Annotated in this window: 119 protein-coding genes and 5 tRNA genes (2 of these 124 cut by a window edge); 86 read left to right on the forward strand and 38 right to left on the reverse strand. The window is 42.3% G+C overall.

Features of this window, described 5'->3' with window-relative positions; translation table 11 throughout:
- The 4 genes from rpoC to JXR01_00300 form a co-directional block, all read left to right on the forward strand.
- Positions 1-3,363: the 3' portion of a DNA-directed RNA polymerase subunit beta' gene (gene rpoC, locus JXR01_00285; GenBank protein QSH39717.1), read on the forward strand. It extends 285 nt beyond the left edge of the window; the window shows 3,363 of its 3,648 coding nt (coding positions 286-3,648); its start codon lies beyond the left edge, outside the window; the stop codon is at positions 3,361-3,363.
- A 69-nt stretch (positions 3,364-3,432) separates the two neighbouring features.
- A complete protein-coding gene (gene dnaG / locus JXR01_00290) occupies positions 3,433-5,142 on the forward strand; it encodes a DNA primase (protein QSH39441.1) in 1,710 nt (569 codons plus the stop codon).
- A gap of 42 nt (positions 5,143-5,184) precedes the next feature.
- Positions 5,185-6,453, forward strand: coding sequence for a sigma-70 family RNA polymerase sigma factor (locus JXR01_00295; GenBank protein QSH39442.1), 1,269 nt, complete (start codon positions 5,185-5,187; stop codon positions 6,451-6,453).
- Positions 6,454-6,532: 79 nt separating this feature from the next.
- Positions 6,533-7,075, forward strand: coding sequence for a hypothetical protein (locus JXR01_00300; GenBank protein QSH39443.1), 543 nt, complete (start codon positions 6,533-6,535; stop codon positions 7,073-7,075).
- A gap of 61 nt (positions 7,076-7,136) precedes the next feature.
- Here the strand turns inward: JXR01_00300 and JXR01_00305 are convergent, their stop codons facing one another.
- Positions 7,137-8,441, reverse strand: coding sequence for an ArsB/NhaD family transporter (locus JXR01_00305; protein QSH39444.1), 1,305 nt, complete (start codon positions 8,439-8,441; stop codon positions 7,137-7,139).
- A gap of 60 nt (positions 8,442-8,501) precedes the next feature.
- Entirely contained in the window at positions 8,502-9,005 is a 504-nt protein-coding gene (locus tag JXR01_00310; GenBank protein ID QSH39445.1) for a CBS domain-containing protein, read from the reverse strand.
- A gap of 90 nt (positions 9,006-9,095) precedes the next feature.
- Here JXR01_00310 and JXR01_00315 point away from each other — a divergent pair, with 90 nt between their 5' ends.
- Positions 9,096-10,235, forward strand: a complete 1,140-nt coding sequence (locus JXR01_00315) for an NADP-dependent malic enzyme (GenBank protein ID QSH39446.1) — start codon at positions 9,096-9,098, stop codon at positions 10,233-10,235.
- A gap of 128 nt (positions 10,236-10,363) precedes the next feature.
- Here JXR01_00315 and JXR01_00320 read toward each other — a convergent pair whose 3' ends face one another.
- Positions 10,364-10,708 (reverse strand): hypothetical protein, encoded by a 345-nt coding sequence (locus JXR01_00320; GenBank protein ID QSH39447.1) that lies wholly within the window; start codon positions 10,706-10,708, stop codon positions 10,364-10,366.
- A 138-nt stretch (positions 10,709-10,846) separates the two neighbouring features.
- On the opposite strand from JXR01_00320, the gene JXR01_00325 reads away from it, so the two are divergent.
- Positions 10,847-13,849 carry an ATP-dependent helicase gene (locus JXR01_00325; protein ID QSH39448.1) on the forward strand — a complete coding sequence of 1,001 codons (3,003 nt, stop codon included), beginning with the start codon at positions 10,847-10,849 and terminating at the stop codon, positions 13,847-13,849.
- 47 nt (positions 13,850-13,896) lie between these two features.
- On the opposite strand, the gene JXR01_00330 is transcribed toward JXR01_00325, so the two are convergent.
- Positions 13,897-14,595: a thioredoxin domain-containing protein gene (locus JXR01_00330; GenBank protein QSH39449.1), complete on the reverse strand. Its 699-nt coding sequence runs from the start codon at positions 14,593-14,595 to the stop codon at positions 13,897-13,899.
- Positions 14,596-14,639: 44 nt separating this feature from the next.
- Here JXR01_00330 and JXR01_00335 point away from each other — a divergent pair, with 44 nt between their 5' ends.
- Positions 14,640-15,464 carry an undecaprenyl-diphosphate phosphatase gene (locus JXR01_00335; protein ID QSH39450.1) on the forward strand — a complete coding sequence of 275 codons (825 nt, stop codon included), beginning with the start codon at positions 14,640-14,642 and terminating at the stop codon, positions 15,462-15,464.
- Positions 15,465-15,469: 5 nt separating this feature from the next.
- Here JXR01_00335 and JXR01_00340 read toward each other — a convergent pair whose 3' ends face one another.
- Positions 15,470-16,045, reverse strand: a complete 576-nt coding sequence (locus JXR01_00340; GenBank protein QSH39451.1) for a ribonuclease H-like domain-containing protein — start codon at positions 16,043-16,045, stop codon at positions 15,470-15,472.
- 28 nt (positions 16,046-16,073) lie between these two features.
- Complete coding sequence (locus JXR01_00345) at positions 16,074-17,318, reverse strand: histidine--tRNA ligase (GenBank protein ID QSH39452.1); 1,245 nt, start codon at positions 17,316-17,318, stop codon at positions 16,074-16,076.
- A gap of 69 nt (positions 17,319-17,387) precedes the next feature.
- Between JXR01_00345 and JXR01_00350 the strand changes: the two genes are divergently transcribed.
- Entirely contained in the window at positions 17,388-18,656 is a 1,269-nt protein-coding gene (locus JXR01_00350; GenBank protein ID QSH39453.1) for a hypothetical protein, read from the forward strand.
- A 2-nt stretch (positions 18,657-18,658) separates the two neighbouring features.
- Here JXR01_00350 and JXR01_00355 read toward each other — a convergent pair whose 3' ends face one another.
- A complete protein-coding gene (locus JXR01_00355; protein QSH39454.1) occupies positions 18,659-19,228 on the reverse strand; it encodes a hypothetical protein in 570 nt (189 codons plus the stop codon).
- 2 nt (positions 19,229-19,230) lie between these two features.
- A complete protein-coding gene (locus tag JXR01_00360; GenBank protein ID QSH39455.1) occupies positions 19,231-19,464 on the reverse strand; it encodes a hypothetical protein in 234 nt (77 codons plus the stop codon).
- Positions 19,465-19,488: 24 nt separating this feature from the next.
- Between JXR01_00360 and JXR01_00365 the strand changes: the two genes are divergently transcribed.
- Together JXR01_00365 and cfa are read left to right on the forward strand one after the other, a co-directional pair.
- Positions 19,489-19,881 (forward strand): SET domain-containing protein, encoded by a 393-nt coding sequence (locus tag JXR01_00365; GenBank protein ID QSH39456.1) that lies wholly within the window; start codon positions 19,489-19,491, stop codon positions 19,879-19,881.
- Positions 19,882-19,976: 95 nt separating this feature from the next.
- A complete protein-coding gene (gene cfa, locus JXR01_00370; GenBank protein ID QSH39457.1) occupies positions 19,977-21,092 on the forward strand; it encodes a cyclopropane fatty acyl phospholipid synthase in 1,116 nt (371 codons plus the stop codon).
- A gap of 46 nt (positions 21,093-21,138) precedes the next feature.
- Here cfa and JXR01_00375 read toward each other — a convergent pair whose 3' ends face one another.
- Genes JXR01_00375 through JXR01_00385 form a run of 3 tightly spaced genes read right to left on the reverse strand, consistent with a single transcriptional unit; the run spans position 21,139 to position 23,169 of the window.
- The gene (locus JXR01_00375) at positions 21,139-21,651 is read right to left on the reverse strand and encodes a thermonuclease family protein (protein QSH39458.1); all 513 of its coding nucleotides are present in this window, start codon (positions 21,649-21,651) and stop codon (positions 21,139-21,141) included.
- A gap of 25 nt (positions 21,652-21,676) precedes the next feature.
- Positions 21,677-22,438: an ABC transporter permease gene (locus JXR01_00380; GenBank protein ID QSH39459.1), complete on the reverse strand. Its 762-nt coding sequence runs from the start codon at positions 22,436-22,438 to the stop codon at positions 21,677-21,679.
- Entirely contained in the window at positions 22,435-23,169 is a 735-nt protein-coding gene (locus JXR01_00385) for an ABC transporter ATP-binding protein (GenBank protein ID QSH39460.1), read from the reverse strand. The genes JXR01_00380 and JXR01_00385 overlap by 4 nt, the downstream gene beginning before the upstream one ends.
- Before the next feature lie 71 nt (positions 23,170-23,240).
- Between JXR01_00385 and JXR01_00390 the strand changes: the two genes are divergently transcribed.
- Both JXR01_00390 and ung read left to right on the forward strand, forming a co-directional pair.
- On the forward strand, positions 23,241-23,576 hold the full coding sequence (locus JXR01_00390; GenBank protein ID QSH39731.1) for a hypothetical protein: 336 nt from the start codon (positions 23,241-23,243) through the stop codon (positions 23,574-23,576).
- 71 nt (positions 23,577-23,647) lie between these two features.
- On the forward strand, positions 23,648-24,313 hold the full coding sequence (gene ung / locus JXR01_00395; protein QSH39461.1) for a uracil-DNA glycosylase: 666 nt from the start codon (positions 23,648-23,650) through the stop codon (positions 24,311-24,313).
- A gap of 1 nt (position 24,314) precedes the next feature.
- Here ung and JXR01_00400 read toward each other — a convergent pair whose 3' ends face one another.
- Positions 24,315-24,530, reverse strand: a complete 216-nt coding sequence (locus tag JXR01_00400; GenBank protein QSH39462.1) for a hypothetical protein — start codon at positions 24,528-24,530, stop codon at positions 24,315-24,317.
- Positions 24,531-24,582: 52 nt separating this feature from the next.
- Here JXR01_00400 and JXR01_00405 point away from each other — a divergent pair, with 52 nt between their 5' ends.
- Positions 24,583-24,792, forward strand: coding sequence for a hypothetical protein (locus JXR01_00405; GenBank protein ID QSH39463.1), 210 nt, complete (start codon positions 24,583-24,585; stop codon positions 24,790-24,792).
- Here the strand turns inward: JXR01_00405 and JXR01_00410 are convergent.
- Positions 24,789-25,880 carry a DUF2914 domain-containing protein gene (locus JXR01_00410; GenBank protein QSH39464.1) on the reverse strand — a complete coding sequence of 364 codons (1,092 nt, stop codon included), beginning with the start codon at positions 25,878-25,880 and terminating at the stop codon, positions 24,789-24,791. The genes JXR01_00405 and JXR01_00410 overlap by 4 nt on opposite strands.
- Before the next feature lie 97 nt (positions 25,881-25,977).
- Here JXR01_00410 and JXR01_00415 point away from each other — a divergent pair, with 97 nt between their 5' ends.
- From JXR01_00415 to typA, 3 genes are all read left to right on the forward strand, one after another.
- Positions 25,978-30,258 carry a hypothetical protein gene (locus tag JXR01_00415; GenBank protein QSH39465.1) on the forward strand — a complete coding sequence of 1,427 codons (4,281 nt, stop codon included), beginning with the start codon at positions 25,978-25,980 and terminating at the stop codon, positions 30,256-30,258.
- 92 nt (positions 30,259-30,350) lie between these two features.
- The gene (locus tag JXR01_00420) at positions 30,351-30,710 is read left to right on the forward strand and encodes a hypothetical protein (GenBank protein ID QSH39466.1); all 360 of its coding nucleotides are present in this window, start codon (positions 30,351-30,353) and stop codon (positions 30,708-30,710) included.
- A 269-nt stretch (positions 30,711-30,979) separates the two neighbouring features.
- Positions 30,980-32,761 (forward strand): translational GTPase TypA, encoded by a 1,782-nt coding sequence (gene typA / locus JXR01_00425; protein QSH39467.1) that lies wholly within the window; start codon positions 30,980-30,982, stop codon positions 32,759-32,761.
- A gap of 68 nt (positions 32,762-32,829) precedes the next feature.
- On the opposite strand, the gene JXR01_00430 is transcribed toward typA, so the two are convergent.
- The 3 genes from JXR01_00430 to JXR01_00440 all read right to left on the reverse strand — a co-directional run bounded on the left by JXR01_00430 (position 32,830) and on the right by JXR01_00440 (position 34,488).
- Positions 32,830-33,120 (reverse strand): hypothetical protein, encoded by a 291-nt coding sequence (locus JXR01_00430; protein ID QSH39468.1) that lies wholly within the window; start codon positions 33,118-33,120, stop codon positions 32,830-32,832.
- Between the two features lie 119 nt (positions 33,121-33,239).
- Positions 33,240-33,440, reverse strand: coding sequence for a cold shock domain-containing protein (locus JXR01_00435; GenBank protein QSH39469.1), 201 nt, complete (start codon positions 33,438-33,440; stop codon positions 33,240-33,242).
- A 148-nt stretch (positions 33,441-33,588) separates the two neighbouring features.
- The gene (locus tag JXR01_00440) at positions 33,589-34,488 is read right to left on the reverse strand and encodes a ZIP family metal transporter (GenBank protein QSH39470.1); all 900 of its coding nucleotides are present in this window, start codon (positions 34,486-34,488) and stop codon (positions 33,589-33,591) included.
- Positions 34,489-34,575: 87 nt separating this feature from the next.
- Between JXR01_00440 and JXR01_00445 the strand changes: the two genes are divergently transcribed.
- Both JXR01_00445 and JXR01_00450 read left to right on the forward strand, forming a co-directional pair.
- On the forward strand, positions 34,576-35,001 hold the full coding sequence (locus JXR01_00445) for a transcriptional repressor (GenBank protein ID QSH39471.1): 426 nt from the start codon (positions 34,576-34,578) through the stop codon (positions 34,999-35,001).
- Between the two features lie 9 nt (positions 35,002-35,010).
- On the forward strand, positions 35,011-36,153 hold the full coding sequence (locus JXR01_00450; GenBank protein ID QSH39472.1) for a YibE/F family protein: 1,143 nt from the start codon (positions 35,011-35,013) through the stop codon (positions 36,151-36,153).
- Between the two features lie 283 nt (positions 36,154-36,436).
- Here JXR01_00450 and JXR01_00455 read toward each other — a convergent pair whose 3' ends face one another.
- The 9 genes from JXR01_00455 to JXR01_00495 all read right to left on the reverse strand — a co-directional run bounded on the left by JXR01_00455 (position 36,437) and on the right by JXR01_00495 (position 42,885).
- Complete coding sequence (locus JXR01_00455; protein QSH39473.1) at positions 36,437-36,625, reverse strand: hypothetical protein; 189 nt, start codon at positions 36,623-36,625, stop codon at positions 36,437-36,439.
- 53 nt (positions 36,626-36,678) lie between these two features.
- Positions 36,679-37,359 (reverse strand): ABC transporter ATP-binding protein, encoded by a 681-nt coding sequence (locus tag JXR01_00460; protein ID QSH39474.1) that lies wholly within the window; start codon positions 37,357-37,359, stop codon positions 36,679-36,681.
- Positions 37,360-37,364: 5 nt separating this feature from the next.
- Complete coding sequence (locus JXR01_00465; GenBank protein QSH39475.1) at positions 37,365-38,636, reverse strand: ABC transporter permease; 1,272 nt, start codon at positions 38,634-38,636, stop codon at positions 37,365-37,367.
- Positions 38,617-40,305, reverse strand: coding sequence for an efflux RND transporter periplasmic adaptor subunit (locus JXR01_00470; protein QSH39476.1), 1,689 nt, complete (start codon positions 40,303-40,305; stop codon positions 38,617-38,619). The genes JXR01_00465 and JXR01_00470 overlap by 20 nt, the downstream gene beginning before the upstream one ends.
- A gap of 91 nt (positions 40,306-40,396) precedes the next feature.
- On the reverse strand, positions 40,397-40,819 hold the full coding sequence (locus JXR01_00475; protein ID QSH39477.1) for a DUF1801 domain-containing protein: 423 nt from the start codon (positions 40,817-40,819) through the stop codon (positions 40,397-40,399).
- 40 nt (positions 40,820-40,859) lie between these two features.
- Positions 40,860-41,144 (reverse strand): hypothetical protein, encoded by a 285-nt coding sequence (locus JXR01_00480; protein QSH39478.1) that lies wholly within the window; start codon positions 41,142-41,144, stop codon positions 40,860-40,862.
- A 13-nt stretch (positions 41,145-41,157) separates the two neighbouring features.
- Positions 41,158-41,736: a uracil-DNA glycosylase family protein gene (locus tag JXR01_00485; GenBank protein QSH39479.1), complete on the reverse strand. Its 579-nt coding sequence runs from the start codon at positions 41,734-41,736 to the stop codon at positions 41,158-41,160.
- 409 nt (positions 41,737-42,145) lie between these two features.
- Entirely contained in the window at positions 42,146-42,484 is a 339-nt protein-coding gene (locus JXR01_00490) for a hypothetical protein (protein ID QSH39480.1), read from the reverse strand.
- 326 nt (positions 42,485-42,810) lie between these two features.
- Positions 42,811-42,885 (reverse strand) — tRNA-Asn (locus tag JXR01_00495).
- A 127-nt stretch (positions 42,886-43,012) separates the two neighbouring features.
- Here JXR01_00495 and JXR01_00500 point away from each other — a divergent pair.
- Genes JXR01_00500 through raiA form a run of 4 tightly spaced genes read left to right on the forward strand, consistent with a single transcriptional unit; the run spans position 43,013 to position 44,321 of the window.
- Positions 43,013-43,471, forward strand: coding sequence for a YbhB/YbcL family Raf kinase inhibitor-like protein (locus JXR01_00500; protein QSH39718.1), 459 nt, complete (start codon positions 43,013-43,015; stop codon positions 43,469-43,471).
- A 3-nt stretch (positions 43,472-43,474) separates the two neighbouring features.
- The gene (locus JXR01_00505) at positions 43,475-43,711 is read left to right on the forward strand and encodes a glutathione S-transferase N-terminal domain-containing protein (protein QSH39481.1); all 237 of its coding nucleotides are present in this window, start codon (positions 43,475-43,477) and stop codon (positions 43,709-43,711) included.
- Positions 43,701-43,931 (forward strand): DUF167 domain-containing protein, encoded by a 231-nt coding sequence (locus tag JXR01_00510; GenBank protein ID QSH39482.1) that lies wholly within the window; start codon positions 43,701-43,703, stop codon positions 43,929-43,931. Before JXR01_00505 ends, JXR01_00510 begins: the two co-directional genes overlap by 11 nt.
- Before the next feature lie 24 nt (positions 43,932-43,955).
- The gene (gene raiA, locus JXR01_00515) at positions 43,956-44,321 is read left to right on the forward strand and encodes a ribosome-associated translation inhibitor RaiA (GenBank protein ID QSH39483.1); all 366 of its coding nucleotides are present in this window, start codon (positions 43,956-43,958) and stop codon (positions 44,319-44,321) included.
- Between the two features lie 32 nt (positions 44,322-44,353).
- Here the strand turns inward: raiA and JXR01_00520 are convergent, their stop codons facing one another.
- The 4 genes from JXR01_00520 to JXR01_00535 form a co-directional block, all read right to left on the reverse strand.
- Entirely contained in the window at positions 44,354-44,569 is a 216-nt protein-coding gene (locus tag JXR01_00520) for a hypothetical protein (GenBank protein ID QSH39484.1), read from the reverse strand.
- 9 nt (positions 44,570-44,578) lie between these two features.
- Positions 44,579-45,427, reverse strand: a complete 849-nt coding sequence (locus tag JXR01_00525; GenBank protein ID QSH39485.1) for a methionyl-tRNA formyltransferase — start codon at positions 45,425-45,427, stop codon at positions 44,579-44,581.
- Positions 45,428-45,703: 276 nt separating this feature from the next.
- The gene (gene def / locus JXR01_00530; protein QSH39486.1) at positions 45,704-46,237 is read right to left on the reverse strand and encodes a peptide deformylase; all 534 of its coding nucleotides are present in this window, start codon (positions 46,235-46,237) and stop codon (positions 45,704-45,706) included.
- A gap of 165 nt (positions 46,238-46,402) precedes the next feature.
- Positions 46,403-48,298 (reverse strand): hypothetical protein, encoded by a 1,896-nt coding sequence (locus JXR01_00535; GenBank protein QSH39487.1) that lies wholly within the window; start codon positions 48,296-48,298, stop codon positions 46,403-46,405.
- A gap of 80 nt (positions 48,299-48,378) precedes the next feature.
- Here JXR01_00535 and JXR01_00540 point away from each other — a divergent pair, with 80 nt between their 5' ends.
- Positions 48,379-49,893: a UDP-N-acetylglucosamine 1-carboxyvinyltransferase gene (locus tag JXR01_00540; protein ID QSH39488.1), complete on the forward strand. Its 1,515-nt coding sequence runs from the start codon at positions 48,379-48,381 to the stop codon at positions 49,891-49,893.
- Positions 49,894-49,902: 9 nt separating this feature from the next.
- Here the strand turns inward: JXR01_00540 and JXR01_00545 are convergent, their stop codons facing one another.
- Positions 49,903-50,658 carry a hypothetical protein gene (locus tag JXR01_00545; protein QSH39489.1) on the reverse strand — a complete coding sequence of 252 codons (756 nt, stop codon included), beginning with the start codon at positions 50,656-50,658 and terminating at the stop codon, positions 49,903-49,905.
- Positions 50,659-50,727: 69 nt separating this feature from the next.
- Positions 50,728-51,006: a hypothetical protein gene (locus tag JXR01_00550; protein QSH39490.1), complete on the reverse strand. Its 279-nt coding sequence runs from the start codon at positions 51,004-51,006 to the stop codon at positions 50,728-50,730.
- 106 nt (positions 51,007-51,112) lie between these two features.
- On the opposite strand from JXR01_00550, the gene JXR01_00555 reads away from it, so the two are divergent.
- The 17 genes from JXR01_00555 (at position 51,113) to JXR01_00635 (ending at position 67,373) form a co-directional block, all read left to right on the forward strand.
- Positions 51,113-52,129: a rod shape-determining protein gene (locus JXR01_00555; protein ID QSH39491.1), complete on the forward strand. Its 1,017-nt coding sequence runs from the start codon at positions 51,113-51,115 to the stop codon at positions 52,127-52,129.
- A gap of 32 nt (positions 52,130-52,161) precedes the next feature.
- Positions 52,162-52,812: a hypothetical protein gene (locus JXR01_00560; GenBank protein ID QSH39492.1), complete on the forward strand. Its 651-nt coding sequence runs from the start codon at positions 52,162-52,164 to the stop codon at positions 52,810-52,812.
- 27 nt (positions 52,813-52,839) lie between these two features.
- Positions 52,840-53,388: a ribosome recycling factor gene (gene frr / locus JXR01_00565; GenBank protein QSH39493.1), complete on the forward strand. Its 549-nt coding sequence runs from the start codon at positions 52,840-52,842 to the stop codon at positions 53,386-53,388.
- Positions 53,389-53,391: 3 nt separating this feature from the next.
- Positions 53,392-54,501: an RIP metalloprotease RseP gene (rseP, locus tag JXR01_00570; protein ID QSH39494.1), complete on the forward strand. Its 1,110-nt coding sequence runs from the start codon at positions 53,392-53,394 to the stop codon at positions 54,499-54,501.
- Positions 54,502-54,564: 63 nt separating this feature from the next.
- Complete coding sequence (locus JXR01_00575) at positions 54,565-54,783, forward strand: hypothetical protein (protein QSH39495.1); 219 nt, start codon at positions 54,565-54,567, stop codon at positions 54,781-54,783.
- Between the two features lie 132 nt (positions 54,784-54,915).
- Complete coding sequence (locus JXR01_00580; GenBank protein QSH39496.1) at positions 54,916-56,172, forward strand: prolyl-tRNA synthetase; 1,257 nt, start codon at positions 54,916-54,918, stop codon at positions 56,170-56,172.
- A gap of 9 nt (positions 56,173-56,181) precedes the next feature.
- Complete coding sequence (locus JXR01_00585; GenBank protein ID QSH39497.1) at positions 56,182-57,264, forward strand: rod shape-determining protein; 1,083 nt, start codon at positions 56,182-56,184, stop codon at positions 57,262-57,264.
- Positions 57,242-58,045, forward strand: coding sequence for a rod shape-determining protein MreC (locus JXR01_00590; GenBank protein ID QSH39498.1), 804 nt, complete (start codon positions 57,242-57,244; stop codon positions 58,043-58,045). Before JXR01_00585 ends, JXR01_00590 begins: the two co-directional genes overlap by 23 nt.
- A gap of 280 nt (positions 58,046-58,325) precedes the next feature.
- Positions 58,326-60,065: a hypothetical protein gene (locus JXR01_00595; protein ID QSH39499.1), complete on the forward strand. Its 1,740-nt coding sequence runs from the start codon at positions 58,326-58,328 to the stop codon at positions 60,063-60,065.
- A 41-nt stretch (positions 60,066-60,106) separates the two neighbouring features.
- The gene (gene greA, locus JXR01_00600) at positions 60,107-60,580 is read left to right on the forward strand and encodes a transcription elongation factor GreA (protein ID QSH39500.1); all 474 of its coding nucleotides are present in this window, start codon (positions 60,107-60,109) and stop codon (positions 60,578-60,580) included.
- Between the two features lie 57 nt (positions 60,581-60,637).
- Positions 60,638-62,206, forward strand: coding sequence for a lysine--tRNA ligase (gene lysS, locus JXR01_00605; protein ID QSH39501.1), 1,569 nt, complete (start codon positions 60,638-60,640; stop codon positions 62,204-62,206).
- Positions 62,207-62,360: 154 nt separating this feature from the next.
- The gene (mraZ, locus tag JXR01_00610) at positions 62,361-62,795 is read left to right on the forward strand and encodes a division/cell wall cluster transcriptional repressor MraZ (protein ID QSH39502.1); all 435 of its coding nucleotides are present in this window, start codon (positions 62,361-62,363) and stop codon (positions 62,793-62,795) included.
- Between the two features lie 103 nt (positions 62,796-62,898).
- Positions 62,899-63,852 carry a 16S rRNA (cytosine(1402)-N(4))-methyltransferase RsmH gene (rsmH, locus tag JXR01_00615; GenBank protein ID QSH39503.1) on the forward strand — a complete coding sequence of 318 codons (954 nt, stop codon included), beginning with the start codon at positions 62,899-62,901 and terminating at the stop codon, positions 63,850-63,852.
- A complete protein-coding gene (locus JXR01_00620) occupies positions 63,833-64,171 on the forward strand; it encodes a hypothetical protein (GenBank protein QSH39504.1) in 339 nt (112 codons plus the stop codon). Before rsmH ends, JXR01_00620 begins: the two co-directional genes overlap by 20 nt.
- A 9-nt stretch (positions 64,172-64,180) precedes the next feature.
- On the forward strand, positions 64,181-65,902 hold the full coding sequence (locus tag JXR01_00625; protein ID QSH39505.1) for a penicillin-binding protein 2: 1,722 nt from the start codon (positions 64,181-64,183) through the stop codon (positions 65,900-65,902).
- A 43-nt stretch (positions 65,903-65,945) separates the two neighbouring features.
- Entirely contained in the window at positions 65,946-67,259 is a 1,314-nt protein-coding gene (locus JXR01_00630) for a UDP-N-acetylmuramoyl-tripeptide--D-alanyl-D-alanine ligase (GenBank protein ID QSH39506.1), read from the forward strand.
- A 42-nt stretch (positions 67,260-67,301) separates the two neighbouring features.
- Positions 67,302-67,373: transfer RNA gene (locus tag JXR01_00635), tRNA-Glu, on the forward strand.
- A 62-nt stretch (positions 67,374-67,435) separates the two neighbouring features.
- On the opposite strand, the gene JXR01_00640 is transcribed toward JXR01_00635, so the two are convergent.
- The 4 genes from JXR01_00640 to JXR01_00655 all read right to left on the reverse strand — a co-directional run bounded on the left by JXR01_00640 (position 67,436) and on the right by JXR01_00655 (position 68,846).
- On the reverse strand, positions 67,436-67,609 hold the full coding sequence (locus JXR01_00640; protein ID QSH39507.1) for a hypothetical protein: 174 nt from the start codon (positions 67,607-67,609) through the stop codon (positions 67,436-67,438).
- A gap of 107 nt (positions 67,610-67,716) precedes the next feature.
- The gene (locus JXR01_00645) at positions 67,717-68,148 is read right to left on the reverse strand and encodes a hypothetical protein (GenBank protein ID QSH39508.1); all 432 of its coding nucleotides are present in this window, start codon (positions 68,146-68,148) and stop codon (positions 67,717-67,719) included.
- A gap of 47 nt (positions 68,149-68,195) precedes the next feature.
- Entirely contained in the window at positions 68,196-68,753 is a 558-nt protein-coding gene (locus JXR01_00650; GenBank protein QSH39509.1) for a threonylcarbamoyl-AMP synthase, read from the reverse strand.
- Positions 68,754-68,764: 11 nt separating this feature from the next.
- A tRNA-Leu gene (locus tag JXR01_00655) sits at positions 68,765-68,846 on the reverse strand.
- Positions 68,847-68,972: 126 nt separating this feature from the next.
- On the opposite strand from JXR01_00655, the gene JXR01_00660 reads away from it, so the two are divergent.
- Positions 68,973-70,052 carry a ParB/RepB/Spo0J family partition protein gene (locus JXR01_00660; GenBank protein ID QSH39510.1) on the forward strand — a complete coding sequence of 360 codons (1,080 nt, stop codon included), beginning with the start codon at positions 68,973-68,975 and terminating at the stop codon, positions 70,050-70,052.
- Here JXR01_00660 and JXR01_00665 read toward each other — a convergent pair.
- The gene (locus JXR01_00665) at positions 70,049-71,656 is read right to left on the reverse strand and encodes a bifunctional (p)ppGpp synthetase/guanosine-3',5'-bis(diphosphate) 3'-pyrophosphohydrolase (protein QSH39511.1); all 1,608 of its coding nucleotides are present in this window, start codon (positions 71,654-71,656) and stop codon (positions 70,049-70,051) included. The genes JXR01_00660 and JXR01_00665 overlap by 4 nt on opposite strands.
- 154 nt (positions 71,657-71,810) lie before the next feature.
- Positions 71,811-73,988, reverse strand: coding sequence for a type I DNA topoisomerase (gene topA / locus JXR01_00670; protein QSH39512.1), 2,178 nt, complete (start codon positions 73,986-73,988; stop codon positions 71,811-71,813).
- A gap of 324 nt (positions 73,989-74,312) precedes the next feature.
- Between topA and JXR01_00675 the strand changes: the two genes are divergently transcribed.
- Positions 74,313-74,501 carry a hypothetical protein gene (locus tag JXR01_00675; protein QSH39513.1) on the forward strand — a complete coding sequence of 63 codons (189 nt, stop codon included), beginning with the start codon at positions 74,313-74,315 and terminating at the stop codon, positions 74,499-74,501.
- A gap of 79 nt (positions 74,502-74,580) precedes the next feature.
- On the opposite strand, the gene dprA is transcribed toward JXR01_00675, so the two are convergent.
- A complete protein-coding gene (gene dprA, locus JXR01_00680; protein QSH39514.1) occupies positions 74,581-75,441 on the reverse strand; it encodes a DNA-processing protein DprA in 861 nt (286 codons plus the stop codon).
- Between the two features lie 28 nt (positions 75,442-75,469).
- Here dprA and serS point away from each other — a divergent pair, with 28 nt between their 5' ends.
- The 44 genes from serS to atpD all read left to right on the forward strand — a co-directional run.
- The gene (serS, locus tag JXR01_00685; protein QSH39515.1) at positions 75,470-76,741 is read left to right on the forward strand and encodes a serine--tRNA ligase; all 1,272 of its coding nucleotides are present in this window, start codon (positions 75,470-75,472) and stop codon (positions 76,739-76,741) included.
- A gap of 3 nt (positions 76,742-76,744) precedes the next feature.
- Positions 76,745-77,641, forward strand: a complete 897-nt coding sequence (locus JXR01_00690) for a hypothetical protein (GenBank protein QSH39516.1) — start codon at positions 76,745-76,747, stop codon at positions 77,639-77,641.
- 15 nt (positions 77,642-77,656) lie between these two features.
- On the forward strand, positions 77,657-78,649 hold the full coding sequence (locus tag JXR01_00695) for a tRNA-dihydrouridine synthase (protein ID QSH39517.1): 993 nt from the start codon (positions 77,657-77,659) through the stop codon (positions 78,647-78,649).
- Positions 78,650-79,230: 581 nt separating this feature from the next.
- Positions 79,231-80,280, forward strand: coding sequence for a DNA polymerase III subunit gamma/tau (gene dnaX, locus JXR01_00700; protein QSH39518.1), 1,050 nt, complete (start codon positions 79,231-79,233; stop codon positions 80,278-80,280).
- Complete coding sequence (locus tag JXR01_00705) at positions 80,273-80,938, forward strand: histidine phosphatase family protein (protein ID QSH39519.1); 666 nt, start codon at positions 80,273-80,275, stop codon at positions 80,936-80,938. The genes dnaX and JXR01_00705 overlap by 8 nt, the downstream gene beginning before the upstream one ends.
- A 51-nt stretch (positions 80,939-80,989) precedes the next feature.
- A tRNA-Gln gene (locus tag JXR01_00710) sits at positions 80,990-81,060 on the forward strand.
- 169 nt (positions 81,061-81,229) lie between these two features.
- Entirely contained in the window at positions 81,230-81,787 is a 558-nt protein-coding gene (locus JXR01_00715) for a M48 family metallopeptidase (protein QSH39520.1), read from the forward strand.
- A 53-nt stretch (positions 81,788-81,840) separates the two neighbouring features.
- A complete protein-coding gene (locus JXR01_00720) occupies positions 81,841-82,749 on the forward strand; it encodes a hypothetical protein (protein QSH39521.1) in 909 nt (302 codons plus the stop codon).
- Positions 82,750-82,757: 8 nt separating this feature from the next.
- Positions 82,758-83,636 carry a hypothetical protein gene (locus JXR01_00725; GenBank protein ID QSH39522.1) on the forward strand — a complete coding sequence of 293 codons (879 nt, stop codon included), beginning with the start codon at positions 82,758-82,760 and terminating at the stop codon, positions 83,634-83,636.
- Between the two features lie 153 nt (positions 83,637-83,789).
- The gene (locus JXR01_00730) at positions 83,790-84,116 is read left to right on the forward strand and encodes a hypothetical protein (protein ID QSH39523.1); all 327 of its coding nucleotides are present in this window, start codon (positions 83,790-83,792) and stop codon (positions 84,114-84,116) included.
- Between the two features lie 16 nt (positions 84,117-84,132).
- The gene (locus tag JXR01_00735; protein ID QSH39524.1) at positions 84,133-85,197 is read left to right on the forward strand and encodes an alpha/beta hydrolase; all 1,065 of its coding nucleotides are present in this window, start codon (positions 84,133-84,135) and stop codon (positions 85,195-85,197) included.
- Positions 85,198-85,199: 2 nt separating this feature from the next.
- Positions 85,200-85,676: a hypothetical protein gene (locus tag JXR01_00740; protein QSH39525.1), complete on the forward strand. Its 477-nt coding sequence runs from the start codon at positions 85,200-85,202 to the stop codon at positions 85,674-85,676.
- Positions 85,677-85,792: 116 nt separating this feature from the next.
- On the forward strand, positions 85,793-86,503 hold the full coding sequence (locus JXR01_00745) for a hypothetical protein (GenBank protein QSH39526.1): 711 nt from the start codon (positions 85,793-85,795) through the stop codon (positions 86,501-86,503).
- A gap of 189 nt (positions 86,504-86,692) precedes the next feature.
- Positions 86,693-87,271 carry a peptidylprolyl isomerase gene (locus JXR01_00750; GenBank protein ID QSH39719.1) on the forward strand — a complete coding sequence of 193 codons (579 nt, stop codon included), beginning with the start codon at positions 86,693-86,695 and terminating at the stop codon, positions 87,269-87,271.
- Positions 87,272-87,291: 20 nt separating this feature from the next.
- Complete coding sequence (locus JXR01_00755) at positions 87,292-88,551, forward strand: glutaredoxin (protein ID QSH39527.1); 1,260 nt, start codon at positions 87,292-87,294, stop codon at positions 88,549-88,551.
- A 1-nt stretch (position 88,552) separates the two neighbouring features.
- Positions 88,553-90,202: an AAA family ATPase gene (locus JXR01_00760; GenBank protein QSH39528.1), complete on the forward strand. Its 1,650-nt coding sequence runs from the start codon at positions 88,553-88,555 to the stop codon at positions 90,200-90,202.
- Positions 90,203-90,211: 9 nt separating this feature from the next.
- The gene (locus JXR01_00765; GenBank protein QSH39529.1) at positions 90,212-91,033 is read left to right on the forward strand and encodes a bifunctional 5,10-methylenetetrahydrofolate dehydrogenase/5,10-methenyltetrahydrofolate cyclohydrolase; all 822 of its coding nucleotides are present in this window, start codon (positions 90,212-90,214) and stop codon (positions 91,031-91,033) included.
- Positions 91,034-91,090: 57 nt separating this feature from the next.
- Positions 91,091-91,621, forward strand: a complete 531-nt coding sequence (locus JXR01_00770) for an FKBP-type peptidyl-prolyl cis-trans isomerase (GenBank protein ID QSH39530.1) — start codon at positions 91,091-91,093, stop codon at positions 91,619-91,621.
- A 66-nt stretch (positions 91,622-91,687) separates the two neighbouring features.
- Positions 91,688-93,802 carry an excinuclease ABC subunit UvrB gene (uvrB, locus tag JXR01_00775; GenBank protein ID QSH39531.1) on the forward strand — a complete coding sequence of 705 codons (2,115 nt, stop codon included), beginning with the start codon at positions 91,688-91,690 and terminating at the stop codon, positions 93,800-93,802.
- Between the two features lie 274 nt (positions 93,803-94,076).
- A complete protein-coding gene (gene uvrA / locus JXR01_00780; GenBank protein ID QSH39532.1) occupies positions 94,077-96,647 on the forward strand; it encodes an excinuclease ABC subunit UvrA in 2,571 nt (856 codons plus the stop codon).
- 360 nt (positions 96,648-97,007) lie between these two features.
- Positions 97,008-98,234, forward strand: coding sequence for a GIY-YIG nuclease family protein (locus JXR01_00785; protein QSH39533.1), 1,227 nt, complete (start codon positions 97,008-97,010; stop codon positions 98,232-98,234).
- Positions 98,235-98,336: 102 nt separating this feature from the next.
- Positions 98,337-99,266 carry a UDP-N-acetylmuramate dehydrogenase gene (gene murB, locus JXR01_00790; protein QSH39534.1) on the forward strand — a complete coding sequence of 310 codons (930 nt, stop codon included), beginning with the start codon at positions 98,337-98,339 and terminating at the stop codon, positions 99,264-99,266.
- A gap of 30 nt (positions 99,267-99,296) precedes the next feature.
- On the forward strand, positions 99,297-100,289 hold the full coding sequence (locus tag JXR01_00795) for a D-alanine--D-alanine ligase (GenBank protein QSH39535.1): 993 nt from the start codon (positions 99,297-99,299) through the stop codon (positions 100,287-100,289).
- Positions 100,273-100,557, forward strand: a complete 285-nt coding sequence (locus JXR01_00800) for a 4a-hydroxytetrahydrobiopterin dehydratase (GenBank protein ID QSH39536.1) — start codon at positions 100,273-100,275, stop codon at positions 100,555-100,557. Before JXR01_00795 ends, JXR01_00800 begins: the two co-directional genes overlap by 17 nt.
- A gap of 41 nt (positions 100,558-100,598) precedes the next feature.
- Positions 100,599-100,672, forward strand: a tRNA-Ala gene (locus tag JXR01_00805).
- Between the two features lie 264 nt (positions 100,673-100,936).
- Positions 100,937-102,802: a hypothetical protein gene (locus JXR01_00810; protein ID QSH39537.1), complete on the forward strand. Its 1,866-nt coding sequence runs from the start codon at positions 100,937-100,939 to the stop codon at positions 102,800-102,802.
- Positions 102,803-102,823: 21 nt separating this feature from the next.
- Positions 102,824-103,129: a winged helix-turn-helix domain-containing protein gene (locus JXR01_00815; GenBank protein ID QSH39538.1), complete on the forward strand. Its 306-nt coding sequence runs from the start codon at positions 102,824-102,826 to the stop codon at positions 103,127-103,129.
- A 607-nt stretch (positions 103,130-103,736) separates the two neighbouring features.
- Entirely contained in the window at positions 103,737-103,946 is a 210-nt protein-coding gene (locus JXR01_00820; protein QSH39539.1) for a helix-turn-helix transcriptional regulator, read from the forward strand.
- Positions 103,936-104,304, forward strand: a complete 369-nt coding sequence (locus tag JXR01_00825; GenBank protein ID QSH39540.1) for a hypothetical protein — start codon at positions 103,936-103,938, stop codon at positions 104,302-104,304. The genes JXR01_00820 and JXR01_00825 overlap by 11 nt, the downstream gene beginning before the upstream one ends.
- Positions 104,305-104,306: 2 nt before the next feature.
- A complete protein-coding gene (locus JXR01_00830) occupies positions 104,307-104,984 on the forward strand; it encodes a thioredoxin family protein (GenBank protein QSH39541.1) in 678 nt (225 codons plus the stop codon).
- A 4-nt stretch (positions 104,985-104,988) separates the two neighbouring features.
- Positions 104,989-105,699, forward strand: coding sequence for a sulfite exporter TauE/SafE family protein (locus JXR01_00835; GenBank protein ID QSH39542.1), 711 nt, complete (start codon positions 104,989-104,991; stop codon positions 105,697-105,699).
- A 4-nt stretch (positions 105,700-105,703) separates the two neighbouring features.
- Positions 105,704-106,822 carry a redoxin domain-containing protein gene (locus JXR01_00840; protein ID QSH39543.1) on the forward strand — a complete coding sequence of 373 codons (1,119 nt, stop codon included), beginning with the start codon at positions 105,704-105,706 and terminating at the stop codon, positions 106,820-106,822.
- 70 nt (positions 106,823-106,892) lie between these two features.
- Entirely contained in the window at positions 106,893-107,390 is a 498-nt protein-coding gene (locus JXR01_00845) for a DoxX family protein (protein QSH39544.1), read from the forward strand.
- Between the two features lie 64 nt (positions 107,391-107,454).
- Entirely contained in the window at positions 107,455-107,910 is a 456-nt protein-coding gene (locus JXR01_00850; protein ID QSH39545.1) for a DUF1360 domain-containing protein, read from the forward strand.
- Between the two features lie 49 nt (positions 107,911-107,959).
- Entirely contained in the window at positions 107,960-108,643 is a 684-nt protein-coding gene (locus tag JXR01_00855; GenBank protein QSH39546.1) for an NTP transferase domain-containing protein, read from the forward strand.
- Positions 108,644-108,830: 187 nt separating this feature from the next.
- Complete coding sequence (locus JXR01_00860) at positions 108,831-109,988, forward strand: hypothetical protein (protein ID QSH39547.1); 1,158 nt, start codon at positions 108,831-108,833, stop codon at positions 109,986-109,988.
- Positions 109,989-110,058: 70 nt separating this feature from the next.
- The gene (gene atpB / locus JXR01_00865) at positions 110,059-110,880 is read left to right on the forward strand and encodes a F0F1 ATP synthase subunit A (GenBank protein ID QSH39548.1); all 822 of its coding nucleotides are present in this window, start codon (positions 110,059-110,061) and stop codon (positions 110,878-110,880) included.
- Positions 110,881-110,951: 71 nt separating this feature from the next.
- Positions 110,952-111,179: an ATP synthase F0 subunit C gene (gene atpE, locus JXR01_00870; GenBank protein ID QSH39549.1), complete on the forward strand. Its 228-nt coding sequence runs from the start codon at positions 110,952-110,954 to the stop codon at positions 111,177-111,179.
- 5 nt (positions 111,180-111,184) lie between these two features.
- Positions 111,185-111,628, forward strand: coding sequence for a F0F1 ATP synthase subunit B (gene atpF / locus JXR01_00875; GenBank protein ID QSH39550.1), 444 nt, complete (start codon positions 111,185-111,187; stop codon positions 111,626-111,628).
- Position 111,629: 1 nt separating this feature from the next.
- Positions 111,630-112,016 (forward strand): F0F1 ATP synthase subunit delta, encoded by a 387-nt coding sequence (locus tag JXR01_00880; GenBank protein QSH39551.1) that lies wholly within the window; start codon positions 111,630-111,632, stop codon positions 112,014-112,016.
- Positions 112,017-112,034: 18 nt separating this feature from the next.
- Positions 112,035-113,606 carry a F0F1 ATP synthase subunit alpha gene (locus tag JXR01_00885; GenBank protein ID QSH39552.1) on the forward strand — a complete coding sequence of 524 codons (1,572 nt, stop codon included), beginning with the start codon at positions 112,035-112,037 and terminating at the stop codon, positions 113,604-113,606.
- 5 nt (positions 113,607-113,611) lie between these two features.
- Positions 113,612-114,526, forward strand: a complete 915-nt coding sequence (gene atpG / locus JXR01_00890; protein ID QSH39553.1) for an ATP synthase F1 subunit gamma — start codon at positions 113,612-113,614, stop codon at positions 114,524-114,526.
- A 5-nt stretch (positions 114,527-114,531) separates the two neighbouring features.
- Positions 114,532-114,900, forward strand: coding sequence for a hypothetical protein (locus JXR01_00895; GenBank protein ID QSH39554.1), 369 nt, complete (start codon positions 114,532-114,534; stop codon positions 114,898-114,900).
- A 43-nt stretch (positions 114,901-114,943) separates the two neighbouring features.
- Positions 114,944-115,343, forward strand: partial view of a F0F1 ATP synthase subunit beta gene (atpD, locus tag JXR01_00900; GenBank protein ID QSH39720.1) — the beginning only. 980 nt of this gene lie beyond the right edge of the window; 400 of the gene's 1,380 nt are visible here — the first part of the coding sequence; its start codon is at positions 114,944-114,946; its stop codon lies beyond the right edge, outside the window.

A 115,343-nucleotide genomic window follows, 5' to 3' on the forward strand; every position in this document is an offset into this window, starting at 1 on the left:
CTTGCGACACCTGTTGCTCACATTTGGTTCCACCGTGGTATTCCATCAAGAATTGCACTGCTACTTGGTATTTCGGCTGCTGAAGTTGAAAAGGTAGTGTACTTTGCTGGATACATCATCACTAAGGTAAATGAAGAATCAAAGGGGCGACTACTCAAAGATCTTGAGAGTGAGTTCAAAGCAAAGAGTAAGGATGTAAAAGATGAAAAGACAAAGAAGAAACTGAAAGAACTGGCAACTGCTGCAAAGAAAGAAATTGAAAGTATCAAAGAGGGTATCGTACTTGAAGAAGGTGAGTACCATAAGTTTGCGCTTAAGTATTCTTCATGTTTTGAAGCAAAGATTGGAGCAGAGGCACTGTACGATATCTTTAAAGACCTCGATCTTGAAGTATTCCGTCAAGAATTACTTACCCGGCTTGAAAAAGCAGGTGCAGCTGATCGAGTAAAGCTACAAAAGCGCATTTCGCTTGTGAAGCAAATGCAAGGAGCTGACGTTCGTCCTGAATGGATGTTCCTCACACAGCTTCCGGTGATTCCACCAGCACTTCGACCGATGGTTGCTCTAGAAGGTGGACGTCACGCCAGCTCTGATATTAACGACCTGTACCGCCGAGTGATTAACCGAAACAACCGTCTTAAGAAACTAAAAGACATTTACGCACCAGACGTTATCTTGCGTAACGAAAAGCGTATTCTGCAAGAAGCAGTCGACGCATTGCTCGATAACTCAGTGCGACGTGGAAACACAGCATATTCAGTTGGAGGGCAACGATCACGACCACTTAAGTCTCTTGCTGACTATCTAAAGGGTAAGCAAGGGTACTTCCGACAGAACCTTCTTGGTAAACGAGTAGACTACTCTGGACGAAGTGTGATTGTTGTTGGGCCTGATTTGGCACTTGATCAATGTGGGCTACCAAAGATGATGGCATTGGAACTCTTCCGACCATTCATTATTTCAGGACTTCTTGAACGCGAAATTGCATATAACATTCGTGGAGCAGGACGCCTTATTGAAGAGGGAATTCCAGAAGTGTGGGCAATTCTTGAAGAGGTAATTAGCGATAAACACGTGTTGCTAAACCGTGCGCCAACGCTTCACCGTCAGAGTATGCAGGGGTTCCGCCCAGTACTTATTGAAGGAAGCGCTATTCAACTACACCCATTGGTATGTGAAGCGTTTAACGCTGACTTCGATGGTGACCAAATGGCTGTGCACGTACCTCTCTCAGACGAGGCACAACATGAAGCGCGGACTATTATGTCTGCCAACAAGAACATTTTGAAGCCTGGTTCTGGAGACGTAACCACAAATGCACGACAAGACATGATTCTTGGAATCTACTGGATGACAAAGATTGTAGAAGGTGCAAACGGAGAAGGAACAATATTCGAAACAACAAACCGAGCTATCAGCTCATACGATTACGGAGTTGTTGATTTCCGCGCGAAGATAAAAGTACTCCCAAGTGATTCACCAAAGTACGCAGCGTACAATGGAGAGTTATTTGAAACCACTGTTGGACGACTCTTGTTCAACTCAGTGCTTCCTACAGACTTCCCATACATCGACGAAACTGTTGACCGACGACGCATGAATAAGCTCGTTGATGATCTTATTGCTCGTTACGGACTAAGTGGAATGCCAAAAATCCTCGACAAGATTAAAGTATTCGGATTTAAGTACGCAACATTGTCAGGTATTACGTGGGGACTCTCTGACCTTAAGACACCACCAAAGAAAGAGGTCATCATTGAAAAAAGCACACAAGCCATTCTTGAACTACGGGCACAATTCAACGACGGACTTCTTTCAGAAGGAGAGCGACGACGAATGGCAATTGAAGTATGGCAGAAAGCCAAAACTGATATTGAAGATTCTGTGATGGAAGCAGTTGATCCACATGGTTCTGTGAGCGACATGATTACTTCAGGAGCTCGTGGTTCTGTAGGACAGCTTACACAGATGACAGGTATGAAGGGGCTTATTCAGAACCCGAATGGAGATATTATTGAAACGCCAGTTATTGCTTCGTACAAGGAAGGAATGAAGCCAATTGAATACTTTATTACGACTCACGGTTCACGTAAGGGACTCGCCGACACCGCACTTAAAACTGCGCAAGCCGGATATCTCACTCGACGTTTGTTTGACGTTGCACAAGATATTGTTGTTACTGAAGATAACTGTGGTTCAAAAGAAGGAGTAGAAGTAAGTCGTGTTAATGCACTTGGAATGGAAATTTCACTTGGACGCGCAACAAAGGGGCGTACAGTTGCTGAGCCAATTATGGATGGCGACAAAGAACTCTTTAAAAAAGGTCACTTAATTTCTGCACTGGATGCTGAAGAGCTTGCTAACTCAGCAGTACAAACAGTTGTGGTTCGTTCCCCGATGACCTGTAAAACACAACGTGGTGTATGTCAGAAATGTTACGGGTATGACCTTACAACAAACGAACTAGTAGATATTGGAGAAGCTGTTGGTACTGTAGCTGCTCAGTCTCTTGGAGAGCCTTCAACACAGCTTACTATGAACACGAAGCACGCCGGAGGAGCTGCCTCAGTCGGAGGAGACATCACACAAGGTTTGCCACGAGTTGAGGAAGTATTTGACCGACGTTCGCCGAAGAGCCCAGCACTTATTGCACGTATCGACGGAGTCGTGTCTGATCTTATTAAAGAAGGAGACGACACCATCATTACTTTGATTCCAGAAGGAACAAGCAAGAGCTCACGAAAACGAGACATCGAATATAAGGTGCCTTCAGTACGTACGATTCTTGTAAAGAAAGGTCAGCCGGTAGTAAAGGGTCAGTTTATGACAGATGGTTCTGCTGAACTTGATGATCTTTACCAGTACGCCGGAAAAGAACTAGTACAAGAATATATCATCTCTGAAATCAATAAGATTTACGAGCTTCAAGGTGTTGCGGTATCACGTAAGCATCTCGAAGTCGTTATCAAGCAAATGTTCTCACGACGAAAGATTAAGAACGCAGGAGACACTAAGTTCTCAATCGGACAAGTTGTAGAAGATGTTGAACTAGAACGAGAAAATGATCGTATGAAGGAAGCAGGAGGTGATATTGCAACTGCAGATCAGTTGGTAACCGGCATTACCGAAACTGCTCTTACACGAGATAGTTTCCTTTCAGCAGCATCATTCCAAAATACAACACGTAAGCTCTCAGAAGCTGCTGTTCGTGGAGCGGAAGATAAGCTCGAAGGATTGAAGGAAAACGTTATTGTAGGACGTCTTGTTCCAGCTGGAACAGGATTTGTTGGGAGTGCAAAAAACACTGCCATGACAGAGTTGCAGAGTGAACTTTCTGAGAACGAGCGAAAACGAGAGGACTAATATCTCGTAAAAGACCTGCGATACGTACCACGCCTTCAAAAGGTAGGCGTGGTATTATTGCATTATCGTATGGCATCAAGAAACATCGAAAACATCAAAGAGCGCCTTTCTATTGAAGAAGTGGTCGGGCAGTATGTTGAATTAAAGCCTGCAGGAAGCAGTTTAAAGGGGAAATGTCCGTTTCATGCAGAAAAGACTCCCTCGTTTATGGTTTCACCAATGAGGCAGAGCTATCATTGTTTTGGTTGTGGTGTTGGAGGAGATATCTTTACGTTTGTACAAGAAATTGAAGGACTCGACTTCAAAGGATCGTTAAAGGCTCTTGCTGACAAAGCGGGGATAGAGCTTGTCTATGAAAAAGGAGTCGAAAAAGATGACAATGATGTACTGTTTTCGATTTTAGAATCAGTAACGCAGTACTACACTGAGAACCTAAAGAAAAATGACAAAGCAATTACCTACCTTAAAGATCGTGGATTGACTGATGAGACTATCGATTCGTTCCGTATTGGATTTGCGCCGGATAGCTGGAGTGGAGCATACGAGCACCTAAAAGGCGCTGGTTTCAGTGAAAAGCACATTATGCAAGCAGGGCTTATAAAAGAAGGTACTAAGGGTTCATATGACCGCTTTCGCTCACGTATTATGTTTCCAGTTGCAGACAGCGTAGGGCGCATTGTGGCCTTTTCTGGGCGTATCTTCGACAAAGAGGACGATAATACAGGGAAGTATATAAACTCGCCAGAAACACCGCTGTACCATAAGTCAAAAATCTTGTATGGATATGATAGGGCCCGACAAGCGATTCGCAAAGCAAATTTTGCTGTATTGGTAGAAGGGCAGATGGATCTCATTGCAACGCACCAAGCGAAGTACAACAACACGGTAGCGCTTTCTGGGACAGCACTTACTCCTGAACACATAACACTACTTGGTCGTATGTCTAAGAATCTATGTATTGCACTTGACGCTGACGCAGCGGGCATTGCCAGCGCCGGTAAATCGGCACGTGCCGCACTGCGCTCGGGTTTTGATGTAAAAATAGCCGCATTACCTGAAGGGTCTGACCCCGCAGATATGCTCGTTAATGACGATATTGAACTGTGGAAGAATACGATTAAAGATTCTAAGCATATTATTGATTTCCTTCTTAATCTCTACCGTAAGAAATCTAAGGATGAGCGAGCATTTAAACTAATGGTACAGAAAGAAGTGCTGCCGTATGTACTAGATATCGAGAGTGAAATTGATAAGAGTCACTTTATTCAGCGAGTAGCGGCACAACTATCTGTTGGGGAAGAGGCGGTTCGGAGGGAATTATCTAAATTGAAGGCGACTCCGATAAACGAAGGAATTGCTGCAAAACCTGCGACACAAAAAGGAAATGATACACCACTCGGTTCTGAAGACGAACTTGTTCTTATGTATCTTTGGCAAAAAGATTTGAAAGAACAGTTGGTAGACTGTAAAAGGCTAAAGGTTCAGATAGAGGAGGCGCTGACCCCAATTGGTTTTAAAGCATTGGAAGAAAAGTTGGCAGGAAATAAAGAGGCAGCATTTAAATTTGAGGCATTGTATCACGATGAAGATAGTATGAAGCGTGCAATAAATGAACTCATCGAACGTCTTCTAAAAAGAGAACTTCAGAAAGAGCTTGATAATGCAAGCGTCTCTATGAGAAAAGCCGAAAGTGAAGGGAATCAAAAGGATATAGCTCTCTATGCGCAAAAACATCAAGATGTACTCGAAAAACTACGTAAACTTGACAACCATTTATAAACCCTTGTAATTTAGTAGAAAACCTATAAAGTACTATAAACTATGGCTCAAAAGAAGACAGTAAAAAAAGCTGTCCGCAAAACAGCGGGCACAAAGAAAAAGGTGGTTGCTAAAAAAGCACCAGCTAAGAAGGTTGTTTCTAAAAAAACTGCTGTAAAGAAGGTTGTAGCAGCCAGCGCGTCGGTTGGAGCAGTGGTGAAGAAGATGACTCCAAAGCGAACTCCACCAAAGAAGTCACCGAATAAAAAGGAAAAACAGGCAGAAAAACTGCTCAAAAAAGGGCATGAACGAGGTTATATAACGTATGACGAAATTCTCAAAGAGTTTCCAACTATCGAACAAGACATCGTATTTCTCGAAGAAATGTACGAACGCTTCGGTGCTGCTGGTATCGATGTTTTAGAAAGCGGCGGTCTTTTGAACGACAACACAGAACTACTACTCGACCGAAAGAAATTTGGTTCAGGAAGTGATGCATCACGTGATTCGGTTCAAATGTATCTACGAGAAATAGGTCAGTACCCACTTATTACCGCAGATCGTGAAAAGGAACTCGCGAAACGTATTGAAGAAGGGGACGACGAAGCTCGAGGAATTCTTGCTCGCTCAAACCTGCGTCTTGTTGTTTCTATTGCTAAGAAATATGTTGGACGTTCAAGCGACCTCACGCTTCTCGACCTTATCCAAGAAGGAAACCTCGGTCTCTTTAAGGCAGTGGATAAATTTGATTACACAAAGGGATATAAATTCTCTACGTACGCAACGTGGTGGATTCGCCAAGCTATTACACGTGCGCTTGCCGACCAGTCACGGACAATTCGTATTCCTGTTCACATGGTTGAAACGATTGCGAAATACAAACAAAAAGTACGTGAGCTTTCTCAACATTTAGGACGAGACCCAATGCCTGAAGAAATTGCCGTAGAAATGGGGCTTGAAGTAGATAAAGTCCATCATATTCAGAAAATTAGCCAAGCCACTGTTTCTCTTGAGTCTCCTGTGGGAGATGAGGGTGAAGACAAGTCGACTCTCGGGCACTTTATTGCTGATGATAAGATGGAATCTCCAGATCAAGCAGCAAGTCGCCGTATTCTTTCAGAGCACATAACTGCTGTTCTTGATGAGCTTTCAGACAAAGAACGAAAGATTCTTGAGATGCGCAACGGACTCAATGATGAAGGAATTTGCCACACACTTGAAGAAGTAGGAAAGATGTTTGGTGTGACACGTGAACGTATTCGTCAAATTGAAGCTAAGGCACTCGAAAAGATTCGTTTCCACGAACGAGCTGCTCAGTTGAAGAATTACTAAATCCAAAAACCTCCCAGTTACCTGGGAGGTTTTTTGTTAGGTGCTATACTGTTTTTATACTAAGTATAACAATTTGCGCATGTCTGAACGGTTTCCAAAAAAAGAAAACAAGAAGAAAACTAACAAGGGAGCAGTCGCGGGGTTAGCCGCACTAGGTGCTTTGGCATTTGGCGTAGGTAATGCGAGTGCTGTGCAATCATCTGGTTCTCGAACTGATTTTGAGGCACATACACCGGTACAAATTGAGGTAAGTCCTTTTGTTAAAATGTTAGCTTATGCTGAAACAGCAGCAAGGAAATACAATAGAGAAAAAGATAGAGCAGAATCTCCTGATTATATAGTGCATGAACTTAGTGAGATGCAAAATCGTTCTGTACAAGCCGCACAGAAAGATTTCAAGAAATTCCTAAATGCATATCATACTGCCGTGCGTGGTGCTGGTGGCGACCCCGATTTAATTGCAGAAGTGATGGCGAAAGATGCTTATGGAGACGTTTCAATCGCAGTACAAAATTTTGTGAATATTATGAAAGAGATTCATGACAGATATGAAGAAGATGTCCGGGTCAGGGCTCTTTATGAGTTGATTAAGGAACACAATTCAGCTAACGTGGGTAACTAAACATACTAAAACCCCTCGCGTACGCGAGGGGTTTTATATGTTACGTGATTTGTAGTTGCTATTATACAGTCACAAATCCAGTGTAGTAGAAGATAACCAAAACGACAGAGGCAATAGAGAGACCTGCAGCAGTTGCGGGTATTCCGTACTTAAGCCATCGTTTGAAGCTAATAGGTTCATCTGTTTGTTCGGATTTTGAAACCACAATGATACCTGCGGTAGAACCAATTGGTGAACCGTTTCCACCAAATCCAACACCGAATACCAGCGCCCACCACAGAAGGTCTACAGGTACACCTGATTGCTGTAAATACAGAATAATAGGAATCATAGCAACCGTAAGCGGGATGTTATCTACAATAGCTGATGCAATTGCAGCAACCCATAGAATAATAATAGCGGTAAGCAATAGGTTGCTTTCAGCACTTGCGGTAATAATTTGGGCCAGACTCTCTAGTACACCAGCGTGTTCGAGACCACCAACGGTAATGAAGAGTGACGCGAAGAAGAGGAGTACTGATAGCTCGGTTTTCTCAATGATAGGTTGCGGGTCCTTCGTTGCGGTGACTAAAAGCAAGATTGCAGCTGCACCAATAAGCGCAATAAGGGACGCTTCAAGATGAAGAACACCATGGAAGAAAAAGAGGACGACAACACCAGCAAGAACAGCGAGACCCTTTTTAAGAGTCGGTAAGTCCGTAATGGCATCCTTTTCATTCATTTGCATTAGTTCTTCGATGTTCTCAGGAGCTTTTGAAAGCTCCTTTTTGAAGAGGAATCGGAACATAATGAATGTAACTACTCCTACAACAAGTACTGTTGGAAGCGAGTGAACAAGGAAGGCGTTGAAAGTAAAATCTGCTGCTGAACCAATCATGATGTTTGGCGGGTCACCAACGAGTGTGGCAGTACCACCAACGTTTGAAAGCATAGCCTCAACCAGCAATAGTGGTGTTGCGCTGATTTTAAGCATTCGAGCGATAATAATCGTAATAGGTACGATCAAAATAATTGTTGTTACGTTGTCGAGTATCATCGACAATACTGCCGTAAGCGTACCAAGGGCAAGCATGAGGAGCCATGGGTTACCTTTTGTCTTCTTTGCCGTTAAGATACCAAGGTATTGAAATACACCAGTCCTCTCGAGTACTACCACAAGTAGCATCATTCCGAAAAGAAGCCCTAATGTGTTGAAATCAACGGCGTTAAGAGCGTCTTCTGGGTGGTAGAAGTCGAATATTATTCCTGCAAGTACCATAAGCACGGCACCTGCCATTGCAACCACACTACGGTGTACTCGTTCTGTTAAAATGAGGGCGAATGTCCCTCCAAAAATGATAGTACTGATTATTGCTGCTGTTGTCATAAAGATAATTACATACAAAAAGGCCACCTATTTAGTGGCCCCTTTGCGCTGTTTATAAAGTTATTTGTCGTCAATGTCAGCGAAACAGTCTCCGCACATGCCGAGAGTTGCTCCAATGACCTGTTTAAGTTCGGTTCGAGTAAGAATACCTACTGGTTTGTTGTCTGCGTTTACCACTGCAATACGTCCACGACCTGTGTGCGCTGCAATAGCCGCTGCTTCAATTACGTTCCCGTCTACCTTAATGGTAGGGACTTCAGTTTCCATGAAGTCTGCAACAGGTGTGTCTTTTACACGCTCTGCATCTTCCTTAAGAAGCTCCATGTTTGAGAAACGCGCGGCAAGGTTACTTTCTTCCATATAGTCTGGAAGCACTGCCTTGATAATATCGATAGCGTTCACCATTCCTGCTAATGTTCCGTCTTCTGCTAACACAGTAAGAGAGTTTCGTCGTTCGGTAATCATTTTTTGCAATGTTTCTTCCAACGTTGCAGTACTACTGGTAAAGATTGCCGGACGCATAATGTCCTCAACTGAGTATGATTTTTCCTTTATTGTGATCATATATTTGGGCAACTATATACCTGTGTAAGCCGTAGTGCAAGAGGTTATATGCACAGAGAAGAGATAGACACTATGGTATACTTTTTCACTATGGATTACGGAGAGGAATCAATAAAGCAGCACGACAAAAAAGGTGGAAAAATTCGTATAGAAAGTACGTTTCCAGTTACTAATACGAAAGAGTTATCCGTTGCCTATACTCCTGGAATTGCAGCGGTATCTCAAGAAATAGCTAAAAACCCAGACCGTGCACGTGATCTCATCGCAACGAAAAAGATGGTTGCAGTTATTACAGACGGCTCCGCGGTACTTGGTCTAGGTAACATTGGTCCAGTCGCAGCATTGCCGGTTATGGAAGGCAAATGTGCACTATTTAAGACGTTTGCTGATGTTGATGCATTTCCTATTGCTCTTGATACACAAGACGTAGATGAGATTGTAGACACTATCACACATATCGCACCTACTTTTGGTGGTATTAACCTAGAGGATATTTCAGCACCACGTTGTTTTGAAATAGAGGAGCGACTACGAAATGCACTTGATATTCCGGTGTTCCACGATGATCAGCACGGAACAGCTATTGTTGTCCTCGCAGGTCTCCTTAATGCGCTTAAGGTAACACACAAAAAGAAGGAAGAGGTAAAGATTGTAGTAACCGGCTCCGGCGCTGCGGGTATTGCGATTGTCGCTTTGTTACAAAAAGCAGGATTCCCACGAGTAACTATTGTTGACGGTGGCGGCATTGTTTCTAAATGTCGTGAAGACTTGAATGTTGCACAAGAGAAGATTCTAGAGTGCTGTGCGATTAGTGAGATTTGTGGCGGCCTCGAAGAGTCGGTAGTGGGTAAGGATGTATTTATTGGCGTTTCTGCGGGAAATATCTTAACCAAAGAAATGGTGTCGACTATGAACGATAATCCGATTATTTTTGCACTTGCAAATCCTACACCCGAGATAGAACCAGAGTTAGCTCTTAGTGCAGGAGCTGCTGTTGTGGCTACAGGTCGTTCAGATCATCCAAATCAGGTAAACAATGCATTAGTATTCCCCGGTGTATTTAAAGGCGCTCTAGACGCACAGGTAGCGCAGATTACTGATTATATGAAATTAGCTGCCGCCGAGGCACTGGCAGCGCTAGTGTCTGAGCCAACGGCTGAAAAGATTATTCCGGGACCATTTGACGAAGGCATTGTTGAGGCGATTTCAAATGCAGTTAAGAATTCTTAAATTCTAAATCGGGTGTAGGGTTTTTAGGCTTATACAGAGACTCGTTTTTCAGTATATATGGAGTATAAAAAATAGGCCGCAATGGTAGTCGCGACCTATATTTCTGAATGAACATAAGAGAGGGCATCTTACTCACCATATGAAATGTTGTACGTCATGAGACCGCATTGAACAACTTCAACGATATGAGCGATTTTCTCAGGTTCCGATGGAGATAAAATTAGTGCTTGAGCACACATCCAACGAAGATGGGAAGTAAGTCGCAGTGGATAATCCTCCCAGAGATCAAAGAAAAGTAACTCTCGCTGACGATTCCAATTGTCGACTTGCCACAATTTCCACTGTTCTGCGACGGGCTGTATTGGTGGGAGATCCTCGTTGTTGTTTACTGGAAGCACAAGGTTCTTTTGAATATTCACAAGTGCTTTGTCGAGCTCTTGCGCTTGCTCAATTTTTGATAGCAATTGTACCATCGTCACTATCCTTCCGTTGCTTTTTATTCTATATACAAACTACCAAACAGAGGGTGGTCCTGCAAACGTTGTGGGTGCTCAGTTATCTTTTCGAGGTCGATAGTTCGACACACCCAAAGGCTTCTATATACTAGTGTAATGGTACGAGCTCGAACGACTCCAGAATTTAATAAAAGCTACGCAATGCTTAATGGAGAGCAACGCAAGGCAGTAGATACTATCGAAGGCCCAGTCATGGTTATTGCGGGTCCTGGAACAGGTAAGACTCAGATACTTACGCTGCGAATTGCTAATATTCTCAAAGAAACTGATGCTGATCCATCGTCTATTCTTGCGCTTACGTTTACTGAAGCGGGTGTCGCAGCGATGCGAAAGCGTCTTGTGTCTATGATAGGTTCAGACGCATATCGTGTTGCCATCCATACGTTCCACGGCTTTTGTAACATGACCATTCAGAGGTTTCCTGAAGATTTTCCACGTCTCATTAGTTCAGAGCAAATTACTGATATCGATCAAATTTTACTGATGCGGGAGATTATCGAAAAAAGAGACCACCTTAATCTGCTACGACCATTCCACGACAACTTTGCGTACGCTAAGAAGAGTCTGAACGCAATTAGCGACCTCAAGAGTGAATATATTGAGCCACAAGAGTTTAAAGAGAGAGTTGAACTGAGTGAGAAGAATTTTTTAGCGCAAGACGATTTGTATAACGAAAAAGGTGCTTACAAAGGCAAGATGAAGACAGTTCATCAGAAAACGCAGAAGAGTATTGAAAAAAATAAGGAGTTGGTAGAGCTTTACGAAGCATACGAGGAAGCACTGCGCGATAGGAAGCTTTACGACTACAACGATATGATAAGTGTCGCGGTACGTCGATTAGATGAGGATAGAGACGTACTACAGCGATTACAGGAAGAATATCAGTATGTTTTGGCAGATGAGCACCAAGACGCGAATGCATCACAAAACCGTTTGCTCGAGTTGCTTGTGGATTTTCATGAGGAACCTAACTTGTTTATTGTTGGTGATGAGAAGCAGGCCATTTACCGTTTTCAAGGTGCATCGCTAGAGAACTTTTTGTACTTCAAGAACAAGTACCCAAACGCACAGGTGGTTGAACTTAAGCATTCGTATCGTTCTGGTCAGAAAATACTCGACGTCGCCCACAGTGTTATTGACTCATCTGATGACGAAATAGAACGCGTTGCACTTGAGTCACGTGCTGCTATAGAGAAAGAAGCAGCAGAAGTTCGTGTTTTTGGTTCTGATGAAACCGAAGCATTGTGGGTTGCTCGTGATATTGAGAAGCATATTGGTGAAGGAGTTGCACCCGATGAGATTGCAGTTCTTTATCGAACTAATGCAGACGCAGCGTATATTGCCAGAGCACTTGAACGTGAGCGTATCGGCTATTCTATAGAGTCCAATCGCAACATTCTGGATGACACAAGCATTGCACAATTCGTTGCACTTCTGCGCACAGTTGCTGACTTTGGGAATAAGGAGTTGGTATCCCAAGTACTACATGTGCGGTTTCTTGGGTTTGAGCCTATAGATATTTTTAAGGTACTAAAATATAGCTCTCGTAATAGGATTCCAGTATATGACTGTATATTCTCAGAAAAGAAGCTAAAAGATATTGGAGTTACTGATGTAAAGCAGTTTTCTGTATTTGCCAAGCGATTGTCGAAATGGGCGCAAGCCGGGAATAACGACCCAGTAACAGATGTGTTTAATTTAGTGCTCGACGAATCAGGTTTTCTTACCACTGCACTAAACTCTTCTCGTTCAGTAGAAATGCTCGAGAAACTCCACTCGTTAGCTCGTACTGTAGAAGAGCTTGCAAGAGGTAACCGAGTATATAAATTGAAAGACCTTATAGCGCATCTCGACTTGATGGACGAGTACAATATATCTATAAAGCAATCAGCTGGTGTGCAGCACGCGCGTCGTGGAGTGCGTCTCATGACAGCGCACAAGTCTAAAGGTTTGGAGTTTGACTATGTGTATCTGGTAGGCGCATGGGATACGCACTGGGGGAATAAACGGAAGATGTCTAGCTTCACACTTCCCATTGACGGACCGGCAAATCAGGATAATGCAGACGAAAGAAGGCTTTTCTATGTAGCGCTTACGAGAGCACGTTCACGTGTAAGTGTTAGTTACGGAAGAGTATCTCAGAGTGGTAAAGATAGGTTGCCTTCTCAGTTTGTTGAGGAGATGAATGATTCATATAAAGAGAATGTAGACGAAAGTGCGTTTGAAGAAGGTTTGTCGCCAGAAGTATTTTTGCAGGCAAAGCCAGATGTAAAAAGTCTTTCAGTAGCTGACAGTGAATATCTGAAAGAGTTATTTGTTGAGCAAGGACTTTCGGTGACTGCGCTGAATAATTATCTTACATGCCCATGGCAGTACTTTTATAGTAACCTCGTACGTATTCCAAAAATACCTACCAAGTATATGACATTAGGTACTGCGGTAGACAGAGCACTGAAAACTTTCTTTATTCACCATCAAAATAGCGAAGTAACGAAAGATATGTTGCTGGATGCATATGAAAAAGCTCTTGAGCAGACATCTCTCTCTGGGAATGCATTTACCGAAATGTACGAGCAAGGACATGATGCACTTTCTGGATGGTTTGATACGTACAATGGAACGTGGTGTAAGGAAACACTAAATGCATATAAGATTGATTTAACGATACCGCTTTCTCTAGAATTGCTTCCAAATATTCGAGTGCGTGGAGAATTGGATAAAGCAGAAGTATATGCTGACGGTATTACGGTAGTAGATTACAAAACAGGGAAGCCTAAATCTAGAAATCATATAACAGGTGGCACTAAGGCAGTTGGTTCAGGAAACTATTTTAGACAGCTCGTCTTTTATCGGATGCTTATCGACGCGCAGGATAAATATAAAATGAAGAATGCGGTACTAGACTTCATACAGCCAAAAGAAAACGGAACGTACGTACGTGAAGAGTTTACTATTACGCAGGACGACGTAGATGTACTCCTAAAAGAAATAGAAAAAATGTCGACAGAGGTTTTAAATCTATCGTTCTGGGATGAGCGTTGCGACGCACACAAAAAAGGGGATTGTGAGTATTGTAAGTTGCGAGAATTGATGCAATAAAAAATGCCTCACATTGTGAGGCATTTTTTATTGTCGGTTAAATCTACTTACTGTGCCAAAAGTTGGTCGATGATCTGCGAAAGACCTTCAACTGATTGACCTCCTTCGAGTGGGTACTGCTCACCATTTACAAGAAGAATGTTGTGAGGAGTTCCACGTCCACCTGCCGCGATTACTTCGTTGTAATCTGCGTCCACTCGCTCTTGCATGTCACCGCTGTCGAGACATTGTGTGAACGCTGCCGCATCAAGACCAACGTGCGTTGCGATCTTTGGAAGTTCATCCATGCTGAGTCCGTTGTTCGATGGAGTAACTTCGTATAAACGGTCTGTGTATGCCCAGAACCCTTCGTTTCCTCCAAGTTCAGCTGCACATTCAAGTGCTTCAGCTTGCTTAGGTGCGTTTGGGTGAAGCTGCGGAATTGGGAAGTTTCGGTATACCCATGCAACTTCACTTGCCTCATACTTGCTTGTAATTTCTTTAAGAGTTTCGTGATGGTTTTTACAGAATGGACATTCTGTATCTGAGTATTCGACAATCACTACTTTTGCATCAGCATTTCCCACAATGTGGTCATCTGCTTGTACTTCTGCAATAGGAACTGCTGGTTGACCAGCGTCCGGTGCTCCTGCAGGCCCTGTACTTGGTGATCCTGCACCACCAGCGAAGTAAAGAGCTCCGGCGATAAGAGCTCCAGCCGCAACGATGGCAATAGGAGTTCCGAGGTTCATTTTTTGTTCTGACATAGTATTATCCTAAAATTGATTAATGTTGTAGGATTGTATCATACATGCTTGAGGCTGCCATTTTTTCACATATTGCATTGGGAATCGTACAGGGATTAACAGAATTCCTGCCCATTTCTTCATCCGGACATCTTATCCTGACACATCAGTTATTAGGTTCTGTTGGTGATTTCGATTTGGCGTTTGATGCGTTACTGCATTTCGCTACTGCCACTGCAATTGTTGTTTATTTTTGGAGAGATATTTATACGCTCATTCTTTCGGCACTTGCGATTCCTAGGAAACTGCTTTCTCGTCAGAATCTTGCTGCTAATGAGGAGGTTGTTTTAGCACTTGTTGCAGGAACAATTCCGGCGGTTATATTAGGACTCGTTTTAGAAGAAAGCATGGCGACACTCTTTCGTAACCCATTGTTAGTAGCAGGAGCACTTATTTTTGGGTCAGCGATTATGTTTTCAGCCGAACGATACACTGGTCTACTTACCAGGTTTACGTCAGTAGCTTATGGATGGAAGCGCGGTCTTATAATTGGACTTTTCCAATCGTTAGCGCTGATCCCTGGAACAAGTCGCTCTGGGATGACTATTTCAGCCGGTATGCTTTTTGGTATGGCACGAGGCGAAGCAGCGCGATTTGGATTCTTGCTTGGCGTACCGCTACTACTAGGTGCTGGAGCAAAAAAAGCACTTGAGCTTGGGATAGGGGAGATAACTATTCATATGATAACGGGAACAGTGACTGCGTTCATTGTTGCTCTTTTGGTAATTCACTTATTGCTCAAGTTCCTACAAAACAATACGTTATACGTATTCATTGTGTATAGGTTGTTACTTGCGGCAGGAATAGTTCTCGCCACCCTTCTTTTTTAGGAATATTAAAAAGGTAATGTGTGAGTGAGTGATGAGTCTTCCTTTTCCTCCCAGTCTTTTGTATCGAGTAGAATATCTTTCATTTTTCCAAGGTCTGCATATTTCACTTTTCCATTTTTAAGAGCGTAATCGTAAATGTCTTTTGTGACTTTTACATCTTGAATACAGTAGTCGATAACTTTTTGACGTTCGCCGTCTCTCCACCACTTAATTGCTTGGAGTCCATTTCCGCTCTTCTGTGTTCCAAGGGTTGCTTTGGCAACTGAATCGAGCTTTATACGCCGTCCGAGAGAACCATGGATTTCTTTTAGTAAGTCTAGACTTTTTATGTGAGTAAGATCACCAGGGTAGTATTTATTAAGTAGTGGAATATCAAAATGATCTGAGTTATAACCGATGAGCATATCGGCGCTTTCTATGTATTTCCACAGATCAGCGAAATCTTCTTGCAGGAAAGACAGATACTGGTCTGTTTCTGAGTCATGAATACATACAACTGATATATCCAAAGCTGCCGGATCGCCTGAACCAACATCAGAAAATAGGTTACTCGTTTCAATGTCAAAAACGATTTTGCGCATGTGCGAGAGTATACCACACTAGGTGTGGCTAGATTTCTTGTGTAAATATGTGATCAGCAACAGCGTCGACAGGTAGTTCTTTTTGGTCGCCACTAGAAAGGTGCTTTACTGTAAGAGTTTCGCTTTCCATTTCTTGTTTGCCAATACAGCTTACGAAAGGAATTCCTTTCTTATCCGCCATCTTTATTTGATCACCTGCTTTTTTATACGAATAGTTTACTGCAACGTTCATATCTTGTTCTCGAAGTGTTTGTGCAACAGAGTCAGAAAATTGGGCCGCTGACTCATCAAGGACGCAAAGCATTATGTCTGTTGGTGATACGTATTCAGGAAGAAGATTATGTGTTTCAAGGAAATCTTTGATAGTAACGTCTCCCATGCCAAAACCTACCGTTGGAATTTTATCGGTTCCGAATATTTCTAAGAGATTGTCGTAGCGACCACCACCAAATAGTGAGCGGTTGTTTTCTGGAGAAGTGTCGAACACTTCGAAAACCATACCTGTGTAGTAATCGAAGCCTCTTGTAATAGAAGTATCTATAACGACATTCTCAATCCCAAGTCCTTTAAGGCGTTCACGAAGTTCTTCAAGAAGTACGTTACTTGCTGCACTGTCTAGAAGTTCTAATAAAATAGTTGCTTTCTCGCCAGTAAGTGCTGTTAGCTCGCTTTCGAAGTTGTCTATCTTTGCGCGTCGATCCAGTAACGACACAATACCTTTACGAGTTCCTGCATCAATATCTGCTTCGTCAAAGATGCTATCAAATACACGTCGGTCGTTTAGCCGAATTTCGAAATCCTCATTAGAAGCACCAAAAGCTTTCATTAAGGAGTTTGCGAGAGTAATTATTTCAGAATCAGCTTCTATTCCAGAGAGGCCAAAAAGGTCTGCATTAAGTTGCCAGAATTCTCGGAGGCGTCCTCGTTGCATACGCTCGTATCGAAAGCAGTTTGGTGTTGAGTACCAACGTAATGGGAAACCAAGCTCTCGTTGTTGTCGTGCAACCATGCGAGCAACGGTAGGTGTCATTTCAGGTCGTAGCGTTACTTCACGACCACCTCTGTCTTCAAACGTATACGTTTGCTCGTTCACTATCTCGTCGCTAGTTTTGCTTTTGTATAACTCAGAAGGTTCTAGTATAGAAGCGGCGTAAGGTTCGTATCCAAATCCTTCGCATACCTGTGCCCATGTATTAAGAATGTAGTCGTGGATAAATTTATCGCGTGGATAAAAATCGCGTACTCCTTTGTAGCTGTCAGTTGAGAGTTTCATTAAACGCAATAGTAGCAAAAAAGCATAGTTCTGTCTTGCTAATTGCTTAAGGTTATATACTATTTAATTATGAAAAAGATTTATCTAATTGTAGCTTTAGTTTTTTTAATAGCCCTACCTTCTCAAGGTAATGCTGCTGAGTATTACGAATGTTTTGTCACTGCAGATGTAACAAGAGGTACTGAATGTAGTAATTTAGGGGGAGTAGCACATTCTTGTCAGTTGTATGGGGGGTATAGTGGTTCAGGAGTACCTTCGGAATGTTCGAGTACTTGTTTACAACGTAGTGGCATTCCAGAACATTGTGCATCTGTAACAGTCCGTCCGTCTAATAACCCGGAAGCACACCAAGGGAGAAATCAGATTCAGGATGAAATAGGAATTGATATAGACTCTTTAAAGGGGATTGAAGCTGAAGTTCGCGATCGGCTTGCTGGTTTAGAGAATGAAATAAATACGGAAGATGGTGTAGATGCTGAAGAAGTTCAGTATGTTGTTGGGAAAATAGTAGAAGCAATTAACGATATTCTAAAGGAGCGTTCCTTGAGTGCTGTTGATGTAGTTAAAGATAAGGTTGTAGAGGCAAAAGAGAAAATTATAAATATACTCCCTGGAGATAATTCTGATGCAGACGACGGGATAACGGATTTTGATTTTGAAGAAGAAGATCCTTTTGCTGCGACTGGGTTAGATGCTGTTAAACCTGGAGGATACGATTTTGATACATGGCCAGATGAGAACGGAACAAAGATAGCTAAAATAGTTGATGCATACGGAATCGAAAGGTATACAAGTGACGGGGAGCACTTCTATGACAAACCGTACGATGCTGCACATTCAGGTTCTGGAGTTAGTGCAGTATGGAATGGTGCAAAAGATACTCTTTCGGATGTAGGAGATTGGTTCTGGAAAACAAAAGACGCAGATAAAAATAAACAACTTCAAGATGATATTGCACGCGAAGTACTTTCAGATACCAAGAGTAAAAAAGAGAAGGACGTAGAGAAAGCATATGAAAAATATGCTGACAAAATAAAAACTCCAATGTTTGGAGATGTTCCTGCCAAGGCTGTCATAGAGGTTATGAAAGAGGTTTCTGAAAAAGACTTCGCTTCAGCTGCCCAAGTTTATATAGAGGAAAGAGAGAAGGGTAATTCTCCAGCTGTTATACGCGAGAATAATTCTACTACTCTTTCAGAGGGATATGGTACTTTCGGGAATCAAGGAGGAGTATCTCAAGTTACTGCAAATAAATATGCTCCAGCAGTTTTGTATGCTCGATACGAAGAAGTCTACCAGCGATACGAAATTGCTAAAGAACTCGGACGAACAGAGTAAATTTAGACTCCTTCTGGTGGACGTTCTTCGGTGTTGTATTCTAGCTCACTCTTATGCTCGGTTACCATATCAACACGCTCTAGGATGGAGTTTCGTACCTGGCTTGCATGCGGGATGCCTTCAATTAGGTAAAAAGCTGCTTCTGGTCCAGCTGTTTGTACTTGAAGGTTTCCAAAGCTAAAGAGGGTTGCAAAGAAGCCATGTGTTTCTACCTTTATATCTTGCACACGCTCAATACGAAGTGTAGAGACTTCTCTGCGAAACAAGTGGAGTTGATTGATATTGATAATCCGTTTATCAGTCACTATCCAAATATCTAGGTAATAGTTGGTCCATATAGTAAATATCATCATCCAAATAACAAGAAGCCATACTGCTGTAAGGAAAGTGGCAAGTGCTGGGTGTACTGATATATAAGGAGCGAGAAATATAACGAGGATAAACGGGACTATTCCAACAAGGATTACAGGAAGGGCTTCAATCATTTGTACGAACCAATGCTTACGTACCACAAGAAGCATTTTTTCATCTGGCTGCATGTGAATATTTTTCTGTAATACGATGTGCTTCATACTTATAGTGAAATGAGAGTAAAGAAACTTGTGGTCATAAAGATAAGGAATACTACACTGAGTGTTACATATAGTATGGTTACACCAATTGCGGTTCGTGGGCGCATGCTAAATGAAAACCAGTGAAATATTAGTACTGCACTATAGAGTAGAAAAATGACTACAATTCCATAAAAAAGTATTTCCCATAGAGAAGAATCAGTACTTGCTGCAGCTGCACTTGTGAAAATATCCATTGTGCTTATTATAGTACAGATTATATGAGTAAAGAACAAAAAAGTTTTAAAGTTAAGAGAGCAGCTGCGGGAATGGGGCTCGGACTTTTTGCATCACGTCCAATAAAGAAAGGGGAGTTTATTGTGGAATACAAGGGAGAGCTAATTAGTGCAGCTGAAGCAGAAACACGTCTGACACGGTATCTTTTTGAAATTGATGACAACTACACTATTGATGGAGCAGCGAGGGACAATATTGCACGCTATATGAACCACCTATGTGATCCAAATGTGGAGGCAGAAATAGAAGCTGGCGAAATCAAGTTTTATGCACTAAAAGATATAGAAGAAGGAGATGAGTTAGGATACGATTACGGCGAAGAATATGTAGATGAATTCATCAAGCCATATGGCTGTAAATGCTCACATTGTAGTTAGTTAAACAGAGGCAAAATTTCTTGAAACCTACATAAATACAATGTAAGGTGCTTGTTAGAATAGTGTCTTAACAACTGAATAAAGGAGTGCTACAAATGTTGAAATCGAAAATAGTTTCGTCGCTTGATGCTTCCGGTATAACTGTTGGTGGCTATGGTAAGCACGATATTCATATCTGTGACGAGCGTACTTATAAAGCAATACTCAGAGGTACTCTTGGTATGGGTGAAGCGTACATGAATGGGTGGTGGTACGCGAACGATATTGATGCGTTCGTTTCGCATGCTGTTAAAAGCATGTTTGGCAGAAGTCTGTCTGCAACCAATCTCGTTAAGTTTGCACTACTGTCGCAAATAAGAAATGCACAAAGAGTAGCGCGTGCGTTCGCTGTTGCGGAAGAGCACTACGATCTTCATCCGGAGATTTACAGTGCGATGCTTGATGAGCGTATGACCTACACATGTGGGTACTATGGTCGAGGAGCCAAGACATTGGATCAAGCGCAGTTTGATAAGCTTGATCTTGTATGTGAGAAACTAGGTTTAAAACCTGGTGATCGGGTGCTTGATATAGGTTGCGGTTTCGGTTCATTCGCAGAGTTCGCAGCAAAAAATTACGACGTCAATGTCACAGGAGCAACAGTATCTGAAGGTCAATTAGTGGTTGCAAAGCAGCGCACACAAGGGCTTCCAGTACAATATCTTTTACAAGATTACCGGAAACTCGACGGAGAGCAATTCGACCATATAGTTTCTATCGGTATGTTTGAAGCTGTTGGCTACAAAAACTACGTCGAATTTATGAAAGTGGCTGATCGAATGCTTAAGCCCGGAGGTACGTTCTTGCTTCACACGATCGGTATGGCTACTTCTGAAACTTGTGGGGACCCATGGTTCGATAAGTATATTTTCCCTAACGGGATGATGCCTTCACTTGCACAGATTACTAAAGCGATCGAAGGACGCTTCATTGTTGAAGATTGGCACAGTTTTGGAGAAGATTACGATACAACACTCATGGAGTGGTGGAAAAACTTTAACCGTGCATGGCGCAGTGAATCGTTTACTCAAGAATACGATGAGCGATTTTATCGCATGTGGAAGCTATATCTTCGCGGTAGTGCTGGACTCTTTCGAGCTCGACACTTGCAACTTTGGCAATTCGTATTTACACGGGGTGATGCTCCAAGTAAACGTGTAACCATTCGTTGAGATCTGCAGTACAATATTTAAAAGGCGACCTATTAGGCCGCCTTTTTTATTTGCATGAACCCCAAAGTCCAAATTTCTGCTCCTTTGATTTCTGCTCGAGTTCTTTCAGTGTCTCGCTAAGTGCGGTATCGGGGGGATATGCTTTAGCCACCGCATGGCCTTCATGTACTAAAATTTCGTTAATTGATGTTTCTTCGTGAATTGAAGAAAGAGGGTCATCTATATATACATATCGCAGCAATCGTTCATATTTATCTACGTTAGAAATATCAGCCACTAGTCGCACTTGTTTATTAAGAAGCAATTGCTGAGCTCGGGATTTTGATTCAATCGCGAAGCAGTCCGACTGAGTGCTGCTTGTTAATTCTGGCGCATCAATCCCGATAAGGCGAACCTTCTTGTCATTTGAAACAACTATAGTGTCTCCGTCTATAACATTTGTAACAGTTGTATACTCACCACCTAGAGTATGAGGCTCATTAATTGTTTGCGTTGTAGCAGCCCATAAGGCAAACGCAATAAGTGAAAGAAGGAATGCGATTATTATTCTCCATGCCATGAGAGCATTATACTGTGAATAACATCTATTCTCTAATGCGCCACCCTGTTTGGAATATTTTCCACACAGAGAAGCCGAGAACAACTATTAGGGTAACTATAAGTGTCGCACCAGCTATTAAATTTGCATCATGAATACCTGTCATTGCATAACGTACGCCGTCTACAAAATAAAAGAATGGGTTTAATAGAGTTATTTTTTGAGCAATAGGTGGGAGCATATCAAGAGTGTAGAACATTCCTCCTAAGAAAGAGAAAGGCATAATAATAAATGTGCTCAAGATGTTTAGTTGCTCAAAACTTTTTGCTACAAGTCCAGTAATTATTCCAAGAAGACCAAATATTATTGATATACCAAGTATGTAGAAAATAAATAAAGGAAGACTATACATACTTACAGCACCAAAGAGCATTCCAACCAGCAAGATAACCACTCCCACAGTAAGTGCACGAGCAACGGCGCTCAGTACTGTTCCAAACATTATCTCAAAGTAAGAAAGTGGAGATACTAGTAACTCCTCAATTGTGCGAGCCCATTTTGCAAAGTATACGTTGCTAGAAGCCTGAGAGAACGATGAGGTAAGTACGTTCATTATTAAAATACCTGGGAAAACGAAAATAATGTACGAAACACCACCAATTTCATCAATTCGTGCACCAACAACCGATCCAAATACGAACACAAATAGTGTGGCAGAAATAAGTGGACTAAAGATAGTTTGAACAACAACACGAAATGTTCGTTCGATCTCTCGGCGCATCAATGTATATAATCCTACCCAGTTCATACAACATCTTTTTTACCCGTTAATTCAAGATAGACATCTTCAAGTTTTTTACCACCTGCAAGCATCTTTTCTTTTGAACCTTGCGCAATTATTTTTCCGTCGGAAATAAATGCGAATCGGTCGGCTAGAAGCTCGACTTCTTCAAGGTAATGAGAAGTAAGAACAATTGTTTTACCTTCTTTGGAGAGCTGTTGCAGGTAGCTCCAAAGTTCTCGTCGTAATTCAACGTCCACTCCTGCAGTCGGCTCATCTAGAATAAGAAGCTCAGGATCGTGTACAAGTGCACGCGCAAGAATAACTCGACGTTTCAAGCCGCCAGAAAGATCCATAAATGGTTTATTGCGATGTTTCTGTAAGTCGAATTGTGTGAGCAGTTCTTCAATACGTTCTTTTCGTTGAGAGGCTCTCATTCCATAATATCCAGCTGCGTAGTCTAGAAGCTTATCTACCTTTCCAAAGATGTCGATATTAAATTCCTGAGGAGCTATGCCAAGTGTCTTTCGCGATTCGCGGTAATCTTTTTCTACGTCTAATCCGAAAGTCTTAATGGTTCCGCTGGTGATTTTATTCACACCAACTATACAATTGATAGTTGTCGATTTTCCTGCACCGTTTGGACCAAGAAGTCCCAAGAAAGCACCCTTCGGAACAGTAAGAGAAAGGTCATTTACAGCGACAGTGTCCCCGTATGATTTATGTAAATTAGTTATCTCCAGTGCTAGTGTTTCCATGATGCGGCAGTATATCATACATGCTATTGTTTAGACGGTTTTCACGTGTGGTTTGTTTGCAGAGTTTTAGTATGCAGCAATCGAGTCGAACTGGAGACATACTACTAGCAACAAATCATTTCAAAATGAACGACGAAAGAAAAATGTTCACCGGTGATTGGAAATGTGGTGGATGTGGAGCTGCAATTACAGAGCTTCCATTCCAGCCAGATCCAGCACGAGAGGGTTCACTTATGTGCCGCGACTGTCACAAGAAGCGCCAGAGTGATAGCCCAGCCGGTGGAAGCGACCGTCAGATGTTTGAAGGTAACTGGTCATGTGCTGATTGTGGAGGAGCTATAACAAGCTTGCCATTTGAACCACGAGACACTGGCAACCTTAAATGTCGCGATTGTTTCCGTAAATAATTTAAAACGCCTCACGAGAGTGAGGCGTTTTAAATTGTGCACTCGGTACGCGCAGACTATACTATTTTTATATGAACATATCTGTACTAAGTAAGGGGTGGCAAAAGCATCTTGCTGAAGAATCTAGCGAGTCATATTACAAAGAACTTACTGCGTTTGTGAATTCTGAATATAGTAATGCAGAAGTGTATCCGGACGAGGAAAATATATTTCGCTCACTTGACCTCTGTCCTTTTGAAAAAGTGAAAGTAGTAATACTCGGACAAGATCCTTACCATGGTGATGGGCAAGCTAACGGTCTTTGTTTTGCGGTAAATGAAAATGTTAAATCGCCACCATCGCTTAGGAATATATTCAAAGAACTAGAGGGCGACCTCGGTAAGGAGGTCGAGAAAACAGGTGATTTAGAACGATGGGCGAAACAGGGAGTTTTACTATTAAACGCAACACTTACCGTTCGTGCATCTAAACCGGGAAGTCATCAAAAGAAGGGTTGGGAGGAGTTTACAGATAAAGTGATACAGAAACTTTCTGACGAGCGTAAAGGACTTGTATTTATATTGTGGGGGAACTACGCAAAAGAGAAGGGCAAGAATATTGATGTAAAAAAACACCTTGTTTTAAGCGCACCACATCCTTCGCCATTTTCAGCACATTCAGGTTTTTTTGGGTGCAAGCATTTTAGTAAGACAAATGAATACCTAAAGACTAGAGGTAAAAAGGAAATAGACTGGTAGGTTAGTCGATAGGGTGAGTATCTTCATTAGTACTCTCTCTTAGTACTCGCTCTTCCTCGTTTCGTTGTTGTTCTCCAGAGACATACTTCCTCCAAATTTTTTCTTCATCTCTATTTCGTGCTCGTGTACGCCCGCCCTTTTTACGCATGTTTTTGAGATGTTTTTCATCACCACGCTCCATTGCTTCGAGTACTTTTTTGGGAACCCCTTCTTTCATAGTTAAATAATTGCATACACGCTAATAATTTCAATGTGGTAGGATTTTCACTATGGAAAACACAGAAAAAGAATTAACAATAAATCAGGTACTAGTTGAGATTGCAGGTATAGAGCAGCAGATTCTTATGGGTCCTGCAGATTCTGAGTCAGATCAGTTACAAGCTATTCGTAGTGCATTAACTAGTGGAGAGATAACTCCTCGGGAAGCACTTCTGAAGGCTCGAAGAATCGAACAAGAAAGATCATCACACTATCGTTAAAGTTCTTGTGAGCGTAATGTAGGCGTTCCTGATTGTGCTTCAAATACAGTACGTCCGATAAGTGCGCCACGCGCCGTTTCTACACTACAGCGCCACGTTCCGTCATCAACTTGTGAAGTTTGCGTGTATCCACGAAAGCCGTCTTTACGGCCACCAGTAATAGGGAAAGGTATCCGCGCTATGGTAGCCCAAGTCTCCGTTATCTCGTCATATTTTTCCCAGCGGTGTCGAATATCTGTCGCTAGTTTTGTTGGAGCGTATACGGAAGTGAAGCAAAAAGTAGTGGAATCTGATTCGTTATTGAACGAAGCACTCGTATCTTTCCAGAACTCGAACCATCGTGGAGCCTCGTATGTTGCAGCGTAGCTATTTCCAGTGCGCACAACAGAATGGTATATACCTATGTGTTTAAGAGACAATGGAACCGGTGGAATGAGATTCGAAAAATATAAACCGGAAAAAAGAAGAGTGATGGCGACTACTGTAATAATGATATTTCGTCGTGCTCTCTCGAACGATTCTTGAGTTACGTACGAAAGTAATTGAATATAAGCGTACGTTATCATTAGGGCGAGTAAGGCACTGGCTACAAAAACCATTGCGCCGATTCTGTTTAGGAGTATTGGTACAATAAGACCACTGTAAGTAAGAAGTAGCACAAACCAAATGGTTACACGCACATGTGTGCGAGCGTAGCGTTTTCGGAATAACTCGTTACTCAGAAGAAGAAGGGCTAACATTCCGATAAAAATAGCACTTCCTGCAAAGGTGCCGCTGTGTGCGTACAAAATCATCAATCCGCTAGCAAGGTTACCAAAGCTGAATTGCAGAATGCTCAAAAGCACCAAGCGTTTATTGGTGCTTTCTGTATTTTTACGCGCCTGAAGCAGGAGCATTGTTATGGCGCTCAGGAGGAGGTATCCAATAATCACTATATTCTCAAATAGAGCGTCCGGTTGGTTTAGTGTAAGAAGGTCAAAAAAGAATCCAAATACTAGTGCAGCAGTTGGCACAAAAGGAAGGTATGACTTAAATTGTGTTGGAATGTACGAAGCGGGGAACATGTAAACGTATGCTAACACAAGCATACTTATACATGGTTATTTTATACCCAGTACGTTGTAGTTATGTCTTTTTATAATATGCATCATGCTAAAATGCATGTAACGTAAATATGTATACATCATGATGGCAAATTCAGAAAAACTAAGCACTGCTTCGACTGATTCAGTTGAAGCTGTTTCAGTTGCTCACCTGTCAGATACACAGATTCTTGAAGCATTAAAAGGAAAGGGTCCATTGAAAGAGATTCTTGGTTTTGTGGAACAGATACCCAGAAGTGCAACTCCTGACATAATAATTTCAGAAGATGCATCAGAGGATATACTTAAGAAATTGTTAGAAAGTTCTAGTGCTGGCAGTTATGTTGAAGACAACAGAGAGAGAATTAAATCGGTTATTGAGCGTGCGTACGCATTGATAGCGTGGAAGCACATAGCACCACAGGGAGAGGAGATGATTAGTGTAAATGATGATAGCAAGCTGGGATATAAGCTATTTAAGGAATTCGAAAACAAATTAAATAGTGCCCCGCTCGGCCAATCTGTTGCTCAAATTGCAGCTCTTGTAAGTACTCCAAAAGACACAACAAAAAAGAAGAAGGGTGTTGCGCCTGATGACCTTGATGCAGAAGGTGCAGAAAAGATGGGTAACCTCATTACAGCTATAAACAAGACAATGAAAGATGGTACGCCTGACGCTAAGCGTGTGGTTATAGATATGAAAGAGTGGGTACGTAAGTTGCCAGGAGGGACTCCTCGAGCAAATAGCAGAAAAGCTGCAGCTACTGAAGTGGCTGAACAAATGGATAATGTGGTATCGCTTTTCGAAGAGGATTTAAGAAAAATGCCAAAGTATGTTCAGCAGAACATGGCACCACACAAACTTCTTGGAATACCGATTCCTTTTTTGCGCAGAGGGCAAGTCTTGGCTGGTAAGACAGGGGTAGCACGAGGTATCGAAATGGGTACTACCGTCATGGAAACAAGTTCTCTTGTTGCAGCGTCATCTTTTATTCTTGCAGCAGCTATGGCTACTCCACTTACGATCACTCCAAGTAGTAACTTTACTGCATGGAGCGCCGCAGCTTTGGCCGCATTTACTGTCTTCGCGAGCCAGTCGTATATTTTTAAGCAGCAAAGTGAACAGGCATTAGTTGAGGCTAAAACTAAAATAGGTGCAATTGGGAAAGCTATCGCTGCACATCCTGTAAGTTATCCATTTAGAGGATTAGTTACTGGTGCTTCAACCTTCACCATCTTTCTGGCACTAGTAGGTGCAGATAGAAGTGTTGAGCGAGCACAAGACATAGCGGCACTTATTGAACCACATAGAGCTGCTATTGAAAATGAATTAAACCAGGTAACACAACAAACTCCGGGTAAGAGCGCTGCATCGAAGTTATTTAGTTGGATTTCTTCAATCGTTCCTTCTGGAATAGGAGATACTCAAGAATTTGCTCTTTTAAATGACGTAGCAGAGATTCCTACCGAATTACGACATAGAATGGAAATTGCAGTACGTGCTGAAGCTGGTGATGCAGATGCGCAAGCACAGGCAAAAAATTGGGGTATCCCATATTCATCTACTGCTGGTCTAGGTCCCAAGGCGTTGTCACTCGCTGCACTAGTGGGTATCTCTGTAAACGATGCGGAAGCCTTGACTGGAAGTGAGGCCATGACCACAGGCGAAATAACGCCAGGAATTGCACAAACGCGCCAACAAATACGAGCCTTTGCAGAAAGACATGAATTAAATCTTACGGACGATCAGATGGAGAATCCTCAGTTTGTTATGAATGCTCTTGTAATGAAGTTTCAAAACAATGCACTAGGTATGTTTGAGGAGTTTGGGGAACAGCGTAGTGAACTAACAAGAGTCTTAAGATTAACAGCATCTATGAACATTTTGGACTCTTTGTATAGTACTTTTGCGAAATTCCAACCGCCTGTTGATCCTAAAGAAATACCGTACCGCTTAAATGCTCTCGAGAGTAACGCTGAAGATATAGCTCAGCAATATAATGAACAACTTGCTAATCCAGCAGAGGAGCTTAGTCTTATTGTTGCAAATGGTTTTAAATCTATATACGGGAGAAATGTTAACGTAAGTGAAATATCAATTTCTCCACCACCACTTAATCTTGATTTCACCGAAATCAAAAAGTTAGCTAAAATTATTCAAGATGCTACGAATAATATAACAGCTGATGATGTTGAAGTCGGCGGATCAATGGATAATATGGAGGCTGAGTTAGAGAGCGACTTAAGTGACATTGATCAGAGAATAGAAAATGTTACTGACTTGCTGGATCCTAGAAACGAGATTGATGAAATTGTTGCTAGGAGATATGGATCTGATATAAGCGAAGAAGAACGACAATCTATGGTGGCATTCGAAATACTTAAGAACGCTACCTTGGCTCTCTCGATAGAATTTATAGCACTTCTAACTATGTTAGGAGCTGCAGCTGGGCGCTTGAAGGAGATGGAGAATGCTCATGGAAGTAAGCAGGTAGAGAGAATTGAGAAAGCAGAAGAAAAAATAGTACAAGCTTTCACAAAGCAGATAAATAAACAAATAGCAAAATATCGTCAAATCGTTAATCAGCAAAAAAAGAATGGGGTTGAACTTCCCTTTCCTTTTGAAGATGTAACTGATGTTGAAGTTAAGCGCGCATTACGTAGTGTAGGTCATAAAGAATTTGTGAAAATGGGGTTCATTGCAAAAGCAATCGCTCGGGGGCCGTTTTTAAGGAAGATTGATACAAGTAACAGGTATTCTGATTTCCTTTACGCACTTAAGTCACCAAAGAATAGTGGTAAGGTAATAGACGAGCTGTTCCCAGGGTGGGGTGCTGTGCTCGGACACTTTAATAAAGTCGACGGTGCTGAAGACAAACGAAAGCATAAGAAAGGTGAACGTTGGCTCAAGCCGAAAGAGATAAATCCATTGAAAGACAAGCGAGTATGCGAAATTGCTGTACTTACAGAGCAGAATCGACGATCTATTTCTAGTATCGAAGTACATGAAGTTCTACTTGAGAAACTTAAAGGGGGCATTTTTGGTAATCGCAGTATTCAAAACTCAACAGAATTATTACCTCATGAGGCAAGTAAAATGGAAGGTGACAACTTACATTTGCATGACGAAGAGTGGAAAGATCTCATTTTTTCTGCAGGAGATGGGAGTGTGCTAGATGATTTAAATAGAAGGCTAGAAATTGAACAAGGTAAAGTAGAGACGCGAACTAAACGTATCGAGAGTCTATATAGGGAACTGGAAGATAACCCAATTTTTGGGCGTACTTTAGAGGTTGAGAAACAAATTGGTGGAGCCTTCCGCTCAGGTGGCTTAAAAGTTATGCCACGTAAGACAATAGAGGGTAGGATTAAAAGCCTGCTCGATATGCAGAGTAAAGGTAGTTTGAAAGCCCCTTTTGATAGTTTCGATGGTTACATTTCAAGCCTTTTAAAAAGACTTGAAGGCGCTCGTTCTATTGAAGAGAAGGGAATAGACAAAGAGACAATGAAACAGGCTGACAAGCAAATGAAATTCATTCAAGAGATAATTGAGAAAACCACAGATGGATTTTCGGAAGCTATGAGGAAAGAATTTGGCTCGTATAGAATTGAGAAGAACATCACAAATGACACAAACGGTGTTTCTTTGCGTTTGCGTATTAAAGATGGCAATAAGAAGATTGTGGCGGAAGAGTCGGTGCAACTTAGCGCTATATTTACATCAGGACTTTCTGATAAAGACAAATCTACTAAAGACGCTATAGCAAAAGAATTGGCCGGATCTAATATCTGGAAGGAGATTTCAGATGGTAAGTACACATTTGTTCCTAACCATAATATCCAAACACCTCTACTTAAGACTTACAATGAATTATGGCAAAAACTACTGGATACTTCGGAAGTAAATTCTTCAAATTCATTGCGTGAAGAAATAAAAGCAATGCTTCAAGAGAGGAAGAGAGACTCAATACCTACTGAACTCATAGGTACAGGAATGTCTAAAGATGTTGCGCTTCAAAACATCAACGAAGGCATGAAGGCGTATTTGGGACACAGGGAGATGGAGAGGACTCTAACAAATGTAAATCTTGATACAGCATCAAGTGCGCAATTAAAAGAAATAAAAGGTGCTCTCGAACAAAGACGCAGCGCAGTAAGGCTTACAAAGGAAGATGATGTACGAAAAGAAGAGCTAGAGAAGTTTATTAATAGACTTTATTCTAACCCTGAATATTTGAATCAATTAAACGTTACCTTTGACTTCATCACTCAGAAATTTAGCACTCGTCTTAATCGTGGATTCAATCTACGAAATCGCTATGGAAGGGCTATGAACCATGATCAATTCGAAATCTTTTTGCAGGAATTTGAACAATCACAATAAGTTTCTCTTTGCTTGACATCAAAACTTTACAGGAGTAGGATTTTTTTAGAACCATTATTTTCGTTACCTGGAATCTCTGGAAGGAGAATACTATGTCTATAGTAAGGAGAATCTTTGGATTAGCGCTATGGATCATCTGCTTAGGTGTTTTCATGACTCCCAAGGGGCTTTTCGGACTTGATCAAAATGGACTCGTCATTTTTCTGGTTGCTTCTGCAATTGGCTGGATGACTGTTGTCATCTACTTTGTACAGGGTGTACATCGTAGAAGGTTTCCACGTAGAATATTCCTTAGTTCTATCGTGGCAGCAGTTGCCATCTTGGTTGAGTATTTGCTGGGTGACGCTTATGCTCAATCTTTTGAAGCTTACGAGTCGATCATTATGACTATTTTCCTGTTTGCACCTATTGCAGCAGGTGCAAGACTGGTTCTCTTTGAGAGCGGAGAATAATACAAACAAAAGTAGCCGCGCCCCTTCGGGACGCGGCTTTTATATATACTAGACCATTGAAAACAAGCCATATATGAGGTATAGTATTCGCACTAATCCGCAGAAGCGGTATTTTTATTTGCCAGACACGTCACATTTATGGAAATACGAAACATTGCAATAATTGCACCACAAGAGTACTTCGATTTTAATAGTCGTCGCGACTCCTTTAAAATCTGGTCGCCCACGTTGACCACATTCGGATTACATACAATTAAATAACTTTTTATATGGAAATTAGAAATATAGCGATAATAGCCCATGTTGACCATGGTAAGACAACACTTACTGACGCTATTCTTGCGCAAACAGGAACCGTTAAGGAGGGTGTTTCAATGGACTCCAATGACCTTGAAAAGGAACGCGGAATTACTATTTACGCAAAGAACACCAGTGTGTACTATAAGGACACAAAAATTAATATTCTTGATACTCCAGGTCACGCCGATTTTGGTTCAGAAGTTGAGCGTGTACTACGTTCAATTGACTCTGTATTGCTTGTTGTGGACGCGGCAGAAGGGCCAATGCCTCAAACTAAATTCGTATTGAAGAAATCGCTCGAGCTTGGGCTTAAACCGATTCTTATTCTCAATAAAATTGACAAGCCAGCTGCTGATGTAGATAAGGCAGAAGAATTGGTATACGAACTCTTCCTAGATCTTGGCGCTACAGACGAACAGCTCGACTTTACAACCCTTTACGCAATTGGGCGTGATGGTGTTGCAAAGCGAAACATGGATGACAATGCAACAGATCTTAACCCGGTGCTCGACGTCATTCTTGAAAAGGTTCCTGCGGCCTCAGGTGATAATCTGAAGGATAAGCCGCTTTCGGCACAAGTGTTTAACCTTGCTTACGACAACTTCCTGGGGCGTATGGGTATTGCTCGTATTTACGACGGTACTGTAAAAGATAAGCAAGAATTATTTATAAAAGATGCAGAAGGAAAGCAATTTAAAGGAAAGATTGTAAAACTATTCACATTTGAGGGAATTGAAAAGAAAGAGGTAAGTGAAGCAAGTGCAGGAGACATTGTTATGATTGCCGGAATCCCTGAGATTTTCATTGGACAAACACTTTTAAACGAAGAGGGGGGAACTGCGCTTCCTGCGATTACTGTTGATGAACCAACAATATCTTTGTTTATGTTTGTGAACGACTCACCATTTGCCGGACGTTCGGGTAAGTATGTAACTGGGCGTCAAATTCGAGAGCGATTAGAGAAGGAGCTTGAAATCAACGTTGGTCTTCGTGTTGAATTCAATGAAGGAGGACGAATGAAAGTATATGGACGTGGAGAACTTCACCTTGCCGTTCTTATCGAAAACATGCGCCGAGAAGGGTACGAACTCGCTGTATCACAACCAGAAGTGATCTTTAAAGAAGTTGAAGGAAAGAAACACGAACCGTATGAAGACGTAAGTATTTTGGTACCAGAACAATTCTCTGGTGCGGTTATTGAGAAGCTTGGAAAACGTCGTGGGGTAATGACAGGTATGGTACCAGAACACGGTGAAGTGCGACTTACTTTTGAGGTTCCAACACGAGGTTTGCTTGGATATCGAAATGAATTAGTTATTGATACAAAAGGAGAAGGAATTATGACTTCAATTTTTAGTCATTTTGGACCACATGCTGGGGAAATCCAAAAGACAGAGCTTGGCTCTATGGTTTCAATGGCAGCTGGAAAAGCACTCGGCTTCTCTCTAGCTAACCTGCAAGAGCGTGGAGTTCTCTACATTGGAGCTACGACCGAGGTATATGAAGGAATGGTTGTAGGAAATACCTCAAAAGGTGAAGACATGATGGTAAACCCTACCAAAGGAAAGCAGCTTACAAACATGCGTGCCTCTGGATCAGATGAAAACATTAAGATTACACCACCACTTGATTTAACACTCGAGAAGGCAATGGGCTTTATGCGCACTGATGAATATCTTGAAGTTACACCAGATGCTATTCGTCTACGAAAGCAGTATCTTACAGAAACGGAACGTAAGAAGAAAAAATAAAAAGAAAACAGGCAACGATTTCACATCGCTGCCTGTTCTGTTGATTGTAGAAGATGTGCAACGCTTCCTTAGCGACAGCCGTCGTGATAGCAACGCCCAGAAGGCGGAGTATTGATACGACAGAGGTGCATCGCCTGATTCGCGGCAAACGTTGGGTCCCAGTGATTCCAGTACCACACGCCACCGTAGCTGTTTCGCACATAGCACACAGCAGCGACTTCGATTTCTTCTTGTTGAGAAGGAATCGGAGTCATTGCCGGTTCTTCAACGATTTCTTCCTGCAGGCTTGCGCCGGCAGTGGAAACGGAGAGTGTCAGTGCCAATGCACTGGCAAACCCGAGAATTGCTCGTGATCGCATAACGGATCCTCCTTTTGTTGAGCCTTTTGATACTACTGTTTAAGGTATAGAGAGTCAAGAGAAATTAAATAGGTAACAAAAAACACCCCGCGTGAGCGGGGTGTTTTTTGTTCTAAGGCTTACGCCTTGTTGACGTTGACAGCGTTTGGTCCTTTTTGACCTTCTGCAACTTCAAAAGTTACTTCGTCGCCTTCACGTAGATCGTTGTACTCTGCATTCTGTAGCTCGTTTGCGTGAAAGAAAAGATCTTTTTCCTCACCCTCTTGAGCAATGAATCCAAAACCACGGTCTGTAAGACGGGCAATTGTTCCTTTTTGCATCTGTAAAGAAGCTATTTTTGTAAAACACCAAATTTAAACTCTGTACGACAAGTGTTCGACTAACTAGACTCTCCTACAGCTACCATTTGATTGCAAGAACCATAACACATGCGAATACAATTGTCGACACAGTTTAGATATTTTCAGTTTAGTGAATATGATCTCCATGTTCTTCGCTCTCGTGATCTTCATTATGTTCACTTTCATCCCCGTGGTCTTCATGATCATCAGTAAAAGAGTGACTCTCTTCCGTATGTACTTCTTCGCCGTGACTATGAGCTTCTTCTCCTAACAGGAACTGACTTCCTTGAAATACACCAAACATAAGTGCCATGCCCAATAGAGCCGTAATTATGTGCTTTGGAGCGCATTTCTTTTCACGGGCATGGCGGAATGAGTGGGGGATGAGGTCTTGCATAAGCAATGCTAACAATGCACCTGTGGCAAACCCTAGAACAGGTATCTCAAGGAACGAGAACTGTTCAAATAGGAAATATCCACCAATTGCACCAACAAGAATTGTTGATGACGTCACGAAGTTAATTATAAGAGCGTGACGTGTGCTATATCCTGCATGGCGTAAAATAAAGAACTCAGATATTTCTTGTACAAGCTCGTGAATAAAGATACTTAGCGCAACTACGAATCCAAGTAATGGGCTTGTAGTAAATGCTACCGCAAGCAATACGCCATCACCAGTATTGTGAAGAGTGTCTCCAACGAGCATTTTTCTCGCATCAATGCGCTTAGGAAAATTTTCTTCATCTGCGTGGTAGTGATAGTGACCCTCTGGAATCAACTTTGTTATAAGCCAAACAAGAATCAATCCAGAAATAATCCAAACCAATCCTATTATCGGTGTTGTAGCTTCACTGACAACCTCTTGTGAAAGGAACAGCACCAGTATAAGAAACACACCAGCAGCAAAGCTCACAAGATAGTCTAAGTTCTTTTCAATAAATGCACCTGCTACTTTCCACACCGACACTTTCCCAACAAGCGACGCTGTCATAATGAGCAAACAGGCACCTACTAATTCAATAATCATATATTTTAATTTTTATTATCTTCGTATCAGAATATTTTGACACAGAAGTTAAATGCAAATAATTAGCATTATGATATACTGGTCGATATGAATATGCAAGTAGGGGGTAATAAAATAATGGTTGAGCGGATTCTTCAAGGAAGCGGTCTCAAGAAAACTAAAGGGCGAGTACAGGTTCTTGGGATACTCATTAATGCACGCAACCCAATGTCTATCGAAGAAATTGAATGTTTGGTAGGTACTGATATCCATTTTGTTACCTTATATAGAATGCTTAGACAATTTTCTAAAAGTGGCATTGTGTATCAAACCGATTTGCGGAAAGGTAAAGTACACTACGAACTTCAAAAAAAGCACCATCATCACATAGTGTGTACTAGTTGTGGTATTCAAGAAGATGTTCCGATGTGTATGGATGACGTCCAAGCTTCCATTGCCCGACAGTCAAAGAGGTTTAATGTAATTGATAACCACGTGCTTGAGTTCTTTGGGATTTGTAAAAAATGTAGTTAAACTATTACAATGATTATTAATAAAGTATACATACAGACTACTCTTTTTGTTATTTTACTTTGTATTGTATTTCAAGCTCAAATTACATCTGCACAAGTATTACAAGAAGATGTTCAAGGAGTGTGGCGAGCAACTGTTACTGAAGTACTGAAAGAGGAATCCGTTGTAGTTCCAGGTACTGATGTAAAGAGTACAGTCCAAACTATATCTGTTGAATTAATTGAAGGGGAGAGATCTGGCGAAGTTATAACATTCGAGAATGATTACATTCAACTTGATGAAGGTGATACTTTCTATTTGAATTATCTAATTACTATTAATGAGACCGAATTTTATTCTGTTAGAGAAGTAGACAGAAGAATACAAATAGGATTTATCGTAGCGCTTTTTATTGCGGTTATTGTTCTATTTGGCGGCATGCAGGGATTCCGTTCGCTTCTGTCACTTGCTGGTAGCCTTCTTGTTATTTTGTTTATACTTGTACCGACTTTGGTGAAAGGTTACTCGCCAATACCAATAAGTGTCTTCGTTGCTTCTTTGGTACTATTCTTTGCTGTCTTCTTTACACACGGATTCAACAAACGTTCTGCAGTCGCTTTTGTAGGAACCGTTATTGCTGTTGCTATTACTGGGATTCTTGCTTACTTTTCTGTAGAAATAACTAGCCTTACAGGATTTTCTTCTGATGAAAGTACGTATCTCAACTTAAATACAGGAGGGCAGCTCGATTTTGTAGGTTTATTACTTGCTGGAATTATTATAGGTGCGTTAGGTGTTCTTGATGATATTGCAATAACACAGGTTGCGGTTGTTCGTGAATTGTTTTCTTCAGGCAGTAAACTTACTAAATGGGATGTTTATAGAAAAGCTCTCCGGGTTGGGAGGGAGCATGTTGGTGCATTGGTGAACACTCTCGTACTTGCTTACACTGGTGCAGCATTGCCACTTTTGCTCCTCTTCTCTTTTTCAGAAAGTAGTATGTTAAATATTATAAACACTGAGGTATTTGCAACAGAAATACTACGGGCACTAGTAGGTAGTATTGGGCTTGTGAGTGCCGTGCCTATTACTACGTTCCTTGCAGTTCATTTTCTTTCGTCTTTAGGTAAAGGTGTTTTAGAGGCTCAAGAATCCACACACTCGCATATATAAATATAAAAGCCCCAGAGCTAACTCTGGGGCTTTTATGTACTCAAATAAAGAATGCTATTTGCTTTTGGTGCGGTTTCCTTTACTTGCTTTCTTCTCTAGCATCAAACGTTTGATTTCAAGACGTTTTGCTGTCTTGCGTGAATGTGACTTCTTTCCTTTTTCTACTCCAGTGCTTCGTTTTGCCATACTAATTTGATTGGTTAATTCCCATGCATCATAGCTGATTTTCTAACTAATTCAATGGTTATACTGGAAATCAGGATGCTTCTAGAAAAAATGATACTTAGTCTGAAGCTTCGAAACGGGCTTTGTTTTCAGTCATCCATCTCTTCATATCATCTTCTGTTTTACTTGGGTCACTCATAACTTCAGCATGAGCTTCTCCATAGTGAGGCTTTAGAGCATTCATCCACTCTTCGAACGTTTCGCCATCTGCTGTTACTTCACAAAGATCGCATTTAAGGGTTTTCATACATTTTATAACTTAGATTACTATATAAAGAATAATAACATGAGTAGAATGACCTATTTTGTACCGTTGGTCTCTTTAATTATCTTTCCATCAGACATTTCAATAACGCGATGTGCATGTTGTGCATATTCAAGCTCATGCGTCACCATGACGATAGTTTGCCCTGCTTGGTTAAGTTCTTCCAGATACTCAAGTAGCTGCTTAGACGTGACACTGTCGAGGTTGGCGGTTGGCTCATCAGCGAAGAGAATCAAGGGTGTGTGAGCGATGGCACGTGCAACAGAGACACGCTGTTGCTCACCTCCTGAAAGTTGGCTTGGACGCCATGATGTTCGATGGCTCATTTCAAGTCGGGTCAGTACTTCAACTGCACGCTTCTGCGCGTCCTCGATTGTGTAGCCCTGCATCATTAATGGAAGGAGTACATTTTCTTCTGCAGTAAGCTCAGGAAGAAGCGCGTAGTCTTGAAACACATACCCGAGGTAATTAAGCCTAAAGTTGGTACGTTCTTTTGCTGTCAACTCAGCTATGTTTGTGTTGTCGATATATATCTCACCTGCTGTAGGTGTATCAAGAAGGGAGAGCTGGTATAGAAGTGTACTTTTTCCGGCGCCGGATTTACCGACTATGGCAACAAACTCGCCTTTTTTTATTTCTATATCGACGCCACGAAGTGCATGTGTTTCAACTGCACCCTTTGTATATACTCTTTTTACGTTTGTTCCTTTAATCATATATATTATCTACCAAGAATAGCATCAAGGGTATTACGTTTTACAATAATGCGAGCAGGTATAAATCCAGCAATGATAGTCGTTACCAGTAAAACTACAGAACGAATAAATGTACCTTCTGTAGTGACACTCAGAATCCCGTCACTGAAAGGAAAGTCGATGGGGTTAGCGCTAAAATAGGGTAAAAGGATGAGGTATAAGATAAGCAGACCGAAGGTGATACCGATAAGCGCGTAGAAAATCGAGAGTAAAATGTACGAAAGCTCAATAGCGAACTCTGAGACACCAATTGCTTTAAGGATGCCGATATACTTTCGCTTGGTAATAGCAGTGATGAAGATAATGATAAATATAGTAATAGAAGCAACTACAACAGAAATTCCTCCGATTATGTTTCCAAGTGCATTAAACGTATCGCGAATCTCATCGAGAAATTCCCCTATGGCTTCCTCGGTTGTTCGTATCAGAGAATTTGTTCCAACACCATACGCGAGAATGCGGGCTTGGACTGCCTCAGCATTTGCATTAGGCGCAATGCGTACGGCGAATTCGTCTGTTGTATCATTTTGGCGTCCGAGCATGGATTTAAGTTCGCTTTGAAGCATAAAAACACGTGTATCCATTGGACCTGCTTTTGTTTTTATAATTCCTCGCACAATAAACTCTCGTGATGCATCGCCAACAGTTAAGCGAACCTTATCGCCCGGAAATATCCCCGATATTGTTTGTAAACCTGTTTCAGCAGGGAAGTAGCGATTTAAGAGCCGTGCTCCGAGCACAACGCCAGTGGTATCTCTCTCAGTAATAAAGGAACCTTCAACAAGTGCGTTCGGCAGGTCGGTCACGAGGCGTTCATCATCAATGTTAATACCTGTGACTGATACGCCGACACGATCGGGAAGAATGTTTGGTTGTGATACGGATTTTTGAAAGTTTGCCTCGAGTGTTCCTCCTTCAATAACTCTGGTTGAGTAAGCAGTCACCTGTGGTTGCGCATCCAGTATTGTACGTAGTGCATTTGCACGTTCGATATAGTCTTTCTCAGCTGATTTGGATATGAGAATATCACCAGCGTAGTATTTTTTATAACCAACCAAGGAGCCATCCATAAGACCAACCAAGATGCCGCTGACGACAACGAGATTGAGAAAGGTAAGTGTCATTATAAAAATAACAAGAATAGTCTGCCACTTAGTAGTTTGTGTTACGTAGCGTATTGCAAGAAAGAATGCAATACGAATCGCATTAAAGAATTCACTAGTTTCTTGTTTCTTCATACGGAACAATACGATCGTCTTCTTCAACACCGGTGAGGATATTTACGAGTCCGTCAATTGTTTCGAGCCCTAAGGTCACAGGAGTTCGTGTTCTCTTTCCATCTCTTAAAACATACACAAACGCTCCTTCGGCTGTCCGCTCGACGAGCCCAGCTGGAATGACAAGTGCGTCTTCGCTGAGTACCACATTTATCGACACATTCGCTGTCATCCCTGCTTTAAGTATATTTGCATCCTCTCCGAGAGTTAATGTAACTCCGTATCCTGCGACACCATCAACAATACTTTCTGCTGGATCAATGCGTGTCAGTGTTGCAGGGAAGGAAATGTCTGAACCATACGCGTCTGTCGTAACATCTGCTACCATACCTTCTTCAATGAGGACAACATCAAGTTCAGACACACGTGCTTCAACTTCAAACGTTCCATCGGCATCGAGTGTGAGCGCTTGGGTTCCAGTCGTGACGAGTTCGCCTTTTTCCACAAATCGCTCAGTTACAATAGCGTTAAAGGGGGCTCTGAGTACATGCGTATCAAGTTCCACTGCAGCGGATTGAACTGCTGATTCTTGTGCTCGTATTTTTGCACGCTGTGTTGAAACGTCTTCGATACGCGGCCCGGCGCTTGAAAGGTCGAGTTCTTGTGTGCTCACTGCAAGGCTCGTTTGGGCTGAGATATAGGCTTCGCGTTTTGTAGACAAAGATGCGAGAGCTGTTTGTATATTTGCTCGGTCTATGCTCACGTTCGCAACATAGGTATTAATGTCAGTTTGGGAGAGATTGCTACTGAGGGACAAAACGCCAGTATATGTACCCAGATCTTGAAAGAACGAAGTTGTTCGAACTAGATTATTTCTTGCAGTCTGTGCCAGCGCCGCAAAGTCAGGCTCAGTGGTAGTATCAAATACAGCAGCAATTGCAGCACCAAGAAGGTTTTGTACCGAAAGGGCACTGTTTATGTTGCGGGCACCTTCGCTTTTAGTAAACGATTGCCATTTCTTCAAAACCGAAACTTCATTTTTCCAAGATTTGAGCAGCGCGTTCATTTGCAGGTGTTCATTCTCTAATTCGATTTCAAGTGAGCGATTGGTTGTTGTGTATTTGATTGTTGGAGTGTTTGAGTCGGGGTCGTTAAACAAAGGTTTAGCCGTACGTTCCATTGCGGTATCGACAACAGTAACAGCGTTAATTATTGCCGCCACAAGCCCTTCAGTTGATTCTGTAAGCAGTGCGTTGCTTTGTTCAAGCTGTGCTTGTACCACTGCAACTTCTTCACTTCGATTACCTCCAAGCAATTCGTCAAGGATTGCATTTTCTGAATCTAACAAAGCGACCTCGCGTTGGTATGCCGCAGTTGCAGCGTCGGCATTAAGGGACGCGATAATACCGTTTCTCATCACAGTGTCACCTACGGTATACGGCAGACTCTCAATTTTCCCCGAGCGCTCAAAAGAGAGAATAACTCGTGTTTGGGGTATAACCGCACCGCTAAAAAGAACTTGCTGTTCAAGCGGTTGTCGAACTACCGGATACACGACTCCTTCTGTATTTTGCGTAGTTGTGTATATGCTTCCGGCAATAACTAACGGTATTATCACTACGAGCGCGATAAGAACTTCTTTCTTCGTTAGTATTCTGAAAATAGTATCTACCAATGAGCTGACGTTCATGTGGCAATTGTAGCATGTGGTATTTTTGACTACATACCGTTCTTTGGATAAGTGCCAAAAGATGCTCACTGATTTTTAATTACGAATCGTTCTATGCACTTGATTGATGAGGGTTCTGTTTTAAGGCCTCTCTAATAAGGCGTGTAAGAACGCCTATGTGTATATCTTCCAACTTCTTAATATAGAGACACCCAACACCTCTTTTGTAGGTGCCAAGTTTTTCTAATAATGGCGCTAGCGCGTCTAAGTCACAGGTAAGATACAGTGAAATTGAATCCTTTCGATTACTAAAACCAATTTTCATCCAATCACCTTCTCGTCCAGAAGGATATTTGTAATGGTATTCATCAAAGCCAACTATACTGGCGCCCCACATTTTGGGCTTCTTTTTACTCAGTGTTTGCATTAGTTTCGCAATAGCTTTGCAGTCCCTTCTTCTTTCGGGGTCCTTGATGGCGTTTAAATATTTTGCAGGACTCAGGTTTGTTTTTTGTGTTTTGTTTTGATTTTTCATATGTGAAGTGTAACAAAGTCTAAATTTCAAAATATCCTATTTAGGAGCCTGCCCAAGGAGTCCCGAAGAGGCCAACTCCTAGTTCAGCCCATGTAAGAAGGATTACTATAACAATACTAATGCCAATTATCCGTCCAATAGTGGATGCGTCTTTTCTTCGTATGAGGAATTGGTAGGAGAACCCAACTATCAGTAGCAAGACACCAGCAATAATAAAATCAGCAAGACCCCAAACTACGTGGTCAGTAAATTGCATTGCCAAAAGTGGCACACACAGCACAAGGAGCGTACTAAATAGTACAGTTAAAATTTTTGTGAGGTACATATGTATATTGTAACTACCAAAGCGCCTTTATGACAACTTTCTGTAGATTCGGTAATACGTCTTCCTTAAACCATGGATTCTTTTTTTGCCAAATATTGTTCCGTGGAGATGGGTGTACAAGCGGAAAGTATTCTGGAAGATAGTCTTTGTATGCACGTACTGTTTTGGTAAGTGTTTCTTTTCGGTTTTCCTCTAGGTAATGTGTCTGAGCATATTGCCCAATAAGAATTGTTAGTTTGATATGTGTCATACATGCAAGTATTTTTGGGTGCCATTTTGCTGCAAAGTCTTTTCGAGGAGGCATGTCACCGTGCTCTTTACTTCCGGGAAAATAAAAATCCATGGGCACAAGCGCTATCTTGGCCTTATCGTAAAAGGTATCTCTATTGATGTTCATCCATGTGCGTAGATTGTCGCCACTTTTATCATTCCAGGGAACAGTACTTTCTTGTGCGATATGCCCAGGAGCTTGCCCGATGATCAGAATTCGCGCGTCTTCATTGGCAGTGTATACCGGCACCCATCCCTTTTTGGTAAAAGATGAATTAGCCGAATCGTTAATTATTGACTTTCGTATAACATCGAGTGTCATGTTAGTCTAGTATATTAATTTCAAATTTACTCAACGTTAGGAGCAGGACACTTTTTGTTCGCATACTCACAAATGACACAGCAATTTTTGCTTCCTTTTGGTACGGATATCATTTCCCTGCATTTTTCGCACGTATGAAATGCAAGACAACCTGTTTGAGGTACCGCTATTTCCTGTACGTGTTTACAGTAAGGGCAAATTAGATTTGCTTTATTCATTCGCAAAGTATACCAAAAGTTCGAACATGTCGTTTGGACATAAAAAATAACCCTTTGGTTAAGAGTTATTTTGTTTGCTCCGCGCAGTGGACGACACTAGAACATTTTGCTGAGATAAAAGAAAAGCCACTGATAAATCGTGGCTAATCAGTGGTTTTGTCCGTATCTTCGACTACTCAATAGTCTTAGAATTACATGCGCGAAAATACGTTTTTTTCATTGTACATGTGAGAGGGGATAGCATCGTCTGAATTATTTGGAGGGAACTCTGTACCAATCTTAGTTACTTTACTCCCCTTTTTTTCTTCAAAAAGTGACACCACGTCTTCCAACTTAGTTGTTGGGATGGGACCAGACGCATCTGCACCTATGAAGGTGTCTTTGACCTCCTCGCCCATATCAATGACCCATACTTCATGTCCCAATCTAGGGCTAAGCCCTGATGGTCGAGATGAGACAAAATGAACTACCAGATAGTGACCTGTGTAATGAGGTCCTGGTTCCACTTGAAACTTTCGTGTTGTACTCATTTCTTCGGTTTCCTTCTGTTGAGCAGGATCTGAATAGATAATGCCACATACTAATACTTTTGTCAATAGATGTTTCCGTAGCAACTTTCTTTGTGTATGCAGTTTACTGGCATTAAAAGCAAAAGTATTCCTATAATGCAGGATTTGGCTACCTTTGCTAAGTATTTTGTTCGTGGGCTCCAAAATTCCAAGTGACGCGACCCCGCCGTCGCCGACAAGCCTACTTCACTACGTTTCATATTTTGTATACCAGCGACTCTTTTCGAATCCTGCCGCAGAGAGACCCAAAACGACCCCAATGTTCTCACACTGGGGTCGTTTGGCTCTGGCTCCGCGGACAGGATTCGAACCTGTGACCTACCCGTTAACAGCGGGTTGCTCTACCGCTGAGCTACCGCGGAATGTTTAAACGTCGAAACGTTTCGGTATGAGTTCCTTTCGGAACTGAGGCGTATTCTACACGACCTAACGCGTTTTTCAATGCAGAACGGTCGTATACAAAAATGGTATGATGAAGGAATGGAAGAGATGAAAATAACAAGTCCAGCTTTTGAGAACAATAACTTGATACCAAGTGTCTATACGTGCGACGGAGAAAATATTTCACCAGAGTTACATATAGAAAATGTGCCAGCAGAAGCACAATCACTAGTATTAATAATGGAAGATCCTGATGTTCCAACTTTCGTTCGCGAAGATGGTATGTGGGATCACTGGATTGTATTTAACATACCACCTGAAACCAAAGTAATACGAGAAAGAGAAGAGCCTAAAGGAGTACTTGGGTTGAACACAGGAAACAAACTTGGATACGGAGGTCCATGTCCGCCTGATGCTGAGCACAGGTATTTCTTCATGCTGTACGCACTCGATACTGTTCTTGATGGTGAAGAAGGTATTACAAAAGAAGCGGTACGAATGCTGATGAAGCATCACATACTTGCGAAAGCAGAACTTATGGGACGGTATAAAAGAATTGAAAAGTAAAATATGAAACTCTATTACCGACCAACGTGCCCATATTGTATTAAGGTTGTTCTGTTTGCACGTGAAAATGATATTGCTATTGATTTGCGCGACATAAGTACAAATGAGGCTGATTATAATGAACTGCTTTCACTCGGGGGTAAACAGCAAGTACCTTTTCTTGTTGACGAAAAAGCCGGAGTTAGTATGTATGAAAGTGATGACATCATTGCGTACCTAAAAGAGACTCATGGAAAGTAGGGTAGTGTACGCCAAAGTGTTTCCGAGTTCTAAAAAAGAGAAGGTACTGACTGATGGTAAAAATTCTTTCGAGGTATACATACGCGAACCTGCACAACGTAACTTAGCAAATCAGCGAACTCGTGAATGCATAGCTGAGCATTACAAGATTCCCGTTGAGCATGTAAGTATACAAACCGGGCACCGCGCTCGTAAAAAATCGTTTATAATAAAGGAGTAGGTTTACTAATGTAATAAAACTACTATGAACATAGAATATAAGGCACCAACGATTGAGTTAACAGACGAAATACGTGCATACGCAGAAGAAAAGGTGGATATGCTTTGTAAACTATTGCATGCAGTTGATGACGAAAATATTCGTGCAGAAATAGGATTGCAGCGAAAACAGGGGCAACAAACGGGAAGTGATATTTTTCGAGCGGACATAACTATTCACGCAGGGGTAGACCGTACACATGCAGTTGGTAGAGGTGAAACATTGCACGCTGCACTCGATGAAGCAAAAGATGAGCTCTCCCGAAGATTGCGAAGAGGGAAGACGAAACGATTAGATTCGCTACGAGAAGGAGGTTTGAAAATAAAAAAGATGTTGAGATTTTGGGAATAATATTTTTGGAAACGTTATCGGCAGCGTATATTCTAATACACGTCGTCATCAGTGCTTTTTACTTCCATTTTCGTTTTATCTCGAAAAACAACAGTTGCTAGCCAGCCATCTTTTGCTTGTTCGATTGCACTAAGACGGAACGGCTTCTTCTGACGATTCACTGGAAGCTTGTGAGTTATTTCTTCTTTTATACGCACTAGCTCTAGTGCGTTAAAGTTTTGGATTTGATTGTTAGGATTCTCTCGCATACAACTTATCTAATTTTGCATGAATGAATCATACGACATTTTATTTTTCCCTTCGGGAATAACTTCATCGATTATGAGTTCATCGTTTTCAATATGAGCTGATGCGATATTGATACGTACGTCTTTGCCGTCACGTTCTGTGAAAAAGTATGCATTTGGCCAGCCACGGTATGCATGAATTTTCAGCAGGTTTGTATATGGATCCTCAACAAGATTGATTAAACCATCCTCTTTAGTAAACAATCTACAATAAGTGGCTTGTTCGTGATCTTGCTCGTATGGCGATATTTCACCCGAGACGTATTTTGGAAGAACATCTGCAAGTAATGCACCACCGCGAACAAAGAGATACTCATCGAGCTCTTTTGCGTTCGGCGGCCACGTTGGTGGTGTATATTTCTCCTGAACAAGAATTGGGCCATGATCCATTTTTTCATCAATTTTCATAACAGTTACACCAGTGTTCTTTTCGTCTTGGAGTATCGCGCTACGAACTGGTGAAGGTCCCCGAAACTTTGGAAGCAGTGATGGGTGTACGTTAAGAATGCCTTTTTGAGGGATATCAATTACTGACTGGGGGAGTATTTTTCCGTACGCAACAACGATAAATACTACAGATCCTTGTTCTTTGAGTACTTGTGCTGTGTGTTCATCGAATACTTCGGGTTCTAGTGTTGGAATAGCATTTTCTTGCGTCCACACTTTTACTGGTGATGGGGTAAGTTTCAAGCCACGCCCAACTGGCTTATCTGGCGCCGTAACAACAAGTGATGGAAGGTGCCCTTCTTTTTTGAGCTCCTCAAGAACGAGTGTGGCGAGCTTTGGAGTGCCAAAGAATACAAAGGGAATGTTTTTCATAGTGTGAATAGTAGTGTATGCAAATAAGTATGCAAGTAAAATGTATGAGGGTGCTACCTACTCAGTAATTATAAGAATATCTATTCTTGGGTTTTATGTAGATATGTAAATGCGCCATGACTCCGAGGGGATAGAGAAGTCATGGCGCAACAGGCAACCGCCATAGGGGACAGAAGCTGCCTGCCATTTGTGTGTACGCCTTGTTGAAGCTTCCGGGGGGACGAAATTCAACAAAAACACACAAATTACATCTAATAGCAGTCTAACAAAATACAATTATTCCTCAAGGGGATTCATGTCTTGATCAACTGCAATAACAGTTGTTGCATGGTCGGTATAGAGGATGCCATTGAGGTGATCGATTTCGTGTTGAAATACTTGTGCTAAAAAACTCGATGCACCACGCTGTTGTTTTTCTCCCTGTTCGTCGTAGTAAGAAATAGTTATCTTTTCGTGGCGCACAACTTTTATACCGTACTTAAATGGAACAGAGAGACAGCCTTCGTCACCAGAGCGCATTTTTTTTGAAGCCTTTAGTATTTCTGGATTTATAAATACTTGATCAGGGTACTTCTTTGCATCGTACTCTTGGCCTTCTCGTGATGCATAGACTTTTCCACCCACTATAAAAATGCGAACAGATTCTCCAATTTGAGGGGCTGCAATAGCTACACCAAATTTTTCTGATGCCAATGTGTCTTTCATGTCTTGTATGATCCCTTGAATACGAGGTGTTTGTATTTCACCTTCAGAAACTTCTTTAGATACTGTACGCAGTATGTCGTTTCCATCATGAATAATCTCTTTCATATCAAGACTATAGCGCGATATGGGTCACAAAAAAAGTGTTTGCTGTTTTAGGGTGGCTTGGTAGAGCTCTTCTAAACGCCACCACAAGAATACTTCCATTATTTCTAAATACTGCGTATTAAGAAAAATTGGTCGCTCGGTCAATTGAGGCGTTTAGAAACAAACTCAGAGCGTCCTTTCTGGGTCAACGTCAACACTTCCAGTAGATGGGAGCGCTTTGAGGATGGATGTAAGTTTCGTGTCTGGCCACGAGCTGGTTTTTGTACGAATAAGTGCGTGAAGTTCGAGATTTGGTCCGCGAGGTATAAACCCTGCAAACACACGTGGTTTGTATTCTTGTGTCAGTTCAATAAATTTCTGCATATTTCCAATAACAAGAGCCCTGGTTCCATTGAAAGTCACTTTTATCAAATGAGTATACGGCGGATAGTGCATTTTTTTGCGTAGTATAAGTTCATCTCGAGCATATTCTGAGAGTGAGCCAGTTTTTGCATGTTTGAGCATTGCATTGTTGGGTGAACTGGTCTCAATATATACGTGTTTCTGCGACCGTTCTTTTAATGTTGTAATGATTGCAAAAATTCTTTCCTCGATGCGAAAGTCAGGAATACACAAAAGGGAATCTATTGAGCTCATGATGCTACAAGAAACTTCTTGTGTAATGTAGGGAAGCGTCATTTCGGTACCAATAAGAATTGCACCTTCTGTCTCATAAAATGAATCGGTTATTTTTTTAGCCTTCGCTGGAGTTTTTGCCGTATCACTATTGAGTACAAAAAGTGGAGCCTCTGGGATATGCAGACGAATATATTCTTCTATACGTTCGATACCTATTCCTAATGGAACAAGATCCCAGCTATTGCATTGCATGCATGTTTCGTGTGCGTCTCGTGAGGTACCGCATCTATGACACAGAAGTTCACGCGATTCGCCGCGTTTATGTAGCACAACGGGTGACTTGCAGTGCATACAGGTTACCGTTGTGTTGCAGTCGTTACATACTGTGTGAGAGGCGATACCTCGACGTGCCGCAAACACAAAAGAGTGCTCTTTACGTGAGTTACATTCTTTCAGTGCATCGATAGATTCATTCGTAAGTATTGGGAACTCTTTCTTTTTTTCTTTTGCGAATGTGCGTGCAGCTTTTGCGTCGATAATATGTGTTTTGCTACTCGTTCGTAGTTTTAAGGTATGTTCTTCAAGTTCGCGTACGAACCCACTCTCCATCTCTTTGTGCACTTTTAAACTGACTGTCGTTCCAGCATAGACGAGTGCACTACGCATTTCTTGTGCAAGATATTCTATGAGAATACGTGCATCAGCTCGCGGGCGGGCCTGTTGTTTGTAAGCAGACGACATTTCGTTCTCTAAAATAAACATCGAAATATCGTCTCGTGGAATGCTTGCAAACACTGGTGTTGCAATGATGAGTACCGGATGTGTTTCATCCAGAATTGCATCCCACGTTTCTTTTTGTTTCTTTGGGGACTGAGAACTCTCAAGAAGGAACGCATATTTTTCTATGCCCTTACTGTATTCTTCATAGAGTACACGAGCCTCGCGAACAGTAGGAACGCACAGAAAGAGGGAGCCATCTTGTGCAAAGTTACTGCGAATTATTGTTTTATATTTTTCTATTCGGTCTTTACGGCTGAGTTGTAACATTAGTTTCTCGAAACCCGTGCCCACATTGTTATTTGTTTTTCTCTTCGTAGCATTACCTTCTTCTGCATCTTTAAGAATTGCTGCAGGCACATAGCTTTGTATAACTATACCGACGGAAGTTGCATAGTATTCTGCTGTTGTGTGTGCGGCGCGAACAAATTCAGACGAAAATACATGAAGTTCTTTTTGCTTTCGAATCTTTCGTGTTTCGTATAGATTTGTTTTGAGGAGTGCCTTAATGGCCCGAGCATCTTCTACTTTATGTACAAGCGCAGGAATCTCTTTCTTTCTTAGTGGTACATGTATAACACTGCCGACAGTGAAATCTTGTGGCGAGAAGTACGAAAGTTGTTCGAGACCTCCTTTTGCGATGGGTGTGACGTGTACTATGAACATAGTGCAAATAGCATACCATAGGGGATATAATACTTGCGTTATACCATATATGATATACCATAACCGCATTAGGATTTGACATGGCATCAGACTCTCATAAGAAAATCGGACTCTTCATAAAGGAGCTTCGCCGCAAGCGAGGGCTCACGCAAAAGGCTTTTTCTGAAGCACTTGGCACTTCGCAGTCAGCTGTAGCTCGCATGGAAAAAGGGGAACAAAACCTTTCGTCTGCACAGTTGTTTAAAATAAGTGACGTACTTCATCACCAAGTTGTCGGTATTAAAGAGAGTGTTGATTTCCAGATTGAAGGCGGAAAGAAACTACACGGTACTGCTGTTACGAATACTTCAAAAAATGGCGCGCTGGCACTTATGTGCACAGCGCTTTTAAACAATGCACCAACTACTATTCATGGTATACCACGAATTGAGGAAATCTATCGAATGATAGAGGTGTTTAAAAGCATTGGAGTACAGCTCGAGTCTGTAGATAGAACATCACTCAAAATAACTCCACCAAAAAACTTTAAACTTTCGAGCATTGATAAAGCGTCAGCAAAGAAGATGCGCTCAGTGCTTATGCTTATCGGTCCAATGCTTCACAACAAGACTGAATTTACACTACCGCATGCCGGAGGTTGTAACATGGGTGACCGAACGATTGCGGCGCACCGTCATGCGCTCGAGGCACTTGGGCTAAAAGTTCGAACGTACGAGAACCACTACGCGTTTTCTCAAAAGAAACTAAAGCCTGCTGAAATTATTATGTATGAGGCAAGTGATACTGCTGCAATAAACGCATTGATGACTGCAGCACTTATTCCGGGCAAGACGGTTATTAAATACGCGCCACCAAACTATCAAGTGCAAGACGTATGCTTTTTGCTGAGACAATTTGGCGTACGTATTGATGGGGTTGGCACTACAACCTTGACCGTATACGGAGTAGAAGAAATAAATAAAGAAATTACACACTACAACAGTGAAGACCCAATAGAGTCCATGATGTTTATCAGTGCAGCAGCAGTAACTAACTCGGAGCTTACCGTAAAGCGATGTCCAATAGATTTTCTTGAGGTAGAGCTTTTGAAACTTTCGTACATGGGTCTTAAGTTTGAGAAGAGTGATATGTACTTTGCGAAGAATGGAAAGACAAAATTGGTGGATATAACAATCTACCCCTCAGAACTAAAAGCGTCTGCTTTAAAAATTCATCCGTTACCGTATCCTGGTTTAAACATCGATAACTTGCCATTTTTCGTACCTATTGCTACTCAAGCAAAAGGCACAACACTTATACATGATTGGGCATGGGAGGGACGTGCGATTTACTTCACTGAATTAAATCGCCTTGGAGCTGATGTAAAACTGGCTGATCCACACCGTGTGTTTGTAACAGGAAAAACTGAGCTTAAAAGTGCGCAAGTGGTATGTCCTCCAGCACTGCGTCCTGCAGTTGTAGTGCTTATTGCAATGCTTGCAGCTGAAGGTACGTCACTACTGAGAAATGTGTACTCAATAGAAAGAGGGTACGAGCGAATTGCTGAACGGCTTTCAGATATTGGTGCTCACATTGAAGTGGTCAGCGAGCTGTAGTCAAAAGAGTTAAATGGATACTGAGAAGTATTGTCCTGCTTCTTCAATAAATAGTTTATTTGAACGAATTGGATCAGCTGCTGCTTTAGGTGAGCCTCCTGAGTAGATTGGCTGGAAATTTTGAAGGCTACTTGCGCGTAAGTCGAGAGCAAAAACATTTGTCTGTGTTGCGACGATTATCGCATCATTCCTATCTCCATACCACAATACGTTTCGTATGGGCGAAGTCGACGAAAATACTGTACGAACAATATCACCATCTTGAGTGAGGATGTTTGATCCTTCAACCCACACAAGAATGCCCGTTCGATTAAGTGGCTGGATACGAGTTGGTTCACGGTATTGTGCAATTTCTTGTTCTGCACGAATGCGAACTGGGTCAGCAGCATTGCTGAGTACTTCGCCATCAGTTTCTTCTAATACCTGGAGTGGAGCAAGTGTCATTGTTGATCCTGCATCTATATCGAAATCGAGAATCCATGGCCATCTTTCAGGATGAGCAACAAGTACGTTGCGCATACCTGGTTTGATACCAAGGAACTCTCCAGAACCATTGTTTTGTATCCGCCCAACGCGGTGACTGTCAATAAAAACAGCGCTGTCTGGGACAGCATTTGTAATTTCAAGTACACCTCCTTTCACGAGGTACGGCCCAGAGAAGACATAGCCTGCTTGGCTAATAACACCAAAGGCAAGAACAATAACGGCTACAACTATGCCACCAGCGAATATGTATTTCTTTCGGGGGTCGTTTTTTATTTTCATATTTTCATTTAAGCAATTTTTTAGGCATTTGCAAAGGGATAGGGCGATCGCGTTGCGGTCGCCCTATATTTAGTGCAGATTCTTCTGAGCGGTTAGTCCCCACTCGCTTTTTCCAAAGATTTTGGACAACGTGAAGAGTGTCCCTGGAATCTTTGCAGACACCTGGAGACATCCGTCGCCACACTCTCGGTAAATCAACTCAACGTCCTCATCTGCTTGAGGAATTGTGCACGAGAGAGAGCCTAAAAGATCATTCTCCATATCTTCTATACATGCACGTGCATTTTCAGAAAGAGATACTGCATCTATCGGCAGCTCTGGATTTTTAGAGAATATGTTAAACATCATTTCCTCCTTTCGTCTGTTTCCACTATTGCATTCTCAATTCATCTTGGCAACCACATATTCACATATTTGTAAAAGTGTTGGAAACAAGTACAATCACGGTACTTCTATGAAATTCTCATTTACCCCAAAATTAGGTATCGATCTTGGAACGACCTACACACTCATTTATGTTCCTGGTAAGGGAGTTGTGCTGCGTGAGCCATCTGTAGTTGCTATTTCAGAGCAAGAAAATAAGATTCTTGCAGTAGGAGACGAAGCAAAAGAAATGGTAGGGCGTACTCCTGACGATATTGTTGCGTATCGACCAATGAAAGATGGTGTTATCGCAGACTATCGGGTCACCGAAGCCATGTTGCGCTATTACATGCGTAAAGCTACGAAGTGGTGGAGTATATTTCGACCTGACGTTATGATCTCTGTTCCTGCTGGAGTTACTTCAGCTGAACGCCGTGCAGTTATTGAAGCAGCAGTAAAAGCTGGCGCTAAAACCGCACAGGTTGTAAAAGAACCTATATTGGCCGCAATTGGTGCAGGTATTCCTATTCATGAAGCACAGGGACACATGATTGTAGACATTGGAGGAGGCACAACTGATGTTGCGGTGATTTCACTTGGTGGAATCGTGGCTTCAACATCAGTTAAGTGTGCTGGTAACCGGATAGATGAAGCTATTACCGCACACATAAAAAAAACATTTAACCTTGCGATTGGTGACAAAAGTGCAGAGGATGTCAAAACTCAGATAGGTTCAGCTATTCCACTGGAAGATGAGCTAACGATGACTGTTAAGGGGCGTGATTATCTAACAGGGCTTCCTCGTTCGGTTGAATTGAGTACGAACGAAGTGGTAAAGGCTATCGGGCGTGAACTACGCGAGATTGTAAAAGCCATTCGTGATGTCCTGCAAGACACTCCACCTGAATTAGCGGCAGATATCATTGATAACGGGATTACAATGTCGGGTGGTTCGAGTCAATTACGTAATTTGCCAGAGCTTGTATATCGTCGTACTGGAGTCAAGGCAACTCTCGCTGAAGATCCTTTGTACAGTGTGGCAAAAGGAACAGGAATTGCATTACAGCATTTAGATATATATAAGAAGGCGATTCTTTCTAAGAGATAAGAGGTAATCGGGGTGCAGTGTATAATAACTTCATGGATTTCTCGAAGATAATCGATATTGCTGATATGCACCACGCATATCTTCTTGAAGACACTGAAGAGATGTTTAATGAGCTCCAACATCATTTACGTACCATAAACGATACTTCTGAAGTATACGTTCGAGATTTTGAATCCCTCGGAATAGATGACAGCAGAGAACTTATTCATCTCGCAAATATGCGTTCAGTTGGTACGCAACTATTTATATTTAGAGCACGTTCGTGTACACGAGAAGCTCAGAATGCACTATTGAAACTCTTTGAAGAACCACCAGAGCGTACGCACTTTTTTCTCTGCGTTTCTAGTGCAAGTGATATTTTACCTACGCTACGTTCTAGGGTTTTTACTATTGAATCTGAAGCACAGGAAGAAAACAATAGCTCTTTAGGAAAGGATTTTCTTAAGGCGACTCTCGGTGAGCGCATCTCACTTCTTGAGCCGATAGTAAAAGAAAAGGATTTAAAAAGTGCAGAACTTCTTCTTAACGGTGTTGAGTATGAGCTGTATAAAAACAAAGCACATGTGTCGTATGGCGCAGCTTCGAAGCATGTTGTAGAAGTACGTAAAGTCATAAAAGACAAAGGAGCTTCGCTGAAAATACTTATGGAAAGTGTTGCATTGGTGACACCGCAACTTTCCTAATGGCTAAAGTGTTTGTATACTTGCAGTATGTACGATTTTAAAACAATAGAACAAAAGATAGTAGAAACAAAAGAATGGCTTCAAAAGGAATATCAGGGTCTTCGGACGGGACGGGCGACACCAACATTGCTCGACTCTGTGCAAATCGAAAGCTATGGATCTCGCATTCCACTTAGTCAAGCAGCCAACATTGGTGTTGAAGATGCGCGGACGCTTCGCATTACTCCTTGGGACGCTTCGCAAGTTAAGGAGATTGAAAAAGCAATTACCAATGCGAACTTTGGCGTTGGTATATCGACTGATGAGAAAGGGGTAAGGATTTCTTTTCCAGAATTAACTTCAGAACGGAGAGCCTCGCTTGTTAAGCTCGGTAAAGATAAACTTGAAGATGCTCGACAAAGCCTTCGTGTTGCACGAGAAGAAACCTGGAATGATATTCAGTCAAAAGAAAAAGATGGAGAGTTAAGTGAAGATGATAAGTTTCGCAATAAAGAAGAATTGCAAAAACGTATCGATGAAGCGAATGCATCACTTGAAGGGTTATTTAAAAAGAAGGAAACTGAAATTCAGCAATAAGATATGTCATTTATTCTGTTCGTTGCGATACTAGTTATCCTCATTGTTGTTCATGAGCTTGGTCACTTTTTGGTGGCGAAACTTTTTGGTATCCGAGTTGAAGAGTTTGGTATTGGGTACCCACCGCGTGCTTTCACTATTGGTACGTTTGGACACACCACCTACACAATAAACTGGCTACCATTTGGGGGATTTGTTCGTATATTCGGTGAGCGACATGATGAAGAATATACAGACACAGAGCGTAAACAGGCGTTTGTACACGCACCAAAAATAAAGCAGGCAGCAGTCCTATTTGCAGGTATTCTTTTTAACCTCGTATTTGCGTGGTTCTTGTTCACGCTCACTCTTTTTATGGGGGCACCAACTGCAATAGATGAATCAGAAGCAGCTGGGCTTGAAACACGTCTCATTGTAAGTTCTGTTGTTGCAGGCTCTCCTGCAGGACTAGCAGGTTTAGTTGCTGGGGATGAAATAGTTGCAATCGAAACACCTAAGGCTACCCTCGAAACACTCCTACCAAGTGAGGCTGCTACGTTTATCCAAGAGCGTGCTGGTAAGCAAATCGCACTTTCATATATACGTGATTCAGAAACTCAGAAGATAGAGAATGTAACAGTAACACCAGCACACGGTGTATTAAACGAAACACCAGGAACGCCTGCAGTGGGTATTTCTATGGCACTTGTAGCTGACAAATCACTTTCCTTTGGGGAAGCAATTGTTGGAGGATTTACCACTACTGTAGTGGCACTGAAGACAGTTACTCTTGGCTTAGGCGCTTTTATTGTTTCAGCTGTAACGGGGAATGCTGACTGGGCTCAAATTGCTGGCCCGGTAGGTATCGCTGGATTAATTGGCGATGCTTCTTCTGTTGGAATCGTATACTTGTTGTACTTCACTGCATTCATCTCGGTGAACCTTGCCGTTATAAACTTACTTCCATTACCAGCGCTCGATGGCGGACGTTTGTTATTTGTACTTATCGAATCAATAACGCGGCGCCCTATAAATGAGAAAATAGGAACTGTTTTTAACGTTCTTGGATTCACTTTATTAATCCTTTTAATGGTAGTTGTAACGTATCATGATGTTGCACGATTGGTTTCTTAATTGCACTGCAAGGGATTTGGATGCATTATGTGTGAAGGTATTATTGAATAATAAGGGAAAATTATGAAATCAATAGAGAAAAATGACTCGGTATCTATCGATCCAGAGAACGCTAATGAGGGAGATAGAGTGTCAATAATTAGGGTGGATAAGACTCGATTTGACGGTTTTGTTTTAAATAACACCGGAAGTACGCTAAAAATTGGACGCGATATGCACTCTCGTGGTTACGATGTCAACGAAATCAAATATGACGACATACTGATTGTTCAACGGTATTAACTATTATTGTAATTGTACAAACCTCAGACATTTGGTGTCTGGGGTTTTCTTATGGTTGTATAATTTCGTGCGTATTGATTCGCAAGGTGTAAACTTCATTTCAGTCATATTTTTTGGTAGTATTGCAACACTATGAATCACACACTTCGTCAGTCTCACCTTTTTACCAAGACGCGCAAAGAAGCGCCTGCAGACGAAGTATCACGAAATGCTCAATTACTTATTCGGGCAGGATACATCCATAAGGAAATGGCTGGCGTATACGCTTACCTACCTCTAGGTATTCGCGTTATCGAAAAAATAAAAGATATTGTACGCGAAGAGATGAATACCATTGATGGGCAGGAGCTTATAATGACCGCACTGCAGCGTAAAGAATTGTGGAGCAAGACCGACCGATGGAGCGATGAGAATGTCGATGTGTGGTTTAAATCTAAATTAGCTGCTGGTGGAGAAGTTGGATTTGGCTGGTCACACGAAGAACCTATCGCAGAGATGATGCGAAACTACGTTTCAAGCTTTCGCGACTTGCCAGTATATGTCTATCAGTTCCAAACAAAATTACGTAACGAATTAAGAGCCAAGAGCGGCATCATGCGAGGAAGGGAGTTTGTGATGAAGGACATGTATTCTTTCTCACTTGGTAAGGATGACCACGATGTGTTCTACGAGAATGCCACGCAAGCATATAAGCGTGTTTTTGATCGCGTTGGCGTTGGAGAAGATACATTTGTAACCTTTGCAGCAGGAGGTGCCTTTACTCAGTTCAGTCACGAATTTCAGACTATTACCGAAGCAGGTGAAGATGTTATTTACATAAATCGTGAGAAAAACATTGCCATCAATGAAGAAGTTTTGAACGATGAGACATTGGCTGATTTAGGAGTTACGAAAGACGAGCTCGAGAAAGTCTCAACTGCTGAAGTTGGAAACATATTTAACTTTAGTACTCAGAAAAGTGAGGAGCTTGGACTTACATTTAAAGATAGCGAAGGAAAGAACGTGCCAGTATGGATGGGTTCATATGGTATCGGGATTACACGCCTTATGGGTGTGTTGGTTGAAAAATTTGCTGACGCCAAGGGGTTAGTATGGCCTGAAGCCGTTGCGCCGTTTGGTCATCATTTAATTGTGCTCGACAATGGAAACGAAGAGGTTCGTGCAGATGCGGAGCGATTGTTTAATGAAATGAAAGTTCGCAACATGTCTGTGCTCTATGATGACCGGGACGCGCGAGCTGGAGAAAAATTCGCAGATGCTGACCTGATAGGGATTCCTAAAAGAATTATTGTGAGCGAAAAAACACTTGCTTCAGGTGAGTACGAACTAGTCACACGATCTACCGGTGTATCAACATTTATACACGAACAAGAACTTCTAAGCGACTAAGTTTACAGTATGGATCGCTTAAAAACATTGGTTAAAAGTATACGCGCTCGATTCTCGGGCCTTGTGTCTGATGATATCGGTATTGATCTTGGTACCGCTAACACTCTTGTCTATGTGAATGGAAGGGGAATTGTAATTAATGAACCTTCAATGGTAGCTCTTAACCAGAAAACTGGGCAGGTTGTTGCAGTTGGTGCAGATGCAAAGAAGATGCTTGGGAGAACGCCATCACATATTGTCGCAGTACAGCCGCTTATTGATGGAGTGATTTCTGACTTTGAAGTAACTGAAGAAATGCTTAGTTACCTCATCCGGAAAGCACAAGACGGAAAATCACGTCTGTTAGGCCCTCGTGTTGTTATCGGTGTACCTTCGGGGATTACATCTGTTGAGGTACGAGCAGTACAAGATGCGGCGCGTAACGCTGGTGCACGCCAAGTTTTTATTGTTGAAGAGCCTATGGCAGCAGCTATCGGCATCCGGCTTCCTGTTAAAGACCCTTCTGGTTCAATGGTTATTGATATTGGCGGAGGAACCACCGACATCGGTATCGTGTCTTTGGGTGGGTTAGTGAACGCAAAAAACGTACGGATTGCAGGAGACAAACTAAACGATGACATCATAAACTACATTCGAAGTGAGTTTAAAATACTTATTGGTGCAAAATCTGCAGAAGAATTAAAAATTGCAGTAGCTGCCGTATTGGAAGAAGACATACCACTTGAAGCAACCGTCCGCGGACGCGATCTTGTAACTGGACTACCACGAGAAATCACTATTACAGATGCTGATATACGAGAAGCTATAGCAAGTTCAGTAGATCAGTTGATAGATTCAGTTAAAGAAGTTCTTGAGACAGCGCCTCCTGAAGTAGTGTCAGATGTTATGAGAAGAGGGATTTATCTTGCAGGAGGAGGGGCACTTATTCGGGGTCTTGCTGAACTGCTGACTGAACATCTCGGGGTTGCAGTATATGTTTCGGACGATCCGCTTACTGCTGTTGTTCGTGGTACTGGGATGATACTCGAAGACATAGACGCGTATGAGGAAGCACTTATAACACAAAGCCATGAACTTTCACCTACAGAATAATCGGCATAACAGTGGCGCGAAAAAGAAAGTATTTGTTGCTTTTGTGTTTCTAGCTGTCGTATTGTTTGGAGTAGATTATGTAACAAAAGGGAGTGTTGCGAATGTAGCCCGTACACCGGTACAGGTGGTATCTAGTGCAAACACGATGATAGGCAGCGCAATTGTGTCTGTTCAGCAGGCATTTGCTCGAAAAACAACACTGCAAAGAGATCAGGATAGATTAAAAGAACGAATTGCCGAGCTAGAATTGTACGCACTCAACAATTTGGTACTTGTTGCTGAGAATGAAGAACTTCGAGCTCTATTGGGCGAGGAGGACACCGTACTACATACTGGAATACTCGCTAACGTTTTGTCTCGGGGTGGAATGTATCCATATGGAACACTTATTATTTCTCGGGGTGCTGATACACAGTATTCAGTCGGTAGCTTAGTTTTTGGCAAAGGAAATATACTTATTGGGAAAATAGAAGAAATTGGAAAAACAAATGCAACTGTTCGATTATTATCTGCACCAGCTGAGAGGACTACCGTTCTCGTTGGTTCTGGCGAACGGCTCACCGAACTAACGGTACAAGGTATTGGTAACGGAAATATGGTTGCAGAAGTTGCACGTGACGCAGATATTAGAAGTGGTGACCCAGTTGTGCTGGCAAGTAGAGAAACAGTGATTGTAGGAGATGTTCAAGATATTGAGACAAAATCGACGGATGCATTTCAACGTATTCGTGTTCGAACACCAATAAATCTGCATACCTTACGGTTTGTACGCGTACGTTAATATATGAAGTGCCTCCACGCATTTTTATCGGGAATCTTCATCTCAGGAGTCATTGGTGGATTGTGGTGGCTGATACTTGCGGCTGGGTTTCTCACTATTCTTGTTCAAAGATCGTACTTCATTCTCGCCATTGGTGTAATTTTAGACTTATGGTTTGCGCACAATGGCATTCCCGGTTTTTACACAGGATTCTTTTTAATAACAACTATTTTAGTTGAGTACTTTCGTGAACATTTGTTTTGGACTTCGTAATTCCAAGAAAATAGTTTAATCTAACTATATGTTTGGGCTGAAACGAAAAAATTCTTCTAGAATAAAATATTCGAATATTGATCCTGATGAAGTTCTTTTAGATGCATTTAATCTTCCCTCATTTGATACGAACCAATTTGAGGGAAGAGTTGAGAGGTCAATACAAAGAAATATACCATTGTTTGTTGGAGGCTTTGCAGCATTTATTTTTCTTATATTCTTATTTCAGGCGTGGAATTTACAAATTGCACGAGGTGAAGCAATAGCTCTTTTATCTCAACAAAACCGCTTAGACCATGAAGTGCTGTTTGCAGAGCGTGGAGTCATTTTTGATAGACTTGGACGTGAGCTGGTATGGAACACACTTCCTGAGTTTATAGAGGGTACAGAAACGCACGATACGTTTTCTTTACGCGCATACACACAACAGGAAGGGTTCGCACATATTCTGGGGTTCGTAGGATATCCTGAGAAGGACTCTAGTGGGTTTTGGTGGCGTACAGACTATGTGGGTAAGGCTGGGGTAGAAAGCAGTCTCAACGAGACTTTGGAGGGCGAAAATGGAGTTCGTATCATAGAAGTAGATGCTCTAAACAACATCCAATCTCAAAATATCATACGACCGCCAGTTGATGGTCAGAATGTTATTCTTAGTATCGATAAAGATGTCCAAGAAGCTCTATACAACGCAATAAAGAAAGGTGCACAACGTGCCGGATTTGTTGGTGCTTCGAGTGTGGTCTTAGACGTACAAACTGGTGAAGTTATCGCCATTACCAGCTATCCAGAATACTCGCCACAGGTAATGACAGACGGAGTTCCTGAAGAGGCTATACAATCATACACAAGTGACGGAGGGCAGCCGTTTTTAAATCGCGCAATAACAGGTGAGTACACACCCGGCTCGATAGTGAAGCCATACATAGCAGCAGCAGCACTTTCTGAAGGGATTGTTACTGCTAACACGTCATTTTTATCAACGGGAGAAATTCGTATACCGAACCCCTATTCTCCAGATAATGATTCAATTTTTCGTGATTGGAAGGCTCACGGGTGGGTGAATGCCATTGAAGCGTTGGCTGTTTCGTCGAACGTGTATTTCTATACGGTTGGCGGCGGTTACGAAGGACAAGAGGGTCTGGGTATCGAAAAACTTGCAGCATACGCAACACGGTTTGGTCTAGGGCAGCCTACGGGCATAGATTTTGGTTCTGAAGCAATAGGTGTTGTACCAACACCTATGTGGAAAGAAGAAGTATTCGGGAGTGATAATCCATGGCGTTTGGGAAATACATTTCATACTTCAATTGGACAATTCGGTTTTCTCGTAACACCGATACAAGCTGTTCGCTACATAGCAGCTGTTGCCAATGGAGGTGAGCTCTTAGTACCGCATGTCACAAAAGACACTACTACCGTACAAAGGTCTGTCGGCATAGAAGATACCTATCTTGAGATTGTACGGACTGGAATGCGTAAGGGTGCAGAGTCGGGAACTTCTGTAGCCGTGAACGTTCCCGGTATTCGCATTGCTGGCAAAACAGGAACTGCGCAACTTGGTGTAAAGAATGAATCTATGAATTCTTGGGTCGTTGGTTTTTGGCCGGCTGACAATCCACGTTTTGCGTTTGCAACGGTATTAGAAAAAGCGCCGGCTGGAACTCTGCAAGGTGCGGCTCCTGCGATGCGCAGTTTCTTTGAGTGGTTAGTGAATGAGCAACCAGAATACACAAATGGAGAATACCCAATCAATGAAACAAAAGACTAGCCCTTCCGTTTTTTAATCTGCTCCAGTATACTAACGCCACTATGAATCAGGAAAACGATCAATACCTAACACAAGAAAAGTTTGAAGAGTTTACAAAAGAGCTCGATCACTTGCGTTCAACACGTCGGCGAGAAATTGCGGAACAGCTAGAATACGCACGTTCTCTTGGAGACTTATCAGAGAATGCTGAGTACCAAGAAGCACGGGAATTACAAGGTGCAACTGAAGGTAGAATTAAACAGTTAGAATCTATACTGACAACAGCTCAGGTGCTAGATAAATCAACGAAGAGCAACGAGATACATATTGGATCAAAAGTGACGATTGTTAAGGTTGGTGAAAAAGATGAAAGGGAGTACGAAATTGTTGGATCAGTCGAGGCAAATATGCGAGAACGCAAAATATCGCACATGTCACCACTTGGGATGGCGATGGTTGGAAAGAAGAAAGGCGACTCGTTTGACTTAGAAACACCCAACGGTATTGCTAAGTACAAAATCATTAAGATTTCCTAGTACTTTTAACTAGTTTTAGTTTGAGAAGTTCTACGTTTTATGTAGAATCAATTACATATGTTTTGGGCCGATAAAATAGCAGAAGAAATTAGCGAACAGCTGAAGAATAAAATCGCCAGTGGTGAGACTCTTACCATGCGAGATGAAAAAACCTCAAGTGGGCGAGTTCATGTTGGTTCAATGCGTGGTGTTGCGATACATGGAATCGTAGCAGATGTACTTAAAGAGAAAGGTGTTTCTGTTGATTTCCACTACGAAATAAATGATTTTGACCCCATGGATGGACTTCCTGTGTATCTCGATAAGGAAGAATACGAGCAGTACATGGGTAAGCCGCTTTCTGAAATACCATCTCCTGATGGAAAGGCAAAAAATTTTGCAGAATACTACGCAGCTGAATACAAAGGGGTTATAGAGGACGCTGGATTCACTCCTCTTTTTTATCGTGCGAGTGAATTATATAAGTCAGGAAAAATGAACGAAGTGATTCGCACAGCACTAGAGCGTGCACCCGAGATAAGGGCAATCTATAAAAAGGTAAGTGGAGGAGAAAAGGCAGATGATTGGTTGCCACTTTCAGTTGTGTGCGAAGAATGTGGAAGGATTGGTACCACCAAAGCAATTTCGTTTGATGGAGACGAAGTTTCATATGAATGTCGTAATGATCTTGTTGAGTGGGCAAAAGGTTGTGGACACAATGGGAAAGTGAGTCCGTTTGACGGCAATGCGAAGCTTCCTTGGAAAGTCGAGTGGGCTGCAAAATTTAAGGTAATGGATGTTGATATTGAAGGTGGAGGAAAAGACCATTCAACCCGCGGAGGTGCGCGTGATGTCGCAAACGCTATCTCGCGTCAAGTTTTTGAGCACGTACCACCATTTGATATTCCGTATGAATTTTTCTTGGTTGGTGGAAAGAAGATGTCTAGTTCCAAAGGAGCTGGATCATCTGCGCGTGAAATTGCAGATTCACTACCGCGAAAAATCTTTCGCGTTGCGCTTATGGGAACACGTCCAATGCGTGCAATTAACTTTGAACCAGAAGGAACAACGATACCGACACTGTTTGATAGGTATGATGAAATCGCAGAGAAGTACTGGTCTGGCATAGAAGACGATGACACACGGTTTTATAAACTCGTGCATCTCAATGATGTCCCTGAGTCTTATTTCAGAATGCGTTTTTCAGAAGTGGCTTTTCTTAGCCAGATGCCACATATAGATATTTTCGCTGAGGCTGAAAAGCAAAAAGGGAGTGCTCTGAATGAGATTGAAAAAGGGGAGCTACACGAGCGCGTTGATTACGCGAGCGCTTGGTTAAAGCAACATGCTCCTGAACGCTACGTATTTGAACTACAGGAAAGCACTCCTGACATTGAGATTAGCGAACTTCAAAAGAAAGCTTTTAGCGAAATACTTACGTATGTAGAGAGTACTGCAGAAATAACCGGTGAAGACTTTCATCACCAGCTACACGAGATAAAACAAAGTGTAGGTATTGAACCCAAAGAACTTTTTTCCGGTCTTTACAGAATATTTTTAAATCGTGACTCGGGTCCGCAGGCAGGGTGGTTCCTCAGTGTCTTGCCGAGAGAGTTTCTTATACAGCGTTTTAAAGAAGTGATTTAGCTACTAAACATTATACGAAAAAACCCGGCTGCATGGCAGCCGGGTTTTTTCGTATGTGCGCAATGTGGATAAGTAGTTTCATAGAGTGGAACAAAGTGTAGTAATATGTGATGGAAGTGGGAAGGAGTGGGAAATAGGAAATTATATAAACTTTATGCTTCTCGGCGAATACACACATACACTCGACGATAAGAAACGGCTCATGTTGCCTAAGAAGTTTAAAGATACTCTCGGAAAGAAATTAGTAATAACTCGAGGGCTCGATAATTGTTTATTTGTTTACTCCGATAAGGAATGGGCCAGCATTGCAAAGCGTTTACGAGAACTCAGTTTTGCACAAGCTGACACCAGGGGATTCAACCGCTTCATGTTCTCCGGGGCTGCGGAGGTAACACTCGACAGCGCAGGAAGAATATTAGTTCCAGAGCATCTTAAAAAGTTTGCTGCACTCAAAACAAAAGTTGTTTTAGCTGGTGTATCAGACAGAGTCGAGATCTGGGACGAGAAACGATGGTCGCTGTACCAAGAAAAGATTGAGAAACAGGGAGATGCCATGGCAGAGAAGTTGGGCGAAATAGGGGTTTTATAGAGTCAGTACGAAATTTATAAATTAATTAAGTAAGACATACATACTCGAAGTTGTTTACATCGAGTTGCTGGAGGATTTTCCATAGTCATGCGCACTCAAAATTATGCAATCCTCCAGCGGCTCGACGTCGACAAACACAATCACCCGACACGTACCTGTTCTTTTACAAGAAGTACTCGAAGTACTTAACATACAAGAGGATGATGTAGTGCTTGATGCCACACTCGGTGGCGGAGGGCATGCAAAAGCGTTTGCGCAACATCTTGGGAAGTCTGGTCATTTGGTCGGCTTTGATGTTGATAGCGGTGCTTTGGCACGAGCACGAGAGCAACTCTCAGGTGTTGAGCCACAAGTTACGTTGATTCACGATAACTTCCGTAACGTTTCTGCGAAGTTAGCAGAATATGGAATTAAAGGAATTGACAAAGCCCTTTTCGATCTTGGGTGGAGTAGCGATCAATTAGAAGTTTCAGGTCGCGGCTTCAGTTTTGAGCGCGAAGAACCGCTTCAGATGACTTTGAGTGACTCGGTTACCGAAGAGACGCTTACTGCATTGGAAATTGTGAATACGTGGCAAGAAGAAAGTATTGCCGACATTCTCTATGGGTGGGGAGGTGAACGCTTTTCACGTCGCATTGCACGAGCAATCGTTGCAGCGAGAAAAGAATCACCAATAGAAACAACCTCACAGCTTGTTGAGATTGTTACCCGAGCAGTCCCAGCAGCACACCGTCGTGGAAAAAGAAATCCTGCGACAAAAACATTTCAAGCACTTCGAATAGCCGTGAATGATGAATTGGGAGCACTTAAAGACGCACTTCAAGCGCTTCCACACATTATTCATGAAGGGGCAGTGGTTGCATTTTTAACCTTCCACAGCCTTGAGGATAAATTAGTAAAGGAGACGTTCCGTACTTGGGCAAAAGAAGGTATCGGATCGATGGTTACAAAGAAACCAATTCCTCCAAGTGCATCCGAAGTTGGGCACAATCCGCGTTCACGTAGCGCAAAACTTCGAGCATTTACATTCACACACTATGCAAAAGATAATCAGTAAAAAACAAATACGAACAGTGGCAGCAGTTTTGTATGCTGTGGAGCAACGAGCAGTAACATTGTTACTCGCTGCGTTAGTAGTTCTTGCATTTTTATACGTATACTTTATCGGAAGCGCTGTTGTACATGTGGTGGAACGCAAAGAGGTACAGCATACAATTGCAAATGTTAGTTCACGCATTGCGACCTTAGAAGTAGATTATTTTGAGCAAAAAAGCACAATAACAGAAAATCTTGCTACAGAAATGAATTTCAAAGCTGTTGCACAAAAAGACTTTGTAGATAGGACACGATATCTTGGTCGTGCGAGTGTACAATAGAAGAGTACGATGGCGACTACACAAAACAGAAATAATTTTAAAATAAGAACCCGTGTCATTTTAGGCGCGGTTCTTTTTGTTGCATTACTCCTTGTTACTCGGTTGTATTTTCTACAAATAGTACACGGTAGTGAATATCGAATAGAGGCAAGCGATCAGTATGTGAGTACCTCAGGTGGGTTCTATGACAGAGGAAGTATTTTCTTTGTCGATAAAAATAATTTACAGGTACGTGGTGCAACTATAAAAACAGGGTTCCTACTTGCTATAAAGCCAGTTGAAATTGTGGACGCCGAGCAGGTGTATTCAGTATTGGAGCCATACATAGAGATAGACAAAGAGACTTTCATGATTAGAGCTACAAAAGAAGGTGACCCGTATGAAGAAGTCGCGACACGTTTGAATACAGAAGCAGCTGCAGCGATACGAGAAGCTGACTTGGATGGAGTATTGTTACTTCCCGACCATTGGCGTTATTATCCAAGTGGTGCGCTTGCTGCTCACACCTTAGGCTTCGTAGCCTACGATGGAGCAGAGAGAAATGGGCGCTATGGTCTTGAACGACATTTCGATGATGTGCTCGTACGTGGCTCAAGTAGTTTGTACATAAACTTTTTTGCTGAACTCTTTACGAACATTCGAGACGTGGTGTTTGTTCCAGTGAATAAACGGGAAGGAAATATCGTTACAACTCTTGAGCCAGAAGTTCAAGTGCAACTCGAGCGTGTCCTTATTGAAATGAAGGAGAAATGGGATTCACAGTTTACTGCAGGAATTGTTATTGACCCACAAACAGGAGCAGTGCGTGCACTTGCAGTAACCCCGACGTTTGATTTAAATGATTTCGGAAGTGCAGAAACTGCTGACTTTGCGAATCCATTAATCGAGCGAGTATACGAAATGGGCTCTATTATGAAGCCACTTACTATGGCTGCTGGACTTGATTCAGGTGCAGTAACGTCTGAGAGTACCTACAATGACCGTGGCTCAATAAAACTAGACACGTACACCATTTCTAATTTCGATGGCAAAGCACGTGGTGTGGTACCAATGCAAGAGATTCTCTCGCAGTCTTTAAACACTGGTGTAGCTCACATCGTTACGGAAATGGGGAAGGATGAATTCAGACGATACATGTACCGATACGGTATAAACGAAGAGACGGGTATTGATTTACCTAACGAAGCTCACAACCTTACCGAAAACTTAAATAGCCCACGCGATGTCGAGTATGCAACCGCAAGCTTTGGACAAGGTGTTGCTTTGACTCCGATTACTATGGTTCGCGCACTTTCTATTTTACCGGATGGATATATTGAACAGCCACACATAGTGTCTGCCATACAACCAACGAGCGGAATCAAGCACGAGTTAGATTATTCTGATGTACGAGAACAAATTCTTGATCCTGAGACAGCGGAAGAGATTACCCGTATGCTCGTTGAAGTTTTTGATGAGGCGCTGTTAGGCGGAGATGTAAAAAAAGAACACTATAGTATCGCAGCAAAAACGGGTACTGCACAAATTGCATCACCTGATGGTGGTTACTATGACGACAAGTTCCTACATTCCTTTTTTGGTTACTTTCCTGCGTTTGATGCGAAGTATTTAGTTTTCCTTATGAATGTAGAACCACAAGGAGCACAATATGCGTCACAAACACTCACTGAGCCATTTATGGAGATGACCAATTTCCTTATTAATTACTACGATATTCCTCCGGACAGATAGGGTTTCAGACAGTCCAATACTCATGCTATGCTGTATAAATCTTATGAGTGGCATAAAAAAAATAGTACGAAACATAGTCGTGTTTATTATCACGTGGGAGGCACATATGGTGCTCAAAAAGTATAAGCCACAGATTATTGCGATTACTGGAAGTGTGGGGAAAACAGGTACGAAGGACGCAATTTTTGCAGCGCTTGAAAACTCTCTCTTTGTGCGCAAAAGTGAAAAAACACTTAATAGCGAAATTGGTGTACCGCTTACCATTCTTGGGTGTGAGAGCGGCTGGAATAATCCAGTAAAATGGTTTAAAAATATTCTTGAAGGACTGGCACTCATTTTTCTTAGAAATCACTATCCAAAGTGGCTTGTGCTTGAAGTTGGCGTTGATCGACCAGGGGACATAGCAAGTCTCACGAAATGGTTGAAACCTGACATCACAATAATTACTGCACTACCGGACGTTCCGACTCATGTAGAGAATTTCAAAGATCCACAGGACGTTGCACGAGAAAAAAGGCTTCTTGCGGAAGCGTTGAAACCAGAAGGCACTTTGATTCTAGGTGGGGATGATAAACGAACCGCATCTTTGAAAAAAGATTTTTCTCAAATAAATACAATCATGTACGGAATTGAATCTCACAATGACATCGTAGGTTCGCACACTTCAATTTTTTATGATACAGAAGGACATCCGAGCGGCATGCAGTTTAAGGTTGATGAAAAAGGTTCCAGTATCCCTATAAAAATAGAGGGACGCATTGGACAACAGCAAGTATATCCAATACTTGCCGCGTTTGCTGTAGCGAGAGCTGTAGGAATACCACCGCTTTCTATTACGAAAGGGATTGAACACTCGGGAGCATCGCGCGGGAGGATGCGAATTCTTGAAGGACATAATAACACTACAATAATAGATGATTCGTATAATTCGTCACCCACCGCAGTACGAGCTGCTCTTTCAACACTTAAAAAAGTTGAAACAAAAGGGAAGAAGATTGCTGTACTTGGTGACATGCTCGAGCTCGGCCGATTTAGCTCAGACGCTCACAAAAAAGTTGGTGTGCAGGTTGCAGGTGTTGCTGATGTACTTATCACTGTCGGAGTTCGTGCAAAAACTATCGCCCAATCAGCACGCGAAGCTGGTTTTGATATTGAATGTATACAAGAGTTTGATGTGGGTGATTCAAAGGAAGCTGGTGCGGTAGTGCGTGCAATGCTGGAACCTAATGATGTAGTGCTCGTAAAAGGTTCCCAAACAGGTATTCGTCTCGAGAAAGCTGTTAGGGAAATGCTTAAAGAGCCACAGCGAGCAAAAGAATTGCTTGTACGACAGGAAGACGAATGGCTCGCTCGGTAGCTGGAAGAAAACACTAAATTGTGTACAATTGGGCGTCTAGACGGCTCCATCGTCTAACGGTTAGGACATCGGCTTCTCAAGCCGGCAATCCGGGTTCGATTCCCGGTGGAGTCACAAAAAATTAGAGTCCTGTACAGAAGATTCTGTACAGGACTCTTGGGTTCAAGAATGCTCACTCATGGGCATGTAATCTGCAATGCTTCCTTGGCAAGCTCAGGTGTCCAAAGCACTCGCTCTGTCGAGCTGCATGGCACAGACTTTCTTGAAGGGAGCTTTCTCATAACGTGAGCAACTTCCCGCGGAATCTTGATGCTCGGATCAAGAACTATATCGTCGAAGTCATTTGTCATAATTACCTCCATGTGCAAATGAGATCTGTATAAAGAATACCATGAAGAACTTAGTTGCGTAGTATCGATTTTCGGTGGGAATCGAATAGGTAGGAGCTTTAGTTTATCTATTTGGAGCACTTTCGCAAAAGCCGAAGGATAAGCAAGAAAACAATGCTTGGGAGGATAATAACATAGAGTAATTCTGAAAGAATAAATGTAGTTTCTGTATAGCCAGCCATACGTGCTGCCTCTGGTAGCCCTAAAGCTTGTGTATGAACTATTGAGCCGATAATGCCAGATAGAACTGTGTAAGCCCACAATGCGAGCATTCCGTATGTTAAATATCGTGGCGTTTTGCTAGCAACTGATTTAAATGAAAATACAAAATACAAAAAGAGGATTGCGAAAGAAAGATCAATAAATGCGGTGAAGTAGAATGGAGAAAGTAAGAAGAATTCGTAATTATCCCAAATTCCATAGAGTGAACCGAGCGCGAAAACTAAAAAGAGACCACGTATAAGAAGGTTAGTTGCAGAGCGCGAAAGAGTGAATTTCATTAACCAAGTGTAGCATACGCTTGCCGAAGAACTGTTGCTGTACACATTTATATTTTCACTGGACCTTCGCGTAGTACCTTACATTCATCTGTTGTGCAGTCGATAATAGTGGACCCTTCCTTTTTTTTAGTTGCCCCAGGAAGGATTACCGCTGCCTTCTCTGAGAACGTTGCATACGCTTCATCGTAGGAAAGAATAGCTGGTTTACCAGAAATGTTTGCACTTGTTGCAGCAAGAACTCCGCCGACGTTTGTAATGAGTTCGAGTAGATCTTCATGGTTTGGCATGCGAAGGGCAATAGTTCCGTTGCTTTTGAGAACACCCATTGGAAATTCTGTTTTAGCATGTGCAACAATAGTAAGTGCTCCTGGCCAGTGTTTTTCCATTAATTCCTTACATTTTGAAGTAATTTCCCCAAGAGCTTCCGCTGTTTCAATCGAATCAATAAGTATTGGTATGTTCTTTTCATCTGGTCGTTGTTTGGCAGCATAAAGTGCTTCGATAGCTTTTTCATCAAATGGATCACATCCTATTCCGTATACAGTATCAGTTGGAAACACGATAAGTTTCCCATCGCGTACTGCTTCTGCTGCTTCATCGATCATTGTTGTCATTGTGCCGAAGGGGGGAATCGAACCCCCACTCCCGAAGGAACACGATTTTGAGTCGTGCGCGTCTACCAGTTCCGCCACCTCGGCATGGTGTGATGGTTATTCTACATGGAGTGACAAAAACTTCCAGCTTTAAAGTGACGGTCGTTTCATGCAGTTTATCTCCACTTATGCACATAAAGTAGAAATAACTGCTGTGGTATACTGCCCACAATGGCATCAGATTTTTACAACAACTCAGTTTTTTGGATCGAAGTACATCGAATTCAGCCAAATCCATACCAGCCAAGAAAGGAGTTTGACGAAGAAGCCCTCAAGAGTCTTTCTGAATCTATTCGACAGTACGGAATTTTGCAGCCACTCGTAGTGACACGTCGCGAGATAGAACGTGGCGACGGTGGAATTTCAGTAGAGTATGAACTTGTAGCGGGTGAACGACGACTACGTGCGTCTAAGATGGCGGGCGTATCACAAGTACCAGTACTTATTCGTAGTACTGAAGATTCTGACAAAGTAAAACTTGAACTCGCGATTATTGAAAACCTTCAGCGTGAAGACTTGAACCCGATTGATAGAGCGCTTGCATTTCAACAGCTTGCAGAAAAGTTTAGTTTGAAGCATGTAGAGATTGCCAAAAAAGTTGGACGGAGCCGCGAATATGTTTCTAACTCGCTACGACTCCTCGCTCTTTCAGATGAGATTCGACAGGCCGTCGTGAATAGGCAGATAACCGAAGGGCACACACGACCACTTCTTATGCTGTGTGAGCGACCTGAACAACAGATGGCACTCTTTAAAGAGATACAAGAGAAGAAACTCACTGTGCGCGAAGCAGAGCGTATAGCTCGCGGTATAGCTACGGATAAGGCACGAAAGCAGGATTTGCCGCCAGAACTTGCCGCACTAGAAAGGGAGTTAACTGAGAGATTAGGAACACGTGTGCAAATTGAAACACGAGATAAAGGAGGGAAAATGCATATTGATTTTTTCACACCAACAGATGTACAACAATTTCTTGCATTGGTAAGTGCGACAGCTCCGAAAGAAGTAGTCATTGAAACTACAGCGGAAGAGGATAGTGTCGCAGAGACAGAAGCACCAAAAGAAACAGGTGTGTTGTCACCACTGTCGGAGTTTGTTTCGTACGCATTGGATGATGAGATCAATGATGATGAGGAGATGACAGTTTCTAAAAACACAAACGAAAAAATCGTAGAAGAAGTGAATCAAGAAACAACGAAAAAAGAAGATGAGGAAGAAGACATTTACTCAATCAGCAATTTTTCAGTTTAAATAGCTTCGCCTACTCTCTGTAGGTATGTTCGGATGTGGCGCTTCGCAAGAGTTGTTTTTGCCATATCCATCCATTTTCTATTTGGATGATTTTTTTCGCTCGTTTCTATTTCAACGACATCACCATTTTTTAAGCATGAGCTTAGCGCTGCCATCTTACCATTTACTTTTGCGCCAGACATGTTATTTCCAATTTCTGAATGGATCGCGTATGCGAAATCTATCGGACTTGAATCGATAGGGAGGTCAATAACGTCTCCACGCGGAGTAAACACAAAAACGCGATGACTAAAGAAGTCGCTCTTTATATCTTGCAAAAAAGCGTGAGGGTTTTCATCATCGACATCTTGTGCATCGGCCATGTTTTTTAACCAATCTGGTGTTGAATCGTCAGTGTAGGTGAGTTTAGATTCTCCTGAAGGCAACTTTCCTTGACCCTCCATCCAGAGGCGTGCAGGAATGAATTGTCGAATCCAACTGACTGCACTGTTATCACCTTTTTTCTTGCTCGCACCATCTGCTTTATACGAAAAATGTGAAGCAATACCAAACTGAGCTTCTCTGTGCATTTCCTCGGTTCTGATTTGAAGCTCAATAACATTACCATCTCCTGTATGGATGGTTGTGTGGATTCCTTTATAACCATTTGGTTTAGGGAAGGCGATATAGTCCTTTACACGTCCTGGTAGCGGCCGCCACTCACCGTGCACAATACCAAGAACTGTGTAGCAGTCCGCAACTGAATCAACAATGATACGTAATGCCCACAGGTCAAATATTTTTGTAATGTCCCAATCTTTACGCTCGAGTTTGCGGTAGAGACTATACAGACCTTTCACTCTGTTTGCCGTTCTAAACTTTTTAACCCCGTATTCAGCAATTTTCTTTCGCACCGTATTGTGCGTGCGTTCAAGGCGTCGTATATCATCACCGCCTGCTTCTTTAAATATCTTTAAAACCTTTTCGTATTCTTCAGGATATGCATGCGGGAATACTGCGTCCTCCAACTCGCGCTTCATAAGACCCATTCCAAGACGGTCGGCAATTGGGGCGTAGATTTCTAGTGTTTCTTGGGCGATACGTTCTCGTTTATCGTCGCGAGGTATATGCCCGAGAGTGGATGCGTTATGTAGTCGGTCAGCAAGTTTGATAATCATTACACGAACATCTTGTGACGTCGCCGCGAAAAGTTTGCGAAGTGACTCAGTATGACGTTTCATTCCGCGATAACGAACATGGCCAAGCTTGGTTACCCCTTCAACTAAGTTACGTACATCCAGGCTTAGTTCTTCAGCAATTTCGTCTGCGGTTATGTCACTGTCTTCTATAGAATCGTGGAGAAGGGTAGCGGCGATTATTGTTGGACCCATCCCAATTTTTGCGAGATACTCAGCTGCTGCAATTGGGTGATTGAGATAGGGCTCACCTGAAAAACGTTTTTGACCACGGTGCGCTTTGCGAGCAAGGTTGTATGCACGGGTTATGAATTCAATGTCCTTCTTTTCAGTAAGGCCCATTATTGTGAAGATGTTCTTTAAAGCAGCAGGTGGCGCCTTCTTATTTCCTCCGTTTTTGTTTTCTGTAGAACTGTTAAATATTGCCATTAACCCCATGGTACTTCCAGATGGTGCTTTTGACAAATGAACGTCACGGTTTAGTTCTTAGAATACTGCGGTGCATCGCAGTATTCTAAGAACGAGGGGTAGTAAGAAGTAAAAAGTTCATTTAGACCAAGGTCGGACCTTGGTCTAAATGCTTTTATAATTTGTGAGGATTGTGATTAGGACACGTCTTATCACTACATCTTTCAGGGATTGTTTTTGTGCCTTCCATCATAAGTCCTTTACACAGTGGACACAGGTTTCCAGTAGGTTTTGCTTTTATGGCAAGCTTACAATCTGGATAATTTGAACAACTGTAAAATGCACCAAATCGTCCGTGACGTTCTATAAGTTCTCCATCTTTACAATCTGTACATTTTACTCCAGTCGAGTTGAGCGTGTTGTCTTGCTTAATGTATTTACATTTAGGGTAGCGGTGACATGAAATAAACATTCCAAACCTCCCTTCGCGCATAACGAGCTTCCCTGGCTCCTGCTTGCTTCGTGGCCCGGGTTCTCCACATTTCGGGCATTTTTCACCGATATCTTTAGGCGGTTCAATTATATTGCCATCTTCTTTTCGTGCACCGCTACAATCGGGGAATTTCGCACAGCTCATAAACTTTCCGTTTTTTGAAAGTTTAAATACCATTTCACTATCACATTCGGGGCATTTAAACTCTTCAGGAACCGGACCGAGATTAGTAAGTTTCGGTACATCCTCTTTTGATGCAACTTCTTTTGAGAAAGGAGTATAAAAATCTTTTAGTGTTTTAACGTATTCACGCTTTCCTTCAGCAATATCATCTAGCTCATCTTCCATTTCTGCGGTGAAGGTATCACTTACGTACTGTGCGAAGTGCTCTTCAAGGAAACTACTTACAACGTCACCAGTGTCTGTTGGAATTAAGGCACGTGCTTCTTTTGCAACGTAGCCGCGATCAGAAAGCGTCCGCATAATTGCAGCGTATGTACTTGGGCGTCCGATACCTCGTTTCTCGAGTTCTTTAATAAGACGTGCTTCTGTATAGCGTGGTGGTGGCTGTGTTTCTTTTCCTTCGCTCTCAACTGTTTGCACAGCTAGAGCTTCTCCCTCTGATACTTTTGGTAGCTCAACGTCTTCGCCGCGTGCTGACGGATCGGCCATAAGCCAGCCATCTTTTACTACACGTGAGCCGGTGACTGCAAAATCAGGCACCGTGTCGTGCGCAACAGAAGCAGTAATTTTTGTACGCGCAATCTCAGCGTCAATCATCTGGCTCGAAACAGTTCGAGCCCAGATAAGTGAGTACAATCTCTTTTGCTCTTCGTTTCTTCCTGCTGCAATTTTATTTACATCAGATGGGCGTATAGCTTCGTGAGCTTCTTGAGCAGATTTTGAGTTTGTTTTGTATTGTCGAATTTCAACATGATCTTTTCCATATTCACTTTCAATAACTTTACCGATGCTACTTAGTGCATTTTCAGAAAGGTGTGTGCTGTCGGTTCGCATGTACGTTATAAGTCCAGCTTCGTACAGTTTTTGGGCAACACCCATAGTTCTTGAAGGTGCGTATCCCAAGCGTGAGCTGGCGGCTTGCTGCATCGTTGAGGTAGTAAAAGGAGCTTTTGGCACCCGCTTTGCAGCAGTTTCCTTTACATTTGCTACTTGCCATTCATTTGCTTTAGCGTTTTCTACAATAGTGTCAGCATCACTTTCTGTTTTTGGTTCTTCAGAACAGGTAAATTCAATCGGTGCTTTTGAAGCAGATGCAGTGTGTGCTGTAATAACCCAAAATTTTTCAGGAATAAACGCACGAATTTCTCGCTCACGCTCCATAAGGATACGAAGCGCAGGAGACTGCACACGACCAGCTGAAAGTCCGTAACGAACCTTCTTCCAGATAAGTCCAGAGAGGTCATAACCCACGAGACGGTCGAGGATTCGGCGAGCTTCTTGCGCTTCGCGTAGATTTTCGTCAATAAGACGTGGATTCTTTAAAGCAGCCTGCACTGCTTCTTTTGTAATTTCATTGAAGACAATTCGTTTAGGCTTCTTTAAACCAAGCACTTCTTTCAGGTGCCACGCAATAGCTTCTCCTTCTCGGTCGGGGTCAGTTGCAAGGATTACTTCGTCAGATTTTTTTGAGAGTTTTGTGAGTTCTGCAATAACATCGAGTTTCTTTGCAACTACTTCGTAGTTGGGAACAAATCCTTTCTCTATATCAATAGCTTTCTTGTTGTTCTTAGGTAAATCACGTACGTGCCCAACACTGGCTCGCACAGTAAAGCCATCCCCGAGATATTTCTCGATAGTTTTAGCTTTTGCAGGGGATTCGACAATTACAAGCTTCATAGGCGGTAGGGTTACATGCTCTTACAAAAAAAGCAAAATATTTACATGAATAAAGGTATAGGAGAGGGAAGATGCCACATATTGACGTATATGTCAAACAAGGTATAATAACGGTTGGATAAATTTATAGAAAGGGAAGCGCTATGCGTAACTTTTTTAAGCTCTTTGGTTTTGCTACAACTGTCGCAGCATCTGGGTTCCTTGCTCTTGGCACGAATTCAGCTCTGGCATCCACACCGCGCATCGTTTGTGAAATGCCTGGGACTTCGTCTGGGTTTATTCTGACCGTTTCGCATCAGGACTGTGAGGCAATGCAAATTGCTCATGCCCGCAGCCATGTTGTCCATCAGCGGCCTCAAGCTGTGCGCAGACACTCACCGCGAGTTGTTGTTCGTCATCATGTCAGTCGCGCTGAACGCCTGCAGCGTCATGTCTATCGATCAGGACATCCACGGCGATACCGTGGTCACCACAGACCTCCGCCTCGGTACCATGGAAGTGGCTGGGGTGTGAGTGGCACCATCCATTGGCAGCAATAATCTGTCAGAACCAAAACCAAGAAGGGTCCGTGAGTTTACTCACGGGCCTTTTTCTATTTCCGTCTTAGTGTCCCTAACTTTTCAACTATAACTCCATCAAGCTCAAGTTTTGATAAAAGTATATTTGCTTGAGTAATGGGGAGTGAAACTTCTTCGAGAAATTCATCTCTTGTTTTGGGCTCAGCTAATAAATCGTATATCTCTTGTTCTTCTTGTGAGAGTTTAAAGTTGGTTTGTTTTTCATCTTGTGCTTCGTGCTTTATGCTAAATACATCCAATATATCTTCTGGTGTAGTTATCGGAGTGGCACCAAGTTTCCAAAATTGATGTGCTCCACGCGATGAATCAGCAAAAATTGAAGCAGGCACCACGAGTAGCTCCCTATTGTAGTCGGTTGTGAGTCGTGCCGTTATTAAAGTACCCGAACGTTCAGTCGCCTCAATAACCAGTACCGCGTGTGACATACCTGCCATAATTCTATTTCTCTTTGGAAATGTCCACGGCGCTGCACTTTGTTCTGGTTCCAACTCACTTAGTAAGGCACCCTTGTTTTCTAAGATCCTTTGCGCAAGTTGTACGTGTGAACGTGGGTATAGAACACTCTCTGAAAGTCCAGAACCGGGTACTGCAATTGTGTGCAGTCCTATGTTTAGTGCTGCGGTGTGTGCATGACCATCTATACCTAATGCTAATCCAGACACAATAGAGATGTCATAGCCTTTAAGTCCGCCAATAAGATAGTCGACTACCTCACGCCCGTAGCTGGTGCATTTTCTTGAGCCGACGACAGTAAGCAGCTTTGTTTCTGGGCTTGGGAGGGAACCTTGCATATACAAATACTCGGGCGGGTCGCTAATTTCCTGCAACAGTGGCGGGAAGTCCTTTGGAAGGATTTGTTGAATGAGCTGGCTCATAGTACGATTCAATTATAACAAGGAATATATGCTAGACATTAAATTCATACGGGACAACAAAGATATTGTCGCAGCGGGTGCAAAGAAGAAACACGTCGATATTGATTTGGACGCTCTTATCGCGCTTGATGATTCTCGTAAAGAACTTCTTCAAACCGTAGAAGAAAAACGCGCTCAACAAAATGAAGTCACGAAGACTATTGCATCAGAAAGGGATTCAGATAAGCGACAAAAAATGATTGAGCAAATGCAAACACTTAAAGCCGACATGCAGAAAGAAGAGGATGCACTGAAAGAGGTGATGGATAAGTGGCGATCACTCATGTTGCAGGTTCCTAATGTCCCAGATATGTCGGTACCTGACGGCGCGACTGACGAAGACAATGTTGAGATAAGAACGTGGGGAGACAAACCGCAATTTGGCTTTGAGCCAAAAGACCATATCGATATATTAACTGCACTCGATATGGTGGACTTTGAACGAGGTTCTAAGGTACATGGATTCCGTGGATACTTTTTAAAAAATGAAGGAGTGGAGCTTTCGTTTGCTATGTGGAACTACGCTCGAGATTTCTTTATGAAAAAGGGGTTAGACCTTATGATGCCACCGACAATCGTGCGAAAAGAAAACTTTTACGGTACAGGGCATTTACCAAACGAAGCTGAGGATTTATATAAAACGCAAGATGACGAGTTTCTTACGGGAACCGCCGAGGTGCCGGTGATGGGATACTATCGCGATGAAGAAATTGATTTTAGTAAACTCCCAATAAAACTTTTGGCTTTCTCGCCATGTTTTCGACGAGAGGCAGGGAGTCACGGAAAAGATACGAAAGGTTTAATACGCGTTCACGAATTCTTTAAATGGGAACAGGTTATTTTGTCTGAGGCCAGCCACGAGAAAACTGTAGAGCTACACGAATGGCTCACACAAAATACAGAAGAATTTATGCAATCACTGGGGATTCCATATCATGTTGTTGTAAACTGTGGAGGCGATTTAGGACAAGGGCAGGTAAAGAAATATGATATAGAGGCGTGGGTTCCAAAAGAGAGTAAGTATAGAGAAACTCACTCATCTTCATATTTCCATGATTTCCAAACACGTCGTTTTAATATCACGTACCGAGATAGAGAAGGTAAAAAGCGCTTCGCTCACTCTCTGAACAACACCGCTGTCGCTGGCCCACGTATCCTTGTATCACTCGTTGAAAACTATCAGCAAGCGGATGGCTCAATACAAATTCCAGAAGTACTTCGCCCGTATCTTGGAGGCAGAGAAGTCATTGTTAAAAAATAAAATATGTGGCGTAATAGTCGTAGAACATCTAGGAATTCCATAAAACGGAAGTCTGTATCTACAAAAGGAGTACGAGCTCAAACTAAACTAGCACGCTCAAAAGTTGCTCAAAAACGTTTTAGAGTACGGCTTCTTATCTTTGGCTTCATCCTCATCATAATTACTTCCTTGCTAGGAGCGCTCAGTTGGGTTTCATTCTCGCATGTACTTGCTGTACAAAAAACTGAAATTATTGGGAACAGTGAAGTGCGAACACGTGCAATACAAGAGACTTTATTTCGTAATACACAAAGACCTCTCATTGGTCTCTTTTCGCGGCAGAATACAGTGCTGTATCCCGCTGCTGAGCTAGAAGGAATTCTTTTATACGAGTTCCCCAAAATAAAAAGTGTCACTATTGATTCACAATTAACAAAGCAACAAGTGCTAGTAACTGTTGCTGAACGTGAGCCGTATGCACAATGGTGTAGAAATTTTAATGAGGTATATACGTGTTACTTTATAGATGCAGAAGGGTTTATATATGAAGAATCGGCTCTCGCTGATTTTCTGATTTTTGAAAATGGAATTGATGAATCAAAAGACGATGTGCTGCGTACATTTGTGGAACCGAAATATTTTCAAGACGTTAAAGAGTTTCTTTCTAAATTAAAAGTTTTAGACGTACAGGTAAAGAAATTTGTATTTGAAGGAATTGATGGACGAATATATTTAGAACCTGAGTGGGAAATTCGAATAGCATTAGACAAGGGTTTGGAAACGACGGCAGTCAATCTTGAAGCGGTATTAGATGAGTATCATCTACGAGACAGGCTCAGCGAGCTTCAATATATAGACCTGCGCTTTGGGGAACGTGTGTATCACACATTTAAGGAAAGTACTGACACGCAAGAAGAGTAATGCTAGTGTAGTGCAATGAATTTTTGGGAAACATTAGAAAAACCGTTTTTTGTCTGCGCGCCGATGGAGGACGTAACTGATGCCGCGTTTCGCTCGGTTATTGCGAAATACAGTAAAGGCAAAGGAGGTAAATATGTGACCTTTACGGAATTTACTTCTGCAGACGGATTGGTATTTGCGGATGAAAAAGGGCAGGAGAAGCTACGGAAGAAATTTCGCTTTACCGAAGAAGAGCGACCTATAGTTGCGCAGATATTTAGTGCAACTCCAGAACATATAGAAAAAGCTGCTGCTATTGCGCGCGAGTGTGGGTTCGATGGAGTAGACATAAATATGGGGTGCCCAGATAGATCAGTGGAAAAGCAGGGGGCAGGGGCAGCACTGATAAAGAATCCAAAACTCGCCCAAGAACTTATTTACGCTGCAAAGAAGGGAGCTGGCGACTTACCAGTGTCGGTTAAAACACGCATTGGCTACAATGAGGTTCAGCTAGAGGAATGGCTCACTACGCTTCTTGAGACACAGCCAGCTGCCATTACACTTCATGCACGGACACGTAAAGAAATGAGCAAAGTTCCAGCACAGTGGAATCTTATAGCCGATGCTGTCGCTCTTCGTGATTCTTTCTGTGAGTCTAAAGAGCATAAGACCCTGATTATAGGAAATGGCGATGTTGCAAGCATTGCACATGCGCGAGAGCGTGCTACAGAAAGTGGTGCAGACGGTGTAATGATTGGGCGTGGAATGTTTGGCAATCCGTGGTGTATGTCTGACCATCAGCCAACACACGAAGAAAAACTCCGCGCACTTATTGAACATACTGAGTTATTTGAGAAAGAGTTTAAGGGAGCTAAAAGTTTTGCAACTATGCGCAAGCATTTTTCAAGTTATGTAGAGGGTTTCGAAGGAGCAAAGCAACTCCGTATTGCACTTATGGCGTGCGACGATGCTGCACAAGTGCAACAGGTTATTGAGGAACACCTTGCTCAACTTGAAAAGCTGGAGTAGTCTGTGGTTTGGTTCATATTAGAAAGGGGACTAGAATGGGAAAACCATTTAAGGGATGTGGCTATCTCCCAAAAGACGCCGAGAGAGAGTCTGAGGATTGCGCACGTATGTCTGCGGTTCTACGGAATGAAAAGTGCAGAGGCTGTAAATCGCCATATAAAGTTGATCCTCCTGCTGGTACAGGTCGTACTCCAGGAGAGGTGCCGATTGTCAGCGCGGCAAAAGAAACTAGCCACACACAGTTTCTCAAAGAATAACATCGCGTTTGCGCGAAAAAAGAGGCTGCTTGTGTATCAAGGCAGCCTCTTCTTTTTATTTCTATTGCAAAATAAAGAATCAAGAGGTATTTTGTTTAGCAGAAAAGGAGAGCAGCATGAAACTCATCACATCCATTTGGAAATCTTTTCTTGGACTTCTCCAAACCATTGGAACAGTCAAAATGCGCCAACAAGGCGCCCCTGAAAAATATCTTCTTTCAGAAGAAGATTTAAGAAACAAGTAATGTTGTATACTGCTTTCTAGAGTGCTTGCCGTTTTTTAGCGGCAAGCACTCTTTTATATTTTTGCTACAATTGCCTACAATGAAGAAAGAGAATCATATTGCACTCTATCGAAAGTACAGACCAGAATCGTTTAAAGATGTCATCGGGCAAGATCATGTCGTTGAGGTTCTTAAAAAATCTATTGCTGAAAAGAATATAGCCCACGCATATTTGTTTGCAGGTGGGCGAGGAACTGGGAAAACAACCATTGCACGCATTCTGGCAAATGAGATAGGCACGACAAGTAAAGATTTGTACGAGATGGATGCAGCATCGAATCGTAAGATTGATGACTTTCGTGAACTTAACGAATCGGTACATACCTTACCGTTTGATTCAGAGTATAAGGTATACATTATTGATGAGGTGCACATGCTTACAAAAGAAGCGTTTAATGCCTTTCTTAAAACACTTGAAGAGCCACCAAAGCATGTTGTATTTATTCTTGCGACAACTGAAATTGATAAACTTCCAGACACTATCGTTTCGCGCTGCCAAACATATACATTTAAAAAACCGACACGACCGATTCTTTCAACTGCAATTTTGAATGTTGCCAAAGGCGAGAAAGTTACTATCGAGAAAGATGCAGCAGAACTCATTGCCATCATTGCTGACGGTTCATTTCGAGATGCCTTAGGGGTACTACAAAAAGTACTTTCGTACTCAACTGATAAAAAGATAACTCGCAGTGAAGTAGAATCGGTGACTGGTGCACCACGAGCGGAACTCATTCATGAGCTATTGACTGCAATTTCTGAGGGTGTATTAGACGATGCACTTGCATCGATACATGGTGCAGTTGAAGTCAATGTTGATTTTGCTACGTTCTTAAAACTCATATTGGACAGAGTGCGTGCAGTAATTCTGATGCGAAACTCAAAGAAAATGGAGTCGTCACTACAGAATCAATTTAGTGAGGAAGAATTTGAGTTTTTGCAAAAACTTTCTCAAGTTTCTGATACGAAACTCAATTCAAAGGCATTAACTGCAATTCTTGGTGCGTATGTCGATACGCCGCATGCATATATCAAGCAGTTGCCACTAGAGCTTGCCCTTATCGAAGCGATTGGAAAATCATATGAGTAATCCTAAAAAACATATTTATCTAGTGCGTCATGGGCGCAGTCACGCAAACGAAACAGGTATCCGTGAAGGTGCAGAGTCTCCATTAACTGAAGATGGCGAAAAACAAGCGGACTTTGTTGCTGCTCGTTTTCGAAGCATCCCTATAGACGTTGTCTTAACAAGCCACTATGTGCGTGCGTACGACACAGGAAAAAAAATTGCTGACGCATCCAATGTACCTCTCGAGACAGTATCAATGGCGTATGAGCGTGAGCTCCCCCTGGAAGTTCAAGGAAAACATCGTGATGACCCTGCTGTGCGACAAGCAGTTGCACAATTTGAGTACAGTTGGATGCGTGACGCGAATACCGATAATGGTGAGCATTTTGATGATATTAAGAAGCGAGTGGTAGAACTTACTGAGTTACTAGAAGCGCGACCAGAAGAACATATTGTTGTTACCTCACACGGTTTCTTTTTAAAGTTTTTCATAGCACACCATTTACTTGGCGAATATCTTACTCCAGATATTTTTGTAAACCAGCTGATGCATACGATGCGAAGTGCAAATACAGGCATTACGTATTTTACCTTGGGTGGTAAAAAAGATTGGTCACTATGCTCTTGGAATGACTACGCACACCTAGGAGAAATCGTTCGTGAAAGGTGGTACTCGTAGAGGAGATTTGCTAGGATAGTGCACATTGCACAAAGATAGTGTGATGAATACTACCGGATCGTCTAATGGTAGGACACCTGGTTTTGGTCCAGGCAATCTAGGTTCGAGTCCTAGTCCGGTAGCACGCTCAAGAAGCCGCGACACGTATAGTGTCGTGGCTTTTTTCGCGCAGTAATTAACTCTAGAGTTAATTCCGTACCTTTTGATACAATTCCAACTAACCTAGTATGTTATTTTTGTTAGTCGCAACAATAGTAATTTTTTGTACAACATATTGCGTATTGCATTGTTATGAATAAAACCCTTACACTTGATGGTAAAGATATCAATTATCAAATAAGAAGAAGTACACGAGCTAAGCACGTTAATTTAACTGTTCATGCTAATGGAGCTGTTGTTGTTGCGCTGCCGCATACTGCGCTGGAAAGTTTAGCGGAAGCATTTATACGTGAAAAAGCACAGTGGCTAATGAAGCGTCTCAGTTACTTTAAAAAATTTGAAAATACATCACTCGCAGCTCTCACACGAAAAGATTATCTGAAGAATAAAGAGAGTGCGCGTATTCTTGCACACGAAAGACTTGAACACTTTAACTCTCTCTATAAATTCTCATATAATTCTGTTTCCATACGTGACCAAAAGAAATGTTGGGGGAGTTGCTCGAATAAAAAGAACTTAAACTTTAATTACAAAATTTTATTTATTTCAGAAGCGCTACGAAACTACGTCATTGTGCATGAACTCTGCCACCTACAAGAACTCAATCATTCAAAGAAATTCTGGGATTTAGTAGCTCGTACCATTCCAAACTATAAAGAGTGCAAGAAAGAGCTGGGGAAGATCCTCTAGGCCTATAATTGCGACAAATGAGACACATAGAATACTGTGGTAAAATGTATTTCATGAAAAAATCAATCATTATCGCACTCATAATTATTATTCTTGGAGGTATTGGATACTTTATTAGTCAAAAGTCTTCAACTGGAGTAACAGAAACTACTGACACAACTGTGGTAGCTGATACAAACACTGAAGAAAACACAGGAGTAACAGACATGGTAGAAGACGAAGGCACGACACGCATTGGTGCTTCTGTGGAAGGGGGAGCGATTACAGCGTATCACTACGGTACTGGAGATACAGAACTTCTATTCGTCGGTGGAATTCATGGAGGATACTCATGGAACACTGCACTGGTTGCGTACGAAATGATGGATTACTTAGAGGCAAATCCTTCTACTATTCCAGAGAACGTAAAAGTAACAGTGATTCCTGTACTTAACCCTGACGGGCTCGCCAAGGTTGTTGGTACAGCTGGACGATTTACGGAAGCTGATGTGCCAGCCTCTGTTGAAGCAACCATTCCTGGGCGCTTCAACGCACGCGACGTTGACCTCAACCGAAACTTCGACTGTGAGTGGCAACCATCGAGCAAGTGGCAAAGTACAACCGTTAGTGGAGGTACAGAAACATTCTCTGAACCTGAGACCCAGGCAATTCGTGATTACGTAGGAGTAAATCAACCTGAAGCGGTTGTTGTTTGGTACAGTGCTGCAGGAGGCGTATTTGCTTCAAGCTGTCGTAACGGAGTATCGGCTGAAACAAACACACTTACAAACCTTTACGCTGATGCATCTGGTTATCAAGCGTACGAAGAATTTGATTTCTACGAAATAACAGGAGATATGGTGAATTGGCTCGCAAAGAACAATATACCTGCTATTAGCGTTCTTCTTTCAGACCATCAAAATACCGAGTGGACAAAGAATCAAAAGGGTATCGAAGCGCTTCTTAACCATTACGCTAACTAATACGATTTGTGCGGTACAAACTTGTTGGTTTCGTTTTATTCCTTCTTGCTGTAGGAGTTCTTGGCTTCTTTCTTTTTCAAAACTCATTGGAAACTGTTGTCGAGCCAGAAGTGAAAGACACGCTGGGTGTACCAGTTACTATCGGGACTTCAGTTGAAGGACGAGCTATTGACGCATATACCTACGGAGAAGGCGAAACACATCTTTTATTTGTTGGTGGTATTCACGGAGGCTATGAGTGGAATAGTGTTTTGCTCGCGTATACGTTTATCGACTATCTCAATGCTAACGCTCATACGGTACCAGAGGATATTACGATTAGTGTAATACCTGCGCTCAATCCTGACGGGCTTTTTGATGTTATTGGGAAGGAGGGAAGATTTACACCAAGTGATATCTCCGTCGATACAACTAACGGTACTGGACGTTTTAATGCGCAGGGTGTTGATCTCAACCGAAATTTTGACTGTAAGTGGCAGCCAGAAAGTACGTGGCGAAATAAACCGGTGGGTGCAGGTACAGAACCATTTTCTGAACCCGAAGCTACTGCTATTCGTGATCTCGTGACAAATAGAAAGATAGATGCCGTAGTTTTTTGGCATAGTCAATCTAACGCAGTCTATGCTTCGGAGTGTGAAGAAGGTGTGCTTCCTGCAACGATTGCCATTATGAATGCATATTCAGATGCAGCAGGGTATAAAGCGATTGAATCGTTCGATGCGTATCCCATAACAGGCGATGCTGAAGGCTGGTTGGCTTCTATTGGAGTTCCAGCGATTACTGTAGAACTAAAGACTCACGAAACAATAGAATGGAAAGAAAATTTAGCTGGCGTCCGTGCACTTTTGAGTTATTTTAGTGAAGTTGAAAATTCGCTCACAAAATAGCTTTACAGAGCCATACTTCTGCTGAACACCACCACAAGAGTACTTCTATTATTTCTAAATATTGCATACTAAGAAAAATTGGTCGCTCAGTCGACTGTTGCGTTTGTTTTTGACCCTGCACTTAAGAGGGAGATAGTTTGGTATACTTTTTGTATGAAATTATCAAAAGAATATATAAACTATCTAAAGGATAATCCAGAGGGCTACTGGTTTAAACGTAAAGTGTATGGCTGGGGTTGGGTACCGGCAACATGGCAAGGAATACTAACCACTGTTGTGTATATTCTTGCTGTTCTCTTTTTTGCATTTACACTTGACGAAAATAGCTCTGGTCGTGAAGTTGTGTTCACCTTTTTGCTCCCCTTTGTTTTTCTTACGATTACTTTTATCCGCGTTGCGTACTTAAAAGGAGAAAAGCCAAAATGGCAGTGGGGTATACCTAAGAAAGAAACCCAAGTAGGTAACGATACTAATAATTAATACTAAGTTTATATATATGGAGACTCCTAAAAATCGGACAGAACATACAGAGGCGCCTGTTGAAGAGAATCCTATTATTCTTGTTGCAGGTTTAAGCGAGAATATCGATATGTATAGTGATGTTGCGCGACTGTTTCCTGATAAAAGTAAGAAATTTACGTTTCTCAGTACGCATCCTGAAGAAGAGGCAAAACGGCAACAAGAAATTTCTGGAGCAGTTGAGTATGGAGATGCTAGCAAAGATAGTTTAGATGACGGAGAGAGTACAAAGAAAAACACACCAATCATGTCAGTGCGCGATGCACAGTATTTTGCTAATCAAGAAAATCCTGAGAACATGACTGAGTATGAGGACAATGTGCTTGCAGAACGTCACAAGAACTTTGAAAGTCGTGTGCAGCTTGCTGAAAAAGCACTCAGAGAAGCAGTAGAGAATTCAGAGGGTACTACTAATGAGATCACTATTGTTGGTCACAGTGCAGGCGGTTTTGCTACTTTGGCTGCATTGGCACGAGTTGTGGCATCATCTGAGAAGTCGCTGCCAAAAATACACGCTGTACTTATTGCTCCAGCCATTCCTGGTGAAGTAAAACAGTGGCTCGCAGTTGAACCAACGTTCATTGGCGTGGTGATGCGTGACTTTTTCCGCAAGATAGGAAAACTATCTTCTTCATATCTTGTACAACTTTTCTCAAAACGGGACATAACACCTAGTGATGCAGATTTAGCAAAGATTCTCGGACCAATGCAAGATGCAGATTTTGAAGACCGAGTACTTAAGGGAGCCGTACCAATTGCAGGTGGCGAGGGGCTTGATCTAATTAACTATACTGAAGCATTTAAAGACAACGGAACTGCACTAGAGTTTCAAGACTGGCCAAAAAACGTAACTATTGATGTGGTGATTCCTACAAATGATCAATGGGTTAGTGTAAATGGCCAAAAAAAGTTGGTGACGGATGTGCTTAAGGCAGTTGCAGGTGAAAATGCACAAGGACATCTATTAGAAGGTGAGCCGCATTTGCCACTAGGCGAAAAAGATGCAGCTGAAAAGGTTGCAGAAATAATTGCACGAGACTAAGTATGAAAAAAACTCACATAGGAATACTGTTGATGCTTATTGGCACACTTTTTGCTGTAGGTTCTGTTATCTATCTTAAATACGGAGTTCAAACTGCAAAAACAGATACCGAAAATCCCAAGCATGCTCTTATAACACTCGATTCGCCAATGCCAAATGCAACTATCAGTTCACCTTTAGAAATACGCGGTAAAGCTCGTGGATACTGGTTTTTTGAAGCGTCATTTCCAGCTGTCTTAACCAATTGGGATGGATTGATTATCGCAGAAATACCCGTGCAAGCACAGAGTGAATGGATGACAGAAGACCTTGTTTCATTTACTGCCTCTATGGATTTCGAGAGTCCTTATAAAGAAGGGGATCCCGATTTCATGAAGCGAGGTACTCTTATATTAGAAAAAGACAATCCTTCAGGACTTCCAGAGCACGATGACGCGTATGAAATAACTGTGTGGTTTGAGGCAACGGAAGCATTATAGGTATTTTCCAGAAATACTGTGCAAATATTGACTTTAGCCTGTATTCATGTTATTATATTAGGCAGGTATCCTGTGGTAATACAGGATTTTGTTCCTCAAAACAAAGGGAGAAAGCCATGCGAAAGCTTGGAATCTCAATTTTGTCGAGTGCGTTTTTTGCTGTTGTGCTGTCTTTCGGGACGGCGCAAGCATCAACAAGTTGCAGCGAAGAGCTTTCGGGTTCTGTGACAGCTGGGATCTACAGCTCCTATGCCATTTCGCTGGGAGCTGAGATCGATGATCGGACTACAACTCAGGAAGCGGTTCTGCTAAACATCCCATGTTCTGACTTCAGCTTGGAGTTGTGGCGTTCGGATGGATGGCATGAAGGTGGGCACGATGAGACCGATTTCAGTCTGCTTTATAACGACGGGTTTTTCTTCGGCAAAGCCGCATTCTATGAGATCGACGGTCCGGATGACATCTTCGAGTTTCAGTTGGGTGTGCAACACGACATCGTTATGTTGGGTGAAGAAATTCAACCTTACAGCGACGTGACTGTGCACAGCAGTCTAACGGGACAAGAAGATGCGCATCTGAAGTTCGGTGTTCGTTACTCCCGCCCTGTCTTGAAAGATGTTGCTGTATTGCGTTTGGATCTCTCAACTCGTGCTGTCAATTTGATCGGCAGCAGCGATGGGTATTCGGTTCAAGCAGCAAATGCTGCACTTGACTTCACGCTCGCAGAAAACACTACGTTAACTGTTGGATCAAAGAACTTCTGGTCACCTCGTCTTGATGACGGGTACAGACCAGTATTCTTCGGCGCAGTCACCGTAAGCTTCTAATAAGAGCTGTCAAAAAAGAAGCCGCCGCGACACCTCGTCGTGGCGGTTTTTCTATTCTCCTACCTACATATGAGACCTCGGAAACGCTATGGTATACTGTCCCTCTAATTAAATAAAAGACGTATGAAAAGCATTTATTTTATAGTCGCAATCATTATCATTTTAGCTCTTGGAGCATTCACTTACTTTATGTCACCAGAAGAAACAAACGAGCCAGTACAAACAAATCAGGAAACAAACGTACAATCAGCAGGACAGGCACCAGCAGAAACAATACCATTAGGAGACGAAGTAACTGTTGTTATGGAAACGTCGATGGGAAGTATGACTCTTGAGTTAAACGCAAAAGATGCGCCAAATACTGTTGCAAACTTTGTAAAGTTGGCACAGGATGGATTTTACGATGGAACAAAATTCCACCGAGTTATCGCAAACTTTATGATTCAAGGGGGCGACCCGCTAACTAAGGATGATGCACAAGCAGCACGCTGGGGAACTGGAGGTCCTGGATACACCTTTGCTGACGAAATTCATGCAAACAACAATAACGCAATTGGAACAATCTCAATGGCAAACGCTGGGCCAGATACAAACGGAAGCCAGTTCTTCATTAATGTCGCGAATAATGATTTTCTCGACGATAAGCATACAGTATTTGGAATAGTAACTGAAGGAATGGATGTCGTGAACGCGATTGTAGGTACGCCAACACAAGGGCAAGATCGTCCTATTGAAGCTGTTGTCATTAACTCAGTTTCAGTACGTTAGACATTCGGCGAGTCATTGCTATGAAATCTTTTTTGCTCAAGACTCTCCTTATCGCTGTCGTTTCGACAGCGATACTGCCTTTTGCTGTTCATGCTCAAAGTACTGTTGTGACAACAACACAAGAACCTAATCCAATTTCGGTTCATGTGTTTAAGCGAGATGATTGTACCTACTGCAAAGCAGAAGCAGAGTTTTTGGAAGAACTTTCAGTTACGCAAAGAGATTTAAACTTCACAATCGTATGGCACGACGTTGTTACCGATGAAGAAGCGAATAGTTTGTATCAACAAATAACAACATTGAAAAAAGTACCACGTATTACGCCTATAACTATTGTCGGCGACACGCTCATTCAGGGATTTGATGCACCCGAGACAACAGGCGAACGCATCATCGCTGCCATTGGGCGCGCACACGCAGTTGGCGAGCTTCCAATTGAGGATTTTATTGCCGGGAAGACGATAGTTGAAGGTACTTCAACAGCCGGATGTGATAGTGGGGATGTGTGTGCTATTGATGAAGTAGTAAGCGAGTTCTCCTTTAAACTTCCTCTTGTAGGTGTTGTTGATTTACAAACGTTTTCGCTTGCGACACTTGCTGTTGTGCTAGGGACAATAGATGGTTTTAATCCCTGCGCAATGTGGGTTCTTATTACATTCTTGCTTATCCTTATGCAAATTGGAAACAGGAAGCGAATGTTACAAATTGCAGGACTCTTTTTAATTGCAGAAGCAGTGATGTACGGCCTCATTCTAAACGTATGGTATTCGGCTTGGGATTTTGTAGGGCTCGACAGAATTATTACACCGCTTATTGGACTACTCGCGATTGGTGGTGGTCTCTACTTCCTTCACAAATATAAAAAAAGCCGCGACGCGCTTGTGTGTGATGTTGCAAGCATAAAGACACAAAGCAAAATACAAGAAAGGATTCATTCAATTGCAAAAGCGCCTCTTACCATCGCTGCGATTGGCGGTATTATTGCGATTGCTTTCTCGGTGAACATCATCGAATTTGCCTGCTCGGTCGGAATTCCACAAGCATTTACAAAGATACTTGAACTTAATCAATTAAGTTTCTTACAAACACAAGGATATACGCTACTGTACATTCTGTTTTACATGATAGACGATTTCATTGTGTTTGGGTTTGCTGCGTGGGGCATACAAAAGATTCAATCAGCGGAGAAATATTCTCGAGCGTCGATGCTCTTCGGGGGAATATTAATGGTGCTCCTTGGGTCAGTGTTGCTTTTTGCGCCGACTGTTTTAACGTTCTAGTATGAAACAAGAGACAGCTCTTGGAATTTTGAAGACCGGCCGTAATGTGTATTTAACTGGTGCCGCTGGCTCGGGAAAGACACATGTGCTAAATCAGTACATTGAGTATTTGCGAAAGAATCATGTAGGTATCGGTATTACCGCATCTACCGGTATAGCCGCAACACACTTAGGCGGTATGACCATACACTCATGGACTGGCATTGGAATCAAAGACTATCTCACAGAGTGGGATATTGACGCACTTACTCAAAGGCAACCTTTGGTAAAGCGATTTGAACGGGCAAGTGTACTTTTAATAGACGAGGTATCTATGCTGCGGCCAGAACTTCTGGACATGGTCGATGAGGTGGCAAAGGCATTGCGACGGAACACAGAACCTTTTGGTGGTCTACAGGTAATTCTCTCGGGAGATTTCTTTCAGCTACCACCTATCGTTCGCGATGGAAGCGAAGACGCCTTTGCTGATTCAGCAAAAGCATGGCATGAGGCTGATTTTAGAATTTGCTACCTGACTGACCAATACCGACAAGAAGGTGGGCAGTTGTTAGACATTTTGAATGATATTCGTGACGGGGAAATTTCTATTGAGTCACAAGAATCTCTTCAAAGTAGAATGGTTCGGGAAGATATTGATACGAGTGAGTACGCAGAACAAGAACCAGTCGTGTTGCATACTCATAATCAAAATGTTGATAAACGAAACCTTGAAGAGCTTGCGAAGCTCAAGAGTGAGAGTGTCGTATACGACATGGTATCTACTGGCCGAGCAAATCTTGTGGAATCTTTAAAGAAAAGTGTATTGGCACCAGAAAAGTTGGAACTCAAAATTGGTGCGCGTGTTATGTTTGTGAAGAATAATCCTGACCAAGACTATGTAAACGGAACGCTAGGAGAGGTTGTAGATTTATCTGGAGAATATCCAGTTATAAAAACTCATTCGGGAGAAGAAATTGTAGCCACACCAATGACATGGGAAACAACAGATGACAATAAAGTGCTTGCCTCAGTCGCACAAGTTCCACTTCGCCTTGCGTGGGCAATTACTGTGCACAAAAGCCAAGGAATGAGCCTCGATGCAGTTGAGGTAGACCTTTCACGTGCATTTGCTCCAGGACAAGGGTACGTCGCGCTTTCTCGTGCACGCACTCTCGAAGGGCTCACTTTGCATGGACTGAACAGAACTGCCCTTGAAGTACATCCGTATGTGCGCATGCGTGACGAACAGCTGCAGGCTGAATCACAGAGATGGGAAAATGTATTTACTAAATTTTCAAAAACGAGAATTGAGGAAATGCAAAAACAATTCATAGATAAAGTTGGTCGTACAGAAAGTGAGGCGGCAAAAGCTACGGTTATCCCAACGCATGTTAAAACACGCCACTTACTCGATGAAGGAAAAACATTGGACGATATAATAGCAGAGCGTGGAATGACAAAGGGAACTATCTTAGCGCACTTAGAAAAGTTAAAAGAAACTGACCAAGAATCTTCTTTTGCTCATATAAAACCAACAGACTCTTTTTTGAAAAACATTCTCGCTGCATTTAAGAAAAGTGGTGGTACAAAACTTTCCCCAGTGCACAAAGCTCTCAAGGGGAAATATACCTATGAAGACCTGCGGCTGGCGCGATTATTTATTTCAGAGTAGGATACCCCAATGAATATGATTGTAGACGGGCGCGCAATTGCTCAGAAAATTAAAGAGAGTTTAAAAAATGAGGTTCTTGATCTGTCAGAGCCGGTAGAGCTTAGCATTATTGTAGTTGGTGATAATTCAGTCACTGATACATTTGTTTCAGCGAAAGAGCGTTTCGCTAAAGATATTGCTGTTACATTCACGAAAAAAATATTCGCTAAAGATGCCACAACAGAAGAGCTTATTTCATATATTGAAGAGGTGTCGAAATCGGTTCATGGTGTCGTTGTGCAACTTCCGTTACCTATGCATATTGCAACTGACGAAGTGCTCGCAGCGATTCCAATAGATAAAGATATTGATCTACTCAATAGTGCAACTTTTGAAAGGTTTGTCTCTAATAAGGGTTCGTTTATTCCTCCTGTGGCAGGAGCGGTGCTTGCAATTCTTGATGAATACAATGTTTCAGTTGCTAATAAAAAAGTGGCTGTTATTGGAAAAGGGAAACTTGTTGGCTTACCGGTTCAGAAAGTACTCGAAACACGTGGTGGTGAGGTAATCGTACTTGATACTAAAACAGATAGCACAGACTTTAAGAAAATACTTAGTGAAGCAGATATTATTGTGTCGGGAGCAGGTGTCCCAAATCTTATCCAGCCAGATATGGTCAAGAAAGGAGTCGTTCTCATTGATGCTGGAACATCAAGCACGGGAGGTAGTGTTACAGGTGATATTGCAAATGAATGTGTAGAGAACGCGTTAGTTTTTTCAAAAACTCCCGGAGGTGTTGGACCACTTACTGTTGCCATACTTTTTGAAAACCTTCTTGCTGCTTCTCAATAATAATCTGGGTATAACATTTTTTCAGAACGCTTTGGGTTACTATATAATTAGAACACTATGAAAAAACTCACACAAAAGGAAGGAATTGCAGTAGGAGTAGCACTCATTTCTGTCGTTGCATTTGTTCCTGGACTCTTTGCTTCAAATGTACAAACAAACGCTACTGATTTTTCAAATGATGTAAGCAATGTACCTTCTGAACACCAGGCGTACTTTGAGGAAGTTGAAAGTACTATTTCAGATTTTGATGCGGAAGACATCGTTATCGGTGATGGTAGAGAGGCAGCGTTTGGTGATACGGTGTATGTTCATTATGTTGGAACACTTTCAAATGGTGACGTTTTTGATACGTCTACTGGTAGTGTACAGCCGTACAGGGTTACACTCGGACAAGGTGAAGTTATCACTGGTTGGGAAATTGGTTTGATTGGTATGCGCGAAGGTGGTACACGACACTTGATTATTCCACCTGCATTAGCCTATGGCCCAAATGAGTTAGCTGATAAAGACGGCAACGTCATTATCCCAGCTGATACGACGCTTATGTTCGATATTGTTTTGTTACAAGTTGATAGAGGAGCTGAATAAGGACCTTCTACAACGTAAAAACCGACAACAAAAGTTGTCGGTTTTTATTTTGTACCGTACAGTAGTGTGGTGAAAGAAAATATTTTCAATTTAGTAAAACCGTATGAGCCAGCTGGAGATCAACCAGCGGCTATTTCTGCACTCACTAAAGGGGTAGAGAGTGGAAAGCGACACCAGACACTACTTGGTGCAACTGGTACTGGTAAAACCTATACTATTGCCAACGTCATCCAAAACACCGGCAAAGCAACGCTCGTTATTGCACACAACAAAACGCTTGCGGCACAGCTTGCTGCAGAGTTTCGTGAATTCTTTCCTAATAATGAAGTACACTATTTTGTCTCGTACTATGACTTCTATCAGCCCGAAGCCTATGTCGCCATTACAGATACCTTTATCGAGAAAGAAGCGCAAATTAACCAAGAGATAGACCGTTTACGGCATGCTTCGACTCAAGCGCTTCTTACAAAAAAAGATGTCATAGTCGTTGCATCTGTTTCTGCTATTTACGGTTTAGGAAGTCCACAGGAGTACGCCCGCGTTATTCTTGATTTGAAAGTAGGTGGCACATACACACGAGCAACCTTGGTGCGTGAGTTGGTAGAAATGTATTTCACTCGTGTTGCAGGAGATTTATTGGCTGGAACGTTCCGTGCACTGGGAAATACGATAGAGATAATGCCCGCGAATGAGGAGGTTATATTTCGTCTTCATTTTGAAGGAACCACTATTACTAAGATAGAACGTCTCGACCCTATAACACGAGCAATTCAAAATGAAGAGACCCAGGTTGATATATTTCCGGCGAAGCATTTTGTCACTCCAGACGAGGTAAAAGAGGAGGCCCTCAAAGATATCGAAGCTGAGCTAAAGGAACGCCTCAGTATACTGAGGCGTTCAGGAAAGGAGCTTGATGCTGAGCGCTTAAACCGCCGAACTCGCCAAGATATCGCAATGATAAAGGAAATAGGCTACTGCAACGGCATTGAGAACTATTCAAAACATTTTGATCGCCGTAAATCTGGAGAGCCACCACATACGCTCATTTCATACTTTCCAAAGAAGGACGATGGGACACCAGACTTTTTAACGGTGATAGATGAATCACACGTAACTCTTCCGCAGATTGCTGGAATGCAGGCCGGAGATAGAGCACGTAAAGATACGTTGGTAGAGTTTGGGTTTCGCCTGCCAAGCGCACGCGATAACCGACCCCTGAACTTTGAAGAGTTTGAGGAACGAATTGGTGAGGCGATTTATGTAAGTGCCACGCCAAGTAAGTATGAGCTTGAACATAGTAGTGATGGTTCGTGTTCACTGCATACTGATTACAAACAAAAACAACACGCACAAATTCATGAAGAACAGGTAGGGACGCATCCTGCGGCCTGTTCAGTCATTGAACAAATAATTCGACCTACTGGATTGGTTGATCCAGAAGTAAGTGTGCGTCCTGTTGTTTCGAGTGAGTCTTATGCAGGGCAAGTGAAAGATTTTATTGAAGAAGCGAAGAAAGTTACAAAAAATGGCGCACGTTCATTAGTAACAGTGCTCACAAAAAAGATGGCAGAAGATTTAGCAGAGTATCTTGAAGAGAGTGGTATTAATGCCAAGTATATACACAGCGACATAAAGACAGTTGAAAGAATTGGCATCCTGACTGATTTTCGAAGAGGAGAGTTTGACGTACTCGTGGGAGTGAACCTCCTGCGCGAAGGTCTCGATTTGCCAGAAGTAGAGCTTGTGGGAATACTCGATGCCGACAAAGAGGGATTCCTGCGCAGTGACACTGCACTTATCCAAACAATTGGTCGCGCAGCACGTAACGTGAATGGGCGAGTTATTCTCTATGCTGATAACGTTACAGGCTCAATGGAGCGTGCGCTTAATGAAACCAGTCGGCGTAGAGCAAGACAGGTAGCACATAACAAAAAACATGGAATTACTCCGCAGAGTATTAAAAAAGCAATTACCGATATTTCTAGTCAGTTTACGAAGAGTCATACTAAAGCAGTAAACAAGATGGTGGAAATGGATACGGCAACAGTTACAACAAAAGCTGGAAGAAAGAAGCTTGTAACGCAAAAACGAAAGCAAATGCTTGAAGCTGCAAAAAATCTCGATTTTGAAACAGCAGCGCTGTTGCGCGACGAGGTAAAGGCGTTAGAAGAAGGAATGTAGTTTTACACTTTCTTTTTTCGTGGTACGCTCCTTTTTGGAAAGGGAGGAAAGGCATGTTTACTTCATCACACATTAAGTATGCTTTTGCAGCTACTTGTTTGTTTGCGTTAGTTCTGCTTGAGCTATACGTTCGAGATATGTTGTAAAAGTGAGATCCTCGTTTTGTACATTTGGAGGTCGACCCGAAAGGGTTGGCCTCTTTTTGTTGCGTAGCGGCTTTGTGGTATAGTGTCCGTGCTAACCCCTGCCCCCATGCAGGGACGAATTCGTATATATGGAAGATAAAATTGTTGTAAAAGGTGCGCGTACGCACAACCTAAAAAATATCACTGTCGAAATGCCGCGAAATAAGTTGGTAGTTATTTCTGGACTCTCGGGTTCAGGGAAATCATCATTGGCATTTGATACTATTTTTGCAGAAGGGCAACGACGCTACGTTGAATCGCTCAGTGCGTATGCTCGTCAATTTCTGCGACAAATGCAAAAGCCAGATATCGATGAAATCTCAGGGCTTTCTCCAGCCATTTCGATTGACCAAAAGTCTCGATCAAACAACCCACGATCAACCGTTGCAACTATTACTGAAATTTATGACTACCTGCGTGTTATGTATGCACGTGTTGGCCGACCGCATTGTTTGAAATGTGACCGACCAATCCATAAGCTAAGTAGCGAAGAGATATTTCAGACAATCAAGAAGCTCATAGCAAGTACTTCAAAAAGTTCTAAGAAAATACTTGGAGTGGACGTTAATTCAGCAAAGATACAGCTTTATGCTCCTGTTGTTGTTGGGCGAAAGGGAGAATACTACCAGTTGCTTTACGATATGCTCGGCAAAGGATACGAGCGAGCTCGTGTAGACGGTAAAGAAGTGAGTCTGCGAGAAAAGGTGGTACTTACCAAAACAAAGAAACACAATATCGATATTCTTATTGACGAGGTATATGTAACTGAATTTAAAGACGACAAAAAAGGAACAGAGGAACGAATCTCTGAGGCAATAGAGCGAGCACTCACTGAAGCAGATGGCCTTATGCGCGTGATTGATCCAATGGGCGAAGAACACATTATTTCTGCAAAGTTTATGTGTCCGTACGATGGTTTCTCTTTCCCTGAGGTAGAGCCACGTTTGTTTAGTTTTAATTCACCCTACGGAGCGTGTGAAGAATGCAAGGGGCTTGGCACAAAGCATTACTTCATGAACGACCCGTGTGAAGTGTGTAATGGAGCGCGACTACGAAAAGAAGCACTTAATGTATTTCTTGGGAACGGTAAGAATAGAAAGAATATTGTTGAGCTTGCCGCTCTGTCCATTGATGAAGCACAAGACTTCTTTATAGAGCTAGAATTAACAGAAACAGAAGAAGAGATTTCTCGTGTCATTGTAAAGGAGATTACCGATCGATTGCAATTTATGATAAACGTGGGTATTTCGTATCTCGCGCTCGATAGACGCGCAAACACGCTTTCAGGTGGAGAGGCACAACGAATTCGTCTTGCGAGCCAGCTCGGTAGTGGCTTGGTTGGTGCTATGTACGTATTAGACGAACCAACTATTGGTCTTCATCAACGAGATAACGACCGCCTCATCAAAACACTTACAAAATTACGTGATCTTGGAAACACTATAATTGTTGTAGAGCACGACGAAGACACTATTTTTGCAGCTGATTATTTAATTGATATTGGCCCAGGTGCCGGTGTTCACGGTGGTGAAGTGGTTGCTTCAGGATGGATGAAAGACTTACTTTCAGCCAAAACAAATAAAACTAAATCTGCAACGCTTGCATATTTACGAGGAGAAAAAGAAATAGCAATACCAGAAACTCGTAGAGAAACAAACAAAGGGGTTCTGCTTATCCGTGGTGGAAAGAAATTTAGCATTCAGAACCTAAGTGTCGATGTGCCACTTGGACGATTCGTAGCAATTACCGGTGTCTCAGGCTCAGGCAAATCTACCTTTATGTACGAAATTCTTCATGAAAACCTTAAGGCGCGATTTGATAAAAGATACAGAAGCGCAAAGGTGTATAACTGCGCACGTTTTTCGGGTACGGAATATCTCACACGCTCTATTCTTATTGATCAATCGCCGATAGGGCGAACACCACGTTCTAATCCAGCTACCTATACTGGAGCGTTTACGCATATTCGCGATCTCTTTGCAGAAACAACAGAGGCACGTGCGCGCGGATGGAAGCCAGGGCGTTTTAGTTTTAATGTAAAGGGAGGGCGCTGTGAGGCGTGTCAGGGAAACGGTATGGTTGCCGTTGAGATGCATTTCCTTCCAACTGTTCACGTAACCTGTGATGTCTGTTTAGGAAAACGCTTTATGAAAGAGACACTCGAGGTTGAATACAAAGGGAAGAACATCAATCAAGTGCTCAATATGACAATTGAAGATGCGATAGATTTTTTCCAAGATATTCCTGGCATCTACGATCGTTTGAAAACACTTGGTGAAGTAGGTCTTGGATATCTTACATTAGGGCAAAGCGCTACAACGCTTTCAGGGGGTGAGGCGCAGCGTGTAAAGATTGCCTCAGAACTATATCGCCCTGGAATGACCAAGACTATGTACTTGCTTGATGAGCCAACTGTCGGTTTGCATTACGATGATGTAGCAAAACTTATTGAAATTCTTCAAGAATTAGTACGACGTGGAAATAGTGTCGTACTTATTGAACACAATATGGATGTTATCAAATCTGCTGACTACATCATAGATTTTGGACCTGAAGGGGGAGATGAAGGTGGGAAGTTAGTAGCGAAAGGAACACCTGAAGAAGTTGCAAAGGTAAAGGGGTCACACACTGCTACTTATTTGAAGAAAGTGTTGAAATAGAAAAAGGCAGCGTTACTCAGCTGCCTTTTTTGGTACGCTTTCTTTTTCCAGATCTACATAAGCTCGAAAGCCAACTTGGAATAGGGCGTCCCATTTCTTGTCATTGTCGCCGGTTGGCCGAAACCCATAAAAGCGGCAAAAAACCTCAAACCAATAGTGTGGGCAGTAACGGTTTGTGTATAGGCAAGGCTTATGGCGACAACTTCCTCTTGCCTGAAGAAGAGCTTCTCTGATTGGCATTGCCATCAGTACCTCTTTCTGTTGAGAACATTCTAAAATCTAACTATACTGCAAATTGTAGAGTAATACAATGGCCAAAAAGCGCTTGCTGAAAGATTATTTGAAAGGCATATTAGTACAATGCAAAAGAAAGATATCAAAAAAATAAAACTTCCGGACATGCCGGGAATCTATATATTTCGTAATGCGAAACGTCAGATTTTGTATGTTGGTAAAGCGACGTCGCTACGAAGCAGAGTTCGTAGCTATTTTAATACTGATATACAAAGTAGCCGAGGGCCTCTTATTGTAAAAATGCTCGAAGAAGCCAAATCGGTTGACTGGGAGGAAACAGATTCCGTTCTAGAGGCTCTTATTCTGGAAGCAAACCTCATTAAAAAGCATCAGCCTGATTACAATACACGCGACAAAGACAATAAGAGTTTTAACTACCTTGTTATCACAAAAGAAAAGTTTCCACGCGTACTTGTTGTTCGCGGTAGGGACTTATTTACAACATGGAAAGATAAGGATATTAAACATCTGTTTGGGCCTTTTCCTCATGGCGGTGCGTTGAAAGAAGGTCTTAAAATAGTCCGTAAAATATTCCCGTTTAGAGACAAATGTTTACCTGCAGAAGATACCAATTCAAAACCGTGTTTTAATAAACAAATAGGATTATGCCCTGGTGTGTGTTCTGGAGACATCAGTAAAAGCGAGTACTCTAAACTCATTGCAAACATTAAATTGTTGTTTGAAGGCAAGAAAACACAACTTCTCAAAAATCTCACTCGAGATATGAAAAAAGCTGCCAAAGAAGAACGCTTTGAAGAAGCGGGAGGCTTAAAACATAAAATATTTGCTCTTACGCATATCCAAGAGACTGCATTACTTGGAAGTGACTATAAAGTATCTTCAGGCGATGGCTCTGAAAGAATAGAGGCGTACGACGTTGCTCACATTAGCGAGACTGCTCGAGTAGGCGTAATGGTTGTAGTACAGGAAGGAGTGGCTAAGAAATCGCAGTACCGCAAATTCAATATAAAGACAGAGAAAATGGGAGACATAGCTGCACTCGAAGAAATACTTCAACGAAGATTTATGCATGTAGAGTGGGAATTGCCAACACTTATTGTTGTCGATGGTGGAGTTGCACAAAAAAACGCCGCACTAAGAGTACAGGCTGAATTTGGCTACAAAATACCAATTGTTAATGTTGTTAAGAACGCGAAACACAAAGCCGACAAGGTTGTAGGGAACGCTGTTGTTATTGAAAAGTGGGAGAAAGATATTTTACTCGCGAATAATGAATCTCATCGTTTTGCAATTTCGTTCCACCGTGCAAAACGAAAAAAGGCACTCATATAAAATTCACGCAGATAGACGCTCCGACCCACAAAAACTTAGGACATCGGATGTCCTAAGTTTTTGTGGGCGTTAGAATTAACTAGTTCGTGTTAGAATCTCGATATGGAAATACAAGAAAACATACTTTTGAAAGACCATACTACTTTTGAAATTGGCGGTGTTGCTAAATACTTTGTTGTTGTTCACTCAAAAGAAGAGCTACAAGAGGCATTGGAGTACGCACAGACAAAGAACCTCGCATTTACTTTTATTGCTGGCGGTAGCAATATACTTGCGTCAGATAGCGGCTTTGATGGTTTGGTAATTAAGATGGCACTTGTAAAACACTCAGTTGACACTGAAAAAAATGAAGTGCAGGCAGAAGCCGGAGCTTCACTAATGGAAGTTATTCACGCAGCGTGCAGTGCGGGGCTCACTGGGATGGAACCAATGTATGGGATTCCTGGCACTATTGGAGGTGCGGTTCGCGGAAACGCAGGAGCTTTTGGAGTTGAGGTTGTAGACATACTTTCACACGTTACTGCTATTGATATCGAAAGCAAAGAAATACGAACTTTTACCAATGAAGAATGTGCGTTTGATTATAGAGATTCATTTTTTAAGCGTAACAGTAATTGGATTATACTGTCAGCAACGTTTTCTCTTGCGGCGGCAGAGTCTACAGAATGCATCAAAAAGGCGGAAGAAATTCTTGCTACACGCAATGAGCGGCAAATACAAAATATTCGTTCAGCTGGATCTTTTTTTATGAACCCAATTGTTTCAGAAGAACTCCAGAGAGAATTTGAAAAAGAAAAGGGTACGCCAGCTCGAAACGGACGAGTACCTGCAGGTTGGCTTATAGAAAAGGCCGGATTTAAAGGGGTCGTGAAAGACAAAGCTGCCACAGGAGAACGTAGTTCTAATTATGTTATTAACCGTGGAGCTGCGACCGCAGCAATGGTTCAAGAGCTCACTTCAGAGATACAGGGAAATGTTGAGGAGAAATTTGGAGTGAAGCTTGAACGAGAAGTCACACAGATGGGCTTCTAGTTGCACTGTCGCTCATGGTACACTAGTGCCATGTCACGAATTAATGTTGGAGTTTTACGTGGTGGACCTTCAAGCGAGTATGAAGTATCTCTCGCAAGTGGGAACTCAGTACTCCAGCATCTCTCTGAAGAACGATACAATGCAAAGGATATTTTAATATCTAAAACTGGCCAATGGCATTCAAGAGGACTTCCTGTTAGTCCTGAACGCGCACTTCGCGATATTGATGTTGCATTTATCGCACTACATGGCGAGTATGGTGAAGACGGGGAAATACAAAAGATTCTTGATGCTCACAACATTCCTTTTACTGGCTCTGGCGTTTTTGGTTCAGCAATTGCAATGGATAAAGGGAGCACACGGAAACACGTAGGAAACATTGATGGAATTAAAATGCCGGGACACGTTGTTCTTCATAAAGAAGAGGTAACCGGAACACTTGCTGAAGCTGCCCAAAAAGTATTTTCTCAATTTGGCCCACTTTACATCGTGAAGCCACTTCGTGGAGGCTCATCAGTAGGTATTGCAACAGCTGACTCTGTTTCGTCACTTGTAGGCGCACTGAAAGATGTCTTTGCAGTTACAGACGCAGTTATTGTCGAACAATTTATAAAAGGAAGAGAGGGAACGTGTGGTGTTATTGATAACTTCCGAGAAGAATCAGTCTATTGTTTGCCGCCTGTTGAGATTATAGTACCAAACAACAAAGGCGTATTTGATTACGAAGCCAAGTATGATGGGTTAACCGAAGAAGTATGTCCTGCCAATTTTTCAGGAGTTGAAAAGGAGCTTATGCAAAATGCAGCGCGGCAGGTGCACAAAACGCTCGGACTGAATCACTATTCGCGCTCAGATTTTATTGTCGCACCTTCGGGCATATACTTCTTGGAAGTAAACACGCTACCTGGACTCACGCCTTCGTCGTTGCTTCCAAAGTCGCTTGATGCTGTTGGAGTTGAGTTCCAAGATTTTCTTGATCATTTATTAACACTTTCACTTAAAAATAATGGCAGCACTCGATAAAGACGCATTACGTTCATTCTTAATGAGTGATTCAGTATGGGAACTAGACGCACAAGATAACACTTTAGTGCGTACTTTTATGTTTCGTACGTATAAAGAAGGGGTGGCCTTTGCCAACAAGGTTACTGAAATTGCAGAAGAGCATAATCACCATCCCCAAATTATTATAGATTGGGGGAGCGTCACAGTAAAAACAACAACACATGATGATGGAAATACTGTAACCGATAAAGATATCAAGATAGCACAAGCTATAGATGCGCTATAAATCGTTGAAATTATCCTATATGCTGTTAGAATAGCCCAGTCGGGCCAGTAGCTCAGTTGGCTAGAGCGCCTCACTTGCACTGAGGAGGCCGGGGGTTCGAGTCCTCTCTGGTCCACATAGACATGTAGAATCCCCAAGCGATTAGCTTGTGGGGTTTTTACATTGTCTTGGATTCCAGCGAGAACTCGAAAAAAGCGAAATATATCTGACCGGAAGGAAGATTTGAGCGGCGGGGTCGCGTCGCTTAGTATTTTGGAGCCTGCGAAAAAAATATTTAGCAAAGGTGACCGAGTCCTCTCTGGTTATTAAACACCCCGCATAGCAAAAGCTATGCGGGGTGTTTATTTGCAAAGGTTTGTACGATTAGTACCATTGAGGAATGGAAGTGGGACCGTGGAAATCAGAGTCAGTCGAAAGCCCAGAACTTTTTCGTGGAACACTTGGATTTGACTTCGTGTTTACACGCGAAGATGGAAAGCTGAAGTGTTATTGTATCGAATTCAATGGGAGCAATAGTGGAGTACAAGGAGTGCGGCGGCTGCCTGCAGATGCTCTCGATGCAACACACAAAATTTTGGCATCAGTACGAAGCTCAGCAAGTGAAAAAACGCGAGAAGCAGTACGAAAGTACAACGATTTCATTAGAAGAAATCCGGACCAGTCTTTTTCAGTGGTGGTAGCAGGCCATCTTCGTGCACAGCTCGATGATGCACCATTGCATACGCATGAATATTCAAATCCGGAATTTATCCAAGATATAACACTGAATAAACGGCGCCAGGAAGAATATATACCACGCGCTAACCGACCAAACTCGTGGAAACCGGGCGATTCCACGAAATCTAAGAGCGGGTTTTGGATCTATAAAGAGGGTGGTTCGTCGCGTGGACAGGGTATCTACATTCTTTCCGATACTGAACTAGCAGATATGCTTAAAGAGGCACCGAAGATAGACGAATCGACTCTTGGTAATGATGTTATACAAGAATTGTTGCCGGTCACCGGTGCAGAAAATGCAACAGAGGCACACAAAAATCGTGCAGCTTCCATGCGCCTACTAATGGACTTCCGCTATTTAGAAGGCGGGACGATACAGTCGGACTTTTCGACCAGCTATCAGCGAATTGCACCTCATGACAAAAATAGTACACAGACACCCGGTGGTGAGGATTTTCAAAAAGAGGATACTTTGGTGGTTAATTATTCAACAGGTGCGCTTTCGGCTGCGGCTTCGCCAATGGAAATAAAGCTCGCAAAAGAAGTCGCAGAAAAAGTTATTCACAATCTAGCTAACACGTACATAAAGAAGATGATTAATGAAGAGAAAGTACATCGACTTATGTTGGAAGTACCAACGGGCCGCTCACGCGAAGTAAGTGCAGTCAATAAGGAAGTGAATGATGCACTTATTACATTGTACACGCGCTTTGAGGATACGTATGGTAGAGATTATCTACCATTTCATAATAGCTACCACACTGCGCGTGTTATTGCACGAGTCGATAAGATATGGCGCAGTATTGACGAAGGTGAGCACGATTTAAAAGAGTACCTTCTTCTACGGCTATGTGCAGCATTTCATGACAGTGTTCAAAAATGGAAGTCATTCGAGATTGAAGAAGACTTCAATGGGCAGAAGTTTACGAAAATCGTTAGGAAACGTTTTACCGGACAAAATGAGAAAGAGAGTGCAGGTGAGCTTGTCGCATGTATGCGCCAGATTAATCAAGAAGTTAACTACGATTTTTTCTCTCGCGAAGATGAGCGTGTTGCACAGGAGGCCATTCAGGCAACGATACCTGCATTTGATATTGCACGTGGTACCGTGGGACAACCCAAACTTGAAAAACACTCATCGCGTGTTACACGACTTCTAGCACTTGCCGATCTCGGAGCTGCGGGACTGGAGTCGGAAAAATTTGTATATGAAGGCAATAGAATTTTCCAAGAAGAAAACATTGATATCTATGAAGCCTTGCAAAGCCCTGAAAAGATCGATGATGCGCATAAAGAATATTTTAGACATAGAATGTTCGAGTGGTCGAAGTCACAACCAAGATTCGCCAAAGGGCGACAACGACTCTTAGAGAAGGAGTTGGTTAGACTGCCACAGCGCGAAAAGAAGGAAATTAGATATCTGTTTTGCGGTTTTGAAGAAAGTATTGCATATGCAAAAGAGGCAGTTGAGAGACGACGTACTATGAGTTTCGAGGAGCTTGCAAAAGATATGGGGTACGAGTTCTAGGCCGTGTTACTATATACATACATGAACATCTTACTTTTGATTGTTGCAGGAGCTGTTGGTGTTGCACTCGGTGTGTACTTTGGGAAAGGGAATGATGTACCTACTGTGTCCTTTGGTAATCGTAAGCGAAAACGTTTAGACAAAATACTGACACTGTATATAGATAATGATGAAATAACTAACAGTGATGTACGAGAGCTACTAAACGTATCTGATGCAACAGCGACACGGTACTTGGACCAACTAGAAGACGAAGGCAAAATAGAACAAATAGGTGAGACAGGAATGAATGTATTCTACCGCTCAACAAAGGCTCAAAATCTGTAAACGCCTCAGTAATTGAGGCGTTTAGTTTTGCTTTCTTTGTTTAACAAGTTCATACTCCTCTCAGATTGGAGGATTCAAAAATGGATAACGTTGGTAGGATTTTACTCATGATTGCACTAGGGCTCGCCTGTGCTCTTGTTATTGGAACGTGGACATCTCACGACCCACAAACAAACAACATGATGCTCCAAAGAATCCAGTAACGGATTCATAAACCCTAGGCGAATTTATTCGCCTAGGGTTTATTTATAGCCATATATAGAACGTACTTTTTACAAATTGCAAGTGACTTTTTGGATATGGGTGTTGCAAAATGTTTTATTTGTAGCACCATAGTAAAGCATCCAACGAGATGCTTACCAGTTTAATAAAAAAATCATGGACGATAACCAAGGAACAACAGAAGGAACAGAAGCGGAAGCTCCTGCAACAGAAGGAGAAGCAACTGAATAGTTCAGTTCTATTCCAGACTACACATTCATTTGTGTAGCATACACAAAATCCCGCTTCGGCGGGATTTTGTTTTATCTGAATACTTTGTCCACATTTGTGAATGTAAAGTTAGCTTTACATATAGAGGGGAAGGAGTATTATGTAGATTACATGTATGACAGAACAACCGATTACAACATTCTTACGCGACGTACGAACGCGATCTCAGGCAACTCAGGAGCAGCTGGCGGACGCCGTTGGTGTATCACGGCAAACAATAATTTCGATAGAAAAAGGGAATTACACACCCTCAGTGTTGTTGGCATTACGTATAGCCCATTATTTTAATGTACCTGTAGAAGATATATTTGCGTATGAAGGATAATTTTATTGCAGAAATAAGTGTGGGGGTACTTTTGGCAGCGCTTGTTGCGATTCTCACCTACGCTCACACAGCATGGATGCCAAACATGGCGACCATGATGGTGTTAGTGCTTATTGTAGTAGCGTTTGCGGTATTTGCAGTATTTGTATGGCGCGAGCGTCATGGAGACGAACGAGAACAGCTTATACGCTTTGTTGCCTCACGTATCGCATTTCTCGCAACGGGATTGATATTACTGATAGGAATTATTGTTGAAACTTTCATCTATTACACGCCCAACCCGTGGTTAGGGCTTGCGCTGGTGGTAATGGTTGGAGGGAAAATTATTGGTCATGCCTACGGGCGTAAAAAATATTAAGTATGAATAATCAAAAAGGAATGACTACCACAGTAGTCGCAAGTATAGTAGTACTCTTATTACTTTTAGGAGGTGGTTGGTACGCATTTTCACAGGATGAAGAACCTGTAAAAACTGGTGACGCCATGATGGAGAGCGAAAGTGATGAATCTATGACTAGTCACGAGAGTGACACAACAATGGAGGGTGAAGGAGGAGACACCATGATGAAGGAAGATGGTGACACTATGATGGAAAGTGAGCATAGCGAAGATGCTATGATGGAAGAAGGAAACACAGACGCAGCAATGAAAGACGAAGCGTCTTTTAAGGGCGCGGTTATTGCCGGCTCAAGCTCACCACTGCTTGAGTATAACCAGCGCGACTATAACACGGCAATTGCAAGTGATCGCGTAGTTGTTTTGTACTTCTATGCAAATTGGTGTCCATTGTGTAAAGCAGAATTTGTAGACACAAAAGCTGCATTTGATGCACTGACCGAAGAAGATGTTGTAGGTTTCCGAGTGCATTTCAACGATGGGGACTTAACTCCAGAAATGGAAGAGCTGGCACGTGAATTTGGCGTTGCCTATCAACACACAAAGGTATTTATTAAAAACGGTGAACGCGTACTTAAGTCACCAGAAACCTGGAGTAAAGACAGGTATCTGACTGAGTTTGCGAAACACATAAACAAATAACAGTATGTTTGGTTCTGAAGTTACCCTCGTAGTCGCATTTATCGCAGGAATAGTGTCTTTTCTATCTCCGTGCGTCTTGCCCATTATTCCAGGCTTTTTAGCGTATCTTACTGGTACTTCAGCCCAAGAAAAGCCAAAACGAAGCCGAGTCGTCTTACACAGCGCACTGTTTGTATTGGGGTTCTCGCTCGTTTTTGCTCTTCTCGGAGTCTTACTAAACACTGTACTTGAACGCTCTGCATACGATACTCAAATTTGGCTGTCGCGTATTGGTGGAGTCATTATAATCTTCTTCGGACTCTTCTTGATGAAGCTCATACGTCTCCCATTTCTCGAGAGAGCTCACACAATTAATGTTGTCGGTAAATTTAAATCGAAGTATCTTACCTCAATGTTATTTGGTGCAGCGTTTGCTGCCGGATGGACGCCTTGTGTAAGTGCTGCATTAGGTGCGATTCTTGGACTTGCAGCAAGTAACCCTGGTGTAGCGTTTTGGCTTCTTATGTCTTACTCATTTGGTTTGGGAGTTCCGTTTCTTGTTATTGGGTTCTTTGCAGCGGATGCCGGAAGAGTTATACAACGTTACGCCAGCTCACTTACGTATGTAAACATGGTGTTTGGTGCACTGCTTATCGTTTTGGGAGTTCTTATATTCACGCAAGATTTGGTTCTCTTATCTAACTTTGAACTTCTTAATAAAATCCTCTTGAAATAACACCATGAACGCAAAGCAGCTTATAACGCTTGCTCTAGTTGCTGCCCTTATTGTTGGGGCAATTGCATACCTTCAAAGTAAGAAGATACCAGTAGATGTTGCAGCGCTCGCAGCTGAAGCAGAAATTGTCATTCCAGAGCTGACGACATCAGAAAAGGCTGAAAAATATGACCGTGCACGTGAAATAACACAACCTGCCGGCTTTATTAATACTGAAGCCTTTAATCTTGCTGACGTTGTTGGAAAGAAAGTAATATTGCTAGATATCTGGACATACAGTTGTATTAACTGCCAGCGTACCTTGCCGTACATAACCGCATGGGATGATAAGTACAAAGATGAGGGTCTGCTCATTGTGGGAATACACTCTCCTGAATTTGAGTTTGAAAAAGACATCGAAAATGTACAGACTGCAGTTGAAAAGTTCGGCATTAACTACCCAGTTGTACTTGATAACGACTTTGGAACATGGCACGCATACCGAAATAGTTACTGGCCACGTAAATATCTTATCGATATCGATGGATTTGTCGTCTACGACCACATTGGTGAAGGTGCCTACGATGAAACAGAGGCAAAAATAAAAGAACTGCTTGCAGAACGCGCGCAAAAACTTGGCGAAGTAGTTGATTTAACAGGGCGTGTAGACACTATTACCGTGCCTGAGGCAATTGCTGATACTGTTCCGCGAAGTCCAGAAGTATACTTTGGTGCGTGGCGAAACAGCACATTTGGTAACGGAAGCCCTGGAATGCTTGGTGGATACGAACTAGAGCGTCCTGCCACATTTGTTCGAGATATTTTTTATCTCACTGGAGCATGGAACATCTACCAGCAATATGCGGAGAATGCAAAGAAAGACGCCCGTATAATCTACAAGTACAGCGGCGACAAGGTCTTTATGGTTGCCAGCTCAAAATCTGGTGCAACAATACGACTTCTACAAGATGGTGAACCAATTGGCGCCGCTGCCGGTGCTGATATTGATGAAAACGGGCGAGTAGAGGTGAAAGAAGAACAACTCTATAAACTTGTCGATAATCCAGATGGTGCGGCAGAGCACACACTTGAAATAATCATCGAAGATCCTGGTTTGGAGATATTTACCTTTACTTTCGGTTAATTCCACAGTTACGAACTAGCGGTGCATACATCTGCTATAATGAAAGTGTTATTATTTAATATATAATCGCATGACTCATTCAAACATTGAGCACTACGCACCACTTGTTGGGCGTGTGTTGCTCGTACTTTTATTTATCGTGAGCGCCTTTGGCATCCTCACAAACTTCTCAGGTACTGCAGGTTTTTATGCATCACTAGGTATTCCTGTTGCTGCAGCAGCAGTAGTTGTAGTGCTTTTGATTAAAATTCTCGGTAGCCTCATGGTGGCAACAGGAATACATGCACGTACTGGTGCATGGGCACTTATTATCTTCACAATTGCTGCTACACTCATGGCTCACATTGGTGAAGGTCAAATGGTTTCAGCACTTAAGAACCTCTCAATAATTGGTGGTTTACTGCTCGTTACAGTATATGGAGCTGGACCTAAATCACTTGCACACTTGTGCCCGTGTCCAAAATGTAAGGTTGCAACTCCAGTCGCAGCAGGTGGCGTATGTAACTGTGGATCGTGTGACGCATGTCGCGCAGCACAAAGTGCACACAACGACGGAGGATCTCAATAAACCTTCATACACTGTTTTAAAAAAGAGCATCTAGGGATGCTCTTTTTTGATATACTAATGATATATGAATTCAAATACTAAAGACCAAGCCGTGTGGAATGCTTTATTCTCACTTTTATTCCTGTTGTTACTCATTAGTGCATTTTGGGGGCTTACCAATGGACTTGATAGCTTCAAGTGGCTCTATGTCCTCGATAGTATGGATATCGCGATACTTGCTCTGGCAACGTTTAGAATAGTGCGCCTTGTGACATTCGACAAAATATTTACCTTCGTTCGCAATATTTTTATGGATTTACAAGAAGATGGCAGCTATGAAAAGCCTGAAAGAGGTATCCGTCGAACTGTTGCAGAGCTTATTGAATGTATATGGTGTACTGGTCTTTGGGCAGCGCTACCAATAGTGACACTCTATTTCATAGCAGATATAGGACGTTTCTTTGTACTTGTGCTCGCCGTGGCAGCTCTCGGAAGTTTCTTGCAGCTCTTTTCTCAAATGGTTGGAAGAATAGGGAAGTAGAAAGAGTTCACATTGCTATTTTCAGTCTTAACGGTAGAGTTGTATACGTATGCAGGCAGTATTTTTAGTAGCAGGAGAAGGTACACGAATGCGCCCTCTTACGTACCATGTTCCAAAACCAATGGCTCGAGCTGGTGGTAAGAATCTTGTAGAGCACAATATTGATAATCTTCCGAAAGAAATAACCGAAATAATTTTTGTGGTTGGCTATTTGGCTGAACAAATCATGAATCACTTTGGGGACGAATACGAAGGCCGTAAGATTACCTACGTGCGGCAAAAGAAGCTATTAGGTACTGCACATGCTCTTTCTTTGTGCCAAAAGCATCTACACGGACGCTTTATAGTACTTATGGGTGACGACGTTTACGGAAAAGATGATATTAAGAATTGCCTGCAGTATGACTGGGCATGGCTCGTGAAGAAAGTTCGTGGAAAATTTACCGGTGGTCGAATTATTTATGATTCTGATGGCAACGTGACTTCTGTAACCGAGGGCAAGCATAATGTGAAAGATGGATTTGTCGGTACAAACCTATTTGTTTTAGGAATGGAATACTTTAACTATCAAATGGTACCAATTAAAGACGGTAAAGAGTACGGACTTCCTCAAACTGTAGCTCTCGCTGCGGAGGATTTCCCGATAAAAATGGTGGAGGCAAAAAATTGGGAACAAATTAGCGACATGAATGATTTAAAAAGGTTGCATACACGTATCTCTAAAGGACAATAGTATCAATAAATAAGCGCCTTTTTAGAACTAAATGTCCATTAGATTTGGTGTATTTCAGTAGTATTTCGTAATGTATTTGCTTTCTTGACACCCTTTACGCTTCAACACTATAATCACAGTAACTTAAAGCTCTTTTTGTTCCTTTGGACACACTTTCAGACGAGGATTATTTTTTAACCGAAACAAAATGAGTGCGCAACTTACTTCACTCGCGCAAACGCGCGGACTACAACTTTCTTTACTAACACTTTTGGCTGCATTATTTGTGCTTACACCTAGCCTTGCAAGCGCTAATACGTTGCCTATTGGCGTTCTTGAACGCCAGACATGTGACTCTTTTAGCGTTGATATACACGGCTATGGAGCTGGGATGATGCATAACGCAAATCCCATGGAGATTAGCGGACAACGAGTTACTCATATTAGCGCTACAGAGAACTGCGCGGTGGTTGAGTGGCAAAGTTCTACTCCTGCCGCTACACAAGTGTTGTTTGCAGAACTTGGTGACGAACCAGTACCTATCGATACATCCATTGATCCTGATTTCGGATACCCACACGCAAGCACACAAAACAATGCTGGTATCGCTAATCACGTAGCTATCCTAACTGGTCTTGAGGCAGGTAAGGCATACTCATACCGTGTGGTGACACGTTCACACCCAAGCGCGCTGCCAACGATAAGTGATCCTCAGGTTCTTATTGCTGGACCTTATACAGTGCCGGTAGCACCAATAGTACCTACTACTCCAATTGTTACACCAACTCCTACATTTGATGCAGAGAAGTTCCCAATAACACCAACTGCTACAGTAAAGCCAGTAGCAGTGACCCCGGTTACAGAAATAAAGGAAATAGAGGACGATAAAGATGTTACGGTTCCGGCTGCTATTACTGCCGCATCAAACGCTTTTGGTGCAACTTCGCGGGAAGGAAGTCTATGGGAAACTATCACAGGATTCTTTAACCGTATAACCCCTGACGTAAGTCGTTTAAGCCTTTCGTCAAACATTGGTCTATTTGAGAAGGATCGCTACATCGTTCCAACACTATTCTTCCTTGTTGTCTTGTTTCTGATACAGCATCTTATTCTTCCGGCATTCAGTATCAGTCTCAAAAACCCTCTTCTGTATTGGCTTGTTGGTAGTGTTGTTCTTGCGGTTCTCTCTTCGGTATTTATGCTGTACTACGTAACGCTTATAGCAATCGCACTGTTTTTAGGTATTCTTGCGTGGTATTTATTGCAAAATATTTCCGATGAGGATGGCACTCCAGTTCAGCCAAAGTTGCTTGAAACAATCGGCTCAGACGCAAAGGATTCAAACAAGAAAAAAGATGAAAAGTAGTCTGGAATTAGATACAGGCTATGCTACAATGCGCGCGCCTCTTTCGTAAAGAGGTCCACGCGACATATACATGGAAAAAAGCACCACAGCAATTGAACATGCGGCAGAGGTTACTCATGCTGTACAGGAAACAGCGACGCACGCTGATTCTGGTATACACATTGCGTTAGCAGCAGAGCAGGTAGGTGTGTTCTTTGGCATCCCAATAACCAATACACTGATTACAAGCTGGATTGTGATGCTTATCCTCGCGACAATTGCTTTTTTTGTCGGTAGAAATTTAAAGGTGATACCTGGGCGCATTCAAATATTCTTTGAAGAGATGCTTTCATTCATTCTTGGATATATGTCTGAGGTACTTGAGGACGCAAAGCTCGCACGAAAACTCTTTCCACTTATCACGACTCTCTTTATTTTCATTGCACTCTCAAACCTCTTAGAATTTACGCCAGGTATCGGAAGTCTTGGTTTTGTTGAAAGTACAAGTCATGGTGAAGTCTTTACCGCAGTGCTGCGAAGTGTAAACACCGACTTGAATGTCACCCTTGCATTGGCAGTGATTGCGTTTCTTACAATTGAGATAGTTGGTGCCGCTACTCTTGGTACGTTAACCTATGCAGGTAAGTTTTTGAACTTTAAATCGGTAATCGGATTCTTCGTAGGAATCATTGAGTTATTTAGCGAATTTGCACGGCTCATTTCATTCTCGTTTCGTTTATTTGGAAATATTCTTGCTGGAGAAGTGCTGATTGTTGTAATTGCTTCGTTCGTCCCGTATTTTTTACCAGTACCAATGATGCTCTTTGAAGTGTTTGTTGGTTTAATTCAGGCAGCAATTTTTGCACTCTTAACTCTTTTCTTTGTTAAGATAGCTATCACAAAACCACATTAGCCTCGACAGCGTCGAGTCTGATGTGGCTCTGTGAAAGTAGTCAGAGTTTTAATAGATAAATTTCATAATATATGGAACTTGAAGTAGCAAAAACACTCGGAATGGCACTTGCTGTTGGACTTGGTGTTATCGGACCAGGTATAGGTATTGGTCTCATCGTCGCAAAAGCACTTGAGGCAATTGGACGAAACCCAGAAGCAGCTGGAAAGGTAACTGCGACTATGTTTATTGGTATCGCATTCACTGAGGCGCTTGCCATTTTCGCATTGGTTATCGCCTTTATCGTTAAATTCGTTTAGCGAGTATGGAAGAAATCGCACGCGTATTTGGACTCAATTGGAAACTGTTTATTGTACAGACAGTTAACTTTGGCGTACTTCTTTTGGTACTGTGGTATTTCTTATACCGACCTGTTCTCAACATGATTGACGCGCGTCGCCAGAAAATTGAAGAAGGTGTCGCAAGTGCTGAAAAAGCACAAGAGCGCCTTGGTGAGATTGAAGGTGAACGAGAAGACGTGCTAAAAAAGGCAACGACTGAAGCTGATGAAATACTTTCAACTTCAAAAGACCGTGCGCAGGAGAAAGCATCAGAAATTGTTACTGAAGCGGGAAACCGTGCTGAATCTCTTGTTGAGAGTGCACAGCAACGTGCTGAGGAAATGAAAGAACAGGCACTGCGTGAAAGTAAGGAGGAAATTGGGAAAGCTGCAATTCTTGCAGCTGAACAAATTCTAAAGAAAAAATAATATGCCAGCAGAGTACGCACATGCACTACACAATACCCTTAAAAAAGCATCCACAAAAAGCGAGGCTAGTGGCCACGTTGACGCATTAGTTGCAGCTCTACAAAAGTCTGGGAAGTTGAAAGCACTCCCTGCAATTTTGCGTGAGTATGAAAGAATTGAGCTTCGCAAGAACGCACACAAGCCAACTCTTACACTTTCGGACACAAAGGACGAAGGTATTGCACGTAAAGAGTTGGAGCAGAGGTTGGGAGAAAAAATCAGTGATGTCGCTATCGAAACGGATGAAAATCTAGTTGGTGGGTGGCGCTACATACATAACGACACACTTTTAGACACAAGTTACAAAGCAGCATTATTAGAATTGTACCGTCGAGTTACAGCAGTTTAATAGCAAATTACACACAGTATGGATACGTTAATTATTGAAAAAATCCAAAAGGAAATCGAAAAGTTTGAACACACAACTGATGTTGAAAAAGTCGGGCGTGTCGTTCGCGTTGGTGACGGTGTCGCCGAAATTGAGGGACTAGAAAATGCAGTCATGAGCGAAATGGTGCTCTTTGATGATTCAAGCGACCTAAGTCTTGAAGACGCAATGAACAAGAGTGACGCACTCTATGGTCTTGTACTTAACCTTGAAGAGGATTCTGTAAAGGTAGTGGTACTTGGTGACGTATCTCGTGTGGGAGAAGGAATGCTCGTGAAGAGTACGGGGCGCGTTCTTTCGATCCCTGTTGGAGACGAACTGCTCGGACGTGTGGTAAACACACTTGCTGAACCGCTTGATGGTAAAGGGACAATAGACGCAAAAACATTTTCACCTATTGAGCGCGAAGCATACGGAGTACTTGACCGACAATCAGTCGACACACCACTACACACGGGTATTAAGGCTATCGACTCTATGGTTCCGATTGGTCGCGGACAACGTGAACTTATTATTGGTGACCGATTCACTGGTAAGACAACCATTGCAATTGACGCAATCCTCAACCAAAAGAACGAGCCGGCTGAAACACGGCCGATTTGTATCTATGTTGCTGTTGGACAAAAGGAATCAAAAACTGCTCGCATTGTTGCACAGCTTGAAGAAGCGGGCGCAATGGAATACACAATCGTCGTTTCAGCCTCTGCAGCCTCTCCTGCTGCACTACAATTCCTTGCACCATTTGCTGGAGCAACGATTGGTGAGTACTTTATGGATAGTGGCCGTGATGCGCTCGTGATTTATGACGACCTCTCAAAGCAAGCTGTGGCGTATCGACAACTTTCACTATTGCTACGACGACCACCGGGGCGAGAAGCGTATCCGGGGGATATTTTCTACCTGCACTCACGACTACTTGAGCGAGCAGCGAAATTAAATGATGAAAAGGGAGGTGGTTCTCTAACCGCACTTCCAATTATTGAGACACAAGAAGGTGATGTGTCTTCGTATATTCCAACAAACGTGATTTCTATTACCGATGGACAGATTTTCTTGGACGCAAACCTTTTCAACAAAGGTACACGTCCAGCTATTGATGTTGGTAACTCGGTATCACGTGTGGGTTCTGCAGCCCAAACGAAAGCCATGAAGTCTGTCGGTGGTTCTATTCGTATCGAGCTTGCACAGTTCCGCGAACTTGAAGCCTTTATGCAGTTTGCGCAAGACCTTGATGAAGCAACAAAGCAACGTATCGATCGCGGACGACGAATGACTGAACTTCTCAAGCAACGTAATGGTGAACCTCTTTCATTTGAAAAACAAGTTGTATCTATTTACGCTGGTATAAACGGACTCTTTACTGATGTTGAAGCAGAACAGGTAACCACGGTAGAAAGTGTATGGCTAGAATACATGGACGGTCAACATAATGACCTTCTTACTGCTATCCACACAACCGGAAAAATTGAAGACGAAACAACCCAACAACTAGACAAAGCGATGGAGAGCTTTAAGAATGCACGCTCTGAACTCTTCACAATGAGTGAATAATCTATATGGCAGGTCTTAAACAGTTAAAATTGAAGCGGCAGTCAGTGATGAAGACGCGACAAGTGACGCGTGCTATGGAAGCGGTATCTGCTGTAAAGATGCGTAAAAGCCAAGAACGCGCGCTTGGCGGACGTGCCTACGCTACAGGTGCACTGCGTATTTTGAATCACGTGACACACGCTGTTGGTCTTTCTTCACACCCACTCTTTGAAGAACGTGCTACGGGCGCAGTTGGTTTAATTATTGTAACAAGTGACAAAGGTCTTGCTGGCTCACTCAACAGTGCGGTTATCAAAAAAGTTGATGCGTTCCTAAAGGCGCCTGAGCACAAAGATGCAGAAAAGGTTTTTATTTGCATCGGTCGCCGAGGGCACGACTACATCCAAAACCGTGACCTGAAAGTAATCCACTTCGAGGAAAACAAAAACGACGACTTCACCGAAGTTGATATGGAACGAATAACCAAAGCTGTGCTTACCGAGTACGAAGACAGCACGCTTCGTTCGTGGGAAGTTGCCTACACAAACTTTCAATCTACTTTTGAACAAGAAGCGGTAACACGGCAATTGCTTCCATTACATACTGACTCTCTCGAAAAAGTTATTGAAGGTATCACTCCAGAAAGCGGTAAGTATTCTGAAGAAGAGAAATCAGAAAAATCTTTCGCCTTTACCGTAGAGCCAAATGCTGATGAGATTCTTGAGGCAATTATCCCAAACCTTGTGAATATTTTTGTATACCACACGTTGCTTGAGACAAAGGCTTCAGAACACTCAGCACGTATGGTTGCTATGAAGAACGCAACTGATAAAGCAACTGAATTGAGTCACGAGCTTATGTTGAAGTTCAATAAAGCACGCCAAGCGGTCATCACGAGCGAAGTGAGTGAAATTACTAGCGGTATCGAAGCTATGAAATAATTTGTATGGAAAACTCAAAAAATAATGAAGCAATGGCCCGATTAAAAAACATCTTGGATGCAACTGAAGCTCATAGGGAGGTATTTGAGAGTATGGTTAAAAGAATAATCTCTGCACGGGCTGAAACAGAAGTAAGCCTTGAAACAGCGAGAAAAATAGTTGAGAGTCTTGAAACCTTTGCTCTTGATGCAATTAGTGCACAACCTACTGTAAGTGCTAAAGCGTTAGGGATTGCCTTACAACAAGCCACTGATGTATATCTTGAAGAAAATATTGGGGAAATTATGGAAGAAAATAAAATACTAAGACAGTCCCGATTAGAAGAATTTATCAGAACTATCGCACCACATTTAAAGCCTAATTGGGAAAAGTAAAGTGATTAGCATGAGAACAAAATTACAAAGCATTAACCAAATTATTATGAACACAGGAACAATAAAAGAAATCATCGGACCGATTGTAGACGTGCACTTTAGAGATAAGATACCAGCCATCCAACATGCGCTTGAAGTAAAGCGTGGAGATGGGCGTGTTGTGCTTGAAGTTGCACAACATCTTGGACTCGACCGAGTGCGCTGCATCGCAATGAGCGACACTGCAGAACTTTCTCGTGGTATGGAAGTGACCGACACTGGTGACGCGATTTCTGTTCCTGTTGGTCAAGAAAGTTTGGGTCGTATGTTCTCTGTTCTTGGTGACCCAATTGATGGGAAAGGTGAAGTGAAGGGGGAACGTCGCGGAATCCACCAGGCACCACCCGAATTCTCAGAACAGCAAACCAAAGCCGAAGTGTTTGAAACCGGCATAAAAGCAATTG

It is taken from the genome of Candidatus Kaiserbacteria bacterium (assembly GCA_017134395.1).
Lineage (GTDB): Bacteria > Patescibacteriota > Minisyncoccia > Phycocordibacterales > UBA2100 > UBA2100.

Excerpts from the sequence above, each read along its gene's own strand:
- JXR01_00435 (QSH39469.1), bottom strand. The coding sequence starts at position 33,440 with ATGCAAAAAGGAACAATTGCCCGTCTTACAGACCGTGGTTTTGGATTC.
- mraZ (QSH39502.1), top strand. The coding sequence starts at position 62,361 with ATGCTTCTCGGCGAATACACACATACACTCGACGATAAGAAACGGCTC.
- frr (QSH39493.1), top strand. The coding sequence starts at position 52,840 with ATGTACGATTTTAAAACAATAGAACAAAAGATAGTAGAAACAAAAGAA.
- JXR01_00810 (QSH39537.1), top strand. The coding sequence starts at position 100,937 with ATGGAAGTGGGACCGTGGAAATCAGAGTCAGTCGAAAGCCCAGAACTT.
- JXR01_00735 (QSH39524.1), top strand. The coding sequence starts at position 84,133 with ATGGAGACTCCTAAAAATCGGACAGAACATACAGAGGCGCCTGTTGAA.
- dprA (QSH39514.1), bottom strand. The coding sequence starts at position 75,441 with ATGAGCCAGCTCATTCAACAAATCCTTCCAAAGGACTTCCCGCCACTG.
- JXR01_00375 (QSH39458.1), bottom strand. The coding sequence starts at position 21,651 with ATGGCATGGAGAATAATAATCGCATTCCTTCTTTCACTTATTGCGTTT.
- JXR01_00855 (QSH39546.1), top strand. The coding sequence starts at position 107,960 with ATGCAGGCAGTATTTTTAGTAGCAGGAGAAGGTACACGAATGCGCCCT.
- JXR01_00740 (QSH39525.1), top strand. The coding sequence starts at position 85,200 with ATGAAAAAAACTCACATAGGAATACTGTTGATGCTTATTGGCACACTT.
- JXR01_00340 (QSH39451.1), bottom strand. The coding sequence starts at position 16,045 with ATGCGCAAAATCGTTTTTGACATTGAAACGAGTAACCTATTTTCTGAT.
- JXR01_00815 (QSH39538.1), top strand. The coding sequence starts at position 102,824 with ATGAACATCTTACTTTTGATTGTTGCAGGAGCTGTTGGTGTTGCACTC.
- JXR01_00585 (QSH39497.1), top strand. The coding sequence starts at position 56,182 with ATGGATCGCTTAAAAACATTGGTTAAAAGTATACGCGCTCGATTCTCG.
- JXR01_00765 (QSH39529.1), top strand. The coding sequence starts at position 90,212 with ATGAATATGATTGTAGACGGGCGCGCAATTGCTCAGAAAATTAAAGAG.
- JXR01_00325 (QSH39448.1), top strand. The coding sequence starts at position 10,847 with ATGGTACGAGCTCGAACGACTCCAGAATTTAATAAAAGCTACGCAATG.
- JXR01_00525 (QSH39485.1), bottom strand. The coding sequence starts at position 45,427 with ATGAAAAACATTCCCTTTGTATTCTTTGGCACTCCAAAGCTCGCCACA.
- JXR01_00690 (QSH39516.1), top strand. The coding sequence starts at position 76,745 with ATGTGGCGTAATAGTCGTAGAACATCTAGGAATTCCATAAAACGGAAG.
- raiA (QSH39483.1), top strand. The coding sequence starts at position 43,956 with ATGAACATAGAATATAAGGCACCAACGATTGAGTTAACAGACGAAATA.
- JXR01_00895 (QSH39554.1), top strand. The coding sequence starts at position 114,532 with ATGGAAAACTCAAAAAATAATGAAGCAATGGCCCGATTAAAAAACATC.
- JXR01_00825 (QSH39540.1), top strand. The coding sequence starts at position 103,936 with ATGAAGGATAATTTTATTGCAGAAATAAGTGTGGGGGTACTTTTGGCA.
- JXR01_00455 (QSH39473.1), bottom strand. The coding sequence starts at position 36,625 with ATGAAAACCCTTAAATGCGATCTTTGTGAAGTAACAGCAGATGGCGAA.
- JXR01_00465 (QSH39475.1), bottom strand. The coding sequence starts at position 38,636 with ATGAAGAAACAAGAAACTAGTGAATTCTTTAATGCGATTCGTATTGCA.
- JXR01_00770 (QSH39530.1), top strand. The coding sequence starts at position 91,091 with ATGAAAAAACTCACACAAAAGGAAGGAATTGCAGTAGGAGTAGCACTC.
- JXR01_00300 (QSH39443.1), top strand. The coding sequence starts at position 6,533 with ATGTCTGAACGGTTTCCAAAAAAAGAAAACAAGAAGAAAACTAACAAG.
- JXR01_00620 (QSH39504.1), top strand. The coding sequence starts at position 63,833 with ATGCAAAAGATAATCAGTAAAAAACAAATACGAACAGTGGCAGCAGTT.
- JXR01_00555 (QSH39491.1), top strand. The coding sequence starts at position 51,113 with ATGAAATTCTCATTTACCCCAAAATTAGGTATCGATCTTGGAACGACC.
- JXR01_00800 (QSH39536.1), top strand. The coding sequence starts at position 100,273 with ATGGCAGCACTCGATAAAGACGCATTACGTTCATTCTTAATGAGTGAT.
- JXR01_00715 (QSH39520.1), top strand. The coding sequence starts at position 81,230 with ATGAATAAAACCCTTACACTTGATGGTAAAGATATCAATTATCAAATA.
- JXR01_00490 (QSH39480.1), bottom strand. The coding sequence starts at position 42,484 with ATGAGTACAACACGAAAGTTTCAAGTGGAACCAGGACCTCATTACACA.
- uvrA (QSH39532.1), top strand. The coding sequence starts at position 94,077 with ATGGAAGATAAAATTGTTGTAAAAGGTGCGCGTACGCACAACCTAAAA.
- JXR01_00590 (QSH39498.1), top strand. The coding sequence starts at position 57,242 with ATGAACTTTCACCTACAGAATAATCGGCATAACAGTGGCGCGAAAAAG.
- JXR01_00545 (QSH39489.1), bottom strand. The coding sequence starts at position 50,658 with ATGAAAATAAAAAACGACCCCCGAAAGAAATACATATTCGCTGGTGGC.
- topA (QSH39512.1), bottom strand. The coding sequence starts at position 73,988 with ATGAAGCTTGTAATTGTCGAATCCCCTGCAAAAGCTAAAACTATCGAG.
- JXR01_00535 (QSH39487.1), bottom strand. The coding sequence starts at position 48,298 with ATGTTCATAGTACACGTCACACCCATCGCAAAAGGAGGTCTCGAACAA.
- JXR01_00665 (QSH39511.1), bottom strand. The coding sequence starts at position 71,656 with ATGGCAATATTTAACAGTTCTACAGAAAACAAAAACGGAGGAAATAAG.
- JXR01_00750 (QSH39719.1), top strand. The coding sequence starts at position 86,693 with ATGTCACCAGAAGAAACAAACGAGCCAGTACAAACAAATCAGGAAACA.
- typA (QSH39467.1), top strand. The coding sequence starts at position 30,980 with ATGGAAATTAGAAATATAGCGATAATAGCCCATGTTGACCATGGTAAG.
- cfa (QSH39457.1), top strand. The coding sequence starts at position 19,977 with ATGTTGAAATCGAAAATAGTTTCGTCGCTTGATGCTTCCGGTATAACT.
- JXR01_00755 (QSH39527.1), top strand. The coding sequence starts at position 87,292 with ATGAAATCTTTTTTGCTCAAGACTCTCCTTATCGCTGTCGTTTCGACA.
- JXR01_00355 (QSH39454.1), bottom strand. The coding sequence starts at position 19,228 with ATGAAGCACATCGTATTACAGAAAAATATTCACATGCAGCCAGATGAA.
- JXR01_00295 (QSH39442.1), top strand. The coding sequence starts at position 5,185 with ATGGCTCAAAAGAAGACAGTAAAAAAAGCTGTCCGCAAAACAGCGGGC.
- JXR01_00460 (QSH39474.1), bottom strand. The coding sequence starts at position 37,359 with ATGATTAAAGGAACAAACGTAAAAAGAGTATATACAAAGGGTGCAGTT.
- JXR01_00645 (QSH39508.1), bottom strand. The coding sequence starts at position 68,148 with ATGAAATTCACTCTTTCGCGCTCTGCAACTAACCTTCTTATACGTGGT.
- JXR01_00625 (QSH39505.1), top strand. The coding sequence starts at position 64,181 with ATGGCGACTACACAAAACAGAAATAATTTTAAAATAAGAACCCGTGTC.
- JXR01_00360 (QSH39455.1), bottom strand. The coding sequence starts at position 19,464 with ATGGATATTTTCACAAGTGCAGCTGCAGCAAGTACTGATTCTTCTCTA.
- dnaG (QSH39441.1), top strand. The coding sequence starts at position 3,433 with ATGGCATCAAGAAACATCGAAAACATCAAAGAGCGCCTTTCTATTGAA.
- JXR01_00575 (QSH39495.1), top strand. The coding sequence starts at position 54,565 with ATGAAATCAATAGAGAAAAATGACTCGGTATCTATCGATCCAGAGAAC.
- greA (QSH39500.1), top strand. The coding sequence starts at position 60,107 with ATGAATCAGGAAAACGATCAATACCTAACACAAGAAAAGTTTGAAGAG.
- JXR01_00745 (QSH39526.1), top strand. The coding sequence starts at position 85,793 with ATGCGAAAGCTTGGAATCTCAATTTTGTCGAGTGCGTTTTTTGCTGTT.
- ung (QSH39461.1), top strand. The coding sequence starts at position 23,648 with ATGAACATATCTGTACTAAGTAAGGGGTGGCAAAAGCATCTTGCTGAA.
- JXR01_00840 (QSH39543.1), top strand. The coding sequence starts at position 105,704 with ATGAACGCAAAGCAGCTTATAACGCTTGCTCTAGTTGCTGCCCTTATT.
- atpG (QSH39553.1), top strand. The coding sequence starts at position 113,612 with ATGGCAGGTCTTAAACAGTTAAAATTGAAGCGGCAGTCAGTGATGAAG.
- JXR01_00510 (QSH39482.1), top strand. The coding sequence starts at position 43,701 with ATGGAAAGTAGGGTAGTGTACGCCAAAGTGTTTCCGAGTTCTAAAAAA.
- murB (QSH39534.1), top strand. The coding sequence starts at position 98,337 with ATGGAAATACAAGAAAACATACTTTTGAAAGACCATACTACTTTTGAA.
- JXR01_00650 (QSH39509.1), bottom strand. The coding sequence starts at position 68,753 with ATGATCGATGAAGCAGCAGAAGCAGTACGCGATGGGAAACTTATCGTG.
- JXR01_00430 (QSH39468.1), bottom strand. The coding sequence starts at position 33,120 with ATGCGATCACGAGCAATTCTCGGGTTTGCCAGTGCATTGGCACTGACA.
- JXR01_00415 (QSH39465.1), top strand. The coding sequence starts at position 25,978 with ATGATGGCAAATTCAGAAAAACTAAGCACTGCTTCGACTGATTCAGTT.
- JXR01_00475 (QSH39477.1), bottom strand. The coding sequence starts at position 40,819 with ATGAAAAATCAAAACAAAACACAAAAAACAAACCTGAGTCCTGCAAAA.
- JXR01_00845 (QSH39544.1), top strand. The coding sequence starts at position 106,893 with ATGACTCATTCAAACATTGAGCACTACGCACCACTTGTTGGGCGTGTG.
- JXR01_00760 (QSH39528.1), top strand. The coding sequence starts at position 88,553 with ATGAAACAAGAGACAGCTCTTGGAATTTTGAAGACCGGCCGTAATGTG.
- serS (QSH39515.1), top strand. The coding sequence starts at position 75,470 with ATGCTAGACATTAAATTCATACGGGACAACAAAGATATTGTCGCAGCG.
- JXR01_00820 (QSH39539.1), top strand. The coding sequence starts at position 103,737 with ATGACAGAACAACCGATTACAACATTCTTACGCGACGTACGAACGCGA.
- JXR01_00540 (QSH39488.1), top strand. The coding sequence starts at position 48,379 with ATGGCATCAGACTCTCATAAGAAAATCGGACTCTTCATAAAGGAGCTT.
- JXR01_00390 (QSH39731.1), top strand. The coding sequence starts at position 23,241 with ATGCAGCAATCGAGTCGAACTGGAGACATACTACTAGCAACAAATCAT.
- JXR01_00730 (QSH39523.1), top strand. The coding sequence starts at position 83,790 with ATGAAATTATCAAAAGAATATATAAACTATCTAAAGGATAATCCAGAG.
- JXR01_00580 (QSH39496.1), top strand. The coding sequence starts at position 54,916 with ATGAATCACACACTTCGTCAGTCTCACCTTTTTACCAAGACGCGCAAA.
- JXR01_00405 (QSH39463.1), top strand. The coding sequence starts at position 24,583 with ATGGAAAACACAGAAAAAGAATTAACAATAAATCAGGTACTAGTTGAG.
- JXR01_00595 (QSH39499.1), top strand. The coding sequence starts at position 58,326 with ATGTTTGGGCTGAAACGAAAAAATTCTTCTAGAATAAAATATTCGAAT.
- JXR01_00420 (QSH39466.1), top strand. The coding sequence starts at position 30,351 with ATGTCTATAGTAAGGAGAATCTTTGGATTAGCGCTATGGATCATCTGC.
- JXR01_00675 (QSH39513.1), top strand. The coding sequence starts at position 74,313 with ATGCCCGCAGCCATGTTGTCCATCAGCGGCCTCAAGCTGTGCGCAGAC.
- JXR01_00320 (QSH39447.1), bottom strand. The coding sequence starts at position 10,708 with ATGGTACAATTGCTATCAAAAATTGAGCAAGCGCAAGAGCTCGACAAA.
- JXR01_00410 (QSH39464.1), bottom strand. The coding sequence starts at position 25,880 with ATGCTTGTGTTAGCATACGTTTACATGTTCCCCGCTTCGTACATTCCA.
- JXR01_00850 (QSH39545.1), top strand. The coding sequence starts at position 107,455 with ATGAATTCAAATACTAAAGACCAAGCCGTGTGGAATGCTTTATTCTCA.
- def (QSH39486.1), bottom strand. The coding sequence starts at position 46,237 with ATGAAAGAGATTATTCATGATGGAAACGACATACTGCGTACAGTATCT.
- JXR01_00705 (QSH39519.1), top strand. The coding sequence starts at position 80,273 with ATGAGTAATCCTAAAAAACATATTTATCTAGTGCGTCATGGGCGCAGT.
- JXR01_00305 (QSH39444.1), bottom strand. The coding sequence starts at position 8,441 with ATGACAACAGCAGCAATAATCAGTACTATCATTTTTGGAGGGACATTC.
- JXR01_00400 (QSH39462.1), bottom strand. The coding sequence starts at position 24,530 with ATGAAAGAAGGGGTTCCCAAAAAAGTACTCGAAGCAATGGAGCGTGGT.
- JXR01_00860 (QSH39547.1), top strand. The coding sequence starts at position 108,831 with ATGAGTGCGCAACTTACTTCACTCGCGCAAACGCGCGGACTACAACTT.
- JXR01_00520 (QSH39484.1), bottom strand. The coding sequence starts at position 44,569 with ATGCGAGAGAATCCTAACAATCAAATCCAAAACTTTAACGCACTAGAG.
- JXR01_00720 (QSH39521.1), top strand. The coding sequence starts at position 81,841 with ATGAAAAAATCAATCATTATCGCACTCATAATTATTATTCTTGGAGGT.
- atpB (QSH39548.1), top strand. The coding sequence starts at position 110,059 with ATGGAAAAAAGCACCACAGCAATTGAACATGCGGCAGAGGTTACTCAT.
- JXR01_00315 (QSH39446.1), top strand. The coding sequence starts at position 9,096 with ATGGATTACGGAGAGGAATCAATAAAGCAGCACGACAAAAAAGGTGGA.
- JXR01_00630 (QSH39506.1), top strand. The coding sequence starts at position 65,946 with ATGAGTGGCATAAAAAAAATAGTACGAAACATAGTCGTGTTTATTATC.
- JXR01_00335 (QSH39450.1), top strand. The coding sequence starts at position 14,640 with ATGCTTGAGGCTGCCATTTTTTCACATATTGCATTGGGAATCGTACAG.
- JXR01_00445 (QSH39471.1), top strand. The coding sequence starts at position 34,576 with ATGAATATGCAAGTAGGGGGTAATAAAATAATGGTTGAGCGGATTCTT.
- JXR01_00795 (QSH39535.1), top strand. The coding sequence starts at position 99,297 with ATGTCACGAATTAATGTTGGAGTTTTACGTGGTGGACCTTCAAGCGAG.
- JXR01_00830 (QSH39541.1), top strand. The coding sequence starts at position 104,307 with ATGAATAATCAAAAAGGAATGACTACCACAGTAGTCGCAAGTATAGTA.
- JXR01_00480 (QSH39478.1), bottom strand. The coding sequence starts at position 41,144 with ATGTACCTCACAAAAATTTTAACTGTACTATTTAGTACGCTCCTTGTG.
- JXR01_00835 (QSH39542.1), top strand. The coding sequence starts at position 104,989 with ATGTTTGGTTCTGAAGTTACCCTCGTAGTCGCATTTATCGCAGGAATA.
- rseP (QSH39494.1), top strand. The coding sequence starts at position 53,392 with ATGTCATTTATTCTGTTCGTTGCGATACTAGTTATCCTCATTGTTGTT.
- JXR01_00380 (QSH39459.1), bottom strand. The coding sequence starts at position 22,438 with ATGAACTGGGTAGGATTATATACATTGATGCGCCGAGAGATCGAACGA.
- atpF (QSH39550.1), top strand. The coding sequence starts at position 111,185 with ATGGAAGAAATCGCACGCGTATTTGGACTCAATTGGAAACTGTTTATT.
- JXR01_00505 (QSH39481.1), top strand. The coding sequence starts at position 43,475 with ATGAAACTCTATTACCGACCAACGTGCCCATATTGTATTAAGGTTGTT.
- atpE (QSH39549.1), top strand. The coding sequence starts at position 110,952 with ATGGAACTTGAAGTAGCAAAAACACTCGGAATGGCACTTGCTGTTGGA.
- JXR01_00350 (QSH39453.1), top strand. The coding sequence starts at position 17,388 with ATGAAAAAGATTTATCTAATTGTAGCTTTAGTTTTTTTAATAGCCCTA.
- JXR01_00365 (QSH39456.1), top strand. The coding sequence starts at position 19,489 with ATGAGTAAAGAACAAAAAAGTTTTAAAGTTAAGAGAGCAGCTGCGGGA.
- JXR01_00550 (QSH39490.1), bottom strand. The coding sequence starts at position 51,006 with ATGATGTTTAACATATTCTCTAAAAATCCAGAGCTGCCGATAGATGCA.
- JXR01_00310 (QSH39445.1), bottom strand. The coding sequence starts at position 9,005 with ATGATCACAATAAAGGAAAAATCATACTCAGTTGAGGACATTATGCGT.
- JXR01_00345 (QSH39452.1), bottom strand. The coding sequence starts at position 17,318 with ATGAAACTCTCAACTGACAGCTACAAAGGAGTACGCGATTTTTATCCA.
- lysS (QSH39501.1), top strand. The coding sequence starts at position 60,638 with ATGTTTTGGGCCGATAAAATAGCAGAAGAAATTAGCGAACAGCTGAAG.
- JXR01_00640 (QSH39507.1), bottom strand. The coding sequence starts at position 67,609 with ATGACAAATGACTTCGACGATATAGTTCTTGATCCGAGCATCAAGATT.
- JXR01_00470 (QSH39476.1), bottom strand. The coding sequence starts at position 40,305 with ATGAACGTCAGCTCATTGGTAGATACTATTTTCAGAATACTAACGAAG.
- JXR01_00885 (QSH39552.1), top strand. The coding sequence starts at position 112,035 with ATGGATACGTTAATTATTGAAAAAATCCAAAAGGAAATCGAAAAGTTT.
- JXR01_00880 (QSH39551.1), top strand. The coding sequence starts at position 111,630 with ATGCCAGCAGAGTACGCACATGCACTACACAATACCCTTAAAAAAGCA.
- JXR01_00330 (QSH39449.1), bottom strand. The coding sequence starts at position 14,595 with ATGTCAGAACAAAAAATGAACCTCGGAACTCCTATTGCCATCGTTGCG.
- dnaX (QSH39518.1), top strand. The coding sequence starts at position 79,231 with ATGAAGAAAGAGAATCATATTGCACTCTATCGAAAGTACAGACCAGAA.
- JXR01_00500 (QSH39718.1), top strand. The coding sequence starts at position 43,013 with ATGAAAATAACAAGTCCAGCTTTTGAGAACAATAACTTGATACCAAGT.
- JXR01_00695 (QSH39517.1), top strand. The coding sequence starts at position 77,657 with ATGAATTTTTGGGAAACATTAGAAAAACCGTTTTTTGTCTGCGCGCCG.
- JXR01_00660 (QSH39510.1), top strand. The coding sequence starts at position 68,973 with ATGGCATCAGATTTTTACAACAACTCAGTTTTTTGGATCGAAGTACAT.
- JXR01_00440 (QSH39470.1), bottom strand. The coding sequence starts at position 34,488 with ATGATTATTGAATTAGTAGGTGCCTGTTTGCTCATTATGACAGCGTCG.
- JXR01_00485 (QSH39479.1), bottom strand. The coding sequence starts at position 41,736 with ATGACACTCGATGTTATACGAAAGTCAATAATTAACGATTCGGCTAAT.
- JXR01_00450 (QSH39472.1), top strand. The coding sequence starts at position 35,011 with ATGATTATTAATAAAGTATACATACAGACTACTCTTTTTGTTATTTTA.
- JXR01_00385 (QSH39460.1), bottom strand. The coding sequence starts at position 23,169 with ATGGAAACACTAGCACTGGAGATAACTAATTTACATAAATCATACGGG.
- JXR01_00785 (QSH39533.1), top strand. The coding sequence starts at position 97,008 with ATGCAAAAGAAAGATATCAAAAAAATAAAACTTCCGGACATGCCGGGA.
- rsmH (QSH39503.1), top strand. The coding sequence starts at position 62,899 with ATGCAATCCTCCAGCGGCTCGACGTCGACAAACACAATCACCCGACAC.
- JXR01_00560 (QSH39492.1), top strand. The coding sequence starts at position 52,162 with ATGGATTTCTCGAAGATAATCGATATTGCTGATATGCACCACGCATAT.